This is a genomic window from Colwellia sp. Bg11-12, from assembly GCF_014076955.1.
Taxonomy (GTDB): Bacteria; Pseudomonadota; Gammaproteobacteria; order Enterobacterales; family Alteromonadaceae; genus Colwellia_A.
Map to the genome: position 1 here is coordinate 288358 of NZ_JACGUZ010000059.1, position 115343 is coordinate 403700.

Below are 115343 nucleotides of genomic sequence, written 5' to 3' on the forward strand. Positions count from 1 at the left end.
TTTTTACAAGTTTATGGCTGGCCTCACCTTGTTGGTGAGCAATTAAGCCAAACCCGCAGTTGTCTTTCTGAACGCTGTGATCGTAAAGCATGATGTTATTTTCTCCTCAAGAAATAACCGCTTAAGCACAGAGAATATAAAGAAAGAATAAAGTTATACAAAAATTGCATAAATACTCCGTTTTCACTTAAGTGGAACCTTTCACATTAAACACTTATCGCTAAAAGGTCAATCAAAATAGAGTATTTGCTCGTAGTTTTTTTACATGAATGTAGGTATTTGTTTTAAAAGAGTATTATGTGATTATGTCAGTTTTGTTGACTTTTTGTAGAATTTTAAGCGCTGATCTCAATTGTTTTAAGCGAGTTGAGAATGATTTTTGTTTACTTTGTTGTAATTTAATTACATTTTTGTTTTTGTTAATAATAAATACGAGTAAATTAGGTGATTAATATTATTCATTTTTTATTCATTGGTGTATGTGCAGGACCACAATGACAAGATTAAATTTCAGACATAAAAAAACCAGTATTAATTACTGGCTTTAAAGTTATGTTGCAATTTATTTCAAAAACAATGGCTTATGGTTGGTAACCGCCTTCAACACCTTTTGTCGTAATACTTACCGCATCATGGGCATGTAAAGATTCAAGGTGATTAATACGAAGCCAAAAGTCGTCATATTCAGGTGTGTTATTCATTGCGTGTTGTAAACGGCGAGCGGCGTCTTCACAAAACATTAAATTTTGACCATTCAAACGGGCAAATTCTTGTTCATCTTCTCGTTTTACTGCCGCTTGCACAGGCGTTTTTAAGCAACCTTCAATGATATCAACTAAAGCGGTAATCGGAAATTCATTAGCATTGGCATTTAGCTTAACTTTTAATTCAGCAACTGAACGTTGGCTATGAGGTGTGGCAACAATCCCTTCGGTCGTTCCGAGCCACTCGTGAATAGCATTTAAATCAGCTTGTTGATCGTTAAACTTTTCTTTAAAAGCTTTTTGAATTAATTGTCGAGCAAGAGCGGCAGAACAAGGACATGTAGACGAATATCTAACATCAACAGCAAGCTCAATATCAAGCTTTCCTTTATTTAATCGGCCCGTCAATGTAACAGGGTATGCTTTCCAGCCTTGTTTACCACTTATTAGAGATTTTCTTCTTAGGTGATAATCGAAACGAAACTGTACTTTTGCATTATCACTCAGGTCATTATGACTACTGATGAAGCCGTCAAGTAAAGTAACTAAGCTTTGAAAGTCTAAGGTATTACTAGTAGAAAGTTCGTCAAGTAACAAATACAAACGAGACATATGAATGCCTTTCGCTTGTGGTTCTTTTAAGTTTACAAACGCGTCAACAAAAGCAGAAACCATTCGCTCATTCTCACCTTGCGAAGCAACCATTATGGGCATTTCTATATTACTCATCCCAACCCAATCGAGCGTTCCTTCGGTTTGAGCGGTGGTGTGGTTGGCGATATCAGGCATTAATGTGGACATTTCTACTCCAGTGTTTCTAACACGCTATGTAAAGGGCTTTTTGAAACTTCAGTACATAACAAACTTATTAAGGGCGCGTATTCTAACGTATATTTAGTTGCAGATATAGCAGCAGTTCTTTTTTAAGTACCTTAGGTGCCTAAGTTACTGAAAGACTGTGTATTGATGAGGTTTTCGCTTTGTTAAGGATTTTTAAATCAATGTAAATGAAAGACATTTGTTTAATGACATCGCTGTTCATCTTGTTACAATGAATGAAATTACGCCGCTATAAATATAATTAAAGGTAGGATTTGTGAATAATATCGAACCGTTAGATGTTAATTTATTAGAGGGATATTTAGATAGTTTAGGCCAAGATATCCTTCAACAAATGTTAGATTTATATATCCAGCAATCAAAGACCTATATTGAAGAAATAACTGACTCTATTGAAAAAGAGTCACAAGACTTATGGCAAGCACGATGCCATAAAATGAAGGGTGCTACTGGCAGTGTTGGTTTGTTGGCGGCTCATGCCAAGCTCGTTGCTGTAGAAAAAATTTCAGGGCAATGGCCAGAAAAATCAATACATATTTCTGAGTTAATTAACCTTAATAAACAAGCGATTACCGCTTTTAAAACATGGTTAGCATCAAAGTAAATTATTGTCTTAAACAACTAAAAAGGGGAAGCAATTATTGCTTCCCCTTTTTAGTTGTTTATTACTGAAGCGCTTAATCTACAGAGCCAATAAAGCGATATCCTTCACCGTGAATGGTATTAATTAATTCAGGCGCATCAGGTACTGACTCAAAATGTTTGCGTAGGCGTCTAATCGTTACATCAACTGTGCGATCATTTGAACGAAGGTCACGACCAGTCATTTCTTTAATGAGTTGCTGGCGAGTCACAATCTGGCCTGTATTTTCAATTAACAAGCGTAATGCACGATACTCTCCACGCGGTATCGCTAAAATCTGTCCATCAGGAGCGGTCATTTTTCTTGAATTGCCATCAAGTGACCATTCGTTAAAAGTGATCACTGCTTTTTCAACTTCATTCTTTGTTTGACCAATACGATTAAGAATATTTCGCGCGCGTATCGTTAATTCACGAGGATTAAACGGTTTCGTTAAATAGTCATCAGCACCAATTTCTAAACCCAGTATCTTATCTATATCACTGTCACGACCAGTTAGGAATATTAAACCTAGTTCATTGTTGCTGGTGAGTTCCCTCGCCAATAACAAACCATTTTTACCTGGAAGATTAATATCCATAATGACTAGATTAATCGTGTTTTTTTGTAACTGAGTATCCATGCTCTCACCGTCGGTAGCCTCAGAGACTTGATAGCCTTCGGCTTCAAATAAGTTACGTAGGTTAAAGCGTGTAACATCTTCGTCTTCTACGATAAGTATGTGAGGTTTTTGCATGTTTTTTTTTCCACTCTTTATGTATTTGGCAATAATGTTTACTGTATGTTAGTTATAGCTGAAAATTATATTAACGCTATGTTACTAATGCTGATTTTATTAATTATTTATACAATTAATTGTATGGTATAGAACCACTACCTAAAAAACAATCAAGATTATGAGTTTCTTAATTTTCAACAACAATTTGTATGGCTACCTTTAGTCTTCTTCCATGACTTGTGTTGGGATAATTATTTTGAAATTGACACCACTTTCAACATCGCTAATAAAAGTTATCTTCCCACCTAATGCCTGTGTTACTAAATTATAAACAAGATGTAAGCCTAAGCCACTGCCACCAGAACCTCGTTTTGTTGTGGTGAATGGCTCAAAAATTTTATTCATTATAGAAGGCTCAATACCTCTGCCGTCATCTTGGTAGTCAATTGTTAGCATATCGCTATCAATACTAACCTGTATGGCTATCGAACCATATTCTCGTTGATCAAACCCATGGGTAATAGAATTTTGTATTAAATTAATAATAATCTGATTAATTGGGCCGGGTTTACTTTTAATAACAAGTTCGCTTGGACAGTCGACATTTATAATAAAAGGTAAACTTTTAATTTGTGGGGCTAAAGTCAATAATATGTCGTCAAGCAAATTTTTGATGTTAAACGAACGCGCTTCTTCACTTGACTGGTCGACAGCAACTTTTTTGAAACTAGAAATTAATGTAGCTGCACGTTTTAAATTGCGATAAATAATGGCAGTATTCTCTTCGCCCTCAATGAGAAACTTTTTCAAATGGCTAGATTTTAAGGTTTTATTGTCAAAAGCTTGTTTTATTTCTAATAAACGATCTGACAATAACGTTGAAGCGGTAACACCTAAACCTATTGGGGTATTTACTTCATGCGCTACACCCGCAACCATATCTCCTAATGAAGCCATTTTTTCACTTTCAACAAGTTGCCCTTGAAACTGGTGTAATTTTTCTAATGTAGACAGCAATTCATGGTTTGAATCTTTTAAGGCTTGGGTGCGCTTATTTACTTTATCTTCAAGATCTTTATTTTGTTGATAAGTAAGCTGTTTGTCATCTGACAAATTCGCTAATTGTGTTTCAGCTCTGTTAAGTAAAATGTTTATATTGAGCGCAAGAATATCAAGTTCTTTAAAAGGCATTTGCCCAATACGTAAATTGAATCTTTTATGTTTCGAAATATCTTGTACTTTATTTGCCATATCTGACATGGGAATAGTGATAAAGCGGTTGAGTATGATTGTTAATAAAAGCGTTAAGACAATAAGCATGAAAATAATGACACCATAGCGCAAGAACATATTGTTTGTTATACGTTTAATATAGTCAGTACTGACTTGTATATAAACGTAGCCAACTTTTTTATCTTGCTGAGTAATCGGTACCATAAGCTCTGTAATATAAGCACTTATCTTTACCGAAGATAACTCTATTATTCTATCTGTTTTTTTGAGTATAGGGGAGCTCATACTTTTATTATAGTTCGCAAAAAAAACTATGCCTTCAGGCTCAGGGGATAGTTTATAAATATGAACGTGGCTAATATAAGGGACAGATTTGAGCATCGACAAATAATGATCAATCAATAGCGTTTCATCATTAACGAGATTGGTACTGTTAGCATTTGCGATAAGCTCAGCCCAGTATTTTGTATTAGTGGCCGCGTCTTCTTTTGTATCTTCAATAAATGAATTAGCGATGATAAAAGAAGAAAGAGTAACAAACAATACAATGAAACCGATGATCATAATCATCAGTTTTCTCTTTAATGAGTGAATGTGTTTCATTTTTTCCATACTTTTATAGTAACTCAAATTCTACATTGAGCAATTAAATTGAACAATGATAAAGCGAGAAACCTTTTTGCTTAGCTAAAACTTGTGTTCTACCAATTGCTTCTTCCATTATTGGTTGATAACGTAAAAAACTATTAGCAACAACAATTACTTGTCCTTTCGGCTTTAAATGGGGTTTTATTTTTGAAAGAAATGTTTCAGTTGCTTGATAATTTGTTTTCAGGCCTTGATGAAAGGGAGGATTTGAAATAACGAAATCGTACTTGTCTTTAACATCAGATAGGCTGTTTGATGGAAAAATGTGACCCGTTAAATTATTTAATTTTAAAGTTTCCTGGGCTGAATATAAAGCTAACGCACTGACATCAAGTAAATGTAAATTAATACCTGGGAATAATTTGCCCAAGTAACTTGCGATAACACCAGCACCACAACCAAAATCGAGCAGTTTACCCGTTACCTTCTTAGGTATATTTTCTAATAAAACTTGTGTTCCGATATCAAGACCGTTTTGACTGAATACACCCGGTAATGCGACCACGTCTATAAGGGTATTTTTAATCGTAAATGAGTATGGCTTTAACCAATTTTCTAAAATAAACGTTTCTTGTGTCGCCAGTAAATTAGCCGCAAATAATAAACAATGGCGAGCAGCATCAATTTTTGCACAATCTCCAAGCTGATCGCGAGTTAGTTTTTCTAAAGATTTAATACCACTTTTATTTTCGCCAATAACTAATACTAAGCAATCTTTTGATACGACACTTGCAATCATCGCTAGGGTAAAGGTTAATTCCGCCTTACTTTTAGGGAATTGAATAATAACTAAATCGTGTTCAGTATCACTTTGGTAACTGGCACTAAATACAGCGTTCATTTGAGATAGTTGCAGCTGCTTCGCTTGTAAATGAAATTGATAATTAGTGTTGTAACATGTCATCAACGCGTTGGGATGAAGTGAGTGATATTCTTCAAAAAAATCGTCAACAGGTAAATTGATAAATAAAGGGGCTTTTGCCGGCAGTAAGTCGGTATTACGTAGCAGTAATTGATTGATGTTATCTAACAAAGTGATTCTCAAATGATTTGATTATGGCGTTAATAATAATACAGTTTAAATGATAAATTAATTAACGGTATTTTATACGCTTAACGACAAGATATGTTTATAATGGCGCCATTCTACGTGAATATTATAATCATGTCAGAAACGGCAATAATAAATTTGAAAAACATCATATAATATTCAAGGAGAGGGGTATTTTTACTAAAATTTTTACTTGGTTTAAAGTGAGATTAATACGCAGTGATAAGCGGGCATGGTTGCTAAAACTTCGTTATTTTACTGTACCCAATATGTTTAGAAAAACGCCTGTTGCCGAAGTTTATTTAGCACTTAACGACCCTTATAGCTTTATGCTTATTCAAGTGCTGCCTGAGTTAGAAAAACGCTTTAATATTCAATTTAAACTGTTTTTAGTTTACGAAAGTGTGCCAGGGGTGACAATAGATCCAAAATTAATGCGTACTTGGGCGATTAAAGACGCTAACTTTATTGCTGATCAATATCAACTCAAAAAAATAACGCAACAACCTACCCAAGAATCACTCTTTACTGGTCAGCAAATGTGGCAATTGCGACCTAAAACATTAGATAATGCATGGCAGCTTTTTCAGGAAACATGGTTTAATGAATTTGATTATTATTATCACGCTTCTACGCCAGTAATTAATTATCAAATTAAAAATTTAATGCGTTTGGTTAAAAAAGGTCATTATTTACCTTCTTCGATCTTCATTGCAGGCCAATGGTATGTTGGTATCGATAGACTTGAGCATTTAGAAAAACGTTTGGCTGATTTTGGCTTAGCAAAAGATAACAGTACTGCTGTTTATCAAAAAAACAAACTCGTATTTGCCGAGCAATCAACGAAAGAAATTATTACAGATAACGCTGGCAACCATACGCTAGAGGTTTTTATTTCATTGCGAAGCCCTTATTCTTATATTGGTTTATTACAAGCAGAGAAGTTAAGTCAGCATTATAATATACCGTTAAAAATAAAGCCTTTATTACCGTTGGTTATGCGCGGATTAACGATCACAGAAAACAAAGAGCGTTATGCTGTTTTTGACGCCAGTCGTGAAGCCAAGAAGCTTAATATTCCTTTTACAGGAATCACCGATCCTTTGGGGCAAGGTATTTTTAATGCTTTTCAAATTTTTTCATATGCAGAGCAGCAAAATAAAGATCTCGTTTTCATTAAGTCTGCGTTTAACGCTATATATGTTGACGGCTTAGACTTATCGCATAAATCGGTGATCGAATCTTTGTGTCAACAGCATGCATTAAATTATGATGAAGCATTAGCATATAATAATGAACATGATTGGAAACAATGGTCTGACTTTAACCAAAGTACAATAGACAGTATGGGATTATGGGGCGCACCATGCTTTCGTTTTCAAAATGTGGCTTGTTGGGGGCAAGACCGTTTGGCACAAATAGAGCAAGCGATCATTGCTTCATAAGATATAATATATCAGTATTACATCTATTTACACGCCTGTTGACTCAACATTAGAATAAATGTTCTAATGTTGTTGTCCTGAATTCAATAACGTCGTTGTTTGGTTTTTTACACAAGCAAGACTGAATGATAAAGGGTCAGAAGAGGAGCATTAACCAGGTAGTTATCATAAAGAGATCAAACTCTGACGATTGATAATGAGGGGGATTAATGCCGAGGTAAATGAATTTTTGATGATTTATTTACCGGTTGTTTGGGTTGAATCCTAGCAATTGTCACCAATTTGGTGGAGAGCTTCTGGCCTTTGTAAAGCCAATGCTCACCAATGAAGTGATTATTATTTTGGCTGCTACAAACGCCTAAAAGTTCTCCGAACGAACAGAGTTCGAGAGAAATGAATCAAATAAAACATTCAAAAAATATTAGCTTAAACGCTACCCCAACATTCCATCATTCTATTTTATGGACTGCTTTAATGACGCCATTACTTGATGGCGTTGAAATCGCCCCTACTCGCCTAAAAAAAATAGCCATTAACCCGTCTGATGTTGCCAATAGCATTTTGCTACTTGCATGTAACGTTTGCCAACATACAAGGCTTGAATACCTCCAACCTTTACTTGCTGGCAATAGCCACGGGTTACTTCAACATCAGAAAAACTTACTTGCCAAGCTTTTTCAAGTCGCAAGGGCAACCTCAATTAAAAAAGGTATACCACCAAAGATAATGATCTTAATGCGCTGTAGCGTTAAAAAGTTATTAATCAACAACATAAGCATCAAGCTAAACATTCCCTTTAAAAACTTAATTAAGAGTAATTCAAAATGAATTGGCAAGAAACGTTAACACAGTTAGAAGCAGGTACGGTACGAGCAGCAAATCAAGACGAGCATGGTCACTGGCAGGCTAATATCGCGGTAAAAGAAGCGATATTATCAGCATTTAAAGCGGGAGAAAACATTGCTTTTGAAGGTGTTTATAAAGGCTTTGTTGATAAACATAACTTGCCTGCACGTGAATTTACTACTGATGACAAAGTACGATTAGTGCCCGGTGGTTCATCAGTTCGCCGGGGTGCTCATGTTGCAGCTGGTGTGATTATTATGCCACCAGCTTATATTAATGTGGGGGCTTTTGTTGATACCGGAACTATGATTGACAGCCATGCATTAATTGGTTCGTGTGCTCAAATTGGTAAAAATGTACACGTGTCAGCTGCGGTTCAAATTGGTGGTGTTTTAGAGCCTGTCGGAGCTAGCCCTGTGATCATTGAAGACGGCGCTTTTTTAAGTGCTGGTGTGGTAATTGTTGAAGGTCTAGTTGTGAAAAAAGGGGCAGTTTTAGCGCCAGGTGTCTCACTTTCAGCGTCAGTGCCTGTTTACGATTGTGTCAATCAGGTTATGCTTGAAAAAGGTGCTGACATTCCTGAGCGAGCTGTTGTCGTTCCGGGTACGCGACCAGTTTCTGGCGAATGGGCTAAATCACAGGGGTTGAATATGGCTTGTGCATTAATCGTTAAATACCGTGATGAAAAAAGTAATGCATCGTTAGAACTTGAATCAATTTTACGTTAAGCAATAGCAGATAAAATAGGAATATCATGGCTGAATTAGTGAATAGTGCCCATTGTTTTGATTCTCCCGCAGCGATTGAATTAATTGCTGCGTTAAAAGAACAACAACCTGAAAGTGCCAAACAGGCTGGTTACTTTGTTTATCATCTTGATGCGCTAAAAGCTCATTTGGCAGAACTGCAACGCCAAGATGTGATCAAACTATGGTTTGCGGTAAAAGCGAACCCGTTATCTACCATCATTCAAACCTTAGAAGGTGCTGGTTTTAATTTTGATGTGGCGAGCACTGGCGAATTAAGCCAAGTGTTAAAACAGGGAGTTGCACCTGAACGTATCTTAAATACCGGCCCCGCAAAATCTAAAGCTCAAATAACGTCATTTATTGATCAAGGTGTTAATGTTTTTGTGGCTGAAAGTTTGAATCAATTAATTTGGTTAAATGAAGCTGCCATTGAAAGTAAGGTTAAGCCACAAGTTTTACTGCGCGTGCAGTTGCAATGGCCAGAGGGTGACAAAAATCCTTTAGGGGGGAATAGCCTGACGCCTTTCGGTTTATCGGTAGCGCAATGGCAAAGTATTCGCGTGACTGATTTTCCTGATATTGAAATTTGTGGCCTTCATATTTTTCAATGGGGCAATATGCTCAGCAATGAAAAAATGTTTTCATTGTGGTCACAAATGGTACCGCCATTAAAGCAATTAGCTGAAGATATTGGTATGGCACTGAAAATATTAGATTTAGGGGGAGGTTTAGGCATCGATTATTTGCAGCAAGGCGCTACGCTGTCTTGGCCGCAAATATTGATTGATCTCGCTATAATAAAACAACAAGCAGCTGTTGAAGAGTTATGGTTAGAGTTGGGACGCTTTGCGGTAGCTGAATGTGGTTATTACATAGCACCGGTTGTTGATAGAAAGGTAAATTATGGCCAAGAGCAATTAGTATTGGCGGCAGGCATTAATCATTTATTGCGCCCAGCAATTACCGAACAGCCTTTTCCGGTAGATTTACTCCGAACGTCTTCACATGAAAAGCAGTTGTTCGATATTCATGGTCCGTTATGTACGAGCATGGACAAACTGGGTAAACACGCTTTACCTGCTGACGTCTCTGTTCACGATCCACTTATTTTTGGTTATTGTGGAGCATACGGTTTTACTGAGAGCATGCCGTTCTTTCTTTGTCATCATATCGCGGCGGAATATGTTTTTAGTCAAGGGAAGTTAATTGAAGTAAGAGCTTCACAACCTGCTGATTGGTATTTACGGTAGCGTTAAACCAATGAGTTTAAGACTTAAGATAAAGTGAAAATTATGAACGAAATAAAAAAAGAAGTTATGCATGTCGGTGAAATGGCCAGTGGCGCTGCGCTCACCGTTCCAGTATATCGCATAAAAGGGCATTGTGATGCACCAAGTGTCTATATTCAAGCGAATATGCACGGCGCAGAAGTGCAAGGTAATGCGGTTATTTTTCAATTATTAGAATTATTACAAAACACTCAAATCAACGGCGATATTACGTTAGTGCCATATGCGAATCCTGTTGCGTGTAACCATAAAAATGGTGAATATACCCTTGGCAGATTTGATCCTATCACCGGAGTGAATTGGAATCGGATGTATCACTTTGATGAAAGCATCATCAAACCGTTTGTTCGTGAATGTATAGGCAAAAAAAATCAAGTTATTGAAGCCAATTTTAAAAAGCTAATGATTGAAAGTATTGAAGAAAAACTTAACCATAATATTTATGGGCTAACGACCGGACAACGCATTGCTTATCAATTACAGCGCTTGGCGCATCAAGCAGACTACGTTTTAGACTTACATACCGGCCCTATTTCAAGTAAACATTTATACTGCCCTGAATATGCGCAAGAAAGCGCCCAGTACTTTGATATTCCACATACATTATTAATTCCTAATGACTTTGATGGTGCCTTAGATGAAGCAACATTCTGCCCATGGTGGTCATTACAAGACGCTTTTGCCGAATTAGGTATCGAGTTTTCGATTAGTTCAGCGTCTATTAACAAAGAAAGCTTTACCGTTGAATTAGGCTCGCAAGAACAGATTGATCTTGATGTAGCCTTAGAAGACGCTAAAAGCATTATGAATTATTTACAGCATAAAAACGTCATCAACACCACAGACTACCGACCTAAAAAGATGACACGTTATGGATGTTATTTAAAAAACTACAAAGCATTTTATTCACCAATGGGAGGGATGGTCGATTACTTGGCTGAATTTGGTCAACCATTAGCTGCGGGTGAACCGCTGGCGAGAATTTTGCGCATGGATAATTATGGTGACGGCGATCCATTGCACTATATTTCACTGGATAAAAAAGTCATTCCTATTTTACATTTTGCCTCGGCGAGTGTGAATCAAGGTACAGAATTATATAAAGTGTTTAGTGAGTATTTTGAGTTTTAATACTGTGTGAATTAGCCTTGATTTATAAATAAGGTATTGACAATACTACTGTTGCCAATACCTTTGACTACTTGTTTGTTTGCTATTTTTGGCGAGATTGTTCGATACTCGCGCTAAGCTCTTTGGCTAAAGATTGGACTTCGGGTATAAAATCTTGCATTAACTGTTGTGAAAGTACGATTGAGTCTTGAATAATTAAAGGCATTTTTTTCGTCATACTTCTGCCAATATCTGAACGATAAAATGTTATTAACCCTTGTATTTCTGCTTCGGTAAAATTGCGACTGTAAATGTCTATCATTGGCTCTTTAAAGCTATGCCAATTCATTTTCTCATGAAGAAGGACATTTACTTTATCCATATATTTATCAAAATGAACTTTCTCTTTGTCCGAAATATTCATTTTTTTCGACATACCTTCAAACATTAGCGTAACTTGACTTTGCATACTCTCTATCATTTTTGAAACTTCAGTCAATTCCATTAATTTTTCAATCGATGCCCTCGATGATAAGTCGTTAGCTTTACTAGTTAAACTAAGCATAAGTACCAATAGCAGCATGGTGATTCTTCTCATTATTATTCCTTTAATTTTTAATAGAGTGAGTATTGATCATAATACTTGTTGATTATATTGCAACATTTTCATTACATTTGTAGCGACAAAATGATGAGTCGTTGAGTGACTGAAAATCATCACTAGATTACCATCGACTTCTGATTATGGTTAAAATTGAAAAGTAATAAATTTGATTTAACGCATTTATGAAGTATAGACATCAAATTAGTCATTAAATCGTCACTTAGTAAGCCATAAGCATATTTATTAAAGACAATTTTGTGCTATAAATAATGCTGTTAATAAATTCTAAACGATTAATAAAGGACTAATGGTGAATTTTAAACGGATGTTTTTCTACTCTATTATACTCGTTGTTTTTTTGCCTCTTACTATACAAGCGGCTGAAAAAAAATGGGTTTATACCGTTGTAGAAGGCGATAGCTTATGGAGTATTAGCCAAGAATACCTTGAAGAAACAGCTTTTTATCAAAAACTTCAAAAACTTAATGGAATCACATATCCTAAAAAATTACAGCCCAATACCCTAATAGAAGTACCTATGTCGTGGATAAAAAGTTATCCAACTTATGCGACAATAACGGCTATTTCGGGCAAAAGTACTTTTTTTAAACAAGGTGAAACACAAGTAACTAAACTCGGCTCAATATTGAGCTTTGGTGATATATTAACTGTTGATGCTAATTCTAGTGTCAGCCTCACGCTTGTTGATGGCTCTGTGCTTACTCTTCTTGAAAAAAGTAAATTGTCTTTTGAGTCTTTAATCAGTTATGGCAAAACAGGGATGGCGGATACACAACTAAAACTTCACCAAGGTAAAGTTGAAACACAGGCAAAAAAATCAAAGGGACCAGGATCTCGTTTAGACATATCTACAGCTTCAGCCATAAGCTCAGTGCGAGGCACGGTTTATAGAGTTGCACATTCCCCGCAAGATCATCATTCACTTATTGAGGTATTAGAGGGCAAGGTTGAAGTTAACGCACAAATGCAAAGTGAATATATAGCGAAAGGTTTTGCCAGTAAGGTAGCGAAAGGGCAGGTGCCGAGTAAACCGATAATGCTATTGAATGCACCACGTTTTATCAGCACAAAAAAACGCTTTGAAGGGGAGGAGGTAAATTTTGACTGGGAAAATGTTAAGGATGCACTAGCATACAAAGTGCAAATTTCATCTAATAATACTTTTACAGATATTATTTGGCAGCAACATCAACCTCAAACAGTTGCTACGCTCGCAAAAATCGTTGATGGCGATTACTTTGTTAGAGTTAGTGCGCTTAGTCTTTCGAATATAGAAGGGTTCGCTCGAAGTACTTCGTTTTCTGTTAATAATAAGCCATTACCTCCAGTCATTAGTGAAGTAGATACCTTTTTTGATGCTGGTACTCGTGAACTTACTTGGGCTTATGCGAAAGAATTATCAGGTTCGCTTTTACAAATCGCTTCGGATAGTAATTTTGCCAATGTTATTATTTTAACAAATTTGTCTGAAAGCTCTTTTATTATTCCTAATACACTTCCCTTTGGGAAATACTATTGGCGGGTGGCGGGTGTTGATCATAAAGGTCGAGGACCTTTTTCGAAGGGCAATGATTTTTTATGGCAGGCAATATTATCTCCTGTGCAATGGAATTATCAGCATAAAACTGATCAGTTAGTCGTTGATTGGTCAGCACTTAAGGTCGATGAGTCAGTACAGATACAGGTTGCTGATGAGTCTGATTTTATGACTAATACCCAGGTTTTTGAATCGGTAGTAAAAACGCTTTCCATACCTGTACCCAACGACAGAGATATCTATATACGTTCACGTGTTATCAATAAAAAATTAAATGTTCATGGAGAGTGGAGCGACGTGAAGACTATCAGTAATAATGATGATAACGCGCTTATATCATTCGCTTTTTTAGCGCTTTTTATTCTTTTGTAATGGGTCATCATTAGCATTATGTTTAGGCTACTATTTAAAGACAAAAATTTAATGGCTATGCTGCTTATTAGCTTCCTTTTCATCTTTATTTATACGCCAGAAAATGTGTTAAATACCTTGTTTTATGATGTTATGCTTAAGCAAAAGCAAGTTAAAGAAAATCATGCTGTTATTATTGCTATCGATGATAAAAGTATTCAAACAATAGGCCGCTGGCCTTGGCCACGTAAAGTTCACGCTCAACTAGTTGATAAATTAGCGTCTGCAAAACCTGCCGCTATTGGTTTTGATATCTTATTTGTCGATCCGGACTTAGCCGAGCCAACATCAGATGTCACATTTGCTAAAGCTATCGCCAGCACGGCTAATATTGTTTTGCCTTTATCCCCTAATTTTGAAGAAAATGCTAGCGCTCATGAGCTTTTGCCATCGACGGTTTTTTTAACAAACAAGGTCATATTAGGTCACAATGATTTTGAATTAGACACCGATGGTGTTATGCGTAAAGTCTATTTATATGCCGGTTGGCAGGAGGCTAAATGGCCTAGTTTTGCACTATCTCTTGCTCAAATTATGCAGCCTAATAAATTTATTGCTCCCGATAAAGTTTCAAAAGGAAACTTTTGGACAAGACAAAAACCAATAAATATCGCTTTTAATAGCATAGATATCCCCACTTTATCTTATAGCGATGTGCTCAGTGGTGACGTTGACAACACTATATTTAACCATAAAGTTATATTGATTGGAGTTACCGCATCAGGACTCGGAGAGCGCTTTACTACACCGACATCTATGTCCCACCAGCGACTTTCTGGTGTTGAAATCAATGGACATATTGTTAATGCTTTACTCTCAGATGCAACGATTACTTTAATACCAAACCTTGGTCAGTATGCTTTTGCAGCGATAATAGTTTTACTCGCGATTCTCTGTCTATCTTTATTGAACTCTGCTTTTGTATTAATAAGTCTAGCCGGACTAATTATTGCTACCTTTGTTATAGCAACAGGGAGCTTGCTCATCTATAACCTATGGCTAGATCCGCTGTTGCCCATTGGCTTACTTTTGTTAATTATTTTGTATTTATTATTTTTTAAAGTGAAATTTTATAAAAATAATTTGCTACAACTCAATCAAAAAATATATACGGATAATGCAACACAACTACCTAACGCTGAAAAAGTAAATTTAATTATAAATGAGCTGATTTTATCAGCACAGCTTGAAAAGAAGCCTTTCCCGGTCATTATTATCAATATAGGTAAATTTAACGCAGTAAATGATCTGGTTGGCTTTAGTGAAGGCAATAACTTATTAAAACTAATCACCAAGCGAATACAGTACTTTATTGATGAGCAGCAGGTGATAGCTCGACATACAGGAACAGAGTTTATTGTTACTGGGTTAGGTCGTCATAAAGAAGACGATATTAAGCTTATGTGTAATAAAATTAATGTTAATTTATCTAAAATATTATCTATTCAAAATGAATCGTTTACCTTGCCGATCAGTATTGGTGTTAGTACTTATCCACACGATGGCTTATCCGCAGAAACACTGATTAATTGTGCAACGTCAGCAATGCAAAGAGCTAAAGAAAGATCTGGCAGAGGCGTTTGCTTTTATCATAAACACATTAATCAAGAGGTTTTAGAGCGACATCACTTCGAAAATGACTTAGCACGCGCGTTAGAGAAAAATGAAATTGAAGTTTATTATCAACCACAAGTTAATGCTCAAACAAGTGAGATAGTTGGTGTGGAGGCGCTTGCTCGTTGGCTTCACCCAGTAAAAGGTTATATACCGCCAACTGAATTTATACCTATTGCTGAATCAACAGGGCTGATTAATGAAATAGGAGAGTGGATATTAAGAATGGCCTGTCAGCAAGTTAAAATATTGCAATTAACCTATGGTATACCAATAAAGTTGGGCGTTAATGTCTCTGCGATTCAATTTAATGATGAGTTATTAATAAAAAACATTGAAAAAATCCTTAATGATACTGGCTTTAATGCGCAATATTTAGAATTAGAATTAACGGAGAGCTGTCTTATCGACAACGTGGGGAATACCAAAAATATATTATCTCAATTAAAAAAATTGAATATTAACTTGTCGATTGATGATTTTGGTACCGGTTATTCGTCTTTAAGTTACTTAAAAAGTTTTCCTATTGATCGCATTAAAATCGACCGTTCATTCATTAAGGATATTAACGACAGTGATGATGCAAATAAAATTGTTTTAGCAATTATATCTATGGCTCAGAGTTTAAATATGTCGACTATTTCAGAAGGTATAGAATTAATAGAACAGCAAAAATTTTTGCAAAACCATCATTGTGATGAGCTACAGGGCTTTTTATTTAGTAAGCCTTTATCTTATAAAGATCTTGAATCATTACTTAAAAAAGGTAGGTTTTTATCACTTTAATTGATGTGGTTTTGATATTTATCGTCACATTATTTGTTGTATAACACCGCTAATGCTTATATTTTTTAGCATGACTTACATATATTAAGGCCTCTTAACATTCATTAAGAGGCCTTAATTTTTTATAACATAATTTTGTCTTATTTTAACCGTTACAGCTTCAAGTGTGTATTGAAGTAATTAGTCATCATGGTTTTAATGTGTAACGTTGTACCACTGCCTTCATACAAACCATGACTACGGTTTGGGTAAGACATAAAATCAAACTGACGATTGTGTTTAACTAATTCATTAATAAGGCGTTCAGAGCCTTGGTAATGAACGTTATCGTCGCCGGTGCCATGAATAAGTAATAACTTACCTTTCAGGTTTTTAGCATGGGTAATTGGAGACCCTTGCTTGTAACCTTCTGCATAGTCTTCTAATAAACCAGAATAACGTTCTTGGTAAATAGAGTCGTATAAACGTTGATCCGGTACCGGTGCTAAAGAAACACCAACATGATATTGGTCAGGATAACGGAACATCATATTCAATGTCATCGAACCACCACCCGAATGTCCCCAAATAGCAACGTTATCGGTATCAATGAAGTCCCAACGTGTTGCCATCGCTTTTAACGCATCAGACTGGTCACGTGAAGAAAGTACACCGACAGCGCCATAAATTGATTTGCGCCATTCTTTGCCTTTTGGCGTACGGGTACCGCGGTTATCAATAGAGGCAATAATGTAACCTTGTTCTGTTAACATTTGATCCCACATTGCGGCATTGCCACGCCAACTATCAGTAACCGTTTGTCCCCAAGACTCACCGTAAACATAAAAAATAATAGGATATTTTTTCTTTGGGTCAAAATCAGCAGGGCGAATAATATAACCGTCTAATACGATACCGTCTTGGGCTTTTACTTGGAAAAACTCATGATCTGTCTGTGGTAGCGAGGCTAATTTTTCTATTAATACTTTATTGTCCATCATCATATGTTTAACTTGATGACCTTCAACTTTCACTAAACGTTTTTGCGTTGGTTGAGTAAAGGTTGAGTGAGAATGAATTGCCCATTGCCCGTCTGCTGACATTTGGTAGCTGTTGGTGCCCGAGAACCCTTCAGGGGTTACCCGTTGATTACTTAAGCTTCCGTCAAGTTTACTGCGATATAAATAGCGCTGTGCAACATTGTCAGGTGAAGCAATGTAGTACAACCAGCCATTTTCTTCATCAATGGTTTGAATACTTATTACGTCAAAGTTACCTTCTGTTAGGTTTAATGCTGTTTTTCCGTCTCGAGTTATATTAAAAACATGACGCCAACCACTACGCTCACTCGTCCATAAGAAGCTGTTACCTTGGTTTAACCAACGAGCATCGTCGAAGAAATCAAGAAAGGTTTTTTCTTGTTCTGTCATCACCAATGTTACATCACCGGTATTAGCATTAGCCAAATAAAGAATGTTAGTGTCTTGCTTGCGATTAACATGCTGCACTAATATCTGCTGACTGTTACCTGACCAATTCATACGCGGAATGTACATGTTGCGTGAATTATTAGGTAAGTTTGCCCATGTAGTTTTGGCTGTGGCTAAATGCACCACACCCACTTTAGGCAACGCATTAGTTTCACCAACCTTTGGGTAAGGAAATTTTGTAATGGTAGGGTAAAGTTCATCAGTATTATTGATCATGATGAAGTCTTTACTGCCACTCGTGTCTAACTGCCAGTAAGCAATCTTTTCACCGTCAGGGCTCCAGCGAAAGCCATCTTTAATAGTAAATTCTTCTTCGTAAACCCAGTCAAATAAACCATTGATTTTGCCATTGCCAGCATCAAAGGTTAGCTGAGATATTTTATTGTTTGTTAAATTTTCTACATAAATGTTGTCTGCCACAACGTAAGCAACCTTGCTGGCGTCGGGAGAAAATTTAGCAAACATTAATGAACTCTCTACTGGCTTTTTACCACCAAGTTGCATCAATTTTTTTGCTTTTATATCTAATAACCAATAATCACCGCGACTATTTGAACGCCATACTTTTTTACTGTTTGTATAAATAAGCAGTTTTTGGCGGTCATCTGACCAAGTGTAATTATCTATGGTTAATGGTTTTTCGGTGCCCTTCGGTGTCAGTTGCTGCGCAGAAATTAATACTGTTCGCTCAAGCGTCTCAGGGTTATAAACGACAATATCCCGACCAATACTAACTTCTTTACCTTTTTCGTTTGTTTTTGTTTTTGCGGATTTTTCAACAATGGTGTAGCCACTACCGTCTGCTAACCAGCGAAGGCGAGAAATATAATCTGAGCTAAATTCACGATCTTTGTAGATACGTTCAACGGTTAATGGTGATGATTCTTCAACGTTTACTTTAGTTTTTGTGGTATTTTCTGTTGAAGTGCTTTGACATGCCATTAGTGATACTGCAACAGCAGTAGTTAATACGGTTGTGCTTAGCCAACGAGTTATTTTTATTTTCGGCATAATATTTCCTTAATTTGCGTACAATCACTTTAAATTGTATACAATTAATAGGCAATGCTATTGGTCGATTATTTCGTAACATTTACCGTATTTAAATAATCGCTTAGTGGTTGAAAAAAGTAAATTTGACCTCACCTTTAGCTCATCAAAAAACAAAAGGTTAAACCATGGATAATGCACTAGAAATTTCTGGCTTGAAAAAAGTTTACAAAGGGGGTTTTACTGCACTCAAGGGTATTGATCTTACTGTTAAACAAGGTGACTTTTTTGCTTTACTTGGCCCAAATGGCGCAGGTAAATCGACCACCATTGGTATCATCACCTCTTTAGTTAATAAGTCAGCGGGTTCTGTGAAAGTCTTTGGTCATGATATTGATAAAGAACTTGAAAAAGCGAAAAGCTTTTTGGGTTTAGTCCCGCAAGAGTTTAATTTTAATCAATTCGAAACCTTGTTAACTATTTTAGTTAACCAAGCTGGTTATTATGGTGTAGAAAGATCTTTGGCATTTAAACGCGCTGAAAAATATCTTAAAAAACTCGACTTATGGGAGAAACGTAATGATGCGGGTCGTATGCTTTCAGGGGGGATGAAACGTCGCCTAATGATAGCAAGAGCATTGATGCACGAACCACAAGTACTCATTCTTGATGAACCAACCGCAGGAGTTGATATTGAACTTCGTCGTTCTATGTGGATTTTTTTACGTGAGCTAAATGAGCAGGGCATCACTATTATCTTAACCACTCATTATCTGGAAGAAGCGGAAATGCTTTGTCGAAATATAGCCATTATTGATTCAGGGGTTATTGTTGAAGATACAGATATGAAATCTTTACTTGCAAAACTCGATCAAGAAACAATTGTTTTTGATATTGACAAGATTGCCTTAGCGCCAAAACTTGATGAATTCACTTCGCGTTTAATTGACGACCACACGCTAGAGGTTGATGTGAAAAAGTCGCAACTTATCAATCATGTGTTTAGCCAATTGAGCGAACAAAACATTAATGTGCACAGCATGCGCAATAAAAGTAATCGCTTGGAAGAGTTGTTTGTCAGTCTGGTGGGTAGTGGACAAAAAGTTAATCAGGAGAGTAAATAGTATGTTTTCAAAAAGTAATTTTATTGCTCTAAAAAGTATTTTATATAAAGAAATAAATCGTTTTATGCGTATCTGGGTACAAACACTGGTGCCTCCTGCTATTACCATTAGCTTATACTTTGTTATTTTTGGTGAACTTATCGGTTCCCGCATTGGACAAATGGGCGGGTTTGATTATATGTCGTTCATTGTACCTGGTTTAATTATGATGAGTGTCATTACCAATTCATACTCTAATGTCGCATCGTCATTTTTTAGTGCTAAATGGCAACGTAATGTTGAAGAAATGCTGGTTGCGCCCGTGCCAAATTGGGTGATTGTTGCCGGTTATGTGGGCGGTGGTATGGCGCGCGGCATGTTAGTGGGAACTATCGTTACTTTAGTGTCTTTACTCTTTGTTGATATTCAAATTCATAATATATGGGTGATTATTGCAACCGTGAGTTTAACGTCAGCGACGTTTGCCTTAGGCGGCCTAATTAACGCTATTTTTGCTGGTAGCTTTGATGACATATCCATCATACCGACCTTTATTTTAACGCCATTAACTTACCTTGGCGGTGTGTTTTATTCGATTAGTTTATTACCTGATTTCTGGCAAGGTGTTTCGCAATTAAACCCAATCGTTTATATGGTCAATGCTTTTCGATACGGATTTTTAGGTATTAGTGATGTGAGCTTAACGTTAGCATTTTCAGTGCTTGGGGCCTTTATTCTCACCTTATATGCCATTGCGATGACGCTTATCACCAAAGGAATAGGACTACGTAGCTAATGAACACAAATACAGATAAAAAGGATGTTAACGTGATCGGTGATTCAAGAGTTATTATCACTAATCAGCCTGGGATTCATGAAAATCTTGAAGCGATTGTTGAAAAACACTTAACGCATCGCTCTCAGAAGCCTTATCAAGCACATACCGAACAAGCGTTTGCCGAAATGGATGCTTTAGTTAAAGCGCATCAAGGCGATATTATTTTAGATTCATGTTGTGGTGTTGGCCAAAGTACCCGTATTTTAGCCAAACAAAATCCACAGGCTTTAGTGATTGGTGTCGATAAATCAGCGCACCGCATTAATCGTAATGTTGACGAAATTTTGCATGACGATGGCGCTAAAATCGATAACTATTATTTAGTTAGAGCTGATTTAAATGATTTTTATCGCTTAGTTGATCAAGCAAGTTGGCCAGTAAAAAAACATTATATTTTGTATCCAAACCCTTGGCCTAAATCGAAACATATCCAACGGCGTTGGCATGGTAGTGCGGTATTTCCACAAATTATTAATATTGGTGAACAAATTATTCTACGTAGTAACTGGCGGTTATACTTAGAAGAGTTTCAATTTGCTGCGGATGTAGCTGGCGTTTTAGGTAATATTAGTGAGATAACTAATGATGAACCTTTAACCCCTTTTGAAGCAAAATATAAAGCAAGTGGTCAACGGTGTTGGCAGCTATTACTTCACCGTGAATATTTACCTTTTATATAGTTTTATTGAATATACTGCTTAGGAAAATTAACAATAAGTTAGTTAAATTCGCTAACTTATTTAACGTGCAGTAAATGATTATTTGAGATTTTATTTGTTTTTTATTTAAAATCAATTACTTAATGTATGTGGCTTAGATCTTGATTACTTTTTGATTCATGAGTAATAATACTCAATCAAAAAGGATATTGAAGATGAATAATTTAATTAAAAAAAATGTATTAATGATGGCGCTAAGTACTTTAGCACTTGTAGAATTAGCGCTGGTTTATGCGGCAACCGTTATATAGCACTAAATAACGGTGCACTTCTCTGGTAAATAAGAATAAAGTACAAGACATTTCAGTCATTTTTTATTAAAGTGCCGCTTTATGTTTACTTACCAACATGGTTACAACGGCAAGGTATGACGACGAATAAGCGCACAGCAAAAGCGACTCAAGAGTCTTTACATAGTATTTTTACAATTCCTGAAGCGCCTGATTCAACATTAGGGCTGATCGAAAAAGAAATATCAGAAAATCTTGCTGGTTTTCTAGGTAATCATATTGCTGCAAAAGAGCGGGCTTTAAGTGAAATTGAAAAAGATTTCGCTAGCTCTGCAATACCCGAAGAACCTACTTTTGTTTCTGATCACACTCGTCATATTTTAGATAAAGTTGTTGCGCAATCAGTGCATACATCAAGCCCGAGTTTTATTGGTCATATGACCTCAGCTCTGCCTTATTTTATTTTACCGCTTTCTAAATTAATGGTGGGTTTAAATCAAAATTTAGTCAAAATAGAAACATCAAAAGCATTTACCCCGCTTGAACGTCAAGTCTTAGGTATGATGCATCGTTTGGTTTATGAAGATAATGATCATTTTTATGATCAATGGATGCACAGTGCAAACCATTCTTTAGGCGCGTTTTGTTCTGGTGGCACTGTCGCTAATTTAACGGCTTTTTGGGTCGCTCGTAATAATCTATTGAAAGCTGATGGTGATTTCAAAGGTATTGCACGAGAAGGCTTATTTAACGCATTAAAACATTATAAATACGATGGTTTAGTGATATTAGTGTCTGACCGTGGCCATTATTCATTGAAGAAGTCTGCTGATATCTTAGGGATTGGTCAAGACAGTGTAATATCAATTCCTACTGATGGTAATAACCGCATCGACTGTCAAAAATTACGCGAAAAATGCCTCGAGTTAAAACAAAAAAATATTCGCGTATTAAGTATTGTTGGCGTTGCTGGTACAACAGAAACAGGCAATATAGACCCATTAGATAAAATGGCTGATATTGCGGAAGAGTTTCAAACCCACTTTCATGTTGATGCTGCATGGGGTGGTGCAACTTTATTGTCGAATAAGTACCGTCCGTTGCTAAAAGGTATTGAACGTGCTGATTCGGTAACGATTGATGCTCACAAGCAAATGTATGTGCCAATGGGTGCTGGTTTAGTTGTTTTTAAAAATCCGGCTTCTGTAGCTTCTATCGAGCACCATGCGGAATATATTTTACGTAAGGGTTCAAAAGATTTAGGTTCACATACTCTAGAGGGTTCAAGACCAGGTATGGCAATGCTGGTATATGCAAGCTTGCATATTATTAGCCGACCGGGTTATGAAATGCTGATTAACCAGGGTATAGATAGAGCCAGGTACTTTGCTCAGCTTATCGATCAACAACCTGACTTTGAGTTGATTACTGAACCTGAGTTGTGTTTATTAACCTATCGTTATAACCCTCGAGCTGTTCAGGCTCTATTAGCGAATAGCTCGCATGAACAACAAGATAAGATTAATGATTTACTTGATGATCTCACTAAGTTTATTCAAAAGCGCCAACGTGAAAATGGCAAGTCATTTGTGTCCCGTACGCGTATCGAAGTGCAACGTTATCAAGGCCGAAAAACCGTTGTTTTTCGTGTTGTGTTAGCGAATCCACTCACTTCCAATGAAATTCTTAACGATGTAATAGCAGAGCAGCTTGAATTAGCACAGGAAAGTGAAACTTTTTTACCTGACTTACTGGCGTTAACGTAGTGCTATTTTGTTTTTTATCTTGAAATGTTTTACGTCTACTTTCGTTTTGTAAGTTACTTCTTTCGTTTGTTTAAAAATAGCACACACCTAAATCACTGTTAATTATAGTTATTTTTATTTTTAATGAGTTTTTGTTCTATAAAGTTTCATTTTGATCTATAAATGTTATTTTATTTATGAAAGTTGCTGTGTAATAATTCAATCACGATTACATTTTGTGGTGGTAATAATTATGGAATACGACAAGAGAAACACTCCAGTAGAAGTATCTGAACATAATCACGCTGACCTATCATCGGTTCAACAAGCATTGATTGAAGCGCAAAAAGAAATTCTCGAATTGCAATCACAAATTCAATGGTTAGAGCGTTCATACGAATAATTCATTTTTGACGTTTTACAGTAGAAAATAATAAAAAGCCGAACGTTATGAAAATAACGTTCGGCTTTTTATGTTCAGGACGGCCTTTCTCAGACATCCTGTCTTTCAAGGCATTAGTGCATCCATGCACGTCAACGGTCAGCTTTTTAGTTCCAGACAAAAGCTAAGTACCTGAATCCATGCAGGCAATGTCATGATCACATGGATGTGAATGAGTGACTATGTTCAGGATGGCCTTTCTCAGACATCCTGTCTTTCAAGGCATTAGTGCATCCATGCAGGCAATGTCATGATCACATGGATGTGAATGAATGACGATGCTCAGAATTTATAACCTACAGGTAAACGCGAAGGTTATCGATCAATCTGGCTTTGCCACAATGCGCAGCAGCAAGGATCACTAGTTCTTTATCGTCTTCACTCGCAGGTTGGAGTGTTCTTGCATGACAAATATGAATATAGTCAGTTTTCATACCGGCATTATTGATAAAGTGAGTAGCTTGCTTGGCTAAACCAATAAAATCGTTATTCGATTTTATTTGCTGTGCCAACCATTGAATATTTTGTGCAAGAGCCGGCGCTATTTTACGTTCTTCAGCGGTTAAGTAACCGTTACGCGAACTCATTGCTAAACCACTTGCTTCACGGACTGTGCGCACAGGAATAATTTTTATGGGCATTGAGAGGTCTTCAACCATCGTTTGAATAACTTGCACTTGCTGATAGTCTTTTAAACCAAAACAAGCAACGTCTGGTTGTACTAAATTAAAGAGTTTACAAACCACAGTAGAAACCCCACGGAAGTGTCCTGGACGACTTTCACCGCAGTAACCTACTGAAACATTGGGTACTTCAACGTAAGTTTGCTTATCTAAACCCTGTGGATAAATTAGTTTAGCTGAGGGTATAAAGAGTAAATCAGTATCAGCTGAGACTAATTGCTGCTGATCGTTGTCGAGCGTGCGTGGGTAATTGTCGATATCTTCATTAGCGCCAAATTGCATTGGATTAACAAAAATACTCGCCACAACTTTATCAGCGTGCTGATGAGCTTCTGTGATTAAAGAGATATGTCCCGCGTGTAAATTTCCCATCGTCGGGACAAACGCAATTGTTAGACCTTGTTGACGCCAATCAGATATTTGTTGGCGTAATACGTTAATTTCACTTACTATTTTCATATGCTTATTTATATTGTACGTTGAAAATTATTTAACAAAAATGTGATCGTCACCAGGAAAATTTCCATTGGACACTTCACTAATATATAACTCAATGGCTTTTTTAATATCACCGGTATCGATCAGGAAATTACGTGAAAACTTAGGCATATAGCTGCATGAAATACCTAAAGCATCGTGCATCACTAATATTTGTCCATCAGTATCTTTTCCTGCACCAATACCAATCGTCGGAATTGAAATTGCTTTAGTGATGGCTTTACCTAAATCACAAGGTATACATTCTAAAACAAGTAATTGCGCACCGGCTGCTTCGAGCAACTTAGCATCAGCGATCATTTTATCTGCTTGTGATTTTTCACGGCCCTGTACTTTAAAGCCGCCAAATACATTAACTGATTGAGGTGTTAAGCCTAAATGGGCACAGACCGGAATACCACGTTCAACTAAGCCTTTAATCGTATCAACTAACCATTCACCACCTTCCATTTTCACCATGCTTGCACCCGCTTGCATAAGTTTTGCAGCGTTAGTGAATGCTTGCTCTTTGGTGGCATAGGTCATAAAAGGCATGTCACTGATGATAAGAGTGTCAGTGACGCCACGCTTTACCGACTGTGTATGATAAGCCATATGGTCAATATCGACAGGTAGCGTATCATCTTGTCCTTGCAAAACCATACCGAGTGAGTCGCCAATTAAAATAGCGTGGATACCTGCTTGGTCAAACAGTTTTGCGAAGCTTGCATCATATGCGGTGATCGATGAGATTTTTTTACCTTGTTGTTTCATTTTTAGCAAGGTTGATGTGGTTATCTTAGCCATATTTAGTCCAAAATTTTTAAGGTTTGAGTAAATACTCAGTCCGCGTACTTTCGCATAAATGTTAAATTATCGCAACTTGCTATGAACTTTCAATCCATTGGTATCGATATCTTGGCTAAGTGCTAAAATACTTTTTCCATTGGGTAGCATGAGTTCTGGTGATATTTCCGCTAGAGGCAATAATACAAATTCACGCAGCTCTAACCCATAATGAGGCACGGTTAAGCGTTGATGGTTAATTATGTCATTATCGAATAAGAGTATATCTAAATCGAGGATACGAGCGCCCCAGCGATTATCTTTGCGAACACGGCCCGCCTTATTTTCGATTGCCTGTAATTCGTCCAGTAACTCTAAGGGGCTAAGTTCGGTTTGCAACGCTGCTACGGCATTCATATAATCAGGTTGATCTTGCGGTCCCATTGGGCGACTAAAATAAAGCGAAGAAAGGTCACTAAGTTTAGTATTTTTGATATGGGACAATAATGCTACAGCATGTTTAATTTGTTTTTCAGGGTCAGACAAGTTACTGCCTAACCCGACATACGCTAGCGCCATTAATCGTTGCTACTCGATTTATCTTCGCGAACAACTCTGCGTTTTCTTGGGCTTCTGCGACTGGTTGTACGTGATTGTGCAATACTTTTTATCATCAATTCCTGAGTGTTGTGGTCATTAACTTGAAAGTCAGTCCACCATTTTGATAATTCTTCTAGTGAAGTATCTTCAGGTGTTGATTCAATTTCAGCCCTTAATAATAAGAAGTCGTAGCCCGCTCGAAACTTTTGATGTTCTAATGCTTTATAAGCACGTTTTCCGTCTCTGCGACCAAGCTTATCTTGAAGGATCCATATATCTTTCATTACCGCCTGAAAACGTTTTGGAATAGCGATACTACGTTGCTGTTCTGACATTATTTCGCTTAATCCAGCAAAAAATATATCTTGTGGTGACAACTGTGGCTGTGCGGCACGTAAACGTTTAACATGACTTTGTAGCGGATACCAAAGCATAGCCGCAAATAAGAATGCAGGGGTAACTCGTTGTTCATTATTAATGCGGCTGTCGGTATTTTTTAGAGCTTTAACAATAAAACGTTCGATATGTGGGTGTGTGCCTGCATTTAGCATTTGATCCGTTGCAGGGAAAAAATAACGAAATAAGTCATATTTTCTCAATTGTTCAAAAGTAAGTTGCGCTTTACCTGAAATGAATAGCTTTAGAAATTCTTCAAACATTCTTGCGGCAGGGATATTTGCCATTAAAGGCGCTAATTCTTTAATAGGTGCTTCTGTTTCTGGGCTAATAGTCATATCGAGCTTAGTTGCAAACCGAATGGCACGAAGCATACGAACAGGGTCTTCACGATAACGTGTTTGTGGATCACCGATTAAACGAATTAATTTTGCGTTGATGTCACTAATGCCATCGGCAAAATCATGTACTTTAAAGTCTTTTGCGCTGTAGTAAAGTGCGTTAATAGTAAAATCACGACGTTCGGCATCTTCTTCAATAGAGCCATAAATATTGTCGCGAAGTAACATACCATCTTCACTTTGCTTTGATGTTTTTTGACAGCTTTGTTCTTTTTCTGGTGCATTTTCATGGTGCCCACGAAAAGTAGCCACTTCAATAATTTCACGACCAAAAACAATATGGGCTAAACGAAAACGACGACCGATTAACCGACAGTTACGAAAGAGTTCTTTAATTTGTTCAGGTGTAGCATTAGTTGCTATATCAAAGTCTTTGGGCTCTAAACCAAGTAATAAGTCACGAACACCTCCGCCCACTAAGTAAGCGTCATAGCCGCCACTATTTAAACGGTAAAGTACTTTTAAAGCATTGTTACTCATTTTTTTACGAGAAACATTATGCTGGTCGCGTGTTAACACGGTAGAGCCTGAAGTTGGCTGATTTTTAGTTGAGCTGATAGCCATTTTTTTTGAGGCTTTACCTAATACTCTTTTACACAAGTTGATCACGCTTTTAATAATACTGGCCTTGATTGGATAATTTAATTTGGGAAGACGAAAACATATTAGGGCGCTATGTTTCACGTTTTTATTGGCTGTAATAATATAACACAGGGCAATAAAAGAGAATATAAAACGTTTGAAAATTCAACAAACAACAGTTTTATTTACAATATTTATCTCGTAAAGGTAATTTCCTGCTTTTTTGGGATCGCATCTGTGGACCAATTCTCTATTGCCCACTGTATTATTTGCTCAACAGAATAAGTATGGAGTTCGTTAGGTGCCTTTTGTCCTAAAAAATTAAGGGCTGAAATTAATGAAGGTACAGGGTTTTTATTATTAATTGCTGGGGCTTTATTTTGTTTGCTGAGTTTGAAGCCTGGTTCAGTAACGGCTAAAGGCACATGGCCAAACTGTGGCGCTTGATAACCTAATTGCTGATATAAACTTAACTGTCTTGTCGTTGGTTCAAGTAAGTCACAACCACGAATGACATGACTAATGTTTTGATAAATATCATCAACAACTACAGCAAGTTGATAAGCAAATAAACCGTCTTTTCTGCTTAAAATAAAGTCTTCTTTGGCGAGTGTTTGGTGGCATAAATATTCACCTTGTATTAAATCAAAGTAGTGAAAAATGCCTTGTTGGTTGTGTAGGCGAGTAGCGCTGTTTTTGAGTGATAGGTTTTTATTCTGGCATTGGCCTTGATAAATTCCACCCAGAGCTTTGATTTGTGCGCGCGTACATTGACAATAATAAGTGAGTTTTTGCTCAGCTAATTGTTCTAAAACGTTTCGGTATAAGTCACTTTGCTGACTTTGATATAAAACAGGTTCATCCCAGTGGAGTCCGTAAGCATCGAGGGTTGCTAAAATAGCAGAGCTTGCACCCACCATTTCACGAGGTGGATCTATATCTTCAATACGAACCAACCATAAACCTTGTTGATGTTTCGCATGTAAGTAACTGGCAAGCGCCGCAATTAAGGAGCCAAAATGAAGATAACCTGAAGGAGATGGGGCAAAACGGCCACGATATTGAGTACAAGATTTACTCAAATTCAATGGCCGTGAAATATTAATTTTATCGTGAGTCATATAATGAGCACGTTATCAGTAATATGATTTAATCAGGCAATTAACCGGCTAATTGACGTTCTTTAATCTCAGCAAGTGTTTTACATTCAATACATAAATCAGCTGTTGGACGTGCTTCTAAGCGGCGAATACCAATTTCAATACCACATGAATCACAGAAGCCAAATTCATCTTCTTCAATCAATTGTAATGTTTTTTCAATTTTTTTAATGAGCTTGCGTTCACGGTCACGTGTACGTAGCTCTAAACTGAACTCTTCTTCTTGGGCTGCGCGGTCAACCGGATCAGGGAAGTTTGCTGCTTCGTCTTGCATATGCATAACGGTACGGTCAACTTCTTCGCGAAGTTGTACACGCCAAGCATCAAGAATTTTCTTGAAATGCTCTAATTGAGCAGCGTTCATGTACTCTTCGTTGGCTTTCTCAGCGTATGGCGATACGCCCGCTAATGCTAAAATACCTAGTACTTTTTTGGCTGGCATGCTTATTCTCCTAAATGCTACATCGACCTACATGGCGAAGTTGTTGCTCTTTCATTAAAAGCTACACCCGTGGTTGCAATTGCCAATAATAATAGACCTTAAATACCCAGTCTATATTGCGTTCTTCGCGTTGAAATTCAAGGTTTTGATTTTAATTAACTGAAAAAATAATTTTATTACTTTTAAATCAAGCGGTTGCGGGTTAATTCGGTAAAATAAAAAGTATTTTTTAATTCATAACTTCTAATGATTTTTTTTGAGCAAGCTTTTTTAACAATTTTTGCTAGGGTAAGTCAATGTATTTAGCTGTTTTTTTGACTCAGTGCTGATCTTAGTCATTAATTTTAACAGGTAGTGGTTGTACCAAAGACACGGTTACGTTTGATCTTATTGTACTAAAGTTGGCTTTATAAGCGATAACTTCAACGCCGTACTCGATGGCTTTTGATAAGAGTGCTGCGTATTCAGCATCAATATGTTTTGCAGCCATAACACTATTAATACCACTGTGTAATACCGCAAAAAGTAAAACAGCGCGATGCCCTTGTTGTTTCATTTCTATTAATTCACGTAAATGTTTTTGACCACGAAGTGTCACAGCATCAGGAAAGTAGCCTTGTTTATTTTCGGGTCCATCTCCAAGTAGGGTAACACTTTTAACTTCAATGTAAGTTTCAATGTTATTTTCATCGGTGAGCAAGAAGTCTATTTTACTATTTTCATCACCGTATTTAACTTCTCGCCGTAAATTTGTGTAAACGAGCAGTTCATTAATCGCTTTATTTGTAATGGCTTCTTCAACCAGTTGGTTGGCGCGTAAGGTGTTGACACAAATATAGTGATCCTTTTGTGTTTGGGTTATCTCCCAACTGAATGGGTATTTACGTTTTTTATTATCAGAAGTGCTATACCAGACAATGTCACCTTCAGTAGCACAACCTGTCATTGCTCCCGTGTTTGCTACGTGTAGTGTGGTTTCACTAGCATCTTCTAAGATGATATCGGCAAGAAAACGTTTGTAGCGTTTAATGAGCGTCGCTTTTTTAAGGTTAATTTTCATAAGGTATAAAAGTGTAAGTTATAATTATTCACTTTATCACTAATTTGTGTGAGAAAGTTGTAAAGAAATTACAATGAGCATACTTTGAAAACGCCTAACCATGATGTTATTAATAGGTTAGTTAGCCTTATCGTTAGCAAAATCTAATGCTAGAATATATCATTATTTAAATGAGTGAGATGGTTATGAAATATATTTTTTGGGTTGCTGTGATTGCACTGGTGATATTTTTTATTTTTAGAAACATCAATAATAAAAAAATAGCGGTTGAAAATGTAGCAATAGGTAACGATTTTTTAATAAAAAATAAAGCGATTGAAAATGTTATCGAAACAGCATCTGGTCTGCAATACCAAGTGTTACAACAAGGTGAAGGTACTGTTCACCCAGCCGTTAGTTCGAAAGTAAAAGTACACTACCATGGCTCTTTATTAAATGGTGCTGTCTTTGACAGTTCAGTAGACCGTGGTGAACCCATCAGTTTTGGTTTAAACCAAGTGATAAGTGGTTGGACAGAAGGGCTTCAATTAATGGTGGTTGGTGATAAATTCAAATTTTTTATTCCTTCACATTTAGGTTACGGCAATAGTGCTGCGGGTAAAATTGCACCGGGCTCATTGCTTATTTTTGAAGTAACGTTATTGGATATTCATTAAACTTATAATGTATTGATGTCGTAATGAGTTAGCAATAGTGAAAATATTGTTGCTAACCAATTTTATAAGGCCTTTTAATCTCAGAAAATACTCCAATAGTTAATCAGCTGATAGCGAGTTCTATTCCCCATATATTCCTAATGTTTATTACACCAATGAAAGATAAAAACCCATATTTCATCTAACTCAGTTACACTGATAAATATGAGTCTATTTCACTCAACACAACCAAGGAGTGGCTATATCATCGGAGAATTGAATTGACTGTAGAACATGGTTATAACACGATAATCTTAAAAGAAAATATTATACATATTACATTGATAGGATCTTTTAATGAATATGGAGCTAATGATGTATCGCAAAAAACAAAGGCAATAATTAACTCTCTTAATCAAAAAAGTTTTCTGATACTTGCCAACCTTTCAAATTTGAACGGTGCAACCCCTGAGGCGTTTAACACTTCCAATGAATTCAATTTGTGGTTAAATAGTCAAAATATGGTGGCAAAAGCTATCGTAATCACTTCCCAGGTAATAAAAAATATTGACCAGCAATGGGTACCTTCGAAAGCTTGTCAAAATATTGAGTACTTTGACAATGAATATGATGCATTAATTTGGTTAAAGAAACAGTGATGACATTGTTACAGCGCAAAAACGCTTATTAATCCCCTATGCTTTGACAATTAATACCATAATCGCGACAACAGTAAAGCCAATTACACCTCGTAATAATTATGCCGTTCGCTAATGCAAAATTTTGAGTTGTTATGACCTTTGCTATTAGGTCAATAACTAACAATCTCAAACGCAGTACCAGCATAACAAGCCCTTCCCCATAAAATTACTACCATCATTTAAAAAATTCTCTTAAGCATTCGTTAAGCTTAATCGTAGATACTTGTCTTAAGTTATATCCTCATTGCTTCATCGAAAGGAACATTTCATGGAAAAGCTATTTCAAGTATTGCGTGCTCGTGCTGATTTATTTCCTCATCAACCAGCCCTAATCTCGGATCTGGGGGATCAACAAATTATTACGACTAATCAACAATTAGTGCAAAAAATCGCGGCAGTAGAGGCTGCTTTTAAAGCGCAAAACTTAGCGTGTGTTGGTTTATTTATGGACAACTGCTCAGAGTGGATTATATGTGATTTAGCTGCGGCTAAACTGGGCATTACCTTGGTGCCGATCCCACTATTTTTTACCGCAACACAAATTGGTCATTTAGTGAAGAGTGCACATGTAGATGCAATTATAACCAAGCGAAACTTAATGATGGCTCTTGGCACTAATAAACACTTAAATTTTACGACCGAGAGCGAACTTACGCTTTTACCGCTTGCTGATACCGTGCTATTGCCCCTATCCCAAGAACAACGTTCTAATAGCAAAGTTGATGTCGTTAACAATATGAGCGGTATCACTAAAGTGACTTATACCTCAGGGTCTACTGGCGAACCTAAAGGCGTTTGTTTATCAAGCGCTAATATTGCTGCGGTATGTGAAGGAATTGAAGCGTCAATGGTTGAAATGGGCATAGCAGATCATTTATGTGTTATGCCGTTAGCCACGTTATTAGAAAACATTGCTGGTGTTTATATTGGCTTGTTGCGAGGTGGGGCGATTATAACCGCGCCACTAGCAATGCTAGGTTTTGTTTCTAATGTTGAGTTCGATATTGAAAAGTTGGTAAATAAAATTGCTCAACATCAGGTGGGTAGCGTTATTTTATTACCACAAATATTAAAACATTTAGTGCATGCCTTAAATAAAGAAATTTTAGCTAAATGCGCAAGCTTAACGTTTATCGCACTAGGTGGAGGTAAATCATCACCACATATTTTACAACAAGCGATAGATTCTGGATTACCTGTTTATGAAGGCTATGGCTTATCAGAATGCTGTTCGGTGGTTAGTCTTAATCTACCAAAACAACATAAAGTAGGCAGTGTCGGTAAAGTGCTGCCTCATGCGCGTGTCAGTATTGCCCAAGATGGCGAAATCATTATTGATGGTCAAGCAATGCTGGGTTATTTAGGTGAATTAGACCAAGTAGCCAAACAAATTCATACCGGTGATTTAGGTTATATCGATGCTGATGGTTTCATTTATGTGTCAGGCAGAAAAAAGAACACTATTGTGAGCAGCTTTGGTCGCAATATTTCTCCTGAATGGGTTGAGGCTAGTTTAACGTCGTCTTCTGTCATTTCTCAGGTGGCGGTTTTTGGTGAAGCACGTCCAGCATTATCGGCAATAGTCGTTACCCGCGATAAAAATGACCTTGCAGTGCAACAGGCTATTGATGCAGTTAATAAAAGTCTACCTGATTATGCACAGATTCATCATTGGCTGATCGCTGATGCTCCCTTTAGTGTTCAAAATCATACGCTAACAAGTAACGGACGTTTAAAAAGAAAGAACATTGAGTTGATGTACGAAGACAAACTTGCTGCACTTTATTGCTAACGCTACAGAATTTATTATTAGGATGCCTTTATGAAAAACATTATTTCTTCTACCAATAACATCGAGCTTAATGATATTGAGATTATTAGCCAAATCAAGCAAACATTAAATGATAGTGGTTGGGTACTCTTGCGTGGTTTTAGTGCTAGCTTGCCTAAGTTTAGTGAATTATTAAAACAGTTCTGTCATGAATTAACGTTTGATCCCGCGCGTGAATTTGCAGATAAATCTAGTCAAAAAGTGAATGCTGGTGTAGATCCTGTTGGTTTGCATATAGAAAATGGTAATACACCTTTTCCACCTAATCTTGTTGCTTTTTATAGTGCGAAAAGTGCTAAAAAAGGATCTCAAACAACCTTGTGTGATGGTGCTGAGCTTTTTCAAAATATGCCGGTTGAATTACAGCAAGCATGGCAGCAAACAGTGACTGTTTCACGACGTTTACCGTCTCATCTTTGGCGACAGTATGTCGTTAACCAGCACCCAGACGTTAACAGTGTAAGTAACGTGACTGAAAAGCATTTAGCTGACTTTATAGCGATTAATAAGCATCAAAGAGGCACAATAAATGCTGATGATAGTTTAGATTACGAGCTAGATATAATGCCGTGTTTACCGATGAAAAACGCTTCTTTGCTTGGAAAAAATCAAACAGAGCAATTTGCCTTTGCAAATGCGCTATTGGGCCCTTCCTTTAATTATGAAAAACCTAACTACACTTTTGCTAATGGACAACCTGTAAGTGAGGAATTAATTAAAGAAACTACTGAATTAGCGGAGAAGTATACTCAAGAAATTCATTGGCAAGATGGTGATATAGCCATCATTAATAATAAGCGAGTACTCCATGGTAGAAGAGCTATTATCGGTAACTTAAATGACAGAAATCTTTTTATTGGTATGGGTTACTAACCATTACGTTGTTACAGCAATTATTAAGCAATGTTTTATCTAAAGCTTCAATCAAGGTTAACTCTTGATTGAAAAAATTTTAAAAGAGGTTTTCAGATGGCTAGTCAATTTACACAAAAAATGATGAATAAAAATATTTTACTCACCGGTGCCACAGGAGGTATTGGACAGGCGTTTAGTCACTTATTGTTTAGCTCAGGTGCAAATTTGGTTTTAGTGGGGCGCAATGAAGAAAAATTGGCGCAATTAAAAAACGAATTAATGGCGTTAAACCCACAAGCCAAAAACTCAGTGGTTACCTTTGTGGTCGACATTTTACAGCAAGCACAGCGTGATCATTTAATTGAACAATTAGCATCATTACCTTTTGAAATTAATTTACTGATTAATAATGCTGGCGTGAGCCAATTTAAGTTGTTTGAACAAGCTAGCGAAAGTGAAATAAATAATATTATTACTACAAATACCATCGCACCTATGCAATTAACCCAAGCGTTATTACCTTTACTTAAACAGTGTGACTCTGCGCAAATAATTAATATTGGCTCCACCTATGGCAGTATTGGTTTTCCTGGGTACACGGCTTATTGTGCGAGTAAATTTGCTTTGAGGGGCTTTAGCCAAACGTTGTCGAGAGAGCTTGCTGACACCAATGTTCGAGTTAAGTACCTTTCACCTAGAGCTACTCAAACCACTTTAAATAGTCGTCAAGTTGATGAATTGAATACAGCACTTAATAGCGCTGTTGATTCAGTTGAAACGGTTGCTAAAGAGTTGTTGTACCTGATCATTGAGTCAAACGAGGAGCGTTATATCGGTTGGCCAGAAAAACTGTTTGTTAGAATTAACCAGTTGTTTCCTTCACTTGTCAGTAAATCTATTATAAAACAATTACCTATTATAAAAAAATACGCCAATAGCTGAATAATCACCAATACCAATACCAATTAGGCAAGGATGCCTAAGTGCTTAATATCATGACCACTCATTATTTATTCAACATAAATATTCAAAAAAAAAGCTTGAATCTATTGAGATTCAAGCTTTTTTTTGTGTTGATTAGTGGTTAAGGTTAATGGCTCGCGAGACTTTTATTTACTTGATTGAGTAAACCCAATACTTCTTGTTGTCTAAACTTATCGGCACTTACTCGGTTAGGCCGTTGTGGTGCAGCTTGCGCTAACAACAGGTGTTCTTTTGCTTTTACATATTCGTCTTGCTCAAGATAAAACTCAGCCAAAAAATAGTGAATGTCGATCCCCTTAGGGTTCATTTTTACCGCGGCTTTTAGATGTTCTTCCGATTTGTCTTCATCACCAAAACTCAGTGGCCACCCTGGGACTTTAAGGTAAAGAATACCTAAACTTGTGTGAGCCGAACCTTGTAAAGCGGTTTCATCGATAGACAAGGCTTTTTCAAAAGCACTTTTTGCATCATCAGCCAAAGAAAGTGCGCCCAATCCTCCTTTTGCACCCGCGAAACTAGACTGAACAATACCATGCCAAATCCAAGCTTCGGCATAGTTGGGAAATTCAGCGACCAGTTTTGCTGACTGTTGTTGTAATTCGGTAAAATCGAGCTTTTGTGCTTTTTTAGTTTTAACATAATTAGCATCTACCCATCGTTCTTGTATGGTGATTAACGCATTATCAAAATTAGATTGAGTGACACTGTTTGCGTAAACGTTACCGACAAAGCAATATAAAATGGTACATAAAGTAATGATTTTCATAGTAAGACCTTTTTATTAATCAAAAGTAAAATTAAGTTAATTGCTGACATGTTTGCGCAATTTGTTTATCAAGTGACTGGAACATAACCTGGTACGTAGGATGTTTCGCTATTAAAGCAATAACATCTGACAACGAAACAGCAATAACCTTTGGGTTTGTGGCGTAATAGCTGCCCCAGTGGTCAGTAGATGTTTGAATTTTATTCTCATGAGCATCACAAAGGTGAGTACAATGAACGCCTGATTTAGCCATTATATTTACAACCTTTTCTGTACCTGAAAACACCATATATTTATAATTCATATAAAATAAAGAGACGGCGGTGATCATAAATAACGGCAGAGTGAAGCGTTGATTATTGCTAAAGAGATGTCCTATTTCGACAATATCTTTTCGGTGGATATTGTTTTGAACAAATACAGGTTGTTGCTCAACTGGGCCTAATAGATATTGTTCGATAAATAAATCATCGCGACCACTGCGAATACCTAAAGCGGCTTTATAGGTGCCGTTACACAAAGCCAACAAATGAGGCATGGTTACAGAGACTTTCGCTTGATAGCTTTTAAAGAATCCTTGTTTAATGAATTGCTCAATTTCGTTTCTTTGTTCGCCTCCATGAGCAGCCACTTGAATATCAAAATTAAATTTTTTCTGACCCAGGAATTTTGGATTTACTGAGTGCTCATTTAAGGTGTGCTTATTTGAAAGCGGCTGATGAGATATAAATCTGTCTGAATAATCTTGATATCTTTCAGTTGACGTTATCTCGTGCATTTGACTGTTTGACATTGTATATAACATTATAACTATCTCCTGGAAGTTTATAATGTAAGTCTACTCGTCGATTCTTAAAGAAAGCTTAAGTCCTTTTAGATTTTTGAATCAGTTCTTTACTGTGTTTTTTACCTTCTGGTTATGCTACTTAACCCTTTGAATCAAATTTTCAAAGGGTGCTTAAATATTAGTGAGGTTGCTGGCTATTTTGAAAGATTCACTTAATCAGGTTAATTGAGGTCAGTGTCTTGCCAAAATTTTGTACCTTTAATCGTTGCTTGAAGCGCTAAACCACTTTCAGTAAAAGTGTATACCGTAACATCACCATAATAGATTTCTCCTTCAACGGAGCCTCCTTTGTTACCGGCCTTAGCTGAAGCGTCGGCATTACCACCAAAAGTCCAACCTTTATTAATAAAGTTATTCATTGCATCTACGGTATGAAATACCATAACAATACGATAGTCTTTTACTCCAAGACCTAAGCCTATGCCTCCTTCAGCCATGTTCATGTAGGTGTTTTTATTTGAATTCATATCCTTAACAACGCCATATCCTGTTCCTGCAGCCATGAATATTAAATTAATATTGGCATTAGAAAATACCGCATACCCTGGAGCAGCGTTAATTTGACTGCGCGTGTCGGGCTTTGTAGCAAAAAGTTGCGTGAGAACGGACTCTTTCATCGTTAGAATTTTTTGTTGTTTTTCTGCTTTGCTGCCACTTCCTATCGAAGCACAAGCGACTAACGTTAAGCTTATAAATAAACAAGATAATTTTTTGATCGAGAACATGTCATTCTTCCTTTTATCATTAATTAACTACAGTGTAGAACAGAGTATAAACTTTATCCGTAAAGTTAATTTTTATTAATATATGGTGAGATGTCACAAAATTTTAGTAAATATCTATCTACTTGACATCGGTGATTACAAGTGTAATATCTAATCACCGATTACACTTGTAATATTATAGATATGTCTGAAATTACTAATACAGAATTTGAAGTTTTAGAGGCTTTATGGGTTAAACACCCTGCGACAGCAAATAACATTATTGAACAACTAAATAAAAATAAACCTTGGCACGATAAAACAGTAAAAACACTGATAAATCGCTTGGTAAAAAAAGAAGCGATAGGTTTTGAAAAACAAAACCGCCATTACCTTTATTTTCCCCTACTTGAGCGAACAGCTTATACAGAAATGCAAAGCCAAAGTTTTATTGAGCGGCTATTCAGCGGACGTGTGTCACCGCTAGTTGCTGGTTTTGCGAAGACAAATAATTTAAAAAAAGAAGATGTCGATGAATTGAAACTCTTTATTTCAAAATGGGAGCAAGACAATGATTGAGCACCTTATTACGTTACTCTTGCCATTAACATTGTTGCTAAGCATTTTATTGGCTGGGCATAAATGGCTCATACAATCATTAGGGGCGAGCAATACTTACTTATTATGGCTAATGGTGCCTTTAGGTTTAGTTATATATAGCCTACCACTGCCATGGCAGCAAAACACCCTCTCTAATGTCGCTGAAATTAAACGCTACTGGGTTAAGCCGACAGTGGCGCTTCAGCAGCATCTTTCTGTGGCTTGGATGTTATACATATGGTTAAGTGTTGTTGTTTCAATGATGGCTTATTGGTTGCTCACTTATTCTATATTTAATAAGCACCTTAAGTTAACGAACATTGATAAATCATCGATGCCATTAGCTATACCTCAAAAAGTATCACTCTATCAAAGCTCAAGTACATACAGTCCGATGCTTATTGGATTAGTGAAGCAAAAACTTATTATTCCAGAGAATTTTTCTGAGCTTTACAGTGTAGAGCAACAGAAACTTATTTTGGAACATGAAATTTGTCATTTTGATCGGAATGACATTTATTGGAATCTCATGGCGCTAACTTGCTTAACGTTATTCTGGTTCCATCCTCTTGCTTGGTTAGCCTATTTTAGGTTTCGCCAAGATCAAGAACTCTCCTGTGATCAACTCGTTCTGGCGCGCAAACCAAAAGAGAGCAGGATTAATTATAGTAAAGCACTATTAGTGGCGGCACAGTCGACACCGTCATTAGCATTCGCCCAACTATCCTTTAAAAAGCATGGAGATAAACAAATTATGTTAGAACGAATTAACAATTTAAAAACCAACAAAAAAACCTCTAAATCATTACTCGTTGTCGCAATACTGACAACTATAACACTGCTTTCAGGGCTAAGTTACGCAGGAAATCAACATGACAATGTTGGAGAAAAAGCAACAGAGTCAACTCACCTTAAACCTGTTATGCGTGTGAATCCTAAGTACCCAATAAAAGCGGCACAAGAAGGTATGGAAGGTTCAGTGGTATTAAAGTTTGATGTAACCGCAAACGGAAGTGTGACAAATGTTGAGGTGGTGAATGCAAAGCCCGCTTATGTTTTTGACAAATCAGCAGTAAGTGCCTTAGAAAAATGGAAATACTCAGCCGTTGGTCATAAGGTTGAGGGGCTGTTAGTTCAATTAGACTTTTCTATGGGTAAAGATTCGAAACTTGAAAACTTAATTGAGCGTATTAAGGTCACCCAATAGGTTTATCAAGTAAGTAAGACGGTAAAAGGGGTGCTGAAGCACCCCTTTTACCACTAACACTGGCATATCTTGTTGTTAAATAGCTCAGCGCTATTTTAAGGGGTAAAGCTGGGGCGTTTCATCGGTTGTCCCCGTGAGATAGTTAAGTGTCGTCACATAATTTTTAGATACCCCCCAACGATTAAATGTTGACTTGGCTTTGTCAGATTTTAAGTATGAGATGAAATGTTCATCCCAAACTTTCTTAAATTTAACGCCTGAAATCGAATCGGTGAAAGCTGCATGAATATCGATAAAACCAATGATTTGTGATTTAAATCTCGCTTCTGAGTCATCAATGTCTCTGTATTCAGCTTGTGTCATAATGATAAAGTCAGCTCTACCATGTTTTAGCATTTTAAGCGCTTGAATGGGGGTATTTACGACGCGAACTTGATTATTAAGTATGGGAAGATGTTCTTTGGCATTTTCAGATATGCTCGGTAACATCACTAGTTTTTTATTCTTAAGTGTTGATAAGCCTTGCCAATTTAAGACGTTATCGTCTCGATAGATAGCAAGAATCTTGTCTGCTTCATGGGGAACGAATGAAAATAGAGTTGACATATTACTATGTTTAATCATACCTATCATCATATCAGCTTGCCCATGTTCGACTTCCTTTAAGGCCCGTTGATAGGGATAGACATTAATATTGACTTGATACCCTAGCGGCTCAAAAATAGCTTTAACCATTTCGAATTGATACCCAGTACCATCATGATTTGTAGCACCAGAAATATACTCCCCAACCACATTAAGTTGCTGAGTTTGGGCATAAAGTGATAAACACAATGAATACAAAGCTGCAAACACGGTAATCTTAATTGCGCTCAAGATCATGTCAAAATATTCTCAAAAAAATTATTTTTTTAATATAGCATAATGTAAAAAAACTTAAAGAATATGTAAGTATTTCTCTGCTTAATTATAAAAATATAGTGAGAGGAGTATCGTAATTAATTCTGAGCTAGTGGCTTATTATTATCAACAAGTATCCGCCTAAGTTTATTGCAGATAATTTTTTTAGGTTAAGTTTACATTAAGCCCATAACGACTTTTCAAAAAATATCGGTTTTACTTTAGGATAAGTATAAACTAGAGATGATAATTATCATGCTCAGGAAGTCTTATGACCCAAGTAACCAATATTTACCTATCAAAACAGAGTAATAATGATAACTGGCAAAGTGAAAACCTTGTTCAGTTTGTTGATAACGCGCTTTATATTTGTTTGAAAGATTCAAACAGATCTTCTTCAAGACAAATTCAAAAAGCAGCACGAAGCATTGAGAAGCTTGGCGTGAAGCACGCGCGTTTATCAGGAGAAAACTGGCAAGAAGAGGCTCAATGGAGTTTTGCTTTAGGTTTTACCTGTGTTGGTAAATTAACTAATGTTGAATTTACGGGTAGCAGTGAATGTGTAAATCGCTTGAACGACAAATTAGCTGTTTTTGCTTGGAGCCGCGATTTAATTAATCAAACACCTTCAGAATTATACCCGCTTAGATTAGCTGAGTTAGCGGCTGACTATATTAATGCACAAGCACCCGCTTATGTAACCAGCAACCTTATCTCAGGTGAAGAATTACAGCAGCAAGGCTGGGTGGGCATTTATAATGTTGGTAAAGGTAGTATTAATAAGCCGTGTCTATTAGAAGTTGATTTTAACCCAACGGGTAACCCTGATGCAGCCGTTTCAGCCTGTTTAGTGGGTAAAGGTATTACATTTGACAGTGGCGGTTACAGCTTGAAGTCAAACGCCGGCATGTTTGACATGAAATGTGATATGGGCGGAGCCGCAGTTGTTGCTGGTGCGATGGCCTTAGCGATCAGACAAGGTTTAAATAAGCGCGTTAAATTATTTTTATGCTGTGCTGAAAACATGGTGAGCAATGATGCTTATAAACTCGGTGATATTTTAACTTATAAAAACGGGGTAACGATAGAAGTTGCCAATACCGATGCTGAAGGTCGTATAGTTTTAGCCGATGGTTTATTAGCCGCTAGCGAAACTAAGGCGCCTCTTATTATTGATGCTGCAACACTTACAGGTGCTGCAGTTATGGCAACAGGTGGTGACTACAACGCGTTATTTACTTTAGATAACGAAGCCGCTGAACAAGCTAAAAAAATCGCGGAACAAGTAAATGAGCCAATATGGCAACTTCCTTTAGAACCTTGGCATGAAGAAAAATGTCCATCTGAATTTGCAGATACGGCAAACAGTCGTCCTATACCAGGTGGTGGTGCAGGTGGTGCAAGTAATGCCGCAGGCTTTTTATCTCGTTTTGTCGATAATGACGGCGCGGGCTGGTTGCATTTTGATTTAGCGGCCGCTTATAACGGTAATAGTACGAGTCTTTGGGGCGCCGGTGGCACAGGATTAGGTATTGCGACTATTGCTGAGTTAATTAAGTAGTTTTTCACTCATTTTTAATAGCTAGAAGCACAATAATGCAGATTATTGTGCTTTTTTTTTGTTGCCATATCTCAACAAACAATGCACAAGTAATTCATATAGCAGGTAATAATTAGGACGACTTATTTTACCCTTAGCAGGAAATTATATTCATTACTTTATGGCGAGTGAACAAAATATAACAATATGGCTTGAAACGTTTGTGGTAGAGTAACAGCCAGCTTGTTACGCCATAATATTTCATATAAAACTAAAATGTCTGTTTATCCATTACCTATAGAAAATATCAAAACGGAACTTCTTGATGCGCTAACGCAGTATCAAACCCTCGTGTTATCTGCTCCGCCAGGTGCAGGTAAATCAACACGCTTACCGTTATGGTTATTAGCCCTTGATCAATTTAAAAATAAAAAAATATACTTGTTACAACCACGTCGTTTAGCAGCTAAAACCGTTGCCTGCTTTTTAGCTAAACAACTCGGCGAGCCAGTTGGAAAAACGGTAGGGTATCGGCTAAAAAATGAAAGTAAAGTCTCTAAAACGACTCAGCTTGAAGTGATCACCGAAGGGATCTTTACACAAATCATTCAGCATGATCCTGAGCTTGAAGATTGTGCATTGGTTATTTTTGATGAATTTCATGAACGATCGCTAAATGCAGATTTAGCGTTTGCATTAGCGCGAGATGTTCAGCAAGGGTTACGTAACGACTTAAAAATATTATTAATGTCTGCAACGTTAGCGACCAATGAAATTTTGAAACAATTACCTGATGCTGTTTCAATGGCCAGTGAAGGTCGTAGTTTTCCTATCGACGTCAGTTATTCACCAGTTAAAAATAGTCGTTTATGGCGAGAGCATGCGGTAAATGTTTGCAAAAACGCAATAAATACCCATCAAGGTTCTATCTTAGTTTTTTTACCTGGCATTGCCGATATTCGTTTTCTTGCTGATAACTTAGCCGAACTATTACCGAAACATTTTTTATTATGTCCTTTATATGGTGACTTAACGCTTGTGCAGCAGCAACAGGCAATTGCCGCGACTGAACAAGGGCTACATAAAATTGTTTTAGCGACGAATATTGCAGAAACAAGTTTAACCATTGAAGGGATTGATTTGGTTATAGACTGTGGGTTAGAAAAAATTGCGGTTTACGACAGACAAACATTAACGAATCAGCTTCAGCAACGTAATATTTCCAAGGCCTCTGCCATACAACGTATGGGGCGTGCTGGGCGAATGATGGCGGGTAAATGTATTCGTCTTTACACCAGCGAAGATTTTTATCGCAGAAATGAACAAAGTATTAGCGAAATTCAACAAGCTGATTTACTACCAATGGTCATAGAGGCTGCTCGTTGGGGGGTTAAAAAACTTAACGAACTCCCCATGATGGAACTCCCTGCAAAAGTTGTTGAAACTCAAGCATGGCATGAATTACAAAAGTTGCAGTTACTTGATGAAAAAAGAAATTTAACCCAACTTGGTAAAAGTGTTTCTAGTTTTGCTTGTCATCCTCGCTTTGCTAAAATGATTGTTAGAGCGGCGGAATTAGAAAAAAAATATCAATGTGTGGGCTTCACAAACCTCGCGGCTCTATTAGCGTCATTACTTGAAGACCGAGATATATTTCGTGGAGAGCGCGCATTTACTGATTGTGATTTACGCCATCGTTTGAGCGAGTTAATTTATCAGTCAAAAAGTAAAAGGTATCAGTCATTTTTTCTGCAAACAAAAAAGCACTTACAAAAAGTTAATAAAGTATTCGTTACTGATTTATCGAGTTTACCACTTGAATTAACCGGCGTATTACTGGCCTTAGCTTATCCGGAACGTATTGCTAAAAAGCGTGAGCAATACGGACATTTTCTGGCTGAAAATGGTAAAGGTCTGTTTATAAATGATCAAGATGCGCTTGCGAGTGAACTTTATATTGTTGCTGCTAATTTAGCTGAATATCAACAAAAATTACAAGTAAGGCTTGCCGCCCCTGTTGATATTGAACAGCTTATTGCTTGGGGAATCATTGTTGAGCAACAAATAAAACAGCTTAATTACAACCCAAAAACACAGCGCATTAATGCTAAACAGCAAACGGTACTTGGGGCCATTGTCTTGTCAGAGAAACCCAGTAACGAGAAAATAAACCACCAGGCAATCGCTCATTTATGGCAACAACAAATTGAGAAACACGGTTTGTCATACCTTAATTGGCGTGATGAGGATCAACAGTTACTAAGTCGCTGGCGATGGATTAATCAAACACAACGGCATTTAAATTTTCCAGATGTTAAAGAAAGTGCATTATTACAAAGCTTACCTTTATGGTTGGTCCCTTTTATGGGTGATATAAAGAATAAAACCCAGTTAGATAAAGTAAATTTGTCGTCTGCATTATTATCGTTACTTGATTATAACCAGCAAAAATCATTGGATAAAATCGCTCCAGAATCTTTTGTTGGTCCAACAGGAAGACGCTGTCCTATTCGTTACAGTGCAGAGCAAGCGCCTATTGTTTCGTTACCTATGCAAGAGCTTTATGGCGTGAGTATTACGCCTAATGTCGGTGACAATAAACATAAAAAGGGAATTGATCTGATTATCGAACTACTTTCACCCGCTAAAAGGCCTATTCAAGTGACACAAGACCTTGTCGCTTTTTGGCAAGGGAGCTACAAGCAAGTACAAAAAGAAATGAAAGCAAAATACCCTAAACACTTTTGGCCAGACGACCCAGCCAATGCACAAGCAACTAATCGTGTTAAAAAACATATGTAAAGCGTTCGCTTTATTCATCGATAAAAGTACAGTTTGGAATGGTTAATCATTTGAAAAAAGAGACTCAAAAAAATACAACGCCTAGCACTTCTTGGGTAAATTGGTGTTGGCATACCGCTTTGAAGGTGTTTATTACATTCATTTTTCTATTCAGCTTTTATGCGATTTATCTCGACAGTAAGGTAAAGGATAAATTTGAAGGGCAACGCTGGAATATTCCCGTACAAGTTTATGGGAAAGTAGAAAGTGTTAGAGTGGGTGATAAAGCATCATTGGATCAACTCAAGAAAAATTTGCTTTTGTCAGGGTACGAGAGAAAGCAGCAAGCGATTAACCCTGGTGAATTTGCTTTGTCGACCACCAAACTTATTGTCTATCGTCGACCTTTTGATTTTGGCGATGGCAATACGTTTGCACAGCGATTTACGCTCCATATTTCAGGTAACAAAATACTCTCGATACTTGATGATCAAGATGAAATTACACGTTTTTCATTTGAACCGTTCTTACTGGGACGTTTAGTTCCTGAAAACAAAGAAGATCGTGTAATAGTTCCACTTCAAGCATTGCCAGAAAAACTTATCGATACTTTGTTGTTAGTTGAAGACCGTGATTTCTATTTTCATTCTGGGGTTTCTCCCTTAGGTATTTTTCGTGCCTTAATTGCTAATATTCGCGCGGGAAGAACGGTTCAGGGCGGGAGTACGTTAACTCAACAGCTAGTTAAAAATATGTTTTTAACTCGAGAAAAAACACTGTGGCGTAAAGTCAACGAAGCCGTTATGTCAATTATTCTTGAACTTAGATACAGTAAAGATCAACTACTTGAAGCCTACATAAATGAAGTTTACTTAGGGCAACACTATGCCAATGGTATCTATGGTTTTGGTTTGGCAGCTAAGTTTTATTTTGGTCAATCAGTGCATTCCTTAACGATTGAACAAATGGCAATGCTTGTTGGACAAGTTAAAGGACCTAGTTATTATGATCCGTGGCGGCACCCTAACAAGGCGAAAAAGCGACGTGATCTTGTTTTACTCTTAATGTATCAAAATGAATTGATTTCACAAAAAGATTATCAAGCGGCGGTCGTCTCGCCTTTATCTGTCCGTGAATCTCGTCGTTTAATACACAAAAAGTTTCCTGCGTATTTACAATTGGTAAAAAAAGAACTGGCTGAAAAGCTCTCTACTTTTCAGCAACAAGCTGGGGTGCGAGTTTTTACTGGTTTTTCAATTGCGACACAAATGAACGCAGAGCAAACAATAGCTAAAAAAATGCCTGATTTAGTGAAACTCAATAAAGGACAGTCGTTACAACTTGCCATGGTGGTTACCGATATAAAGTCAGGCGAAGTTAAAGCACTAGTGGGTGATGAAAAATCAGGCTATGCAGGCTTTAATCGTGCATTGGACGCTAAGCGCCCAATAGGTTCATTAATAAAACCAGCAATATATCTGGCAGCACTAGAACGATATCAACAATACAACTTTGCCACATTATTAAAAGACGAGCCTATCGTACTTGTCAGTGATGGTGGTAAAGAGTGGCGACCCAAAAATTATAATGGGAAATTTGAAGGTAAGGTCAGCTTATTTGATGCTCTAGTGAGATCGCTTAACGTGCCAACAGTCAACTTAGGAATGGCATTGGGCTTAGAGAATGTCGCTAATATTTTTCATGTTTTAGGCTATCCTGACGATATCGTTACCCGACCAAGTATATTGTTAGGCTCTTTAAGCTTGTCGCCTTTTGAAATTAATCAGCTTTATTTACCGATCGCTAATCAAGGCTTTAAAAGTAATAGCCATGCGATTGATCGTATCGTTTCAGCGAAAGGTGTAACGTTATGGCAATTTGAATCACAAGAAGAGCAATTGTTCTCCACACAAGGTATGTATTTACTCGACCATGCATTATCACAAGTGACCAAAGAAGGAACAGCGAAGTCGCTTACTTGGCGTTTAAATGGTGCAGAAGTCGCGGGTAAAACAGGTACGACTAATGAGCAAAGAGATAGTTGGTTTGTCGGTTATGATAACGAAAATTTAGTCACCACTTGGTTGGGGCGTGACGATAACAAACCGACCCACTTAACCGGAAGTAGTGGTGCGTTAGTGTTATTTGCAGAGTTTATGAGAAAAAATGGCGTGATCAATAAAGCTCGTTTAATGCCTGAAAATGTTGTGTTGACAGATTTTGAGTCTACTAGTGGTATAGCGGTGAGTGTAGAGTGTGCTGAAATGATTACTTATCCTGCAATAACAACAGGCTTGTTAATTGAGCCTCATTGTTTAGGAAAAAAGGCAGAAAAAAATAAGAACAAACTCTCTTGGTTTGAGCAGCTTTTTACCGATTAGGGCTACAGATTTAGTGTAATAGTGGCTTTTTATTAGCTGATTTCTTGCATGTCTTTTAAACAGTGACTATTGTATACAAAACTAGCTTGCATAAGGATTGCTAGTTAACCGTAATGGATTGATATGTTTTTCAATGAATACGTGAGTATAAAATGAAACATCGTTTAAGTTTTGGCTTCTATAATATATTTGCAAATAATGTTATTGAAGTTACCGCCGATGAAGGCGTTGAAATGACACTGGAGATGGTAGAAGAGTGCCATGAGTTTGTGAATAATAACGTCGAAGGCGATTTTGCTTTGCTTATTAACCGTATAAATAATTATACCTATACTTATGAAGCAAAACTTTCTGTTGCCTCTTATGAAGGATTAAAGGCGCTTGCTTTTGTCTGTTATTCTGAAAAAAGTAGATTAGTGACCAAAAAACTCCAAGCGAGTCGTTCATTTGATCAATGGAAATATCCAGTATTTTCAGGTTTAGAATTGGGCTGGCAACAAGCTTACCATTGGCTAGAAAATGAATTGTCGGTAGTAAAGATAAATTAAACTCATAAAAAAGGGATAGCGATTAGCTATCCCTTTTTTGTTCAGTATCGTCTTGCTGAAATATCCCGTTTTTAAGGTATCTGTACATCTTTACACATTAACAGTAATTTTCGATTACAAGCTGAAACTGTTGCTGAAATTATAACTGTGCAAAACACTTATCAGCAGCAGCTAACGTTAATTCAATCTCTACATCAGTATGAGCCATCGATAAAAATCCCGCCTCATAAGATGAAGGTGCCAAGTAGATGCCGTTTTCTAACATTAAATGGAAAAAACGTCTGAACTTATCTGTATCACAAGCGGTTGCTTGTTCAAAAGTAGTAACAGGCTCTTGTGAGTCAGTAAAGAAAAAACCAAACATTGCACCCGCATAGTTAATGCTTAACGATACGCCATTGCGTTCAGCGGCTGCTTTTAAGCCCATAGCAAGCTTTTCAGTTGATGCACTCAGTTGCTCGTGCTTGTCACCGATACTTAATTCATTTAACGCCGCTAAACCGGCAGCCATAGCGATAGGGTTACCTGATAAGGTACCTGCATGGTAAACAGGGCCAATAGGCGCAATGTAGTCCATGATTTCTTTTTTACCGCCAAAGGCGCCCACAGGCATACCGCCGCCAATCACTTTCCCTAAAGTCGTTAAATCAGGGACAATATTGTAATGTGCTTGAGCCCCGCCTAGTGCTATACGAAAGCCGGTCATTACTTCATCGAAAATCAATACACTTTTATGTTCATCACAAACTTCGCGTAGACCTTCAAGGAAACCTTCTACGGGAAGAACACAGTTCATGTTTCCGGCAACAGGCTCGACAATAATACAGGCGATTTCATCTTTATATTTAGCGAAAATTTGTCGAACTTCATCAATATTATTAAAACTAACCGTTAATGTGTGCTTGGCAATGTCAACAGGAATACCTGGAGAATTTGGCACGCCCATGGTTAGTGCACCTGACCCTGCTTTGACTAATAACGAATCAGAATGCCCATGATAGCAACCTTCAAATTTTAAAATTTTATCACGTCCCGTAAAGCCACGTGCTAACCGAATTGCGCTCATCGTTGCTTCTGTGCCTGAGCTGGTCATACGAATGCGTTCCATTGATGGTACTAATTCACGCACTTTTTCTGCCATGGTAACTTCTAGCTCGGTTGGTGCTCCAAAGCTTAAGCCATTTTTAGCCGTTTCAATCACGGCCGCTAAAATAGCTGGGTGGTTATGACCTAAAATCATCGGTCCCCAAGAGCCAACATAATCAATATAAGCCTTATCATCAGCGTCATAAATATAAGCACCTTCAGCGCGCTTAATAAAACAAGGCGTACCGCCAACACCATTAAAGGCACGGACAGGCGAATTTACGCCACCCGGAATTATTTGTTTTGCGCTGTTAAAAAGTTGTTCTGAATGGTTCATAAAATTGCCTACTTTGTTAGTTATAAAGCGATTGTTAGTAAAACTGTTATCGCTTATATACTTAAAATTTATTTATTTGTTGGTGTACCAGGTCACAGGTTTTTCAAATTGGCTAAGCTTATTTTCTACACCCAGTGTTAAAGCAAATAATGCCATGCGCACAAGTACGCCATTTTGGGCTTGTCTGAAAATAGCTAAATTATCTAAATCATTTAAATCGCTATCAAGTTCGTTGGCTTCCGGACGAGAATCTCTCGGCAATGGATGCATGATGACAGTGTGCTCTTGGCAAAACTGCTGATAAACTTCTTTATTTAAGCTGAAGTGGCCACGGTATAAGTTAGCTTCATCTTTGCTGGCAAAGCGTTCTTGCTGAATGCGCGTTTGATAGATAATGTCACACGATAAATTATGTTCAATTTTATCAGTGATCACCACTTCATGACCCGCATTGGTGAGTGATGAAATTATACTGTCAGGCATCTTAAGCGCGTCAGGTGAAATCATCGTCACTTTCATATTTTTATATAAACTGAGTAATTTAGACAGTGAATGTACGGTTCTTCCGTGTTTGAGATCACCCATCAAGACAATATTTAAACCGTCTAATGTTTTATTGTGTGGCGCCATTTCAGACTGAATGGTAAATAAATCAAGTAACGCTTGAGTTGGATGCTCATTAGCGCCATCACCCCCATTAATAACAGGGACACTGCTGCCTTTTGAAAACTCTTCAACAGAGTGCATTGTTGGGTGTCGCATCGCAATAACATCAGAGTAACCACTAATAACACGTGCGGTATCAAAGAGAGATTCACCTTTACTTAGCGATGAATTTTCTTGACCAACAGTTTCACGAACAGAACCTCCTAAAAGGTTAAATGCTGCACCAAAACTGACACGAGTTCGGGTACTAGGTTCGAAGAATAGATTATTAAGAATTGCACCCTCTAAAACATGACAGCGTTTTTTACGCATGGCATAAGGTGCCATTAGCGATGAAACTTCCAAAATACGAGAGATAGCATCGCGATTAAACTGCGAAACAGAAAGGATGTGACTACCTTCAAACTTCATCATAAAAAGTTACCTAAAATTATAAGACTGCGACTATTTTTGAGGCCACAATATAGCACAATTTGGGAATATTGAGAATACATTATCGTTGATCAAGATCTAAGAGAACGTCATGACCGGTAAAGTTTCTGTATGCGCTATAAAATAGAAATATAATTAAAAGTGAATCATTAGAACGGTTTTAAATAGACTAAATATATTATCGCGAGCAGGATAAGTACGGGAAACTCATTAAAAAAGCGATAAAACTTGCCAGAACGTATGTTTTTATCTGCTTTAAAATCTTTAACTAATTTAAAGCAATAACCATGGTAAGCCAAAAGTAACATAACTAGAGTCACTTTTAGGTGTAACCATTTTGAGGCGATAAACCAAGCGTAACCATAATGATAAATTAATGCTATACCTAATAAAACCGTTAATAATGCAAAAGGGGTAACAAAATATAGCAGGCGTTTTTCCATCCCTTTTAAGTGATTTGCAACAACTTGACTCGTTGTTTCAGCATGATTAACAAAGAGTCGAGGTAAATAAAAAATCCCTGCAAACCAAGCGACCATAAAAAATACATGAAAAGCTTTTAACCATAAAAGAGTGGTCATACTGTTGTTTTTCCTTCTAATAAATAACTTCGGATCTGTTCAAAGGTAATGATGCCTAAGATGTTGTTAGGGTCTTCATCGTAAATGTACACACCACCATCACGTTGCTCAATCAGGGCTAAATAAGCTTCAGCTAATGTTGATTGACTTTGCAAAGGGATTAATCGCAAGGGGACTATTTCGACAGCGCTCGCGGCTGAATTGTGTTCAATTTTTAACCATGTAAATATTGAGTAAGGAGTGATGCTTTCTGTTGCGGGCGATGCTTGAATAATAACATGATTTAATAACTCAACTTTCTCTAGCGCTCTTAAAACTTCTTTGGGACATTCTTGTTGATAGACATTGATGTTTTCCTGTAAAACACCCAAAACACCGATACGTTGTAATGATTTTTCAATAGGCGACTTCCGATATTTTAGCCCTTGTTGTTCAAGTTGCATAACAAAAATAGATCGGTTTTTGAAAAACTGGCCTGAAAATACACAGGCAGTGGTTATAACGATCATTGCAGGCACAACGACCTCTAACTGATTCGATAACTCCACAACGGTTAATAGTGCCGCCAGTGGCGCGTTTAGTGTTGCCGCTAGAAAGCCAGCCATCCCCATTAACGCATAGTCGCCTGCAAGATTTTCTCCGGGTAAGTAACCAGTAACCAGTACTGACACACAAGTACCTGCAATTGCACCTATACCAATAATAGGACCAATAATACCTCCTGGAATACCTAAGCCTAATGCGGTAATTGTCATGAGGATTTTGGCAAATAATAAACCAAGTAATAACTGTATATGAAGATTATTTTCTAACGCAAAGGTTATTGCTCCTAAATCGGTACCCATAGCAAATGGCACAAAAAAACCTAACGTTCCTGTAATAAATGCCGCCAACATAATACGAGGCACTATATGTATTGAGCTTGAATATTTTATGATGAGGACTAAATACCGGTTAAAGCCATACGCTAATAAACCGAGTATTAATCCTAGTAACACAAGTGCAGGATAATGATGGAAGCTAAGGGATATTTTATCAAAATAGGCAAATTCATGTGCCGACCCCAAAATGCTTCGGGTGATCATTGAACCGATAAGAGCCGCGATCATCACCGGAATAAAAATATGTACTTTATATTCACGTAATATTACTTCCATTACAAAAATAACCGCAGCAATGGGAGTATTAAAACAAGCGGCAATTCCCGCGGCAATTCCGCAGGCACAAAGTGTGCGTATCGTGTTGAATGGGAGGTTTAGTTTATTACCAATATAACTGCTACAAGCGGCGCCTAAATGTATAGCGGGCCCCTCTTTACCGACTGAGAATCCAGAGGCTAACGCAACAACACTGCCAAAAAATTGATTAATAGTATTGCGAAATGGAATAATACCGTTAGCCACTTTTAATCGGTGTAATACAAAAGGAATACCGGTACGTAAATATTGGTAGCCCGTTAACCAAGCAAAAAATAAAATAACTAATCCGCCGACTATGGGTAAATCGAAACGACTTAACGCATCTAAACTGGTATAGTTATCTCTTTGGCTTAAATAAAAGCTTTGAATTGTCTCAATGCTAATGGTAAATAGTACAACTAGAAGTGCTGACGCAGCGCCACCTATAGCGGCTAACAAACAAAGTTGCCAGGAAGTTCTCGGTAGGGCTAAACGTTTTCTAAGTAAAGAGAGCGATATCATAATAATGAAAGGGTTCACCTTTATTGTTTTAGCCTAAAAATATTTATTAACTCGTTGGATATCATAATACTTTTCAAATGAATTGGTTAGCAAAAATAAATCTAAATACGGTTGTTGTTCGTTTAGGCGCATTCCGTTCCGCACTTTTACTTCTTCTCATTATTGCTATCTGTCTTTACAGTGGTTATCGTGTTGGGAATTTTTATCATGGCTATCAAGTTAAAACGTTAGCACAACAGCAAACGCGATTGAGTAAATTATATGAAAAAAATGTTGAGCAAAGCAGTCAAATAAATACCCTTGAAGTGGAGTTAGAAGTTGAACGTATGGCTAACCAACACTCTCAAGAGCTTTTAAAAATGATGGAGTCTGAACATTACGAAGTTAAGAAAGAACTCGCTTTTTATGAGAAAGTGATGGCACCAGAAAAAACAGTTGATGGTTTAGTCATTGATAGACTTCTGTTGCACCCAACAGCCAGCCCACATCACTTTCGTTTTCAAATAGTATTAGTACAACAGCAGTTGCGCAAACGATTTGCTAAAGGGTATGTCGACTTCACCTTGTTCGGCAGTTTAAATAATGAGCCTAGTCAATTAAAATTAAGCCAAATATCTGCGTCGACAAAGAAAGATTTATCATTTAGTTTTCAGTACTTTCAAATCGTTGAAGGTGAGTTTACACTGCCTGAAAACTTTCTCCCAGAAAAGTTAGAATTAGCGACTATTTTACCAAAAAATAAATGGCAGAAATATCAGCGATTAGATGAAAGTTTTATCTGGGGCGAACTCTTAAAAAACACGCCGTAATACGACGTGTTTTTAGCCCACTATCTTATTCCCCAGAAAGCTTTTTCATGAGCGCTATCGCATCTGATTTATTAGGAAAAGCATTTTCACTTTCTATTGCCGTTTTCAAATATTTTTTCGCTTCACCTTTACGGTTTAATTGATATAAAGCGACAGCTAAGTGATATTTTATTTCGGCATTATTAAAATCTTTAATAATGACTTGTCTGAATATAGGCAGTGCTAAATCTGCTTGTTCATTTAATGTGTAAGACCATGCAAGTGTATCCATTATCGCTACGTTATCAGGTAATTTATTATGTGCCTTTTCAGCATAAGCTAATGCTTGTGGGAACTGATTCAATTTAATAAAGACCTGTGCCGCATTATTTAATAAAATAGGCATTTCAGAAAATTCTTTAATTAAATTTTGGTACTTTTCAGCGGCACGCTGAAGTTGGTTTGTAGCGACTAGCGTGTCGGCTATAGCTATTTGAGAAGTAATATCTTGTGGATTATCGTTAGTCCAGTCAGTCAGTAAACTAAGTGCTTTTGAAAATTGCTTTTGTTGTTTATAAACACGGTACAAACCATAAACTGCTTGTCGGTTTTTACTTTTTTTCAAGGAAGCCAAAAATAATTTTTCGGCTTTATCAAGTTTTCCTAATTGGCGGTATAAGTCACCTTCTAAATTTTTCAAAAAAACAAGGTTAGTACTTCTCTCAGATATGCTTTGTAAAATATCTAAAGCAAGCTGTTCATTTTTTTGCTCTACGTAAATATCAAACAACTTTAAATATGAGTCAACGTTTTCGCTATTCCATGAAATCGAGCGTTTTAAGCTGAGAGTGGCTCCCTCAAAATCAGAACGGGACAATTGTGCATCAGCAAAAACATTATAAACATTTGATTTGTCATTGCTGTTCTTTACGGCTAATTCAAAAGTGCTAAAAGCCTGTTCATAGGCTTTATCAGCCATATATAAATTAGCGAGTGCTAAATAAACACTTCCAACTTTATTGTTTTTGTTCAAAAATTTATTTGTCAGCGTTATAGCTTCTTTTAGCTGACCAAGCATTACTTGCATCTCAATGATGTTGATTAATGCTGTTGGGTTATTGTTATCAACACTAAACGCTTTTTTGTATGCATCTAGTGCATCATTATTGTTTTTTGTTATGCGGTGTATATTGCCTAGCTCGATTAATAAAAATGCATTTGGCTCTTTTAATTCAGACACTTTTTTATTGATTTTCTCAATAGCTTTTTCAGGCTGTTGCTCAATAACATCTATTCTTGATAAATGAACAAGCGTTCTAAGATTATTTGGGTTTAAAGCTAAAGATTGTTCCAGTGACTTTTTTGCCAGAAGATGCTTGTTTAATCGACCTAAGAGGATACCTTTTCGTAAGTGTAAAACGCTATCGTCATTTTGTAATGTTAGTGCAAGGTCTAATTGTTCAAGTGCTTGTTCAAATTGATTGTTTTTCTGATAAGCCTCTGCCAATAGTACAATTAAGCTTACGTTGGTATCGAGTGATTTTGCCTGTTCAAGGTGAATAATCGCTTGTGAAAATTTCCCGGTTAGCATCTCTAAGTTTGCTAAGTCAAACAAAGCCTTTGGGTCGTCTTTATTACTATTAACAACGTCAATTAGATAATTTTCAGCAAGTTGTAGCTCACCTAGTATTGTATAAGTTTGCCCAAGTAGAGACCAGGTTTCGATATCATCGGGGTCGACTAACTTTGATTTTACCAATAATGTTTTCGCTCGAAATGGGCTATTTAATGATAGCTCGACTTGGGCCGCTAACTTTAATGCTCTTGTATCATTATTAATGATGGCAAGGTATTTTTGCAAAAACTCTTGAGCTTTAAGATTTTCTTGTTGTTGGAAACTTAGTACGCCAGCTAAATAAAGATAGACCGGATTTTGTTTCATTATCTCTTCAGGTAAACCGGTTAATACCACATTAATATGAGCGGTTGTTTCGTCTACTTCCTTTGTATTTCCTAGCGCACTGTTTGCGATTATTTTTAAATAATTAGCTTTAGGTTCATTAGGGATTTCTGTTGTAATAACATCAATGTCGTTCAAGGCAAGTTGAAAGTTGCCTAGCTCAATATATAGACTTGCTCGTGTTAGTAGCGCAGGGAAATCCTTATTGTTTAATTCGATAACCTGAGAAATAATATTCAATGACTCTAATTTATTGCCTACTTGCTGTTCTATATTAGCAAGCATTGTTAAAGCAATACTATTTGTTGGAGATACCGTTAGTACTTGGCTAAGGTAAGCTCTCGCTTGAATTATGTTTCCTTTAAGCAAGTATACTTGTGCGAGGCCTAATTGTGCTTTTATGCTATTAGGGACATGTTCTAATGCTTCTTGAAATAATATTCTTGCTTGCGCTAAATTATTCATCGCGATAAAAGCTCTTCCTTGCAATATCGCAATTTTATTTAGCTGTTTTTTTTGGGTGTCAGCAGCAATAGGGGCATTAATCACTTCTTTATATTTTTGTTGTAACAGATAAGCCTCGAGCATTAAAGGAAGTACCTTACTTTCATCGGCTTTATTATTTTGGGCTTTTTCTAACTGATTTTCAGCGGAAGCGCCATCTCCCATCGCAATATACACTTCGGCGAGTAAAACCATTGAAGGTAAATGTTTAGGATCATTTTTTAAAGCATTCTTTAAATGAATAATTGCAGCGTTCAGTTCAGAGATATAAAAGCTTGCGAGGGCGTCTTCATAAGGTTTATCTGCATTTTGCTCGGTAAAAGCTAGAGAATGTGTACTCAGCAATAAAAGCGTGCCAGTGAGTAAGGCTAAAGTCGTTTTTATTAAAGGTGTCATTTAAATATTTCTCTTATGAAAATCAATTGTTAAGGATACTCGGAGTTATTATGAATATCTAGAAGATCTTCAATTGTTTAATGGATGAAAAGAATAGTTGTCGATAATTTTTACACTTTTAGGTAATATAGTCAGTATCTATCTATCTATTGCTCTATATTGTTGAAGTTATTGGTTTTTTGCATATTGGCTTGAATTTTGAATAAGACTGAATTAGTAGATAATAAATTATACATAATCTTGTGTTTTGATTGCACATGTATTGATGCCGGTATTTAGAAGTAGGTTTAAAAATATGAAATGTTTAAAATGGATTGCAGCTGTTACATTCTCAGTGTTAAGTATTAACGCGTTTGCCACTGACGTGAGCGGTGAAAAAATTATGGATAATTACATCGGAGCAGGTCACCGCAGTGATGTTAATGGTGGCATGTCTCGTTACGATATCGATAAAATGCTTGTTTCTCGTGATGGTACAACGTTAAGTGTTGATATCTTTACGTCATTTTATGACGATATAGGTAATAATGGTATTAAACTTGGTGATTTGTTTATGGCTGCTGATGAAGACCTTAATGGTACAGCAACATCTCCTTGGAACCCAAATGGGAACCAACCAAACAAGGGTGACAGATATACTGATTCTGCTACAGATTCAAACACCGGCACTGACTGGAACTATGTTTACGACCTTAGTGGCGCACGTAAATTTACGTCAGGAACTGGCCAATTAAAGTCAGGCTTTGGCAGTAATCAGGTAGTGAGTTCATCTGATCTTCATGGTACTAGTTCTCGTGATAACCAAGCGGTAATGCTTGCTGATAGAAGCAGCGATATAGTTCATGATTCATCTTCATGGTCAGTTGATAATCGAGCAAGTTATCAACTGACACACACTTACTGGAGTAGAAGATCTAACTCGTATCAAAATTACAATGTTGACTATGGTAAAGTCAGCTTTTCTTTTGATGTGAGCGGCACAGCACTTGCTACCGCTAATCAAATTGCTTTTCGCTGGGCAATGACATGTGCTAACGACATTATTGAAGGTGTTGCTTCATTTGCTCCTCAAGGTGGTGGTTCAACGCCCGTGCCAGAACCAGAAACTATTGTATTAATGTTACTTGCTATGGCTGGTTTTACTTACCGTAGAAAAGTAAAAAATTAATTTTTCATTAATAATCTGATCAATGCGTTATATTGAAAAATATAGCGCATTTTTTTTGTTATATTTGTGAGACATTACTTTTTATTAGGGTTAGTAGACTAAACAAGTGAATACTTGACTAAATTAGTCAAGTTTAAGATAATGGCTCTGAGACAATCCCGTAAACATCTTTGTAAGTAGAGTAATATGTCAACTCCTGAATTACCGATAAAATTTTCCGATGCCGCCGCAACTAAAGTGTTGTCTTTGATAACAGAAGAAGAGAATCCGGAATTAAAATTAAGAGTGTATGTAACAGGTGGTGGCTGCTCTGGATTTTCATATGGCTTTACTTTTGACGAAAAAGTGAACGATGGTGACATGACCATCGTTAAAAAAGGCGTTACTATGGTTATTGACCCGATGAGTCTACAATACTTAGTGGATGGTGAAGTCGATTATATTGAAGGCTTAGAAGGCAGTCGATTCTTAGTAAATAACCCCAATGCATCTTCGACTTGTGGTTGTGGCTCTTCCTTCTCAATCTAATCCCATTTAGTTTTATATTAATTAAAAAACCAGTGATATCCTCTCTGGTTTTTTTGTGCCTATTTCTTTCTTTTATCTAAGAAGTCTTTTAAATCAGGCATGCTATTACATCGAACGCTCCCCCCAAGCAAATTTGATATCTCTGTTATTACGATATTAACCTTACTGTTATTACAATCTACCTGCTTTACTTTCGCTTTAGCATCGGGTTGTTGATTAAACCTTGTTATCGATGGTGCAATAGTATTTTTATGGGTTAAGTATTGATTGAAATTGTCGTTTTGCGCGTTTTCGCTTGCTTGATTATTCAAACGTTGCCGCAGCTTCCTTAGTGAAGTTTGTGAAATACTTTTACTTGAGCTCTCATTCGTTAACACTTCTTTATTATTTATCTGCTTCGGCAATATTTTAGCTGTGGTGGTGGCCTCTCTTTTTAACGGTATTTTCTTAACCGTTTGAGTTTGAGTTTTACTTTTAGCTTTATCTTTTGGTGCTTTTTTTATAAGGGTCGCAGGCACTGTCTCAAAAGCAAAGTTTGACTGCTTAGCAACAGAAGAGAAATAGAGTCTCGCTTGGATAAGTTTACCGGGATTGTTTTTTATGATTATGGGTAAAGGGGCTTGAGAAAACGGTTGCGTGAAAATAACCAGTATCATCAAATGAAAAATGGTAGAGAAAATCAGTCCTTTGCTTAATTTATTCACATATAACCTCCTTGTATATCATAAAATTATTGATGTAATATTGAGTTATAAATTTCGAAGAAGTTCAGTTTTACCTTAATAAACAGTAAATAGTTCAATAAAGATAGTTTGTTGCTTTTTTAAGGTGAAGCTATTTGCATGTCGTCGCAAGATTCTTGATACTGAATGCATTCTACGATCAATAATTACTTATAAAAGGGAATATCATGCGGAAAGTGCCTTTTCAATCAGTCATAAAAACACTTGTGTTAAGCAGTGTTTTTTTAGCTTTATCGAGCTCAGCAGCAACACTGACAAAATCAGAAAATAAAGCATTAACACAATTAAAAAATACCGCTCTCCAGTCTGATTTATCGTATCAAGTCTTGGAATCGTTAACCACAGAAGTGGGCCATCGGTTAATGGGCTCTGAGGGTGATAAGAAGTCGATCATTTGGGCGCAAAGTAAGATGAAAGCGTTAGGCTTTGATAAAGTATGGACAGAAGAAGTTACCGGAACCTTTTGGCAGCGCGGCGAAGTTCAAGCTAAAATAATTTCACCATATCCACACAAAATCGTTGCTATTGCACTGGGTGGAAGTATAGCTACCAGTGATGAAGGACTTACCGCGGAAGTAGCTCACTTTAAGACATTAGCAGATTTAGTCGCGGCACCAGACAATAGTTTGGACGGAAAAATTGCATTTGTTTCTTATCAAATGGAAGAGCATATCGACGGTAATGGCTATGGTCCAGCCGTAGGTACGCGTGTCGGTGGTGCTGTTGTAGCGGCTAAAAAAGGCGCATCGGCATTAATTATGCGCTCTGTTGGAACAGACAATAACCGGATAGCTCACACAGGTATTATGCGTTATGACGACAATGTGAATAAGATCCCCGCTGCAGCTATTTCAAACCCAGATGCAGACTTACTTGTTAACCAATTAAAACGGAACATGCCAGTCAGTTTTTATTTAAAATTAACCAGTCATACCGACCCTAAAGTGACTGCCGTTTCTGCTAATGTGATCGGTGAAATAACCGGCAGTGAATTCCCTGATGAAATCGTTTCAATTGGCGCACATCTTGATAGCTGGGATGTTGGCACGGGCGCCTTAGATGACGGTATGGGGGTTGCTATGATGTTGGCGTCTGCTTATCATATCGCACAATTACCGCAACGGCCGAAACGTACGATTCGTGTCATTCTTTTTGCTGGTGAAGAAGTGGGTTTGTTAGGGGCTAAAAAATATATGGAGCTTCATGAAAATAACATGGCAAACCATATCATTGGCGCAGAGTGGGACTTTGGTGTTGGTAAAATTTATAAAATGACGTCTGGTGTTGGTAAAAATTCGCTAACAGCGATTAACGATCTTGCTACACATCTAGCTCCATTAGGCGTTGAACTATCAAATGATAATAATGCTCAAGCACAATCAGATATGAGCGTGATGAGTGCGGCAGGTATGCCGAGTATGAATTTTGCACCTGATGGTACAAAGTACTTTGATTATCACCACACCGAAAACGATACCTTAGACAAGGTGAACCCTGAAGACTTAAAACAAGCAACAGCGGTTTATACTCTATTTGCTTATTTTTCAGCTCAATCAGGTGTCAATTTTAGAAAGTAATTATAATTACCTAAAGGAATGTTAGCCGCCGCTTATTTTGTTGCTAACATTTCTTGTCAGTGCCCTCCTATAAACTATTTCAAAGCAACTTTCTTCTTGATTTTATGATAATTCTGAACTTAACTCTTTAAAAGATATAAAATTAATTTCAGCAGTAACACTAAGAGAGAATCTGGCATGAATAATAGTACACTTGCTACATCAATAATCGTCTCGTTATGCTTACTACAAGGAATAGCCCAGGCGGAGCAAGGCTCTTAGGCTTTGCCAGCGTGAGTGTGGGCAAGATACTCAATGAAACTGGTGTTGAACATTATGGTATACCCATAACTTTTCTCGCCGATTACGCCATTGTTTCTGCTTATGAATACGGGTAGAGTCTAGATTCAGAAAGCTTATTCGGTTTACAAATTACGGCAGACATGTTTATTGATGTAAAAGCGGTAAATTTTCTGATGACTTTAAAAGATTAAGACTTTGGTCGCTAGGCATTTTAACAATGTACAGTGTATAGTGCACAAATCACGATTAGTGCACAATTTACGATTAGGATAAATATGAATTTTTTTAAATCTCTACCTATATTTCATAAAATTTTAGCAATTTTAGCCATCGCTATTTTGAGTTTTGTTATTAACTTGCTTATTAATATTACTGCTATTTCTAAAAACCAAATATTATTAAAAACAATTCAGAATACCACTATTCATCTTGTTAATTTAACCAGTGAAAATGTGAGTAATTGGCAACGTATCGATGAAATTTATAATCAAAGTGTTTCTTTTGGTGATGAAGAGTTGATTTCTCAAGCAACTCAATTAGTTACAGTGCTTGCAGATAACCTAAAGCGTATTAGCTCACTTGAGTCTTCATTTTCCGATACCTCTAAATTAGTCTCATTAAGTAAAGAATATAATGATATTGCTAGAAAAATATCCATAGGGTTTATCAACGAAGAAATCGATTTTCAATCGCCAGCAACAAAGAACAGCATTGAAAAGAAATCAGATATTTTTAAGCAAGTTACTGAGCTTTTGACTCAAGACAAAGAAAAAGCGGCGCAAAGGTTTAATACACTGGTTGAAGAAACCGTCACCAACTCAAGTGATTCAAGAGACTTAAGTATTTTAGTGGGTATTTTATTACTGATTATAATGTCGCTATTAAGTATCGTGATAGCGCGTTCAATTAGCCATTCAGTATTAAACATTGATGCTTCTTTAAAAGAATTGGCTGAAGGTGATGGTGATTTAACGAATCAAATCGAAGTCATGAGTCAAGATGAACTAGGCAGCGTTGTTAAGAACTTTAATGCCTTTACACAGATTTTAAGAAGTATTGTTTCAGATGTCATTGATGTTGTACCCCCTTTAACAAAAAGTGCAGAACAATTAGCTGAAAAAGTACGTGACGTTGATGCCAACGTACAAAATCAAGCTGAAGTAGCTGAAATAACTAAACAATCTATGATTGAGATGCAGTTCAGTGTTACCGATATTGCTAAGTCTGCTGCAGAAGCGGCAAATGCCGCGGGCTCTGGAGAAGCAGAGGTTAATCGGGGTATGGAAAATGTTCAACGTTCTTTGCATATATCAGGTGAATTAGTTCATGAAATTGGTAATGCAGCGGATGTGGTTGACAGACTTGCGAAAGACTCTCAAAACATGAACAAAATACTAGACGTAATTAATGGCATAGCAGAACAAACAAACTTATTAGCACTAAATGCAGCTATTGAAGCGGCCAGAGCGGGTGAGCAAGGTCGTGGTTTTGCTGTCGTTGCAGATGAAGTAAGAAGTTTAGCTTCTAGAACTGCATTGTCTACGACCGAAATTCGAGAACTATTAGACAAGCTTATTTCAGCGGCTGATCAATCAGTAAGTACGATGGGATTAGCGCGAGAAAAAGCAAATAACAATGAAGAAATTTCTTTAGCTGTAGATAAATCATTAACCAAGATTAAAGAGCAAATTGGCCATATCAGTTCGATGAACAGCCAAATAGCGACGGCAACAGAAGAACAGTCGTGTGTAGCTGAGACAGTTGTAAATAATATTGAGCAAATGTATAACAGTTTTGGTGCTACGCAAGCCGCTATTGAAGAAATTGGCAATGTGGCTCATTTAGTTGATAAGAATGCCGTACAATTGCAGACAGCTACATCGAAGTTTAAAGTATAAATTTATCCTTCCATTAATAAAAATTCGATGATTTTGTTCATGTCTAGATCAAAATCATCGGCTCTAACGCCTTTTATAATGAAGTCTTCATCGCTTGATAAATCAATATCTTCTGCCATCACATAACGCCCATCTAAAGCATTATAGAACGAACGTACTTTAGGATTGGTTGGATCACCGTCATTTCTACTTTCTACAATAGCCAGCTTATTTGAGCTTAATTCAACTAATGACCCAACAGGGTAAACGCCCATGCATTTTATAAATAAGTCGACCAAACGCTGATCTAAGTGTTCTTTTTGCGCTAAGCTCCGTAAAATACTGAACGATTTTAAATGGCTATACCCATCTTTGTAACAACGATTAGCCGTAAGCGCATCGAAGATGTCACAAATAGCAATCATCCGGCCATACGAAGAAATTTTTTCTTTAGGGATATTAAAAGGGTAGCCAGTACCATCAAGTTTTTCATGGTGAAGTGCAGCAACTTCAAGGCTTAATTCAGAAATTCCGGGTGTAGATTCTATTATTTTTATTGAATGATTAACGTGGCTCTTCATGACGGTAAATTCAGCATTCGTTAACTTGCCTGGTTTATTTAAAATGCTGTCAGGGATATTGATCTTACCGACGTCATGTAAAAATGCTCCTACGGAAAGTAACTGAATAATTTTTTTATCTATTTTCAAAAATCGTGCAAAAATCGTCATTAATACTGAAACTGATACAGAATGCTCTAATAAATACTCATCTTTTTTTCTGATATTTATAACACATGCTAACGCATCAGGGTTTTTAAATACCGTATCAATAGTTTGATTGGTAATTTCAATAACGGGTGTTAAATTGAGTTCTCGTCCATGCTGGGCATCTGCAAATACCTGCCGCTGAATTTCTTTTGATTCATTAAATAATTTTTTTGCTTTAGTGATCTCTAAAATAATGGGCGATCTTTTACTGACTGACTCGGCGCTAGTCTTGTTATTACCAATAATGTTATCACCAGCATCAAATGTTAGGGTTTTACTCGTATCTATTAATAAGCTTTCGACCCCCTTACTGCGTAGATTATCAATAACTTTCGTGTTTTTTATGTGCCCTGAGGTCGTTAAGTTATAAGTTCCCTGTTGTTTAGCGATATCAACAACAAAATGTCCTTTCAATAACGCTGAGATTTTAATTTCAACAATCATAATCAAATTAACTCGTTAAATTAATGCTTGCTCTCTATCATTTTTGAGCTGATATAAATGTATATCAGCCTCTTTTAATAGTTCTGCCATTGATCGCTTACCATCACTTGCTGCTACACCACAAGTAATCGTTATTGGTAAAGCTGTGTTTTGATATGGCATGGGGTTATTGATAAAAAACTGGCTTAAACGTTGTGCAGCAAGCTTTGCTTCTTGTTGACTTTGGTTTGCTAATACCACAACAAATTCGTCACCCGCATAACGAAAACAGCGGTCGTTGTCTCTGATTAAACTTTGCAAATTTGTCGCTACATACGACAGTACTTTATCACCACAATCATGGCCATGTTGATCATTGACTTGTTTAAACTTGTCACAATCAATAAATAATAATGAGAAGGGTGCACCATATCTATGCTGGCGTACCAACTCTTCGGAAATACAAACCTCCATTAACCGACGATTAGCTACACCGGTTAAGCGATCATAATGTGCCATATATTCAAGTTGTTCACGAATTAAAACATTCGATAAACATAAGCTAACTTTAGTCCCTAGTTGCTCTAAATGAAAGGTCCCTAACTTATCACTAAAACGGTTTTTATCGCTATCAGAAAATAATAAGCTACCAAACAGTTGTCCTTCTAGTATTAATGGTATCAAGGCAAGAGACTGTGATTGAATGAGCAAGTCACTGGGGATCACTGAAGGTAAGTTGTCTAATTCATTTGTCAGAAAAGGTTTGTTATCATGGTGAAAAGCTTGCAACTGCGCTAAAGATATTTTGGTACTGTGTCGATGTTGCCAATTTGATTGTAATTGCTCATTAAATAAGTAGCTAATAGGTGTTGGTTCAACTAAAAGTAAAGTAATAGAAGTGATATTGAATTTTTGTTTTATCGAGTTCAATAAGCGCTGGAGGAGTTCTTCACATGATTTACTTGCAAGGACTTCCTTTTCTATTTCAAACAGTTTTAGAGCGATGGTTTCATTAGCTTTAGAGTTGGCAATTAATTGCTCAATTTCTAATTCAGACATAATTATTTCTTGTTTTATTAGACTAATTTGATTGTGTTCTTTTCTAAACCATTGTGCAAGAGCTGAGTTATGTCAGCAATGGTATCAATATTGCTTTGTTTTTTATTATTGAAAAGTTACACTTTTTGACACAAAAAATTGTCATCTTTATAACTTAACCTTTTTTATTTTCAGCCGATAATAAGCTAATGCTTATGAAATTTTTGAATTTTTGGATTGTAATTTATGCGAGTTTTATTATTAATTTCAGCTTTGTTATTTTTTGTCAGTAAGACCTGCTACGGGCAGAGGCTAGAAGCAGTTCAAATTTATACTGATAATCAACTTTTAAGTTTAATTAAAGAAAATAAGCACTTAGGTCAGGTTGTGTTGGATGATTGTCAGCTTGTGCAAGATATTGAAGCACGAGCAACGAAGTCTGAATACCCGTCATATCAATTTCTTTGGGGTGATATGCTTGCTTTCGGTGTTTGCGTTAAAAAAGATGTTCCACTTGGACTTCATTTTATGAAAAATGCGGCCGACCAAGCGTTGCCTGAAGCTTTAGAACAACTAGGGCGCTATTACCACACCGGCAAATTTATGCAGGTAGATATTGAAAAGGCGATATTTTTCCTCAAAGAGGCATCAGCCGTTAATAATTTAAGAGCACAAATTCGTTTGGCCGATATTTATGCGCAAGGTTATGGGAGTCCGTTAGATTACCCTGAACTATATGCTCAACTTCATGACTCTGTAACCAGTGATAAAAAAATGCATAAACAAATTGCACAATTATTAACAGGTTTGGCTGATAAAATGCCTGAGCATGTTGTTAACGCCGCAAAAAAAGGTAAATTCTAAATTTTTAGTACCTGATAAAAGTTACTTTTTGATTTCATAAAGATAATGAAGTCATTTTTTTTGCTCAAAAGCTACTCTAATACGACTCAAAAGACATTATATTGCGTTACTCAATTTAAAAATTGAACAACCATTCTCTGGACTTATTACTTTGCCTATAGCGTTTTTAATTCACATTGAAAACCTACCTTTGAATGGTGGCGGGTATAGGTATATAATTGCTTCATTAACACATTAATCGAGTTTATCCCCTGAAAGATCCTCATCAAAAACGCGAAGCGCAAAAATACGACAATCCAGTGGCGAGTCGAGAATTACTATTATCAATAATAGAAAGTTCTGCTGTCCCACTCAATTTTAAAGCGATATGCAAAGCTTTGAATTATCATGATGAAACTCATCATGTTGGCGTAAAACGACGTTTGCGTGCCATGGAAAATGCAGGTCAGCTTGTTTTTAATAAACTTAAGCAATATGTCATTCCAGCCAAAAATAGTTTGATCACGGGTAAAGTTACCGGTCATCGTGATGGTTTTGGCTTTTTTATACCTGACGTTGCTAAAGGTGAGAAACCCGGCAAAGATTTCTATATTTCATCTCATGAGATGCAGCGGGTATTCCATGGTGATATTGTTAGCGCTATTTTAGTCGATCGCACTGATCGTAAAGGCCGACAAGAAATTAAAATAATTGAAGTCATTGAGCCGCGTAAAGCAGGCATTGTTGGTCGCTTCTATATTGAACATGGTATCGCTTATATCGTTCCAGACGATGCCCGTATTAAACAAGATATTCTTATTGAACCTGAGGGTAAACTTGGCGCACGCCACGGGCAAATGGTGGTGGTTAATGTTCTGCATCGTCCGTCAAAACGCAATAATGCCGTGGGTAAAGTGATTGAAGTTTTAGGTGATCATTTAGCGCCAGGTATGGAAATTGATATTGCTTTACGTGAGCATGATTTACCCCACGAATGGTCGACCGCCGTTATTGAAGAAGTTGCAACGATAGCGGATGAAGTGGAAGAGGAAGCCAAAATATCACGAGTTGACTTGCGTGACTTACCGTTAGTCACTATAGATGGCGAAGACGCAAGAGATTTTGATGATGCTGTTTACTGTCAGCCTGAAGAATCGGGTGGCTGGCGTTTATGGGTCGCTATTGCTGATGTAAGTTATTATGTGCGTAACGGTACTGCCCTCGACGATGAAGCCATTTCTCGAGGTAACTCTGTATATTTCCCTAGTCAAGTTATTCCTATGTTACCGGAAAAACTATCTAACGGTTTATGTTCATTAAACCCTGATGTTGACCGTTTATGTATGGTTTGTGAAATGACTATCAGTGCCTCAGGTGAGTTGTCGGGTAGTAAATTCTACTCAGCGGTTATGCGCTCACATGCGCGTTTTACTTATAGTAAGGTAGCGGCAATTTTATCAGGTGAAGACGCGACCGAAAAGGCAGCGTTACGCGAACAATATCAGCCATTAGTACCTGATTTAGAAAATTTATATCAAATGTATTTAGCACTAAAAACCTCGCGAACTAATCGTGGTGCAATTGCCTTTGAAACGTCAGAATCTCTGTTTTTGTTTAATAGCGACCGAAAAATAGAATCTATTGTGCCGCTAATTCGTAACGATGCTCATAAAATCATTGAAGAATGTATGGTTTTAGCGAATGTGGCAACGGCAAAGTTTGTTGAAAAACACCAAATGCCGGGTTTATTCCGTGTTCATGACAAACCGAGTGAAGACAAGTATAAAAACTTTGTCAGTTATTTAACTGAACTAGGCATATCCTTGCCAACACGAGAGCAACCAGAACCTGCTGATTACGCTAATATTTTAAATCATGTTCAAGGTCGTCCAGATCAAGAGCTGATCCAAACTATGTTGCTGCGCTCAATGCGCCAAGCGGTTTATCAAAGTGAAAATTTGGGTCATTTTGGTTTAGCGCTTGAGTCTTATAGTCATTTTACTTCGCCAATTCGTCGTTATCCAGATTTGGTTATTCATCGAGTGATTAAAGCTATTCTGGCAAAACAAGCACAAAGCGCTAACGAAAGTAATGAAGCAAACGCCGGATTTTATCAATATTCGCCCGAAGAAGTTATTGAACTAGGCGAGCATTGTTCAATGACCGAACGTCGTGCTGATGACGCTACCCGCGATGTTGCTGATTGGCTGAAATGCGAATTTATGCAAGATCACGTTGGTGATACCTTTACGGGTGTTATTTCTACCGTCACCAATTTTGGTTTATTTGTGCGTTTAACCGATTTACATATCGAAGGGTTAATTCATATAACTTCATTAGGGCATGACTATTATCACTTTGATGATGTGCGTATGTGTTTGAGTGGCGAACGTTCAGGCACTAAATATCGTATTGGTGATGTCTTAGAAGTGAGTGTTGCGGCGGTAAACTTAGATGAGAAAAAAATAGATCTTGTTTTGTCGGGCGAACAAGCGCCCAAGAATGTTGGTAAACCTGAAGGTAAATCGAAAGCCAAAAGCACTGGGCTAAGAAAAAATGCTGATCAGGGCTTCAATAAGCCTAAAGGAACTGGCGACAAAGGGGCTCCCAAAAAGCCAAAAGACAAGAAAGCAGAAAAATCAAAAGCTAAAAAGCGTACTGCACGAAAAAAACGTCCAGGTAAAAATGCCCGTAAAACAGCTGAATAACAGGTCGATATTGTCAGTGATGATGTAGGTCGACCTGAAAGATATAGAGCTTAATGTAAGCAAGTTAAAGAAGAAATTGAAAAGAGAAAACCATGGCGAAACAAGACGAATTAGTATTTGGCATTCATGCAGTTAATGAATTAATTAAACGTGCTCCAGAACGCTTTATTGAGCTTTTTTTACTGAAAGGGCGTGAAGATGAGCGATTAATGACCATCATCAACTTGTCAAAAAAGTATGGTATTTCAACGCAGTTGGTTAGCCGTAAAGTGCTTGATGAAAAAAGTGAAGGCGAACAACATCAAGGAGTATTAGCGCGAATTACTCAAGGAAGAACGTATACTGAAAACGATATAGAGGGAATTCTTGCACAAGCTAAAGAAAAAAATGAAGCGCCGTTTTTACTTATTTTAGATGGGGTAACAGATCCTCATAACCTTGGCGCATGTTTAAGAAATGCTGACGCTGCAGGTGTTCAAGCTATTATTGTTCCAAAAGATAATGCAGCACGCTTAACAGCAACCGTACGTAAAGTCGCTGTTGGCGCAGCTGAAACCGTGCCTCTGGTACAAGTCACTAATTTAGTGCGAACAATGAAGCAGCTTCAAGATAATGGTGTTTGGATAATTGGTACTGCTGGTGAAACAGAACATTGTTTATATGATGAAAAATTAAGTGGTCCTATGGCCTTGGTCATGGGCGCTGAAGGCAAAGGAATGCGCCGGTTAACACGTGAAACTTGCGATCAGTTGGTCAAGTTACCTATGGCTGGTAGTATTTCAAGCTTAAATGTATCAGTAGCATCAGGCATCTGTTTGTTTGAGATAGTACGTCAACGCCGCTCATAATGTTGTAGGGTGCTTTCTTTAAACTGTATTAATGTACAAAAACATACTACGATTGTACAAAAATATACTATGATGAAAGTGTAATATAATCAGGGTACATTTGCAGTATGATTGCATTAGGTAACGAAGTAGAAAAAAAGACAGTGAGTTGTTTACCCGTAAAACAACTCACTAAAAAAGTGTTATGCAGAGCTAGGTTATTAGTGGCTTATTTGTTTATGATGCTTTCAGCGTCTCTATTAGTTGCTTTGCCTTTTCACCTTTTTGCTAAGAATAACGTTGTAACCCCTCCGATAATTTTAGCAAGTTCAAGTGCATTGTCTGGCCCTGCGGGTAAATTAGGCACACGCCTTAACCAAGGTGCCCAAGCTTATTTTGATAAAATTAATAAAGTAGGTGGTATTGCGGGTCGACCAGTTTATTTGAAAAGCCTTGATGATGGTTACGAACCTTTCAAAACTCTCAAAAACACTCAGCTTTTTTTAAATGATAATAGTATTTTTGCACTTTTCAACTACGTAGGAACACCAACAGCTGCCGTCGTTTTCCCTTTCATTGAAAATAAACCTTTACCCTTTCTCATGCCATTTACAGGCGCTAATTTTTTACGTGAACCCGTTACAGAAAACATATTTAATTTAAGAGCCAGTTATTATCAAGAAGTCGATGCGCAAATTAAGTATCTAGTTAAAGAGCAAAAGATTACTAAAATAGGTCTGTTGATACAGGCTGATGCCTTTGGTGTTACGGTTGAAAAAGGCTATATCAATATTATGAAAAAATATGGTACTGAACCGGTAGTTACTACCCGCTATCGACGAAATACTGAAGATGTTGCACTTGCGTTGAGTGTACTAAAAGATAAAAATGTAGAAGCCATCGCCTTTGTTGGTACGTATGAACCGCTTGCAGAGTTAATCAATATAGCCGCAGCACAAGAATTTACGCCTTTTTTTACTGCCGTTTCTTTTATTTCAAGCCATGATCTCTTCCCTAAGATAATGCAGAAAAGCCGCGTGCTTGTCACTGAAGTTATGCCTGAGCCTCAGAGTTGTACTTTAAATATATGTAACGAATTTATTAATGATATGAAAGAAATAGGTATAGTGCATACCGACCAAGTTCAACTTGAGGGTTATTTAAATGCTTATCTATTCACCGAAGTGGCGAAGCAATGTGCTGAATCTCTAAATCAAACTTGTTTCCTCAATAGTATAAAAAACTTTAGTGTTGATTTTGGTGGAATAACAGCAAGCTTTGCCCCGAACGATCATCAAGGACTCGATAATATTTATCTCAATTTTTTTGAGTTGAAAAAGTAAGTCTTAATTTCACCGTTTAACATCAGTTTGGCTCAACCTCCCCGGCACTATTTCTTTATTACCCCATATTTTTATATTTGTCTTGCTTTCGTTGCTTGTTTTTACTACACTTCGCGACCTTAATTCAGCCCGAACTTTTGTTCCTTGCCTCTTTCTGGTGTTTGGCTGAGCCAGCTAATGAGGCTACAACCGTAAGGAGCTCGTAATGCGTCATTACGAAATCGTATTTATGGTTCACCCTGATCAGAGTGAACAAGTACCTGGCATGATCCAGCGTTATACTGACTTGATCAATGCTGCTGAAGGCAAAGTCCACCGTCTTGAAGACTGGGGCCGTCGCCAATTAGCATACCCAATCAATAAATTGCACAAAGCACACTATGTTTTATTAAACATTGAAGCGCCACAAACAGTTATTGATGAGCTTGAAACAGCTTTCCGTTACAATGATGTTGTTATCCGTAACATGATCATGCGCACTAAAACTGCAGTAACTGAAGCGTCAGCAATGGCAGCTGCTAAAGAAGAACGTCGCGACGATCGCCGCGAAGTTAAGCAAGAAGCTCCAGCTGTTACAGAAGCACCAGTTGCTACTGAAACTACAGAAGAAGCTGCGAGCGAATAAGTAACTCGTGACAAACTCTCTTTATGAGAATTGCCTTGTGTTGGTTGGTGAAGTGGTAAAACCACCGAAAAAATCAACAAGCCCAGCAGGTATTCAGCATTGTCAGTTTTCAATGGACCACAAGTCCATACAAAATGAAGCTGGCATGAATCGACAAGCATTTGTCCGGATACAGGTTGTAGCAACAGGTGAACTGTCACAAAACTTAACTCGTGATTTAATTGCGGGCAGTAAGCTTAAAGTGACTGGTTTTATTAACCGTCATGAATCAAGAAATGGTAACCCTCTTCTTGTCTTACATGCTCAACATATTGAAATGATTAATTAAGGTGCTTTTATTGGTTTGTTAAGTCAGCCAAATAAATACACCATATTAGGAGAAATCCATGTCTCGTTTTTTTAGACGTCGTAAGTTCTGCCGCTTCACAGCGGAAGGTGCTACCTCTATCGATTATAAAGATATTGCTACACTGAAAAACTATATCACTGAAAGTGGTAAAATCGTTCCTAGCCGTATTACTGGTACAGCTGCTAAATATCAACGTCAACTTGGTCGTGCGATCAAGCGTGCTCGTTACTTAGCGTTATTACCATATACTGATTTACATAAGTAACCTAAAAAGGGGTTTTGAAAATGGAAGTAATACTTCTTGATAAAATCGCCAAATTAGGCGGCCTTGGTGACAAGGTATCAGTTAAATCTGGTTATGCACGTAACTTCTTATTACCTCAAGGTAAAGCAGTATTTGCATCTGAAGCTAACGTTGAACATTTTGAAGCACGTCGTGCTGAAATTGAATCTTCACTAGCAGCAACTTTAAAAGCTGCTGAAGCTAAAGCTGCTAAAATCGTTGAATTGGCTGAAATCACTATCGCATCATCTGCGGGTGACGAAGGTAAATTATTCGGTTCTATTGGTACTAAAGATATTGCTGATGCAATTACTGAAGCAGGCGTTGAAGTAGCGAAAGCTCAAGTACGCATGCCTTTAGGCACAATCCGTGAAACGGGTGAATTCGATATCGCTATTCACTTACACAATGATGTTGACACTAGCATCAAAGTTATCGTTATCGCTGAAGCTTAATTTAGTTCGCTAAATTAAACTGATAAAATACCGCTATTTCTTTTTAAGAATAGCGGTATTTTTTTATCTAAAAAAGAATAATCTGAAATGCATCATTATAAAAGCCAATGGTGTGAGCCAAATATTATTGAAAAGTCGGAATTAACCAATCTTCAGCATCAAGTAAGCCTCGTTCTATCAACCCACCAATGCCTTGTAATCCTCCTGTATGTAGCAAAACGATACGATGTCCTTTAGGAAAGTAATGTTGTTCAATTAAGTTCATTAGCGCCAAAATCATTTTACCTGAATATACCGGTTCAAAAGTAAAGCCAGTTTGTTGGTTAAAATTTTGTATTTTTTTGATATCTTCTTCACTAAATTTAGCATACCCGCCACAGTGAAATTGAGACATTATTTTCCAGTTACTATAATTTGATGAATCTACGAGTAATTCATTTACTTGTTCGTTTAAATAACCGTCTTGTTTTAGTACCGAAATACCTAAAAGGTTATGCTGATTATTGTCTGCTTGTATGAGCCCCGCTAATGTGCCACCACTGCCTACCGGTGTCAGTAAAGTATCAAATTGACCTTGTAGGTTTAATTCAGTTATTATTTCACCAACGCCAGTTAACGCTAATTCATTACTCCCACCCTCAGGTACTATGAGGTAGTCAGGGTATGCTTGTTGTAATTCAGCTAAGTAATCTTTATTTTCACGTAATCGATAAGTTTTTCTGTCAACAAAGTGTAGTTCCATCCCCCATTGCTGTGCCATTGATAGGGTGAAGTTACTCGCGTATTCCTTTTCACCGCGAATAATACCAATACACTTTAGCCCTTGTTGTTGGCAGGAGAATGCCAGAGCATGGATATGATTAGAAAAACTACCGCCAAAACTAAGTACACCAGCATAGTGATGTGACTTAGCATAATGTAAATTAAATTTTAACTTTCGCCATTTATTACCAGAAATAACAGGGTGTATAGCGTCGTCGCGTTTTATTGAAACAGCGACCTTGTGCTTTTCAAATAAGGGGTGTGAAATGGTCTGTAATTTTGATTCTATTTTCATAAAAGGTAATGTTATTCTTTACTTAAATGTAACTATTCGATAAAAAACTTGCGCCTTGAATGGAATAGGGGATAATGATTTTAGAGATTTGACTATAAATAATAATATTGATAAATGTCACTTATTACAAAAATAAATAATATTTTCTCAAAAATTGAGTCTACAAACCTGTTGGGTGTAAGCTTACGCCAGCAATCTTTTGCCTTTTTCTCTCGTCCCGAGCAAGGTGAATCTCAGTTTCAGCAAATTAATTCTCCATTAGCAGAACACCCTCAACAGATAAAACTTCAACAAGAAAAGTATCAGTTGCATGGACAATGTCATCTAGTGCTCGCTTCATCACAAACGCAAATCGTGCAAGTTGATAAACCTAATATTCCTGAAAGTGAATTAAATGACGCACTAAAATGGCAAATAAGAGACCTTGTTAATTATTCTCCAGAAGATATGATACTTGATTATTTTGACGGTCCAACGCTTTCTGGCGGAAATGAAAAAATAAATGTAGTTTGTGCTTCTAAAAAAGAACTCTTAACCTTGATTGACCCGCTTAATCATGATGGTTTAACGTTAAAGTCGATTACCACTGAGGAATTTGCTTTTGCCAGTTTACTCGCCGTACAAGACGATGCGTGCTTAATGGTTTGCCAGCAGCCAAATGAAGAAATAATTTTATTGATTGTTAAACAAGGGAAAGTATTTTTCTCGCGTCGTTTACGTGGTTTTGCTCAGATTGCCAACAAAACAGAAGAAGAGTTATCATTGGGTATTGTTGATAATTTAAACCTAGAAATTCAACGCTCAACCGATTATTTTGAACGCCAACTTAAACAAGCACCAATACGTTCTATTGAAGTTATTGTACCTATAGCTAACGAGGCTGTATTAGCACGTAAACTTTCTGAAAATACCAATGTCGTTGTAAATTTACTCACGATGCCTGAGGGGTTTCATCATGCCAGAGAATTTGCTGTAACCTTAGGAGCTACGCAATTGAATCATATGGAGCCAATCAGCTAATGGCAAAAAATTCAATTAATTTACTACAAGCAGACTTACTGCCTAAAAAAGTGTTAGTGACATTACCCCGTGTCGTTATGCTTTGGTCTTTGGTCTTTATCTTCATGTTGTCTTGGGCTTTCTTTAATCATTATCAGGTAAAAAATTTAAGCGCTGAGCACCTAGCACTCACTGAGATAAAAACGAATCAAGACAATTTACTTGTTCAACTTGAAAATCAGTTAACTGCTAATCGGGCTGACGCTAAAGTGATTGAAGAGCTTGCGATGTTGAAGCATTTATTGAAAAATAAAAATGTATTACTGGGTGAGCTAACCGATCCAACCCATACATCAGTTGCAGGCTTTGCATCATCAATGACTGAATTGTCTTTAATGCATCACAAAGATATTAGTTTACAGCATGTTAATATTACTTATAAAGACTTAACTTTCTCTGGATTAGCACGAACACCGGAAGCCGTGCCCGCCTGGTTAGCTAAATTTGAAAGGTCAAAATTTTTATCGGGTAAATCATTTATCAATTTTTCTTTAAATGAAAACGCACAAAAACTTACTGAGTTTGTCGTTAGCTCTAAACCAAATGCCGGGGGCGCTAATGAGTAAGCAATGGCAAGTATATTGTGAAAAATATGTCTCTATTACACCTCGTGAACAATATATGGTGTTACTGACCGGACTCATTGCGATAATTTTCATTATATATAGCTTTTTTATTGATGATAATGGCGCAAAAATGGCGACGTTTGAACAGCAAATTATGCAACTTAGCAGCAGTAATCGTGCGGCTAAAACTTCTATCGATTTAATGGAAGAAGGCCTGTCACAAGATCCTAATTTAGCGCTCAACAGACAAATTTTACAATATAAAGAAAGAGTAAAAAATGTTGATGTAAATCTATTAAAACTAACTTCAGACTTAATAGATCCTGTTCAAATGCGTTACGCGTTAATTAAGTTGCTGCAAACACAAAAAGGTGTTTCTTTGCAATCATTCCAAGTCATTGCGGCTCAGCCTATAACGATTGCTAGTTCAACTAACGTTGTTAAAACTGAAGGTGATAAAGTCACTAAAAATGAGGCTAATCAACAAGATTTGATACTCTATCGCCACGCAATAAAAATTAAATTAAGTGGTAGCTACTTTCAATTACGTGATTATTTAACTCAGCTTGAGGCTTTATCGTGGAAGTTTTTTTGGCAAGAGTTTAATTACCAACTTAAAGAATACCCGGTCAGTGAATTAGAAATAGAAATGTATAGCTTAAGTACTAAACGGGAGTTTATAGGTGTTTAAAAACTTAACTTTTGGTCCGCTGTTTTTCGTCCTATTGCTTATCCCATTTGGGGGGGGTGCTCAAGACATTGACCCAACAAAACCGCTCTCAGATACAGGGTTTTCATCGAATACCCAAGCAGAAGCAGCAAAAAAAGCCGAATTGATATTAGAAAGTATTATTCATGGTTTCGAAGTACATACCGCGGTTATTAATGGCCAAGTGTTAAAAGTCGGTGACTTTATTCACCAATATGAATTAGTAGCGGTGAATAACACCAGCGTAGTCTTACGTTCAGCAGAAAAACGCTTAAAGCTTAGTGTTTTTTCTAGTGTCGTGGTTAAATCAAAATGAAAAGATATGATCAAATGAAAAATACCCAAAGAAAAATTTATTCTTTCACATTAATTTTAGCGTTACTGGGTTGTCAAACAGCACCTAATAAACCGACAGAAATGATTGATGCGCTAGACAAAGCCATTGAAGAATCTAGCAAACCTGCACCGAAGGCGTTAACACAAGTCCCTAATGCTATTCAGCAAGAATTAATGCAGCGTAATATAAGCCAAGCGCGAGAGGGTTTATTAGCAGAAAAACGCTTAGAAATTGCAGCAAGTGATGTTAGCGCCCAAGAATTCTTTGCGGCTTTAGTTGATGAGTCATCTTACAGTGTTGCTGTTCATCCTGATGTAACAGGAACTATTACCCTAAATTTGAAAAACAATACGCTTAACGAAGTACTTGATGTAGTTGAAGAAGTTTACGGCTATGAAATTCGCCGCAGTGGCAAAGTCATACAAGTTTATCCAGCGGGTATTCGTACAGAAACGATCCCCCTCAACTACTTGTTCGTCAAGCGCTCAGGTATGTCGAGCACCAGTATTAATTCTGGTGGTGTGTCAGAAAACGATCAAAACAATAGCAATAATAATTCCAGTAATAATTCAAACAGCAATTCGAATAACTCAGGTAGCTCAAATGGTAATAGTCAAAACACTCAGCAAGGAAGTAGCGGTATCAACATTTATACCGAGACTAAATCTGATTTTTGGGCTGAGCTAAAGGAAACCTTAACAGTACTTGTTGGTACTGAGGAAGGGCGTTCCGTATTTGTTTCTCCACAAGCAGGTTTAGTCACTGTACGCGCTTTACCTGAAGAAATTAAAGTCATTAAAAATTTCATTAATGAAACGCAAACCCATTTACGTCGTCAAGTTATTATTGAAGCTAAAATAATGGAAGTAACGCTTAATGATGATTACCAGCAAGGTATTAAGTGGGACCAAGTTTTAGGAAGTATTGGCAGTACTGATTTAGCTTTTTCAACGACGGGTGCTATTGCGGGTAACTTTATTTCCAATGCTATTGGCGGTACAAGTAGTCTGTCTATTAGTAATAAAGATTTTTCAGGTGTTATTGATTTACTGTCAACACAAGGCAATGTGCAAGTACTGTCAAGTCCAAGAATTACCGCAACTAACAACCAAAAAGCAGTCATTAAGGTTGGTGGCGATGAGTATTATGTTACCGAGGTTTCAAGTACAACGACAACGGGTACTTCTACAACAACGACACCAGAAATTAACTTAACGCCCTTTTTCTCAGGGATAGCTTTAGATGTTACGCCACAAATTGATGGTAATGGTGAGGTTATTCTTCATGTTCATCCTTCCGTTACTTCAACGGATGAACAAACCAAAGTGATTAAACTGGGTAATGAAGAAATCATCCTACCACTTGCAAAAAGTAGCGTACGAGAGTCGGATACTATTATTCGTGCTAAATCAGGTGAAATAGTTGTTATTGGTGGTTTGATAGAAACACGAAAAGTTGAGTTAGAATCAAAAACACCTTTCTTAGGTGATATCCCATTTATGGGTGAGTTATTTAAAAGTAAAAGCGAAACCACTCAGAAAAAAGAACTGGTTATTATGCTCAAACCTATTGTTGTTGGCCAAGATACTTGGAAAAACCAACTACAAGATGCACGTTCACTGTTAAAGCAATGGTTTCCTGAAGAGAATGATTTTTCTCAAAGTGAAAAAGGTAAGTCTAATGATTCAAGCAATGACGAATAATAGTCAGCATTTATGTATCTTTACCATTTTGGCTTAACGGAACTTCCGTTTACGTTAACACCTAATACTGCATTTTATGTAGGGTTAGAGCCGCACAATGAAGCCTTAGCTGTATTACTAACCGCCTTGAAAGCGGGTGAAGGCTTTATTAAAGTGATTGGTGAAGTAGGTACGGGCAAAACCCTACTTTGCCGAAAACTGCTTAATGAAATACCCGAACACTTTGTTACTGCTTATATTCCCAATCCTTACTTGAAGCCTGACGAACTGCGCCGTGCAGTAGCGGTTGAATTAGGCGTAAAACAAGCACAGCGTATGTCTGCTCAATTACTGACTCAACGTATCCAACAGCGATTATTAGAACTGCATTCAGCAGGGCATTCGGTAGTACTCATACTTGACGAAGCACAAGCTTTACCGGAAGAAAGTCTTGAGGCTTTACGGTTATTTACGAATTTAGAAACAGAAACGCGTAAACTTTTACAAGTGGTGTTATTTGCCCAGCCAGAATTAGATGAACGCTTAGCCACAACTAGGTTTAGACAGCTGAAGCAGCGCATTACTTTTTCTTATAAATTACGCGCAATGACAGCGCCTGAAGTACAACGCTACATTCAGCACCGTATGCAAGTAGCAGGCTATAAAGGTGCTACTTTATTTAATAGCGCTTTATCGAAGAGAGTGGCGAAAGTGAGTTTGGGAATCCCACGCTTAGTCAATGTACTCTGTCATAAAATGTTGATGTTAAGTTATGGACAAGGGCAGTATCAAATAACCAATAAGCATTTAACCGCTGCAATAGAAGATACTGAAGCTACAAGGCAAGTAAGTCACCTTAAAGTGTACTTAAGTATTGCGGGTGTGCTTCTTTCTACGGTATTAATTGCTTATGTTTTGAAAAATTATGGAGTGATCGCTTGAGCGTAATTAACCAAATGCTAAAAGATTTAGACCAGCGCCAAGCTGACCAAGAAGGGTCGAGTAATTTTACCGTACCTGTTGATTCTTCTTCTTCGAATAAAAACATTCTTTTTATCAGCTTAATTGTCATTGTTTTATTAAATGCAGGTGGCATTTTTGTTTGGCAAATGTATGTTGAAAACCAATCATTAAAGGTGTCAAAAGCGCTAAGAATTAACGACAGTGAAAAACCAGTATTAAAAAATAGCAAATTAGAAAATAGTGCTAATGCGGTTAAAAGTGAAAGTACAAGTAAGGCTAACAGCAGTAACGTAAATACAGGCTTGCTAAAAAATCAGCAGAATAAAACTGAAATAGCTCAAGTTAGTGCTCAAAGTACTCCACCAATCAATAAGGTTATCCAAGATAAGGTCAGTAACGTTGAGATACCTCTAGCACCAATTAGCACGGAAACACCTTATTCAAATAATCAGGCAGCATCTGTTACATCAACGCCTTTGCCAGTAACAAAGTCAACGTTAAAAATATCACGGAAAGAACTCTCACCCGATGAATTAGCAAAACAAAAATTAATACGCGCTGAACAGGCTCTAGCTAACAAGGATATTGCTAAGGCAGAAAGTTTATTTGAAGATGTGTTGCTAGTTATACCTGAGCATAAAAGCGCCAGAAAGCAATTGGCGGCATTATGGTTTGGACGTAAAGCTTATTCAGATGCATTAAATTTACTTTCACAAGGTATTAATTTATCACCTAATGATAGTGAATTTCGTCTGATGAAAGCTCGAATTTATTTAAAAAATAACAGAATACGACAGGCATTTACCACTTTAAACAATATACCAAATGTTAATGACGTTATTAATGTTGAATACCAGAGCTTGCGAGCAACAATGGCTCAGCAGCTGAATGAATTTTCGTTTTCCGCAGAGGCGTATCAAATTTTAGTTAGCATCGAGCCTTCTTCTAGTCGTTGGTGGTTAGGCTTAGGTGTCGCTTTAGATAGTAATAGCGAATTTGAGCAAGCGAGTCTTGCGTACAAAACAGCATTAAATAAGAACGGGTTATCTGGAAGCGCTGAGAATTTTGCCCGTCAGCGTATTACCGAGTTGGGAGAATAATTATGGCAGCACCTAAATTAAAAATGCGCCTTGGCGATTTATTAGTACATGAACATATTATTACTAATGAGCAGCTAATGCAGGCACTAAATAGCCAAAAATCTACCGGGCGAAAATTAGGGGATACTTTAATTGAGCTTGGTTATATAGGTGAGCGTCAATTACAAGAGTTCTTAGCACAGCAACTTAACGTACCTTTTTTAGATATTAGTCAGCGCCGCATTCCAAGCGAAGTTGCGTTATTGTTGCCTGAAGTTCATGCGCGTCGTTTACGTGCTTTAATCATTGAAGATCAAGGTGGCAGCGTGTTACTCGGTATGAGTGATCCTGCTGATTTAAGTGGCCTTGATCAGTTAGAGCAAATGCTTGCCCCAAAAAAGATAAACCTTGCTGTCGTCATGGAATCTCAGCTTTATCAAGCCTTCGACGCGTTATATCGACGCACGGCAGACATAGAGTCATTTGCGAGTCAGTTAGAAGAAGAATACGAACAAACAACTGATTTCGATTTATCGTCAACCTTTTTAGATGACAGTGGTGATGCAACCGTAGGTAAATTATTACAATCGGTTTTTGAAGATGCCGTGCAAATGCGTGCCTCTGATATCCATATTGAACCTGATGAGAATTTACTCCGTATCCGTCAACGTATCGATGGTGTATTACAAGAAAATATTTTAAAAGAAAATAAAATTGCCTCAGCTATGGTGCTCCGATTAAAGCTCATGGCAGGCCTGGATATTTCAGAAAAGCGCTTACCACAAGATGGCCGTTTTAATCTGCAAATTAAAGGGCATAATATTGATGTTCGTATGTCTACCATGCCAGTGCAACATGGTGAGTCAGTTGTTATGCGTTTACTTGATCAATCTGCCGGACTTTTATCACTTGACCAAACCGGTATGCCTGCCGATTTAGTCGCGCGGGTACGCCATCAAATTACACGGCCACACGGCATGGTATTGGTCACAGGGCCTACAGGTAGCGGTAAAACAACTACGTTGTATGGCGCACTAAGTGAACTAAATCAATCGACTAAAAAAATAATAACCGTAGAAGACCCTGTTGAATATCGTTTACCCCGTATCAATCAGGTACAAGTTGCGCCAAAAATCAATTTGAATTTTTCAACGGTGCTACGTACAGCATTACGACAAGATCCTGATATTATCATGGTGGGCGAAATGCGTGATCATGAAACAGTAGAAATTGGCTTGCGAGGTGCATTAACCGGTCACTTAGTGTTATCAACACTACATACTAATGATGCTATCACCAGTGCGTTAAGGTTAATAGATATGGGTGCAGCAGGCTTTCTTGTGGGTAGTTCACTGCGGGCGGTTATTGCTCAACGTTTAGTACGAAAAATTTGTGAACATTGCGGTGAAGATCACACGCCAGACAGCCAAGAAATGATGTGGCTTACCCATCTCGCTGGTGATGAAGCAACAACCGTGACATATAAAAAAGGGCGTGGCTGTCAATCATGCCAGTACAGCGGGTACAAAGGGCGTATTGGTGTTTTTGAATTATTAGAAATGAATGAGCCTATGATGGCGGCGCTTAAGCGTGATGACCCAGAAGCGTTTACCGAATTAGCGAAAGCAAATCCAACATTTACACCTTTAGCACAAGCTGCATTTAGTTATGCTAAACAAGGGATTATTAGCGTGGAAGAAGTACTTCGTTTAGTTGATACCATTGATGTTCAAAGCTAAGAGTAGAGTTAATTATGGCGACATTTAGTTACGTGGGCCGAAGTGTTAGTGGTTCGCAAGTTAAAGGTACGATAGAAGCAGCAAACGCTAATGCCGTTGCCGAGCAGTTGTCGCGGCAGGGTATTATTCCCGTAGCTATTAATCAATCTACAACGAAAGCCAGTGGCTCAACAGATTTAGCTAATATTGATATTGGTGAATTACTGGGATTTTCTGTTATTTCTCTCGATGAATTGATCGTTTTTTGTCGGCAAATGTATGCACTGGTTCGTTCTGGTGTTCCAATACTTCGTGCGATTAACGGCATGGCGGAATCAAGTACATCAAATAAATTGAAAATTGCGTTAACTGACGTTTCCAGTCAATTAGAAGGAGGGTATGCGCTTTCAACGGCATTAAATAAACACCCCAAAATTTTTTCACCTTTATTTATTTCACTCGTACATGTTGGAGAAAATACGGGTCAGCTTGATGGTTCCTTCTTAAAACTCGCCAGTTATTTTGAACGCGAACAAGACACCCGTAAACGCATAAAAACGGCGATACGTTATCCCAGTTTTGTGCTTGTTGCGATAGTCATTGCGATGGTTATCTTAAATATTTTTGTTATTCCAACGTTCGCTAATATGTTTGCAAAATTAGGTGCTGATTTACCGATCACAACACAAATGTTGATCGCGAGTTCAAACTTCTTTTTAAATTATTGGCCTCATCTCCTTGTGGCTTGTGTACTTGGTTTTTTTGGCCTGAGACATTATTTAAAAACGGTCCAAGGTATGTATTTTTGGGACCGACTAAAAACAAAGCTTCCTATAGTAGGAGGTATTATTGAACGTTCTATTTTGTCACGCTTTTCTCATAGTTTTTCTATTGTATTAAAAGCGGGTGTGCCTTTAACTACAGGGTTAACCTTAGTGTCTGATGCGGTTGATAACACTTACATGCGAGATAAAATTTTAGCGATGCGTGGTGGTATTGAAAGTGGTGACAGTTTATTGCGCTCAGCTAATGCCAGCAAACTATTTACGCCTCTCGTCCTACAAATGGTTGCGGTAGGTGAAGAAACTGGCCGTGTAGATGAGCTATTAGAAGAAGTGGGTGATTACTACGAACGTGAAGTTGATTACGAACTCAGCACGTTAACGGCTCGTATTGAACCTATTATGATCGCTATTGTTGCTGCTATGGTATTAGTACTCGCGTTAGGTATATTTACACCAATGTGGGACATGATGTCGGCTTTTAAAGGCAAATAATCTCGACCGTTAAAGTTACACTGATGACTTTAGGTATAAATCGTCACTTTGAGTACGTTTCAGGGTTTACATAGTAAAAACATAATAGTGTTTTTAGGCACTCAATTAGTAAGAATATGACATTACAACAGGTTAGTGCTAAAAAAGGGAAGTCTGTGGCAGAGAACCTGATCATACTGGCTATGATTGGTTTACTTATGGCGACATTTATTTATTATTTCTTTAAACAAGAAGCGCATTTATCTCGAGTCGGTTTTGACTCGGTTGCCAATACTTTCTCTGCACGGGTTACCGGTATTCACGCGCAATGGTTTATGGATAATAAACCACGTTGGGTCATTATTAAAGAAACGACCACCGTAAATGGTGATAGTGAAAGCAATCGTATTGAAGTTAATGAGGCGGGTTGGATTGACGTCGCTTTAGTCAAGGGTATAAGTAATCAAAATGAGTGCCGTAAAATATGGCAACAGGTGCTAGCAACGCCTATGGTTTATATGAAGCAGCCTATTTCAGCGGTATCAGTAAATATAAAGACAAATACAGCGACACAACAAAAAAATCGCTCGTGTCAGTATAGTTTGCCTAGTGGCGAGTATTTTGAATACCAACCGAGTAACGGCAAGGTAAGCAAAATAAAAGTACGTGAGTAGCGAAAAAAGAACTATTTTTAGGTATAGGTTAGAAAATGTAATTAAAGCTCACTAAGTAAGTGACTTTATTAGTAAATCGTTGTTAGAATCAATTTATAGTGCCGGTGAATGTACTGGTGAAAAAAAAGTAGAGGTTGTTATGAAGAAGCAGTCAGGTTTTACATTAATAGAACTGGTTATCGTTGTTGTTATTTTAGGGTTCTTAGCCGTTACTGCTATACCTAAGTTTCTCGACTTAACTGATCAAGCTAAACAAGCCAATATTGAAGGTATGGCCGGCGGTTTTGCCACAGGTATTTCTTTAGCACGAGCACAGTGGGAAGCTGAAGGACGTACTAATGACGGAACAAATAACACAACGGTTTATGATGGTGTTACGTTATATCTGACAGTCGAAGACTCAGTTAATAGCATCAGACCAGGTTATGCACTAGGCACTACTGCAACAGCATCTATTGCAGCGGTTAATTGTATTTCTGTTTGGAACAACCTTTTTCAGCAACCTCCTAGTATTGCTGAATACTCAGCAACTATTGCAGCATCAGTTAATTACATCGCCGCAACTAATACAACGAATGCTAATAACCCTTACTGTATTTATTATCTAAAAGAAACATTAGATAAAAATGCTACTGGCGGCTACGAAGACCCAGGAACATTAATAACGAAAGGGAATAACTTTACCTACTCGCCAGCAAATAGCACGGTAGCGATAAATATCAATGTAAACCCTAGTTAAACTTAAATAGACATATAAATAAAAAACTTTAAAACTATAGATTATAAAAAGGTAAATTATGAAAAAATTACAAAAACAAGCAGGTTTTACACTTATTGAATTAGTCGTCGTGATTGTTATTTTGGGTATTTTAGCTGCGACTGCTGCACCTAAGTTTATTGATTTAACGGGTGATGCGCGTTCAGCTACAGTCGAGGCTGTAGAAGGTGCATTAAATTCAGCCGCAGATTTAGCTCATGCCAAATCTTTAGTTTCAGGAACTGCTGATGGCAGTATTAGTATTGCAGGTTCAACTATTGTGTTTATTGGAGGGTGGCCAACAGAGGAAACCATTGGTTTGTTACTTGAAATTGACCCTACCACTAGTGATTTTACTGAAGTTTCTGGTGCTGCTGGAACTTTTACTCATAATGATGCAGCATCTTCTATAACTTGTCAGGCAAAATACAATGCAACAGGTGTAAGTAATTCGGTAAGACCAAAAATTACAAGTGAAGTGTCTGATTGTAACTAATCAATAACAGCTCTATTGATATAAGAAACCGAGCAATGCTCGGTTTTTTTATGTCACTTAATATCATTCAGCTTTAAGTTCTTACCCCAAACATCAATAAGAGGGTAAGTATGCTTTGCTTCCCTAAGTACTTCTTCGTATTGTTCTATTTTTCCTAAAATACTTAAACACAGTAGTATATTTGAATAAACACTTGGACGAGGTTTATAGCGAACACGAATTAACCCCCAATCAATATATTGTTGCAGTTTGTCAGTATTCTTTTCTTTAAGTCCTGAGATTAATATGATGCTGTATATATTAGCGTCAAATCGGCTTTGCCAAGCTACAGGGTTAATGATTTGTTCAAATGACTCTATATTTTGGTGACCCTTTTTTTCATATGCGGTAATGATAATACCCGTATGTAAAGTTGTCGCTAAAAAAGGTAGGAAAATAAAAAGTAATAAAACTGCAATAAAGTGAAGTAAAAATGTTTTGTTGATAGCAATAAAGTGTTCTTCACTATTATTTTGTAAATCGGTATACCAAAGTAGCATAATAAAAACTAACCAATGGGCAGTTGAACTATAAAATGGAAACTCTAATTGGCTGTGCAGCAGTAATGGGGTAATCAAACCTAAAATTGCTAGACGCTTGGCGAGTTTATTATTTATTTTTAACCAGCTTTTCATGTAAGCGATAAAGAATAAAATCATCCCTAATAAAGCAATAACGCCACCTTCACTGACCCAATATAAAACTTCGTTGTGCGGGTGAGATAGGTTCAGTTCTGGGTTCCTAAACTTAGGTTTTTTTATTATGTGTTCGTTATAGCGATCTACAAACTTTCGTTCAAAATTACCATAACCAACTCCTGAAACAAAATTTTCCTTAATTAATAGTGTGGTCACATGAAAGTTATAAGGTCTTGTTCCTTCAGACTGGTAACTTTGCACACCTCTTTTAGCTACAAAGCTTTGATCAAAGCTTTGTGTTGAGATAAAAAGAGTTATTACTATTAAAATGGCATTGACGGCCAACTGCTTTTTATTTTTAAAGTATAAATAAGGGCTAATAAAAGTCAGGACTAAAAGAGTCGCTAAATGTCCGGTTCTTGACTGTAAAACCACCACTAAAAAAGTAGCTGAGAATAGGCAGAAGTAACAAAGTGCTTGTTGGTATTTATTGAATGAAAATGTTTTTGATGACACTGACAAATACATCGCTAAAGCAATGCCTGTTGCCATGAAACTTGCCATAACATTAGGTTGTAAAAAACTGCCGTGTGGACGGCTAATCCCAGGTTTATAGCCCCCCCAATCACCGGCCTCTAAAATAAAATATTGCACTAAACCAAAGCAAGCTTGTATTGCAATAGCTATTAATATCCACCATAAAACTTGTTGGGGGTTTTCTCTTAACTCGCCAAATTGATACAAACAAAATAACAGTAGCAAGCCACCAGCTAAGCCGAGTAGGCGAGGAATAGCATGGTCGCTAAATTCACTGCCATAAAACATCGGAACGCATAAACATAAAAAGCCTAATAAACTATAAAGTTGTAAGCTACTGGTCACGACTTTTTTATTAAGGGTTATTTGCCAAAGCCCTAACGAAATAAGTAGAGTGGCAATTAGCCAACCAAAGACATTGAACGATAAATACAAGCCTGTTCCACCGGGGGTTTCCAGTACAACATGCATGGCAAAGCAGAAATATAAGATAAGTAAAAATCGAAAATAAGGGAATAGGGTCAAAGTAGTCTAAATATTCAAAAAAATATTATGTAAAGAGTAGAGTGCTTCACTTGTATTTACAATATCTTATCGTAGAATTGTTTGTAGGTTACAAGATATATTTTTATGAAAAAATACGATATGCTGTATAAATTAAGTAAAATGGAATTTTAAATAAAGTGAAGGTATTAATGGGGTCTTCGGTTACATTTAAACAATCAAATAAAACTACTCAAGGTTTCACGCTGATTGAACTCATCGTCGTTATTGTTATTCTTGGTATTTTAGCTGCGACAGCACTTCCGAAATTTATTAATTTAAAAGCTGATGCACAAACGGCAACATTGCAAGGTGTTAAAGCTGCAATGCAAAGTGCTGCTGCACTTATTCATAGTAAGTCGTTGGTTAAAGGTAATCATAATTTAGCAATGGGAACTGTTAATATTAACGATGGTGGCGGTTTAGCTAATGACGGAGAACTATCCCTTAACTTTGGCTACCCTTTAGCAAACGTCGGTGAGTGGCAACGGCTGCTTAATTTAGGTGAAAATTTTAAATATCGAGGACTCGGTGGAACCACCGGACGAGTGGTTGCCATCTATCGAGATGATACTGCACGGCCAAGTAGAGTAACAGATCCATGTATCGTTTATTATGTAAGAGCCATTGACGCGAATACCCCTCCAGAATATATTATTAATAAGTGTATTTAGTGTTTAATGGCTGAGTAAGGGAATACATTGATGAACAACAAATCGAGCACATATTCACTTAGAAAATATCATCGTGGTTTTACTCTGATTGAGTTAGTCATTGTTATCATCATATTAGGTATTCTTTCGGCAACGGTAGTTCCTAAGTTTTTCACTTCAAATGGTTTTACTGAATATGCATATCGAGCCGATGTTATTGCTAAACTACGCTTAATACAAACCCGTGCTATGCAACAAGTTAATGACTCTTGCCACCAAATGATGATCAGCGCAAATAAACTCGGCAAGGTAACTTGTGACACTCCTCCAGCATATATAGAGCAAAAAGCTACTTTAGTTGTCATCGATAATAACGATAATGTTACATTTAGCCCGACAGGACTTACCTTTTCTTTTGATAGTTTGGGGCGCCCACAAGGTTGTAACCAGCCTTGTGAAATTAGCATCTCTGGTGATCAGGAGCTGAAAGTTTCTATTGAAGCTGAGGGCTATATTCATGAGCTTTGATCAACGTTTACCATTACATTCTTTTTCACCTTTACAAAAGGGTTTTACCTTAATAGAAACCATTATTGGTATTGTTGTATTATCCATCGCCTTTTCTATTTTAACGACATTAATTTATCCATTATCTAATCAAAGTGCAGAGCAAGTTCACCAAATAAGGGCGGCTGAATTAGGCCAGTCGATGATTAATGAAATTTTAGGTAAAGCGTTTGATGAAAATTCTGATATGTCGGGAGGGTACTATCGTTGTGGTGACGACATCAATAACGACGGCGAAATTAAACTTATTGATGGTGAAAATACCTGTTCAACAATCTTACAAAATGAAGAGTCTGATGATCGTGAATTCTATGACGACGTAGATGACTACCAAGGACTCGTTATTATCGAGAATTCACTTGGGGAATCAACAGGAAGTGATATTTACATAGGATATCAAGTTAATGTCACCGTTGTTAATGACGGTGACTACGACGGTAATCCAGACGGAAATTCAATTACAACCAATTTCACGGCTAAACTAATAACGGTAACGGTAACTACACCCCAAGGTTTTGATTTTGTCTTTTCTGCTTATAAGGCTAATTTCTAATGCGTATATTATCGGCTAAGGAAAAGGGGTTTACTTTAGTGGAGTTAGTTACGGTAATCGTAATTTTAGGTGTCTTGGCTGTTAGCACTACAAGTTTCATTCAGTTTGGTACGAAAAGCTATACTGATGCAGTGGATCGTGAAGAGATAACGACAACAGCACGTTTTGTTATTGAACGGTTAAATCGAGAAGTAAGAAATTCTTTACCTAATAGTGTCCGTGTTGTGAATGGTAGTGGAAAAAAATGTTTAGAATTTATACCTATTGCACAGAGTGCAATCTATCTAGATATCCCTGTATTGCCTGAACCAGCGTCAAATACGATAACATTAGTGCCTTTTACGAGTGCACTTGTTGATAATAGTTCAAGCGTTGCGGTGTATGCACTTAATGCCAATGATATATATGATAATAACAATGGTGTTATTCATGGCTTTGATTCACTCTCCCCTTTGCTAAATAGAAATGAACTTAATGACAGTTCGCCAGCAGTGGTATTAACGTTAGCTACCCCTGCTAACCCTATACATTTTAGGGCTGATTCTCCAACGAGCCGTATTTATTTTATAGAGCCAGCGGTTGCATACTGTCTTGAGAATGACGAACTTTATCGATACAAAAACTATGCAAACTCCGCTGTAGATAACACGCCCATACGCAGCAATAATGGCGTTGAAAACAATTGGAGTCTAATGGCCGAAAATCTTGGGAATACAGTACTACCCTTTAATGTTGTTGATGTAACATTAAGACGTAATGCATTAGTCTTAATTCAGTTACATTTCTTTATAAACCTAGAAAATATTATTTTTAGTCATGAAATACAGGTGCCTAATGTTCCATAATAAGCAGGTAATAAGATCAAAGTCATTTTACCAATTACATAGCCCTAATAAACATCAAGGTAGTTCATTAGTCATCGCTATATTTATTATTGTTGTTTTGTCACTTCTGGGAGCGGCTTTAGTTAAAATGATGGCATCGAGCCAGAAAAATGTTGCGTTCGAAGTGTTAGGAACCCGTGCGTATACAGCTGCACAAACTGGAGTTCAGTGGCAATTAGCACAATTATTTCCTGTTGGTTTAGGTACTAGCCCGACAAAAAAATGTAGTGATGTAGGTCATGCCCCCCCTATAATTAATAATACGTCAGGTTTAAAAGGATGCGCTATAATAAGCCCCATCGGGTGTAGTGACTTTCTTCACGATGGTGTTCGTTATTATACAGTTACAAGTATTGGTTCGTGCGATATTGACGGAGAAGTTACTTCGAGAATAATTGAGGTAGAAGCAAGGAGTTTGTAAATCTTTACTTAAATACCCCTTAATCTTATAGACTGTATGTTACTAAATTTAGTGTTAGTTTTTTTTACAGTTATACTTTAAAATAAATACCAGCGCACTCCATTTCGTTGTTTATATTGACTAATTTATTATTGGTACGGTAAGTGCATCTAATATATTATCTGGCGAACCGTACCATTGTTGTTTTTCATTAATTGAGGTTTTATAATGATCAAATATACGTTTAAGTTAATATTAATGTTTTCCCTGCTTTTCTCTAGCGCATCTTTTGCTGGCTACATTACCACTGATCTTACCGATGATACGTACATCACTTATAAAGGTTACGATTGGACTTGGGCAGCACCTGTTAGCGTAACAAATCTTTCTGGTATAGATCCAACCACTGATGTAGACGTAGATAATGTGTTTGAAGACCCTACAGTACACACTGGCTGGATGGCAATTATTGATAATGAAATCAAACAATTATTTGCTGAACTGACCTTGAGTCACTTTCAACGCAATGGCGAAATAATTCAATCAGTAGCATATTGGAATTCACATTTTGTGCATGTTGATATCGCTGATTTTAACATCAAAGTAGGTGTTAAAGGTGCTGACGGCTATATTTATGAAGAGAACGATACTTTCTACGTACGTAATATTGCTGACAGACCTACAGCTCAAGTGCCAGAACCATCTACCCTTATGATTTTTGCTATCGCACTAATTGCTTTATCTCTGAGAAAGCGCGCTATTCAATAACGCTGATGTTAAGTAAATAAAATTCAAAACAGCCTCGCCATTGCGGGGCTTTTTATTGCTTATTAAACAACTTAGCGGTACATTTGTTTGATGATTATAGTTAATGTGGTTAACAGATTGAGTATCTCTAATCATACTCGTTGTTAAATGGCATTTTGCTATTTTTTTCAAAGTAGGTTCTATCAATATATGAAACGTATCGTATTATTCGTACTTATGTCTATTTCGTTTGTGGTGAGCGCCGCAACAACCACGAACTATGACTTTTCTGTACGAGATCCTGGTTCAAATATTTTTGCATATAAAGGAACTTATAGCGGCCGAAATCCACCTCCTGCAAATAATTCATCACCCTCCGTGGCTTTTTCTCCTTCAGACTATGCAAATATTGAGAGTAACAACAATACATATCATAGACTTATAAATTACACTCGAGATTTATATCCCGCTACACGCTATGTTGTAGCGCTAGATGAAGTTGCAGATACGATCACTGAATTAAATTTCTTCTGGAATGGTTATGGCGTAAATAGTAAAAATAATCAAACAGATGGCGTAGTTATTTACATTTGGAACAATAATAACAACAGATACGATTATCTCATGCACACAGTATCAGGTGGGATAGTCGAATTAGACCGAAGTTTAACATCAAATCTTACCGACTATATTGATAGCAATAATCAAGTTACCCTTTATGTTGTTTCTCAAGATGAAGCATCCAATAATCAGACTAATGAGATAGGAACGGACTATTTTCGCCTATCAGTGACTGCTAGTAGTGTAGCAACACTTATTGCCGAATATCGTTTTGATGAATGTCTTTACGAAGGCCGAGCATTTGAAGTTATTGATCAAACGGGTAACTTCTCTGCTGAAAGTTTTTCTAACCTTGATACATCAATTGACGCCCAAATTGAGCGTGCAGCTAACATTTCTGATGCCGCGCATCATATAGAAACTTCAATTCCTATTAGTGGCAACTTTAGTGTCGCTACTTGGTTTAATAAACCGACGGCCCGCTCGGGTAATCGTTATATGGTTTTAGGTGCAATGGCTAACGGTGGCGGTGATTTACTTTACTTAGACAGAGATAATAACTACCAGTGGGGCGTTTATGACGGGTCTCGTTCATCAAGTGGAAACTTTAGGTTTGGCAATTTAAGCAGTGGCTGGCATCATATGGTTTTAGTCTATGGTACTAATACCACGACACTCTTTATCGATGGCGAGGCCAAGGGCAGTATTGGCTTGAGGCCTTCAGGAACGCTGAAATATATTGGTACTTCGTATGATGAGGTCAATAGTCTTTCACCTCAAGGGTTCCGAACTGCACTTGATGAGTTTAAGGTTTATGATCAAGCGCTAACAAATACTGAAATCAACACGATTTATTCGAATGAACTTGCTAGAAATAATGCTGATGGTACCGGGCGAATTGCAGTACATTGCCCAGTACTTATTGCACAATTTTCTATGGACGAAGTCTCTTGGAATAGTAACCCTGGGCAGGTCGTTGACGAAACAGGTAATTTTAGTGCTAGTGCTATTAATGGAACAACAACCGAGGGGTCTTCACCTGCGTTAACAGGTAACCCGGGTACTTGTCGTTATGGTTTATTTGATGGCAGAGATGACTATATTCAAATTAATGATGATAACCGACTAGATTTAGAAACTGAGTTGAGTATTAGTGTTTGGATTAACCCCAAAACAATGCCAAGTTCTGGTTTAAAAACAATTATTTCTAAAGATGAGAACTACGAGTTTCATTTACAGCCTTCAGGCGAAATTTTTTGGTGGTGGCAAACACATTCATTTGCTACTAGTGGCGCAGGCATTACTGCCGGCAATTGGTTCCATATAGCAATAACGTATAAAAGTGGTCAGCAAGTTATTTACGTTAACGGTATTGAAAAAGGAACTCGAACCTTTACAGGGAACTTAACGCTCAACAACGACCCTTTACAGATAGGACAAGACCAAGGTTCTTCTGGTCGATTTTTCGAAGGTTACATTGATGAAGTGCATATATACGATGGTGCGCTGACGGCTACAGAAATAAATGAGCTTTATGCCAAGCGACAGGTCTGTGAAACTATTCATCATTTTGAAATCATTCATGATGGTCAAGGGTTAACGTGTCTTAGCGAACCTTTAACCCTAAAAGCATGTGCCGATGAAGCTTGTACTGCAACAATTGATACGCCAACCGAGGTACAAATATTTGCTGGTGGCGAGCTAAAGCAAACCGTTACGGTTATAGGTGAAACAAGTACTAGCTTCAATCACTTAGTGGAAGAAACCATCACCTTAAGCGCAGATCAAAACTATACTTGTAAAAACGGCCGGTCAACCAGTTGTGATATAAGTTTTGCTAATGCTGGATTCGTACTCGACATAAATTCTGGTGCAGACGCTTTATCTTGTGACAGTGTAAACTTTGCAATTAAAGCTGTGAAACTAAGTGATTCTGGTGAGAGTTGCGCACCAGCCTTTACCGGTAGTCAAAATTTAGAGTTTAGTTTTAATTACTCAAATCCGCTTATTGGTGGAAAACAACCCGTACTTGATGGAACTGCCATGGCAAGTGCAGGAGAAAGCCAAACCCGTGCGATTCTTTTTGACGAAAACGGTGAAGCTTCTCTACCAATTGCATATGATGATGCAGGCACGTTGAGTTTTAGTGTCAGTGAAAAAATATCATCAGGCGTTTCTAGCACAACTGTTAATAAAGATTTTTACCCCTCAAGACTTGTTTTAACCGCTAAAAAAACAGAGGGGGCATTGTTAAACAATACGACTGCTTCGGATGAACCCAAACAAGTTGCTGGCGATGACTTTTATCTGAATTTTATTGGGCAATGTAGTAACAATACTGAAACACCTAATTATCAACCTCAAGAAGCAAATGATTTAGCGTTAGCAGTGAAACATATTGCTCCCTCTTCACTTTCCTCAGCATTGGGTAAATTAACCGTAGGTGATACGAGCATGACGGCTTCAAACTCAGCAAACCCTGATTGGGAAACTATCAACGCTACGGATAAACAACTGGTAACCAATTACGACGAAGTTGGCATAATCAGTGTAAATATAAAAGATAATGACTATTTAGGTAATGTTATCAACGCTACGGGGTTTTTGGATATTGGTCGCTTTACGCCAAGTTACTTTGACATAACAGTGACCAACAATTCATTTGAAAATATCTGTATGTCAGACGATACACCTTTTACTTATGTCGGACAGCCTTTTAAGTATTCAACTGCACCTATAATAACGATTACAGCAAAGAATGCTGCAGGATTTATTACAAAAAACTATACCGATACTTCATTTCAAAAATTAGTACCTGCTGATGTTATCCTCACATTTGCTACCACTGATTCAGCAAAAAATGAGGCCGATAAAAATGGGGCTGATCTTGCGACTAAAATGATTATTGAACCTACAACTTCACCTGGCAGTTTAGGTGAACTTAGCAAAGGTGTTTTGGATTATACCTTCTCAACGTTCGACACATTTACTTTTACTAAGGGTCCTTATTCACAAGTAACTGAGTTTATGGTTAATTACAATATTTTGATTGATCGTATTAGCGACTCTGACGGTGTTGGTATTAATGTCTTAACTCCACCTCTAATGGTTCAGCCAACTGGGGGTTTTCAGCGTTTTGGTCGCCTTGTGCTTAGTAATAGTTTTGGCCCTGAAATATCATCAATAGATCAATATTTTGACGTAGAGTACCTTAATATATCAGGGAAGTTTGAACGTAATAAAGACGATAATTGCACACTAATTACGGCAGATGAAGATAATTGGTCTTTCACTGACCCAACAGGTGAGATAGCCATTAGTGATATTTCAATTAGTGGTACAGGGGGAAGTTTTAAAGCGGGTAACTTCCAAAATATTTCTCTTCTTAGTGAAAATAAGCAAGGGACTATTGATATTAAGTATACCGCACCTAGTTGGTTACAGTTTGATTGGCTAAATGCCGATAATAATTTTGATGATCCATATAATCAAAACCCATCAGCAACAGCTACTTTTGGGGTCTATCGCGGCAACGATCGTATTATATCGTGGCGAGAAATAGGTAATTAGCTAGCAATTCTGTTACTTTTGTCTCTTTTAATAAATAAAACCTAAAAAACATCTATTTAAAGGTGTTTTTTTTACAAACATACAACACATTCCCTAAAGTCTGGGGTATGATTAAGTGTTATTACTTTTAATTAAATACTGAACATTCTTACTTGTTATTTTTAATACTAATTTATTGATTAAATTAATATGTGGTAGAATTTTAGTCGTTTTGGCAATTTAGTGCCTTAGCACCATTTGTAGGATATTTTGACCTTATGTTTAAAAAATTACGCGGCATGTTTTCTAATGATTTATCAATAGATTTAGGAACGGCGAACACTCTTATTTATGTAAAAGACCAAGGTATTGTTTTAAATGAACCTTCGGTAGTTGCTATTCGTCAAGACCGCTCTGGTGGTTCAAAAAGTGTAGCTGCAGTCGGTTCTGCTGCAAAACAAATGCTCGGAAGAACGCCGGGCAATATTGAAGCTATTCGCCCAATGAAAGATGGTGTTATTGCTAACTTTTTTGTTACTGAAAAAATGCTTCAGTATTTTATTAAGCAAGTGCACAGTAATAACTTTTTACGCCCAAGCCCTCGTGTACTCGTTTGTGTGCCTTGTGGTTCAACTCAAGTTGAGCGTCGTGCCATTCGTGAATCAGCCCTCGGTGCTGGCGCACGTGAAGTTTATTTAATTGACGAACCTATGGCTGCCGCTATTGGTGCAGGTATGCCTGTTTCAGAAGCTACTGGCTCTATGGTGGTCGATATTGGCGGCGGTACGACAGAAGTCGGTATTATTTCATTGAATGGTGTGGTGTATTCTTCATCGGTTCGCATCGGTGGTGACAAATTTGACGATGCCATTATCAATTATGTACGTCGTAACTTTGGCAGCTTAATTGGTGAAGCAACGGCAGAGCGTATCAAGCATGAAATAGGCTCAGCTTATCCAGGTGAAGAAGTCTTAGAAATTGAAGTACGTGGTCGTAACTTAGCCGAAGGTGTTCCGCGTAGTTTTACCTTAAATAGCAATGAAATATTGGAAGCATTACAAGAGCCATTAACCGGCATTGTTAGTGCTATTATGGTTGCTTTAGAGCAAGCGCCACCAGAATTGGCGTCTGACATTTCAGAACGCGGTATGGTACTTACTGGCGGCGGTGCATTATTAAAAGATTTAGATCGCTTATTAATGGAAGAAACAGGTATCCCTGTTGTAGTTGCTGATGACCCACTAACTTGTGTGGCTCTTGGTGGTGGTAAAGCGCTTGAAATGATAGACATGCATGGTGGCGACCTATTTTCTTATGAGTAAATGCTCATACGAATAAGTCATACTAATTATTCATTGCCATGTTGATTAACGACATTATGAAGAGAGTCATTGATTCGCGTCAACTCGGTTCATTCTGCTTGTTTTTAGTCTACATGGCCGCCGATAAATTAGCATTTATACAAGTTTAACTTATGAATCCAATATTTAAACATGGCCCTTCTCCTCAGCACCGACTTTTGTTGGTGCTGTTTTGTTCTGTATCTTTAATTTTTTTCGACCATAAAATGAATAGTTTCGAAAATATTCGTGGCTATTTGCAGTCTATGGTAAGTCCTTTACAGTATTTAGCGACCACGCCTAAACAGATGATGACTTGGGCAGCAGAAAATATTATTACGCGACGACAACTGATCAGCGAAAATCAACAATATAAGATTTCAGAATTACGTTTTCACCAGCAATTACTGGCACTGGAAATTATAAAAAAAGAAAATGAGCGTTTACGCTTATTGCTTGCTTCACCGCTAAGAGGCGAAGTCAAGAAAATGGTTGCTGAAATATTGTCAGTAGATTCTGACCCTTACAGTCATCAAGTGGTTATTAACCGCGGCAGTGACGACGGCCTTTTTGAAGGGCAACCAGTCATTGATGATGAAGGTATTGTTGGACAAGTTTTGCATGTAGGCATAAACAGCAGTAGAGTTATTTTAATTACTGATGTTACGCATGCTGTACCGGTAAGGGTAAGTCGTAATGGTGTACGTTTAGTCGCATCGGGTACTGGGCAAATAGACAGGCTAACGCATAATTTTGTACAACATAGTACGGATGTTCGCAGTGGCGATTTACTCGTAACGTCGGGTCTTGGCGATAAATATCCTGAAGGATATCCTGTTGCTCGGGTTACCACCGTTATACAAAATGACGCTAATGCGTTTGCCCTTGTTCAAAGTGAACCAGTGGCTAAAATAGACAGGTTGCGTTACTTATTGTTACTTTGGCCTGAAAAAGCCCCTGGAATTTTTGCGCCTTCACAAAAAACAGCGACACCAGATAAACTAGAGAATAAAAAAAATAACAATGACACAGGAGTAAACAATGCCGATTCGTAATATTTTGATTGTTATGTTTACTACAGTGATTGCTTTAATTGCCAGTATTATGCCATTACCACTAAGTATTGATGCCTTTCGCCCGGACTGGGTATTGGTGGTGCTTGTTTATTGGTGTTTGGCGTTACCCGCGCGAGTTAATGTGATTACCGCTGGTTTTGTCGGTTTGTTGCTTGATGTTTTACTCGGTTCTATTCTGGGTGTGCACATGATGGCAATGGCTATGGCCGTTTATATTATTGCGGGTAACTTCCAAAAAATTCGAAACTTCTCTGTTTGGCAACAATCTCTTATTGTGGGTGTTTTATCCGCTTTATACCATTTAATTGTTTTTTGGATGCAACGGTTTTTAACCGATGCGGTGTTTCTCCCAAGCTATTTATATCCGGTGATCACCACGATAGTACTTTGGCCATGGGCGTTTTTATTATTAAGAAAAGTACGTCGTCACTTTCGTATAACTTAGTGCCTATTCTCCTCCCGTTAATTGAGTAATTTTGTATGAAGCCTATGTTAGTTTTAGCCTCGCAGTCACCCCGAAGAAAAGAATTACTCAGTCAACTGGGCTATCAATTTAAAACTGTTTCAGCTGATATTGATGAAAGTATTATCGGCAATGAATTACCTCGAGACTATGTTTTACGTTTAGCGATTGAAAAAGCTAAAGTGGTGGCGAAGGATCAGGCGGCAGACTGTGTGGTGCTTGGTTCTGACACTAGCGTTATTTTTAAAGAACATATTTTGGGTAAACCTGACAACATTGAAGCGTGCTGCCAGCAATTACTTATGCTGTCAAACAACACTCACCAAGTACTTACGGCAATTGCAGCCGTAAAGAATAATCAAATCTCTTCTGCCATCATTTCTACTGATGTTACGTTTAAAGCGCTGACCGTTGAAGAAATTCAACGTTATTGGCATACCGGTGAACCGCAAGATAAAGCTGGCGCTTATGGTATCCAAGGTATTGGCGGACAATTTGTGACACAAATTAAAGGTAGTTATTCTGCCGTGGTCGGTTTACCTTTGTATGAAACAGCAAAACTATTAGCTGAGCTTGGTTTACCTACACCTATTCAAGACCCAGCAACGCATCTAAGCGACGGAGAAACTCTATGAGTGGTGAATTACTGATTAATGTAACCCCAAGTGAAACACGTGTTGCGTTAATAGAAAACGGTGTATTACAAGAAGTACATGTAGAGCGTGAATCTCGTCGTGGATTAGTGGGTAATATTTATTTAGGTAAAGTTATTCGAGTACTTCCGGGTATGCAAGCGGCCTTTATTGATATTAATTTAGACAAAGCAGCTTTTTTACATGCTTCAGATATCAATACCAAATTGATTATCAATAATGATGATTTACCCGCAGATCATGTGCCAGACATAAGAGCGTTAGTACATGAGGGCCAGCAAATTGTCGTTCAGGTTATTAAAGACCCGCTCGGCACAAAAGGTGCGCGCTTAACCACAGACATTACCGTGGCAGCTCGATACTTAGTGTTAATGCCCAATGCAAACCATGCAGGTATTTCGCAACGAATTGAACACGCGAAAGAACGTAATCGTCTTAAAGATATTATTACGCCATATTGCAGTGAAGAGCACGGTTTTATTGTGCGAACTGCTGCTGAAGGTGCTGACGAAAAAGAATTAAAACATGATGCTGAGTTTTTACGTCGTGTTTGGATAAAAGTACAAGACCGTAAAAAAAGAAAGCAATTTAAAACCCCTATATATCAAGACTTGTCATTGGCATTTCGTGTGCTACGTGACTTTGTTGGCATCGATTTCGAACGAATTCGTATTGATTCAAAACTTACCTATGAACAGTTACGAGAGTTTACAGAAGAGTTTGTGCCTAATTTAACGCCAGTTTTAGAATGTTATCCAGGTGAACGACCTATCTTCGATTTGTTTGATGTTGAAAATGAAATACAAAGAGCATTACATCGAAGAATTGACTTAAAGTCAGGTGGCTACTTAATTATCGACCAAACTGAAGCCATGACCACTATTGATATAAATACAGGTGGGTTTGTTGGTCATCGTAATCTTGAAGAAACCATTTTCAATACTAATTTAGAGGCAACACAAGTTATTGCCCGACAGCTCAGACTGAGAAATCTAGGTGGCATTATTATTGTCGACTTTATCGATATGAACAGTGTAGAGCATCAAAAACGTGTTTTACACAGCTTAGATGTCGCGATGGCGAAAGACAAGGTTAAATATAGCATCAGTAAATTTTCTAAACTGGGCTTAGTTGAAATGACACGTAAACGTACCCGTGAAAGTTTAGAGCATGTGCTTTGTGGTGAATGTTCAGTGTGCTCAGGCCGCGGACATTTGAAAACGGTAGAAACTGTTTGTTTTGAAATTTTACGTGAGATCGTCCGAGTAAACCGAGCATATGATTCAGACAAGTTTATTGTTTATGCTTCTTCTGCGGTAAGTGAGTCATTAATTAATGATGAATATCATCACCTTGCTGAGTTAGAAGTGTTTATAGGTAAGCAAATTAAAGTTCAGACAGAATCCATGTATAATCAAGAGCAATTTGATGTGATTATGATGTAATTTAAAACGACTGATAGTAGCCTTTTTGTATGATCTTGATACTAACATGCAGGTGATAGTTCCAGGGTTTAGTTACACAGTAAATAAATTAACCAATTAAGTAAAAATTAATCTAATAGAGTATGTAGTAAATTCATTTTATGAGTATTTCAGCTGTTTCGAATCGTTGGTTAAATAGACTGTATAAGGTATTGGCAATATTGTTAGTACTTTTTGCTGTATTGATCAGTGCGTTTCGTTTATCCCTACCGTATGCACATAATTTCCATCAAGATTTTCAATACTACCTTAATGAAACTTATGATACGCACATAACCATTGGCTCATTGGCCATGGAGTGGGGCGTTAATGGGCCTACACTCGTTGTTGAACAAGTCAATGTGCTTGATACTGAAACGGCTGATGTATTTGTTGCAAGCATGGAGTTAACGATTGATTTTTGGGGAAGCTTACGACATCAAAAGTTAATCACGCAAGATATAACATTAGTTGGGGCGCAAATCTTTTTTGATAAAATATTATTAGAAGAAAAAGATAACACCACAGAAGATAGCTCGCTTATCGAGACGATTACCGATGCTTTATTTCAGCAGATTAACCGTTTTACCCTGACAAATAGCAAAATCACCTTAAAAGATCAGGCGATAACCCGAACATTTCTGATCGACCAACTTGTTTGGGTAAATAGTGGCAACCGTCATCGTGCTACGGGCAGTATGCTAATTGATGGGTTAACGTCAAACAATATTAAATTTAACCTTGACGCTTCAGGGCAAAATCTTCGAGATTTAAGTGGTCAGTTGTACTTTCAAGCAAACAAACTAAATGTTACTCCTTGGCTCGATAAAATATTTGCAATCGAAAATGAAAAAACGTATTCATCCGTTAATTTTAGTGCTTGGTATACTTTAAACAAAGGTAAGGCCAATAAATTACAAATAGCGTTAGGTGACAATGAAGTGAGTTGGCTTTTCAACGATGAGCTACACTCTATTCGGATAAACGAAGGCAATATACTTGTTGAGAATTTTGATGATACCAACAACATAACGACCACCACAACACCTCTACAATTTTATACGAATGACAAGGCCTGGCAGCCTTTGACCATGAGTACCCAAAGAACAACTAATGGTTTGATGACTTACATTTCTTCGTTAGAGCTCTTTGGTTTAGCTGATCTTTATCCACTTTTTTCTGGGCATCCCGAAAGCCAAGTATTATTAAACGATTTGTCGCCAGTAGGCCAAATCAGTGACGTTTATTTACTGAAAAGTGATAATAATGATGAGATTAAAGCTCTGGCACGATTTTCAGATGTTACTTCTTCATTTAGCCAAGGGATTCCGGGTATAGAAAATGTCAGTGGAGAACTTAGCTTTGCTCAACAAAATTTGCACATTAAGCTGTTAGCAGAAAATGGCCAGCTCGATTTTGATAAACACTTTATCTATCCTATTCCCTATCAATCAATTGCTGCTCAAGTTAATGTGGATTTCGCCGCTGTTAATTTATCGGTGAAAGTTCAGCAAGTTGAAGTGATATCAAAGCAGTTGCACGCCACCGCAGATATAGCAATTAAAGCACAAGACAATGAAGCGATTACTATGGCATTACTCGCGAATGTGCACCGTGGTGATGCTAAGCTTGCTCACTATTATTACCCACATTTATTGATGGGAAACAATCTTGTCGACTATCTAAATGCCGCCATTATTGAAGGAGAGTTTGAACAAGCTCAGGTACTTTTTAATGGCCCCTTAAATAAATTTCCTTTTAATGATAATAGTGGCATTTTTGTTGTTGATGCCGAATTGAAAAAGAGTAAATTTCAGTTTGACCCAAACTGGCCTGTGATTAATGACTTTGCTGCTAACTTAAATTTCACCAACAACAGTATGCTAATAACAGGTCGAGGTGGTGAACTCACGGGTATTGATGTTGCGGGTGTTAAGGTTGCTATTGATGATTTAGAAGGTCAGCAAATATTGACGGTTGCAGCGAAGTTTAAAGATACCCAACCCAGTGCAGTAAGTGACTTAATGAATAATAGTCCGCTGGTTACAACGGTGGGAGAAACCCTAAACCAGTTACAAGTTTCACAAAAAATTTCGGGTAGCTTTGCACTAAATCTACCTTTGAATGACCTCGACAGTGTTGTGGCTAGTGGTAAAGTTGAATTTAAAAATAATCAATTAGCCCTACAAGCGCCTGCCATGAACTTTACCGAAGTTAATGGCGAGTTAACTTACAAAAATGATGTTATAAACACCGAAGGCTTAACGTTAAATTGGCGTAAAATGCCTTTAGGTTTATCGGTAGAAGCGAATAACAATCACAGTGAATACTATCAAACATTGATTAACTTACAGGCTAAATGGCCTGAATCTTCTTGGAAAAAAGAGCTACCTGAAATACTGAAAAAGTATGGAAGCGGCCAGTTAGATTGGCAAGGTAATTTAATCCTTAGAATGTATCGCCAAGGTGGTTTTACTTATGAGTTACTGCTTGATTCAACTTTTGATAAATTAACTTTTTCATTGCCGTCCCCCTATAAAAAAATAGCCGGAGAAGCACTTAATGTTGCAGTAAATGTATCTGGTCAGAAAAATTTATCAGTCATTAATGCTCGAATAGGTAAAGAGCTGAATTTTTATGGAGAATTAAATCATAGTAAGGTGCAATTTAGTAAGGCACATTTAGTACTCGGTAATGAAAATATGCTTTTGCCTACCGAAGGTTTCCATATAACCACTAATTTATCTACAGCATCGGTTACTGAATGGCAGCCGTTAATTTTAGATATTCTTGATGGAATAGCGCAAGTGCCGGCGAATACACAAGAGAATAGTGTTGTGCTGTTAAGTGCACCTAAACGTATCCGTGGTCAGGTTGCGAAACTTGATGTGTTAGGGCAAGAATTGACCGATGTGTCTTTTAATTTACTTGATAGTGAACAATGGTGGTTACTTGATTTACAAGCCAGAGAAGCGAGGATTAAAGCTAAATTTTATCCTGACTGGCATCAACAAGGCATAGATATTGATGCTGACTTTATTCATTTAGCCGTTGAAGATGAACTTGCAACGCAAACCGCTATTCAAAAATCATTAGAAGAGAATCTCAGCAATGATATTATTTTTGCTAACATCCCACCTATTCGTGCAAAATGTACCAGTTGTACCTATGGACGTTTTGATTTCGGTGAAGTTGATTTTTCGATTGAACGCTCCGCTGTTGATACCTTAGCCATAAAGAAATTTACGGCTAAGCGGGGCAAAACACAATTAAACCTTGATGCAAGCTGGCAACACAGTAAAAATATTTCGCAAACAACCATTACAGGCCAGTTACAAGCTAAAAATTTCGATCGTGAAATGGAGAAATTAGGTTACCCTTCGACCATCAAAGATAGTGAATTAGACTTAGATTATGCGGTTAATTGGACGGGTAGCCCTTTCGATTTCAAATTAGAAAACTTTAATGGTATTAGCAACGTTGAACTATCTGATGGGTATTTAGCAGAAGTGCCTGATTCAGCTAGAGCCTTCTCATTACTGAGCTTGCAGTCACTAGTACGTAAATTGAAGTTCGACTTTCGAGATATTTTTAGTGATGGTATGTTTTATGATTCCATTAAAGGTAATTTTGAAGTTAAAAATGGTGTGATTTATACTGACAATACCTTTATGAAAGGTGCAGCAGGCGACTTGTCTATTAAAGGTAATACCGACTTAAATGATCAGGTATTAGATTATAAAATGTCTTATAAACCTAATTTAACGTCAAGCTTGCCAGCTATTGCTTGGATAGCGACATTAAACCCGCTGACCTTTATTGGCGCACTGGCCCTCGATGGTGTCATTACTTCTCAAGTTGTTTCTGAATATAAAATTGAAGTTACAGGGCCGATAGAGTTACCTGTAATCAAAGTTGTTGATAAGAAAACTCAAAATATTAAAGTCGGTCGCTCAACTCCTCCAGAAATTATCGAGACCATCCCTCAAAAAAATAATAATCCCTCTGTTGATTTTGGGAATAAAGATAAGGGAATTAAAGATCACAAGGAAATCAACTTAGATGGTTAGATTGACGGCAATACAACTATGCTCAGTACCTAATGTTGAAGAAAACCTTGTGATTATTGATGCTGAACTAGCACGCTTAGCACCGCATTCAGCCAATGATGAACATATTGTTGTGTTACCCGAATGTTGCTTGTTTTTTGGAGGAAAAGACGCCGAGCAGTTAAGTGTGTCGAAACTCTTATTAAAAGACAAACTTGCGCAACTAGCTAAAAAATATAAAGTATTCTTAGTCGCTGGTAGTATTCCTCTGGTCACATTACCCAAAATTGAAGACAAGTTTACGAACAGTAGTTGTATTTTTTCACCACAAGGTGAAGAATTAATACAGTACGATAAAATACATTTATTCGATGTGAATGTTGAAGATAGCGAAAAAAGTTATCGAGAATCTCGCTATACTCAAGCAGGTAATAAAATTTGTTGCTTGAAAAGTAAAACGGTCAATATTGGCTTAACAATATGCTATGACTTAAGATTTCCTGAGCTTTATCGTCAGCTTCAGCAATTGGGTGCTGATATTATTACAGTTCCCAGTGCGTTTACTGCGGTTACGGGTAAAGCGCATTGGCAAATATTATTGCAAGCACGTGCTATTGAAAATCAAGTGTATATCGTCGCTGCAGGTCAACAGGGTATTCACTGTAATGGTCGAGAAACATGGGGCCACAGTATGATTATCAGTCCTTGGGGGGAAATACTCACCTGTTTAGAGCAAGGTATTGGTAGCATTAGTATTGAATTTTCTCGAGAAGCACTAGAAAAAGTAAGAAAAGCAATGCCTGTTATCGAACATAATCAATTTGAAAGCACATTAAAAACTCCAAAACTAAATAAATTAATACGATAAGTGAAAAATATGAATAGTGTTGAGCGTGAACTTTTAGCAGATAGCCAAATTGACCGAGATCTTTTAGATCAAACGTTAAACAATATATATCAACGTAAAATTGATTTAGCTGATTTATATTTTCAGTCAAGTAGCCATGAATCATGGATGTTAGAAGATGGCATAGTCAAAGAAGGCTCTTATAATATTGAACGTGGCGTTGGGGTACGGGCAATATCAGGTGAAAAAACAGGTTTTGCATATTCTGATGATATATCTCCAATAGCTTTACAAAAAGCAGCCGACGCTGCTAAAGGTATTGCTAATGCAGAACAGAATGGTCGAGTACTTGCTTTTAAAAGCCAAGCGGTTAAATCCGTTTATCAAGATATTGATCCTTTAGGCAGTTTAGCGCAAGAACAAAAAATCACCTTGATGCATGAAGTTGAAGCCCATGCACGTTCGATTGATAAACGTGTTCAGCAAGTTATTGTTAGCTTGTCGGGCGTTTATGAAAAAATACTTGTTGCGGCTAGCGATGGAACTTTTGCGACAGATATACGCCCACTTGTTCGCTTAAATTGTTCGGTACTCGTTGAAGATAATGGTAAACGTGAACGGGGCAGTGCAGGTGGTGGTGCTCGTACAGATTATAGCTATTTCTTTGAGCTTGAAAATGGTAAAGCGCGTTATTTAGCTTATGCAGAAGAAGCGGTTCGTCAAGCCTTAGTTAATGTTGTGGCAATAGAATCACCAGCCGGTATGTTACCTGTGGTACTTGGCTCAGGTTGGCCAGGTGTTTTATTGCATGAAGCGGTTGGGCACGGTTTAGAAGGTGACTTTAATCGTAAAGGCTCATCGGCATTTTCAGGAAAAATTGGTCAGAAAGTGACCTCTGATTTATGTACTATTGTTGATGACGGTACTATTGCTAATCGTCGTGGTTCAATTTCAATTGATGATGAAGGTACACCCGGGCAATACAATGTGTTGATCGAAAAAGGTGTTCTCAAAGGCTATATGCAAGATAAGCACAATGCTAAGCTGATGGGGGTAGCACCTACCGGCAATGGTCGCCGTGAATCTTATGCACATTTACCTATGCCTAGAATGACTAATACTTATATGCTTGCGGGTGAACACGACCCGAAAGATATCATTAAGTCAGTAAAAAGAGGCATTTACGCGCCACATTTTGCGGGTGGTCAAGTTGATATTACCTCTGGAAAATTTGTTTTTACCAGCTCTGAAGCTTACCTTATTGAAAACGGTGAAATTACTTCGCCAATTAAAGGTGCTACTTTAATTGGTAGTGGTCCTGAAGCGATGAAAAATGTCAGCATGGTCGGTAACGACCTGAAACTTGATGCTGGCGTTGGTGTTTGTGGAAAAGATGGACAAAGTATTCCGGTAGGTGTTGGCCAACCTACTTTGAAAATCAATGAAATGACAATTGGCGGCACTCAGTAGTTCATTCCTGAATAAATTACTTTTAAGAAAGTCATCCGCTATTTAGAAATAAATTGCTGATGACTTTTTTTTTGCGCTAGTTATCAAGAGGAATATTTTTGCAAAACATTATAAAAGTAATAACAATCGCTATTTTTATTAACAGGGATTGAAAAATAGTTCTAGTTGTTATAATGTAACAACATATGCGTAGTAATTACTTTTTATTTACACAGTTTTTTTCACAGAGTAGGCAATCAATAATAAGTTTATTGATCATGTCTGCATTTCTGTGCGCCACGCTTAGTCATAGTTCGCATGGTGAATTGATACCTGATAATGTTGAATTACAGCAGTGTAAACTGTGTCAGCATAACATTGACACGCCAAAGAATAATATCACTTTAAAACTGGTTAACGTCAGTAATTATCAACAATCCACGCAAACGTTAATTATAGTTAATCGTTACACGCCATTTTATTTGATACCACAGTTACGTGCCCCCCCTGTTCAATAGATAATAATTAATACAGTTCAAAAATAAAAATTTTAGAAAATTAGCTTAATCGCTAATATTCTTTAGATCTATCTATTGGAAAAAAAATGAAATCAATTTATATCAATAAAATTGCACCTTTGTGTGCTCTCTCTTTATTAGTGGCTGGCGCTAGCCATGCACAACAGTTTTCAGGCGTTGTGCTTGATGCTAATGGAAAAGCTGTTGCTAAGGCAAAAGTTTCTTTGGTAAATACAAAGTATAAGACCGTGACTGATGAAAAAGGACAATTTACCTTTAGTGATATTACTCGTGGAAAAGTAGAGTTGCACGTTAGCGCAAAAAACTTTAGTCATATTAATGAACATTTCACTATTAGTGAACAAGACCTTAATAATGTGAAAATTTCAATGCGATCGACCGTCATGGAAGTGATTGATGTTTTCGCGACACCATTACATTCATCAAGTATTGAGTCAGCATTGCCTGTCAATGTTATTTCAGGTGACGACTTGCGTTTAAAGCAAGCATCTACTTTAGGTGAAACACTGAAAAATGAAGTCGGAGTTCATTCAAGTTATTTTGGCCCAGTTGCAAGTAGTCCGATAATACGCGGTATGGACGGACCAAGAGTGTTGATCACGCAAAATGGTTTAGACGTAGGAGATGCTTCGCGTGTTGGACCTGACCACGCGGTTGCAGCCGAAGCTGGTACAGCACAGCAGGTAGAAGTTTTACGTGGGCCTTCAACACTCTTTTATGGCAGTGGCGCAATTGGTGGTGTGGTGAATGTTGTTGATAATAGAATACCAAAAACCATTGATAACCAAGTTGACTATTTACTTAAACACAATGATGTTGCTGATGAAAATGAAGCGACGTTAAATATTAATACCGGTTACAAAAGTTTAGCCTTACACCTTGATGCTTTTTGGCGTGAATCAAATGATTACAAGATCCCAGGCTATGCGACTGCAGCAGAAGACCATGATGAGCATGAAGAAGATCATGATGAGCACGAAGAAGATCATGATGAACATGAAGACGAAGAAACTAAAGGTATTCTAGAGAACAGTGCCTCAAAGTCGTCGGGCTTTACCGTTGGCTCAAGTTATTTGTTTGACGCAGGATATATTGGCTTTTCGTATGGACGAATGGAAAGAACTTACGGTATTCCTGGGCATTCAGAACAAGGTGAAGAAGAACATGGAGAAACAGGAGCTGAAATCAGTGAAGAAGGCGCTGTTTTTGGTGATTTAGTACAAGACCGATATCAACTACTGAGTGAAATTAGTTTTGAAGACAGTTTTATTAATCGCGTGATGACTAAAGCTGCTTACACAGATTACCAACATCAAGAAATTGAAGGAGGTGAAGTAGGTACTCAATTTAATAATGAGATGTTAGAAACACGCTTTGATCTTTATCATCAAGCTGTTGATGGTTGGAAAGGCGCATGGACATTGCATTATAAAGAAAATGATTTTAATGCGATTGGAGAAGAAGCATTCACGCCTCCTTCAAATACAGAATCAATTGCCATTGCTTGGCTTGAAGAGAAACACATAGATGATGTTTTATGGCAATTAGGTATACGCGTTGAACATGTAACCTTGAGTGCAAATAGTGAAGTTGAATCACACGATGAACATAGCGATGAACTAGGCAGCCATAAAGAAGAAGAGTCGCATTTTAATAAACAGAGCTTTACGCCTATAAGCGCGTCTTTAGGCGCTGTATGGGAATATTCAAGGGGTTATAATATTGGGGTTTCCGCGGCGTTTTCTCAGCGAGCACCCTCAGCGAGTGAATTGTTTTCAAACGGTGCTCACATAGGCACAAGTACTTATGAAGTCGGGGCATTATTTACTGTGCATGAGGAAAGTCATGAAGGACACCATGAGCTACATGTAGACTTGTCTGATCAAAATGTCGCATTAGAAACTGCCTATAATCTTGATATCACGTGGAGAAAATTTGAAGGGGACTTTGGTTTCGTGGCCAGTGCTTTCTATAATCATATTGACGATTACTATTATCAAGCGAATACTGGTTTATTTGCAGAAGACGGACATGATAGTCACGATGAAGCTGTTGAGGATGACCACGCAGACGAAAGTGAAGGTTTACCTGTTTATGTATTTCAACAAAATAATGTTGTGATGTATGGCGTAGAAGCTGAGTTGTTTTATCAGTTAACGCCTACGCTTAAAGCAACGGTATTTACGGATTATATCCGTGCAAAGCTTACAGATAATGACAACAATAACTTACCAAGGATCCCTCCGATGCGTGTCGGTGGTCAATTTAACTATGTTACTGACAAATATTCTGCTGAGTTAAGTGCTACTCATTATTTCGAACAATCAGATACTGCTGAATTAGAAAGTAAAACAAACGGTTACACTATGTTTGATGCTAACGTCAATTTTTTCATTGATGGACTGGGTGACGATTTGGTGGCTTTTGTTAAAGTAAATAATATTACTAATGAAGAAGCGCGAGTGCATACTTCATTTTTGAAAAATGTTTCACCATTGCCAGCACGTGGTTTGACGGTAGGTGTTCGAGGAAGTTTCTAAAGCGGAAAATAATGACTTTGTAGATGAGGTTAATGCTTCATCTACAAAGTATGTTTAACTATTTACTTTAATCTAAGGCCTGACTTTTCTATGGTTATTTTGTCATTCTTTAACAAATTTCCCACTGTCGCTTTAAAGGTTTTTTTACTAACACCAAGTATACGCTGAATAAGTTCTGGAGAACTTTTATCATGTAATGGGCTAAAACCGTCATTCTCTGCAATGTGTGCCAATAATTTATCGGCAAAATCGTTTACTTTCCCTTCTCCTGAACGAGAGAGTGACAAATCAATACGGCCGTCTTCACGTATGTTTTTAATATAACCGTCAACTATCTTACCAACACGTAGTGGTTGAAAAATCTCATTGTCGTAAAGCAAACCCCAATGTTTATCGTTGATTATTGCTTTAAAACCAAGGTCAGTTTTTCCACCAATCATCAATTTAACTTTATCCCACTTTTGATAATCAGCAGGCCAAATATCAATATATTTGTCGAGTTTACTTGAAGCGGCAATGCGGTCTGTTGTGGTATCAAGAAAAATGCGTACTAAATAATATTTCCCTTCTTCCATAGCGGTATGCTGTTGGTTAAAAGGAACAAGTAAATCTTTAGGTAAACCCCAATCAAGAAAAGCACCCATTTTATTTAACTGCTTTACTTTTAATGAAACAAACTCATCAACTTGACCCAATGGTTTATCGGTTGTGGCAACTATGCGCTCAGCAGAATCGAGATAAATGAAGACAGTAATCTTATCTTCTACTTTACAATTTTCAGGAACAAAACGGTTTGGTAACAATACTTCACCGAGTTCCCCACCACCTAAATAAGCACCTTTATCGGTGACTGCAACTACAGAAAGGGTATTATATTTACCAATATCGGCCATTTGAATTTACCAAGAAAATTAATATGAAATCTTAAACGCTATAATAACGCATATCAAAAATGAAAGATGTTATTTTCTTGGTTTGGTTTGAATATATTCAGCGTGGCGTAGCTGAAGTAAATCGCCGATTTTACGGATAACATGCTCTTCAATACTTGCCAGTTCACCATCAGCATAAGCCATTTTCCATAAATGCTCGACCATTGTTATGCGTTGCTCAATAGAAAAGTGTTGATTTATTTTTGAGGTGTATCGATAAAAATCAGTTGCTTGTTCACTTTGCATTAATGCTTCGTCAATAACTTGCTTAACTTCTTCTTCATTTAAATTAAACTGTTCGACCAATAATAGCGCCAGCTTAGCTTGCTCATGTTGATCAAAGTGTCCGTCAGCACGCATAACCTCACATAAAAGTACGGCACAGGCTAGCTCTATAGTAACCTCGTTAGCATTATCTTTTGTGGCGTTATCTGTTAAATCATCAGCTAGATTTTGAAAAAAAGAACTAATTTTAGTAAGCATCTACATTCCTTAAGTTAAGACCATCACTTTATTGTTACGCCCAGCAATAAAGAAAACAAGCAGATAATGATTATATTTGATAACAAATTGTGTCTAATTGCTATTTCATCTTGGGAATATTATGATACAAATAGTTATGACAGCGCTGTCTTTTGTGGGCGTTAAAAATAGTGTTAATTAAAGGTCTAAAAATGTTAAGTGAACAAGGCTTAAAAACTCAACAAATAAAAGTAATGAAAAAAAGGTTACTGTCTATTGATGCTTTACGTGGCTTTGATATGTTTTGGATTTTGGGTGCAGAAAGCTTATTTGCAGCACTGTTTATAGTAACCGGTTGGCCTATTTTAGCGATATTTTCCGAGCAAATGGAACACAGTCTTTGGCACGGGTTTCGTACTTATGATTTAATATTTCCACTCTTCATTTTTTTATCGGGTGTTAGCTTAGGTATTGCAGCAAAACCCTTATCAAGTTATGAGCCAGAGCAATCTAAATTAATTTTACATCATGGTATTAAGCGTTTAGTGCTGTTAATCAGTTTTGGTATTTTATACAACCATGGCTGGGGCAACGGTATCCCTGCATCATTTGATGGTATTCGCTATGTTAGCGTTTTGGGGCGTATCGGTATTGCTTGGTTTGTGGCTGCTATGTTGGTTTGGTATGCGAGTGAAAAAACACAATGGTTAGTCGCGGGCGTTCTTTTAGTAGGGTATTGGCTACTCTTAAATTTTGTTACTTTGGGCGGTTATGGTGGCGGAGATTTTTCAGCTAACGGTGCATTGAACGCTTGGTTTGATCAAAATTTATTACCCGGTATAACTTATCAAGAAATGGCTATTGACCCCGAAGGTATTCTCTCGAACGTTACCTCTATTGTAAATGCACTAGCCGGTGTCTTCATTGGTCGTTATATGATAAAAAATATATCGTCTCCTAAAACACTATTAATTGGCTTGTCTATTATAGGTTTATTTGTTTTAGCGTTAGGCTACTTATGGGGAATATTTTTTCCTATTAACAAAACATTATGGACAAGTTCATTTACGTTAGTGACTATTGGCTACAGTATACTTTTACTCACCTTCTTTTATTGGCTTATTGATGTATTAAATTTTACCTTATGGGCTAAATTTTTTGCGGTTATTGGCACAAACTCAATCATTGCTTATTTAGGTTCAAGCTTCATTGATTGGCAATATACGTCACAAAGTATTTTTGGTGGCATTATCAATATTTTGCCTGTTGGTTGGCAACAATTTATGATTTTTAGTGGAATGGTGTTTCTTCAGTGGTTAGTCCTTTATTGGCTATATCGAAGAAATATTTTTATAAAAGTATAAATATTGGTTAAAAGTACTAATAGTTCAAAAGGCTGATTTTTAAGTGCAGCCTTGTTTTTTTCTCTATGAATAAAAACAAGGTAGGTAAGTTATTGTTATTAAATGTTATTTTAATTATTATGACTGTTTTTACTTTTAATACATTATTTCGGCTCGTATCTTGTAACAAGGATTTACAACTTAATTGCTTGTATAGACCATTAATTAGTTACTCTATACGTAATTAAAAGAATTATTGTATTTGATCACATTTATGAGGACATAACCGTGACACGTAAAAAACAAATTATCATCCCTATTGCCATTCTAATCGTTGGCATCTTATTGTTTTTTGGCTTTTCAAGCATGAAGAAGCCACCAGAAGAAAAAGCTGAAGTTGACAATAGGCCCATCGTAGCCGTTGAAAAAATTCATATTGCGCCAATGGACCTAACCGTTAATTCATATGGTGTTGTTCAACCTAAATATGAAACTGAATTGGTGGCACAAGTTAGCGGTGAAGTCGTTGAATTGGCGGATGTTTTTGTACGAGGAGGTTTTGTTGCTAAAAATCAATTGCTTGCACGTATTGACCCAAATGATTATCAAGCTGCACTCATTGATGCTGAAGCGACCATGGCTTCGGCACGTGCTTCTCTTGAAACAGAGCGTGCCCAAGGTCAAGTGGCGGAACGTGAATGGAAGCGCATTACAGACACGTCTCCTACTGAACTTAGTTTGCGTAAACCACAATTAGCACAAGAACTCGCTCATGTTAAATCAGCGCAGGCATCAGTACTTCTTGCAAAGCGTAATTTAGAGCGTACCGAAATTAGAGCGCCTTATGATGCAATGATTGAAAGCCGTACGATTGGTTTAGGATCTTTTGTTGGTACGGGTAGTAAAGTAGGTAAATTATTAGGGACAGGTGTTGCTGAAGTTCGCTTACCCGTTGCAGATAATCAGCTACAGTTTTTAGTCTCGCAAGGTGAAGACGCACAGGTTAACTTGATTGGCACTTATGCAGGTAAAGATATAATTTGGCAAGCAAGAATCGCACGTAGTGAAGGTGTAGTTGATAACAAAAGCCGTATGAGCTATTTAGTTGCTGAAGTTCAAGACCCCTATGGCTTAAAAACTAAAAAAGAAACACTCAAGCATACCCCCATTCGCTTTGGCTCTTATGTTACAGCAGAAATCTTTGGTGTTAGCCTTAAAGGTGTAACATTACTTCCCCGATACCTTGTTACCAATGGTCGCGTTGCTATTTTGGCGGCTGACTCAACATTGCACTATGTCAATATTACTATTGCTCGCGAGGACGGTTCGAATATGATCGTAACTGATGGTTTGAATGAAGGTGATCAAATTATTGTTTCAGCATTAGACTATCCCGTTGACGGTATGAAATTGGTCTTACAAGGTAGTAAAAGTGACGTAACTACTGAAGAAGCTCCTGAAACACAAATCGCAAGCACTAAGGACTAGATGATGGATGATACCAATAAAGGCTTAATTGCTTGGTTCGCCCGTAATAGTGTGGCGGCAAACTTATTGATGATATTTATTTTAGTGGGTGGTTTTTTTACCATTAGCACTATTAATAAACAAATGTTCCCACAAATTAATATCAATTGGATCTCTTATACTGCGCCTTACCCGGGGGCTGCGCCTCAAGAAGTTGAAGAAGGTATAACGATTAAAGTTGAAGAAGCTTTGGAAACAGTTCAGGGTTTAAAGCGCGTAATTACCTATTCAAACCGTAATTTTTCAAACGGTTGGTTTGAAGTTGACCTTGATTATGATCCGCAAATTGTTTTGGAAGAAGTTAAATCTGCTATCGATTCTATTTCTAGTTTCCCTGATGGCATGGAGCGTATTAAAGTTGAGCGTGAAAAGTTTCGCCAAGAAGTGATGTACATCAGTCTATATGGCGACTTAACCAATGGTGAGCTGAAAGAGTTAGGACGAAAAGTTCATAACGAAATTCAACAACTGCCTTTTGTTAACATTTCAGAATTATACAGTGGACTAGACTACGAAATATCCATTGAGGTGAGCAAAGATAAGTTACGTGAATATGATTTAAGTTTTAGCGATATTGCTCAAGCGGTGCGTGGTTACTCACGTAATATGTCTGCAGGACAAATTCGTGCAGAAAATGGCTATATTAACTTACGTGTTGAGAACCAAGCTTATCGGGGACATGAGTTTGAGCAAATACCTGTTGTTACCTTAGCGGATGGTACTAAAGTTTTATTAGGCCAAATTGCTACAGTTATCGATGGTTTTAAAGAAGGCTTACAGTATTCAAAATTTAATGGTGAAAACTCAGTCACTATTTTTATTGGCGCGGCCAATAATCAAAGTATTACTGATGTTGCAGAAGTCATTAAAAAGTATGTTGATGACAAAGCGAAGGTACTTCCTGAAGGCGTTAAGTTAGAAACTTGGGTTGATATGACCTACTATCTTGAAGGTCGCTTAACGATGATGATAGACAACATGAAAAGTGGGGCAATATTAGTTTTTATAATGTTAGCGCTATTTTTACGTGTTCGTTTAGCTTTCTGGGTGATGATGGGTTTACCTGTTTGTTTTCTTGGTACTTTGTTCCTGATGCCATTAGAATTTATCAATGTCACTATTAATGTTATTAGCTTGTTTGCCTTTATCTTAGTGTTAGGTATTGTTGTTGATGATGCTATTGTTATGGGGGAGAGTGCCCATGAAGAAATAGAACAGAATGGTCATAGTACTGAAAATGTTATTCGCGGCATTCAACGTGTTGCAATGCCAGCGACCTTTGGTGTATTAACAACGATTGCTGTATTCCTGCCTTTTCTTTTTGGTGAAGGCCCCTCCGCTGCGTTTTTTAAAGCCATTGGCTCAGTCGTGATCCTTTGTTTAATCTTTTCTTTAATTGAGTCAAAGCTTATTTTACCCGCGCATTTGGTAAAAATGAAAATTAAGGCTTTTAATCCTAAAAATCCAGTCGATATATTACGTCGGTGGATTGATACCAAACTAAAAAACTTTATTGATAATATTTATCGACCCGCGTTAATTACTTTTATTAGCTATCGTTACGCGGTATTAATGTTTTTTATTAGTTTAATGCTAATTTGTGTGGGATTGTTTAATGGAGGTTTTGTTCGCTCCGTTGGTCAAGCTAAGATCCCACATGATTTTCCTCGCGTTAATGTTGAAATGAACGTAGATGCCTCTGAGAAAGCGACCTTGCAAACCTTGTTAAATATTCAAGGTGTTATTAATACCATAGATAAAGAGATTGAAGCTGAATACGGTCAGTCAATGATCTCTGATATGCAAGTTGATTTACGCAGCCGAACCAGTGGTCAATTGATGGTTAAATTAGTGATACCTGAATTACGACCGATGAATACTTTTGAACTGGCTGATTTATGGCGCGCCGCTATTCCTAATTATCCCGGTGTAAAGTCGTTTACTATTGGTGATAATTTATTTGGCTCCGGTCGAGATGATGGAGATATTGCCTTTAGATTAGAAAGTAAAGATGACGCACAATTACTCGCCGCATCGAGAGAGTTAAAAACTAAACTTAACTCTTTAAAAGGTATTGGCGATGTTAATGATAGTCGTCAAACCAGTGCCAAAGAAGTTCAATTTGAATTGAAGCCATTAGCCTATAGTTTAGGCTTAACTTTAGCTGATATTGCTTCACAAGTGAGCTACAGTTTTTATGGTCTAGAAGCACAGCGTATTTTACGTGACAGCGAAGAGGTGAAGGTGATGATCCGTTACCCACTTGACCAACGAAGCTCTGTTGGCCATGTCGATGATGTGATGATAAAAACAGCTAATGGTGCTGAATTACCTTTGTCAGAACTGGCAAATATTACCCTACAAGAGGGGGTTACACGTATTCGTCGTGAAAATGGTAATCGGACCATTAACGTTTGGGCAAGTGTCGATGCTGAGCAAGTTGAGCCATTTAAAGTTGCTAATGATATTAAAGACAACTTTATTCCAGAACTGTTAAGAAAATTTCCAAAAGTTCAAAGCGAATTGTCGGGCAGTATTCAAGAAGAAATGGATGGTCTAAATAGTCAGATACGTGATGGTGCTATCTCGTTTCTGATTGTATTCTCACTATTGGCAATACCGTTGAAATCTTATTCGCAAGCGGCGATGATTATGGTGGTGATTCCTTTTGGAGTTATTGGCTCTGTGTTTGGTC

At 37.4% G+C, this 115343-nt stretch carries 100 protein-coding genes and 1 riboswitch (2 of these 101 only partly in view); of the genes, 70 read left to right on the top strand and 30 right to left on the bottom strand.

Going from position 1 to position 115343, the window contains the following annotated elements; all coding sequences use genetic code 11:
• Together gltB and folE2 are read right to left on the bottom strand one after the other, a co-directional pair.
• Positions 1 to 94 carry the start of a glutamate synthase large subunit gene (gltB, locus tag H4J39_RS07200; protein ID WP_182227083.1) on the bottom strand. Its footprint begins 4367 nt before the window's first position, so the window shows 94 of its 4461 coding nt (coding positions 1–94); its start codon is at positions 92 to 94; the stop codon falls past the left edge of the window.
• A 487-nt stretch (positions 95 to 581) separates the two neighbouring features.
• Complete coding sequence (gene folE2 / locus H4J39_RS07205) at positions 582 to 1505, bottom strand: GTP cyclohydrolase FolE2 (protein WP_182226869.1); 924 nt, start codon at positions 1503 to 1505, stop codon at positions 582 to 584.
• A gap of 295 nt (positions 1506 to 1800) precedes the next feature.
• Between folE2 and H4J39_RS07210 the strand changes: the two genes are divergently transcribed.
• Positions 1801 to 2148 (top strand): Hpt domain-containing protein, encoded by a 348-nt coding sequence (locus H4J39_RS07210; protein WP_182226871.1) that lies wholly within the window; start codon positions 1801 to 1803, stop codon positions 2146 to 2148.
• Positions 2149 to 2221: 73 nt separating this feature from the next.
• Here H4J39_RS07210 and arcA read toward each other — a convergent pair whose 3' ends face one another.
• The 3 genes from arcA to H4J39_RS07225 form a co-directional block, all read right to left on the bottom strand.
• Positions 2222 to 2923 (bottom strand): two-component system response regulator ArcA, encoded by a 702-nt coding sequence (gene arcA, locus H4J39_RS07215; protein ID WP_182226873.1) that lies wholly within the window; start codon positions 2921 to 2923, stop codon positions 2222 to 2224.
• Positions 2924 to 3124: 201 nt separating this feature from the next.
• Positions 3125 to 4741, bottom strand: coding sequence for a sensor histidine kinase (locus tag H4J39_RS07220; RefSeq protein WP_259368778.1), 1617 nt, complete (start codon positions 4739 to 4741; stop codon positions 3125 to 3127).
• A gap of 43 nt (positions 4742 to 4784) precedes the next feature.
• Complete coding sequence (locus H4J39_RS07225) at positions 4785 to 5819, bottom strand: methyltransferase (protein ID WP_259368779.1); 1035 nt, start codon at positions 5817 to 5819, stop codon at positions 4785 to 4787.
• Positions 5820 to 6040: 221 nt separating this feature from the next.
• Between H4J39_RS07225 and H4J39_RS19265 the strand changes: the two genes are divergently transcribed.
• The 5 genes from H4J39_RS19265 (at position 6041) to H4J39_RS07250 (ending at position 11297) form a co-directional block, all read left to right on the top strand.
• Entirely contained in the window at positions 6041 to 7282 is a 1242-nt protein-coding gene (locus tag H4J39_RS19265) for a DsbA family protein (protein WP_182226877.1), read from the top strand.
• A gap of 132 nt (positions 7283 to 7414) precedes the next feature.
• A riboswitch (Lysine riboswitch) is annotated at positions 7415 to 7586 on the top strand.
• 89 nt (positions 7587 to 7675) lie between these two features.
• On the top strand, positions 7676 to 8110 hold the full coding sequence (locus H4J39_RS07235) for a hypothetical protein (protein WP_182226879.1): 435 nt from the start codon (positions 7676 to 7678) through the stop codon (positions 8108 to 8110).
• On the top strand, positions 8107 to 8856 hold the full coding sequence (locus H4J39_RS07240; RefSeq protein ID WP_182226881.1) for a 2,3,4,5-tetrahydropyridine-2,6-dicarboxylate N-succinyltransferase: 750 nt from the start codon (positions 8107 to 8109) through the stop codon (positions 8854 to 8856). Before H4J39_RS07235 ends, H4J39_RS07240 begins: the two co-directional genes overlap by 4 nt.
• A gap of 26 nt (positions 8857 to 8882) precedes the next feature.
• The gene (locus H4J39_RS07245; protein WP_182226883.1) at positions 8883 to 10127 is read left to right on the top strand and encodes a PLP-dependent decarboxylase; all 1245 of its coding nucleotides are present in this window, start codon (positions 8883 to 8885) and stop codon (positions 10125 to 10127) included.
• 42 nt (positions 10128 to 10169) lie between these two features.
• The gene (locus H4J39_RS07250; RefSeq protein WP_182226885.1) at positions 10170 to 11297 is read left to right on the top strand and encodes a succinylglutamate desuccinylase/aspartoacylase family protein; all 1128 of its coding nucleotides are present in this window, start codon (positions 10170 to 10172) and stop codon (positions 11295 to 11297) included.
• Positions 11298 to 11379: 82 nt separating this feature from the next.
• Here H4J39_RS07250 and H4J39_RS07255 read toward each other — a convergent pair whose 3' ends face one another.
• A complete protein-coding gene (locus H4J39_RS07255; protein WP_182226887.1) occupies positions 11380 to 11874 on the bottom strand; it encodes a DUF2059 domain-containing protein in 495 nt (164 codons plus the stop codon).
• A gap of 316 nt (positions 11875 to 12190) precedes the next feature.
• Here H4J39_RS07255 and H4J39_RS07260 point away from each other — a divergent pair, with 316 nt between their 5' ends.
• Together H4J39_RS07260 and H4J39_RS07265 are read left to right on the top strand one after the other, a co-directional pair.
• Positions 12191 to 13810: a FecR domain-containing protein gene (locus H4J39_RS07260; protein ID WP_182226889.1), complete on the top strand. Its 1620-nt coding sequence runs from the start codon at positions 12191 to 12193 to the stop codon at positions 13808 to 13810.
• A 51-nt stretch (positions 13811 to 13861) separates the two neighbouring features.
• Positions 13862 to 16249 carry an EAL domain-containing protein gene (locus tag H4J39_RS07265; RefSeq protein WP_182226891.1) on the top strand — a complete coding sequence of 796 codons (2388 nt, stop codon included), beginning with the start codon at positions 13862 to 13864 and terminating at the stop codon, positions 16247 to 16249.
• A gap of 152 nt (positions 16250 to 16401) precedes the next feature.
• Here the strand turns inward: H4J39_RS07265 and H4J39_RS07270 are convergent, their stop codons facing one another.
• On the bottom strand, positions 16402 to 18729 hold the full coding sequence (locus H4J39_RS07270) for a S9 family peptidase (RefSeq protein WP_182226893.1): 2328 nt from the start codon (positions 18727 to 18729) through the stop codon (positions 16402 to 16404).
• A gap of 167 nt (positions 18730 to 18896) precedes the next feature.
• On the opposite strand from H4J39_RS07270, the gene H4J39_RS07275 reads away from it, so the two are divergent.
• The 5 genes from H4J39_RS07275 to H4J39_RS07295 all read left to right on the top strand — a co-directional run bounded on the left by H4J39_RS07275 (position 18897) and on the right by H4J39_RS07295 (position 23746).
• Positions 18897 to 19832 carry an ABC transporter ATP-binding protein gene (locus H4J39_RS07275; RefSeq protein ID WP_182226895.1) on the top strand — a complete coding sequence of 312 codons (936 nt, stop codon included), beginning with the start codon at positions 18897 to 18899 and terminating at the stop codon, positions 19830 to 19832.
• 1 nt (position 19833) lies between these two features.
• Complete coding sequence (locus H4J39_RS07280; protein ID WP_182226897.1) at positions 19834 to 20607, top strand: ABC transporter permease; 774 nt, start codon at positions 19834 to 19836, stop codon at positions 20605 to 20607.
• Positions 20607 to 21329, top strand: coding sequence for a tRNA (guanosine(46)-N(7))-methyltransferase TrmB (locus H4J39_RS07285; protein WP_182226899.1), 723 nt, complete (start codon positions 20607 to 20609; stop codon positions 21327 to 21329). Before H4J39_RS07280 ends, H4J39_RS07285 begins: the two co-directional genes overlap by 1 nt.
• Positions 21330 to 21735: 406 nt before the next feature.
• Positions 21736 to 23364 (top strand): pyridoxal-dependent aspartate 1-decarboxylase PanP, encoded by a 1629-nt coding sequence (gene panP / locus H4J39_RS07290; RefSeq protein ID WP_182226901.1) that lies wholly within the window; start codon positions 21736 to 21738, stop codon positions 23362 to 23364.
• Between the two features lie 232 nt (positions 23365 to 23596).
• On the top strand, positions 23597 to 23746 hold the full coding sequence (locus H4J39_RS07295) for a hypothetical protein (RefSeq protein ID WP_182226903.1): 150 nt from the start codon (positions 23597 to 23599) through the stop codon (positions 23744 to 23746).
• A 335-nt stretch (positions 23747 to 24081) separates the two neighbouring features.
• Here the strand turns inward: H4J39_RS07295 and panC are convergent, their stop codons facing one another.
• From panC to sfsA, 7 genes are all read right to left on the bottom strand, one after another.
• A complete protein-coding gene (gene panC, locus H4J39_RS07300) occupies positions 24082 to 24927 on the bottom strand; it encodes a pantoate--beta-alanine ligase (RefSeq protein WP_182226905.1) in 846 nt (281 codons plus the stop codon).
• A gap of 27 nt (positions 24928 to 24954) precedes the next feature.
• Positions 24955 to 25752 (bottom strand): 3-methyl-2-oxobutanoate hydroxymethyltransferase, encoded by a 798-nt coding sequence (gene panB, locus H4J39_RS07305; RefSeq protein ID WP_182226907.1) that lies wholly within the window; start codon positions 25750 to 25752, stop codon positions 24955 to 24957.
• A gap of 66 nt (positions 25753 to 25818) precedes the next feature.
• Positions 25819 to 26310 (bottom strand): 2-amino-4-hydroxy-6-hydroxymethyldihydropteridine diphosphokinase, encoded by a 492-nt coding sequence (folK, locus tag H4J39_RS07310; RefSeq protein ID WP_182226909.1) that lies wholly within the window; start codon positions 26308 to 26310, stop codon positions 25819 to 25821.
• A complete protein-coding gene (pcnB, locus tag H4J39_RS07315; RefSeq protein WP_182226910.1) occupies positions 26310 to 27692 on the bottom strand; it encodes a polynucleotide adenylyltransferase PcnB in 1383 nt (460 codons plus the stop codon). Before pcnB ends, folK begins: the two co-directional genes overlap by 1 nt.
• Positions 27693 to 27904: 212 nt before the next feature.
• On the bottom strand, positions 27905 to 28831 hold the full coding sequence (gluQRS, locus tag H4J39_RS07320) for a tRNA glutamyl-Q(34) synthetase GluQRS (RefSeq protein ID WP_182226912.1): 927 nt from the start codon (positions 28829 to 28831) through the stop codon (positions 27905 to 27907).
• 40 nt (positions 28832 to 28871) lie between these two features.
• A complete protein-coding gene (gene dksA, locus H4J39_RS07325; protein WP_182175389.1) occupies positions 28872 to 29312 on the bottom strand; it encodes an RNA polymerase-binding protein DksA in 441 nt (146 codons plus the stop codon).
• 331 nt (positions 29313 to 29643) lie between these two features.
• A complete protein-coding gene (sfsA, locus tag H4J39_RS07330) occupies positions 29644 to 30372 on the bottom strand; it encodes a DNA/RNA nuclease SfsA (RefSeq protein WP_182226914.1) in 729 nt (242 codons plus the stop codon).
• 185 nt (positions 30373 to 30557) lie between these two features.
• Between sfsA and H4J39_RS07335 the strand changes: the two genes are divergently transcribed.
• The 5 genes from H4J39_RS07335 to H4J39_RS07355 all read left to right on the top strand — a co-directional run bounded on the left by H4J39_RS07335 (position 30558) and on the right by H4J39_RS07355 (position 35336).
• Positions 30558 to 31028, top strand: coding sequence for an FKBP-type peptidyl-prolyl cis-trans isomerase (locus H4J39_RS07335; RefSeq protein WP_182226916.1), 471 nt, complete (start codon positions 30558 to 30560; stop codon positions 31026 to 31028).
• A 260-nt stretch (positions 31029 to 31288) separates the two neighbouring features.
• Complete coding sequence (locus H4J39_RS07340; RefSeq protein ID WP_182226918.1) at positions 31289 to 31666, top strand: hypothetical protein; 378 nt, start codon at positions 31289 to 31291, stop codon at positions 31664 to 31666.
• 310 nt (positions 31667 to 31976) lie between these two features.
• Entirely contained in the window at positions 31977 to 33500 is a 1524-nt protein-coding gene (locus H4J39_RS07345; protein WP_182226920.1) for an AMP-binding protein, read from the top strand.
• A gap of 30 nt (positions 33501 to 33530) precedes the next feature.
• Positions 33531 to 34412 (top strand): TauD/TfdA family dioxygenase, encoded by an 882-nt coding sequence (locus H4J39_RS07350; protein WP_182226922.1) that lies wholly within the window; start codon positions 33531 to 33533, stop codon positions 34410 to 34412.
• A gap of 96 nt (positions 34413 to 34508) precedes the next feature.
• Complete coding sequence (locus H4J39_RS07355; RefSeq protein WP_220460149.1) at positions 34509 to 35336, top strand: SDR family oxidoreductase; 828 nt, start codon at positions 34509 to 34511, stop codon at positions 35334 to 35336.
• 148 nt (positions 35337 to 35484) lie between these two features.
• Here the strand turns inward: H4J39_RS07355 and H4J39_RS07360 are convergent, their stop codons facing one another.
• The 3 genes from H4J39_RS07360 to H4J39_RS07370 all read right to left on the bottom strand — a co-directional run bounded on the left by H4J39_RS07360 (position 35485) and on the right by H4J39_RS07370 (position 37716).
• On the bottom strand, positions 35485 to 36144 hold the full coding sequence (locus tag H4J39_RS07360) for a tetratricopeptide repeat protein (protein WP_182226924.1): 660 nt from the start codon (positions 36142 to 36144) through the stop codon (positions 35485 to 35487).
• Positions 36145 to 36175: 31 nt separating this feature from the next.
• Positions 36176 to 36949: a thermostable hemolysin gene (locus tag H4J39_RS07365; protein ID WP_182226926.1), complete on the bottom strand. Its 774-nt coding sequence runs from the start codon at positions 36947 to 36949 to the stop codon at positions 36176 to 36178.
• 203 nt (positions 36950 to 37152) lie between these two features.
• The gene (locus H4J39_RS07370) at positions 37153 to 37716 is read right to left on the bottom strand and encodes a YSC84-related protein (protein WP_182182171.1); all 564 of its coding nucleotides are present in this window, start codon (positions 37714 to 37716) and stop codon (positions 37153 to 37155) included.
• A 183-nt stretch (positions 37717 to 37899) separates the two neighbouring features.
• Between H4J39_RS07370 and H4J39_RS07375 the strand changes: the two genes are divergently transcribed.
• Both H4J39_RS07375 and H4J39_RS07380 read left to right on the top strand, forming a co-directional pair.
• Complete coding sequence (locus H4J39_RS07375; RefSeq protein ID WP_182226928.1) at positions 37900 to 38274, top strand: BlaI/MecI/CopY family transcriptional regulator; 375 nt, start codon at positions 37900 to 37902, stop codon at positions 38272 to 38274.
• The gene (locus H4J39_RS07380; protein ID WP_182223725.1) at positions 38267 to 39502 is read left to right on the top strand and encodes a TonB family protein; all 1236 of its coding nucleotides are present in this window, start codon (positions 38267 to 38269) and stop codon (positions 39500 to 39502) included. Before H4J39_RS07375 ends, H4J39_RS07380 begins: the two co-directional genes overlap by 8 nt.
• A 90-nt stretch (positions 39503 to 39592) precedes the next feature.
• On the opposite strand, the gene H4J39_RS07385 is transcribed toward H4J39_RS07380, so the two are convergent.
• Complete coding sequence (locus H4J39_RS07385) at positions 39593 to 40378, bottom strand: ABC transporter substrate-binding protein (protein WP_182226930.1); 786 nt, start codon at positions 40376 to 40378, stop codon at positions 39593 to 39595.
• Positions 40379 to 40673: 295 nt separating this feature from the next.
• On the opposite strand from H4J39_RS07385, the gene pepB reads away from it, so the two are divergent.
• The 4 genes from pepB to H4J39_RS07405 all read left to right on the top strand — a co-directional run bounded on the left by pepB (position 40674) and on the right by H4J39_RS07405 (position 47652).
• On the top strand, positions 40674 to 41963 hold the full coding sequence (gene pepB, locus H4J39_RS07390) for an aminopeptidase PepB (RefSeq protein ID WP_182226932.1): 1290 nt from the start codon (positions 40674 to 40676) through the stop codon (positions 41961 to 41963).
• A 255-nt stretch (positions 41964 to 42218) separates the two neighbouring features.
• Complete coding sequence (gene hrpB, locus H4J39_RS07395; protein ID WP_182226933.1) at positions 42219 to 44744, top strand: ATP-dependent helicase HrpB; 2526 nt, start codon at positions 42219 to 42221, stop codon at positions 44742 to 44744.
• Positions 44745 to 44794: 50 nt separating this feature from the next.
• Positions 44795 to 47104 (top strand): penicillin-binding protein 1B, encoded by a 2310-nt coding sequence (gene mrcB / locus H4J39_RS07400; protein ID WP_182223721.1) that lies wholly within the window; start codon positions 44795 to 44797, stop codon positions 47102 to 47104.
• A gap of 152 nt (positions 47105 to 47256) precedes the next feature.
• Positions 47257 to 47652 carry a hypothetical protein gene (locus H4J39_RS07405; RefSeq protein ID WP_182226935.1) on the top strand — a complete coding sequence of 132 codons (396 nt, stop codon included), beginning with the start codon at positions 47257 to 47259 and terminating at the stop codon, positions 47650 to 47652.
• Between the two features lie 139 nt (positions 47653 to 47791).
• Here the strand turns inward: H4J39_RS07405 and hemL are convergent, their stop codons facing one another.
• The 4 genes from hemL to H4J39_RS07425 form a co-directional block, all read right to left on the bottom strand.
• Positions 47792 to 49075, bottom strand: coding sequence for a glutamate-1-semialdehyde 2,1-aminomutase (hemL, locus tag H4J39_RS07410; protein WP_182226937.1), 1284 nt, complete (start codon positions 49073 to 49075; stop codon positions 47792 to 47794).
• Positions 49076 to 49147: 72 nt separating this feature from the next.
• Complete coding sequence (locus tag H4J39_RS07415) at positions 49148 to 50152, bottom strand: aspartate carbamoyltransferase (RefSeq protein WP_182227087.1); 1005 nt, start codon at positions 50150 to 50152, stop codon at positions 49148 to 49150.
• A gap of 170 nt (positions 50153 to 50322) precedes the next feature.
• Positions 50323 to 50754: a CopD family protein gene (locus H4J39_RS07420; RefSeq protein WP_182226939.1), complete on the bottom strand. Its 432-nt coding sequence runs from the start codon at positions 50752 to 50754 to the stop codon at positions 50323 to 50325.
• The gene (locus tag H4J39_RS07425) at positions 50751 to 52472 is read right to left on the bottom strand and encodes a chloride channel protein (protein WP_310649724.1); all 1722 of its coding nucleotides are present in this window, start codon (positions 52470 to 52472) and stop codon (positions 50751 to 50753) included. Before H4J39_RS07425 ends, H4J39_RS07420 begins: the two co-directional genes overlap by 4 nt.
• A gap of 59 nt (positions 52473 to 52531) precedes the next feature.
• Here H4J39_RS07425 and H4J39_RS07430 point away from each other — a divergent pair, with 59 nt between their 5' ends.
• Entirely contained in the window at positions 52532 to 53263 is a 732-nt protein-coding gene (locus H4J39_RS07430; RefSeq protein ID WP_182226941.1) for a DUF6776 family protein, read from the top strand.
• A gap of 25 nt (positions 53264 to 53288) precedes the next feature.
• Here H4J39_RS07430 and prsT read toward each other — a convergent pair whose 3' ends face one another.
• A complete protein-coding gene (gene prsT, locus H4J39_RS07435; protein WP_182226943.1) occupies positions 53289 to 56102 on the bottom strand; it encodes an XrtA/PEP-CTERM system TPR-repeat protein PrsT in 2814 nt (937 codons plus the stop codon).
• Positions 56103 to 56397: 295 nt separating this feature from the next.
• On the opposite strand from prsT, the gene H4J39_RS07440 reads away from it, so the two are divergent.
• Together H4J39_RS07440 and erpA are read left to right on the top strand one after the other, a co-directional pair.
• Complete coding sequence (locus H4J39_RS07440) at positions 56398 to 57270, top strand: PEP-CTERM sorting domain-containing protein (protein WP_182226945.1); 873 nt, start codon at positions 56398 to 56400, stop codon at positions 57268 to 57270.
• 186 nt (positions 57271 to 57456) lie between these two features.
• On the top strand, positions 57457 to 57798 hold the full coding sequence (erpA, locus tag H4J39_RS07445) for an iron-sulfur cluster insertion protein ErpA (RefSeq protein ID WP_182182158.1): 342 nt from the start codon (positions 57457 to 57459) through the stop codon (positions 57796 to 57798).
• Between the two features lie 59 nt (positions 57799 to 57857).
• On the opposite strand, the gene H4J39_RS07450 is transcribed toward erpA, so the two are convergent.
• The gene (locus tag H4J39_RS07450) at positions 57858 to 58502 is read right to left on the bottom strand and encodes a hypothetical protein (RefSeq protein WP_182226947.1); all 645 of its coding nucleotides are present in this window, start codon (positions 58500 to 58502) and stop codon (positions 57858 to 57860) included.
• Between the two features lie 206 nt (positions 58503 to 58708).
• Between H4J39_RS07450 and H4J39_RS07455 the strand changes: the two genes are divergently transcribed.
• From H4J39_RS07455 to H4J39_RS07460, 3 genes are all read left to right on the top strand, one after another.
• The gene (locus H4J39_RS07455) at positions 58709 to 60118 is read left to right on the top strand and encodes a M20/M25/M40 family metallo-hydrolase (protein WP_220462148.1); all 1410 of its coding nucleotides are present in this window, start codon (positions 58709 to 58711) and stop codon (positions 60116 to 60118) included.
• A gap of 218 nt (positions 60119 to 60336) precedes the next feature.
• Positions 60337 to 60495 (top strand): hypothetical protein, encoded by a 159-nt coding sequence (locus H4J39_RS18955; protein WP_220462149.1) that lies wholly within the window; start codon positions 60337 to 60339, stop codon positions 60493 to 60495.
• A gap of 180 nt (positions 60496 to 60675) precedes the next feature.
• Positions 60676 to 62298 (top strand): methyl-accepting chemotaxis protein, encoded by a 1623-nt coding sequence (locus H4J39_RS07460; protein ID WP_182226949.1) that lies wholly within the window; start codon positions 60676 to 60678, stop codon positions 62296 to 62298.
• Between the two features lie 2 nt (positions 62299 to 62300).
• On the opposite strand, the gene H4J39_RS07465 is transcribed toward H4J39_RS07460, so the two are convergent.
• Positions 62301 to 63491, bottom strand: coding sequence for an HD-GYP domain-containing protein (locus H4J39_RS07465; protein WP_182226951.1), 1191 nt, complete (start codon positions 63489 to 63491; stop codon positions 62301 to 62303).
• A 15-nt stretch (positions 63492 to 63506) separates the two neighbouring features.
• Positions 63507 to 64556, bottom strand: coding sequence for a DUF484 family protein (locus tag H4J39_RS19270; RefSeq protein ID WP_310649729.1), 1050 nt, complete (start codon positions 64554 to 64556; stop codon positions 63507 to 63509).
• A 198-nt stretch (positions 64557 to 64754) separates the two neighbouring features.
• Between H4J39_RS19270 and H4J39_RS07475 the strand changes: the two genes are divergently transcribed.
• The 8 genes from H4J39_RS07475 (at position 64755) to rplI (ending at position 71941) form a co-directional block, all read left to right on the top strand.
• Positions 64755 to 65372: a tetratricopeptide repeat protein gene (locus H4J39_RS07475; RefSeq protein ID WP_182226955.1), complete on the top strand. Its 618-nt coding sequence runs from the start codon at positions 64755 to 64757 to the stop codon at positions 65370 to 65372.
• A 251-nt stretch (positions 65373 to 65623) separates the two neighbouring features.
• Positions 65624 to 68059 carry a ribonuclease R gene (rnr, locus tag H4J39_RS07480; RefSeq protein WP_220462157.1) on the top strand — a complete coding sequence of 812 codons (2436 nt, stop codon included), beginning with the start codon at positions 65624 to 65626 and terminating at the stop codon, positions 68057 to 68059.
• A 92-nt stretch (positions 68060 to 68151) separates the two neighbouring features.
• Entirely contained in the window at positions 68152 to 68907 is a 756-nt protein-coding gene (gene rlmB / locus H4J39_RS07485; protein ID WP_182226957.1) for a 23S rRNA (guanosine(2251)-2'-O)-methyltransferase RlmB, read from the top strand.
• A gap of 107 nt (positions 68908 to 69014) precedes the next feature.
• Entirely contained in the window at positions 69015 to 70229 is a 1215-nt protein-coding gene (locus H4J39_RS07490; RefSeq protein ID WP_182226959.1) for an ABC transporter substrate-binding protein, read from the top strand.
• Positions 70230 to 70434: 205 nt separating this feature from the next.
• Positions 70435 to 70854 carry a 30S ribosomal protein S6 gene (gene rpsF, locus H4J39_RS07495; protein WP_182182150.1) on the top strand — a complete coding sequence of 140 codons (420 nt, stop codon included), beginning with the start codon at positions 70435 to 70437 and terminating at the stop codon, positions 70852 to 70854.
• Between the two features lie 7 nt (positions 70855 to 70861).
• Entirely contained in the window at positions 70862 to 71182 is a 321-nt protein-coding gene (gene priB, locus H4J39_RS07500; RefSeq protein WP_070375546.1) for a primosomal replication protein N, read from the top strand.
• A gap of 58 nt (positions 71183 to 71240) precedes the next feature.
• Entirely contained in the window at positions 71241 to 71468 is a 228-nt protein-coding gene (rpsR, locus tag H4J39_RS07505; protein ID WP_070375547.1) for a 30S ribosomal protein S18, read from the top strand.
• A 20-nt stretch (positions 71469 to 71488) separates the two neighbouring features.
• On the top strand, positions 71489 to 71941 hold the full coding sequence (gene rplI, locus H4J39_RS07510) for a 50S ribosomal protein L9 (protein WP_182182149.1): 453 nt from the start codon (positions 71489 to 71491) through the stop codon (positions 71939 to 71941).
• A 124-nt stretch (positions 71942 to 72065) separates the two neighbouring features.
• Here rplI and H4J39_RS07515 read toward each other — a convergent pair whose 3' ends face one another.
• Positions 72066 to 72998, bottom strand: a complete 933-nt coding sequence (locus H4J39_RS07515) for a 1-aminocyclopropane-1-carboxylate deaminase/D-cysteine desulfhydrase (protein ID WP_182226961.1) — start codon at positions 72996 to 72998, stop codon at positions 72066 to 72068.
• A 114-nt stretch (positions 72999 to 73112) separates the two neighbouring features.
• Between H4J39_RS07515 and H4J39_RS07520 the strand changes: the two genes are divergently transcribed.
• From H4J39_RS07520 to H4J39_RS19280, 12 genes are all read left to right on the top strand, one after another.
• On the top strand, positions 73113 to 74018 hold the full coding sequence (locus tag H4J39_RS07520; RefSeq protein ID WP_182226963.1) for an MSHA biogenesis protein MshI: 906 nt from the start codon (positions 73113 to 73115) through the stop codon (positions 74016 to 74018).
• Positions 74018 to 74623, top strand: coding sequence for a PilN domain-containing protein (locus H4J39_RS07525; protein ID WP_182226965.1), 606 nt, complete (start codon positions 74018 to 74020; stop codon positions 74621 to 74623). The genes H4J39_RS07520 and H4J39_RS07525 overlap by 1 nt, the downstream gene beginning before the upstream one ends.
• On the top strand, positions 74616 to 75314 hold the full coding sequence (locus tag H4J39_RS07530; protein ID WP_182226967.1) for a hypothetical protein: 699 nt from the start codon (positions 74616 to 74618) through the stop codon (positions 75312 to 75314). Before H4J39_RS07525 ends, H4J39_RS07530 begins: the two co-directional genes overlap by 8 nt.
• Entirely contained in the window at positions 75307 to 75648 is a 342-nt protein-coding gene (locus H4J39_RS07535) for a hypothetical protein (RefSeq protein WP_182226969.1), read from the top strand. The genes H4J39_RS07530 and H4J39_RS07535 overlap by 8 nt, the downstream gene beginning before the upstream one ends.
• Before the next feature lie 14 nt (positions 75649 to 75662).
• Positions 75663 to 77372: a pilus (MSHA type) biogenesis protein MshL gene (mshL, locus tag H4J39_RS07540; protein ID WP_182226971.1), complete on the top strand. Its 1710-nt coding sequence runs from the start codon at positions 75663 to 75665 to the stop codon at positions 77370 to 77372.
• 12 nt (positions 77373 to 77384) lie between these two features.
• Entirely contained in the window at positions 77385 to 78293 is a 909-nt protein-coding gene (locus H4J39_RS07545; RefSeq protein ID WP_182226973.1) for an ExeA family protein, read from the top strand.
• Positions 78290 to 79414 (top strand): lipopolysaccharide assembly protein LapB, encoded by a 1125-nt coding sequence (locus H4J39_RS07550; RefSeq protein ID WP_182226975.1) that lies wholly within the window; start codon positions 78290 to 78292, stop codon positions 79412 to 79414. The genes H4J39_RS07545 and H4J39_RS07550 overlap by 4 nt, the downstream gene beginning before the upstream one ends.
• Positions 79415 to 79416: 2 nt before the next feature.
• Positions 79417 to 81132, top strand: a complete 1716-nt coding sequence (locus H4J39_RS07555; protein WP_182226977.1) for a GspE/PulE family protein — start codon at positions 79417 to 79419, stop codon at positions 81130 to 81132.
• Between the two features lie 14 nt (positions 81133 to 81146).
• The gene (locus tag H4J39_RS07560) at positions 81147 to 82388 is read left to right on the top strand and encodes a type II secretion system F family protein (RefSeq protein WP_182226979.1); all 1242 of its coding nucleotides are present in this window, start codon (positions 81147 to 81149) and stop codon (positions 82386 to 82388) included.
• 116 nt (positions 82389 to 82504) lie between these two features.
• Positions 82505 to 83041: a hypothetical protein gene (locus H4J39_RS07565; protein WP_182226981.1), complete on the top strand. Its 537-nt coding sequence runs from the start codon at positions 82505 to 82507 to the stop codon at positions 83039 to 83041.
• Positions 83042 to 83120: 79 nt separating this feature from the next.
• Positions 83121 to 83780: a type II secretion system protein gene (locus tag H4J39_RS19275; RefSeq protein WP_310649726.1), complete on the top strand. Its 660-nt coding sequence runs from the start codon at positions 83121 to 83123 to the stop codon at positions 83778 to 83780.
• Between the two features lie 58 nt (positions 83781 to 83838).
• On the top strand, positions 83839 to 84294 hold the full coding sequence (locus H4J39_RS19280) for a prepilin-type N-terminal cleavage/methylation domain-containing protein (protein ID WP_182226983.1): 456 nt from the start codon (positions 83839 to 83841) through the stop codon (positions 84292 to 84294).
• A 53-nt stretch (positions 84295 to 84347) separates the two neighbouring features.
• On the opposite strand, the gene H4J39_RS07580 is transcribed toward H4J39_RS19280, so the two are convergent.
• A complete protein-coding gene (locus H4J39_RS07580) occupies positions 84348 to 85979 on the bottom strand; it encodes a PglL family O-oligosaccharyltransferase (RefSeq protein WP_182226985.1) in 1632 nt (543 codons plus the stop codon).
• A 212-nt stretch (positions 85980 to 86191) separates the two neighbouring features.
• On the opposite strand from H4J39_RS07580, the gene H4J39_RS19285 reads away from it, so the two are divergent.
• From H4J39_RS19285 to H4J39_RS07665, 17 genes are all read left to right on the top strand, one after another.
• Complete coding sequence (locus H4J39_RS19285) at positions 86192 to 86725, top strand: type II secretion system protein (protein WP_404842685.1); 534 nt, start codon at positions 86192 to 86194, stop codon at positions 86723 to 86725.
• A gap of 30 nt (positions 86726 to 86755) precedes the next feature.
• The gene (locus H4J39_RS19290) at positions 86756 to 87232 is read left to right on the top strand and encodes a prepilin-type N-terminal cleavage/methylation domain-containing protein (protein WP_182226987.1); all 477 of its coding nucleotides are present in this window, start codon (positions 86756 to 86758) and stop codon (positions 87230 to 87232) included.
• Entirely contained in the window at positions 87222 to 87824 is a 603-nt protein-coding gene (locus tag H4J39_RS07595; protein WP_182226989.1) for a prepilin-type N-terminal cleavage/methylation domain-containing protein, read from the top strand. The genes H4J39_RS19290 and H4J39_RS07595 overlap by 11 nt, the downstream gene beginning before the upstream one ends.
• Positions 87824 to 88669 (top strand): PilW family protein, encoded by an 846-nt coding sequence (locus H4J39_RS07600; RefSeq protein WP_182226991.1) that lies wholly within the window; start codon positions 87824 to 87826, stop codon positions 88667 to 88669. The genes H4J39_RS07595 and H4J39_RS07600 overlap by 1 nt, the downstream gene beginning before the upstream one ends.
• A complete protein-coding gene (locus H4J39_RS07605; RefSeq protein ID WP_182226993.1) occupies positions 88659 to 89129 on the top strand; it encodes a pilus assembly PilX N-terminal domain-containing protein in 471 nt (156 codons plus the stop codon). Before H4J39_RS07600 ends, H4J39_RS07605 begins: the two co-directional genes overlap by 11 nt.
• Before the next feature lie 207 nt (positions 89130 to 89336).
• Positions 89337 to 89876: a PEP-CTERM sorting domain-containing protein gene (locus H4J39_RS07610; RefSeq protein WP_182226995.1), complete on the top strand. Its 540-nt coding sequence runs from the start codon at positions 89337 to 89339 to the stop codon at positions 89874 to 89876.
• Between the two features lie 189 nt (positions 89877 to 90065).
• Positions 90066 to 93986: a LamG domain-containing protein gene (locus tag H4J39_RS07615; protein ID WP_182226997.1), complete on the top strand. Its 3921-nt coding sequence runs from the start codon at positions 90066 to 90068 to the stop codon at positions 93984 to 93986.
• A 257-nt stretch (positions 93987 to 94243) separates the two neighbouring features.
• Complete coding sequence (locus tag H4J39_RS07620; RefSeq protein ID WP_182180805.1) at positions 94244 to 95287, top strand: rod shape-determining protein; 1044 nt, start codon at positions 94244 to 94246, stop codon at positions 95285 to 95287.
• Positions 95288 to 95439: 152 nt separating this feature from the next.
• The gene (gene mreC, locus H4J39_RS07625) at positions 95440 to 96360 is read left to right on the top strand and encodes a rod shape-determining protein MreC (protein ID WP_182226999.1); all 921 of its coding nucleotides are present in this window, start codon (positions 95440 to 95442) and stop codon (positions 96358 to 96360) included.
• Positions 96347 to 96826, top strand: a complete 480-nt coding sequence (gene mreD, locus H4J39_RS07630; protein ID WP_182227001.1) for a rod shape-determining protein MreD — start codon at positions 96347 to 96349, stop codon at positions 96824 to 96826. The genes mreC and mreD overlap by 14 nt, the downstream gene beginning before the upstream one ends.
• A gap of 44 nt (positions 96827 to 96870) precedes the next feature.
• Positions 96871 to 97479, top strand: coding sequence for a nucleoside triphosphate pyrophosphatase (locus tag H4J39_RS07635; RefSeq protein ID WP_182227099.1), 609 nt, complete (start codon positions 96871 to 96873; stop codon positions 97477 to 97479).
• On the top strand, positions 97476 to 98942 hold the full coding sequence (rng, locus tag H4J39_RS07640) for a ribonuclease G (RefSeq protein ID WP_182227003.1): 1467 nt from the start codon (positions 97476 to 97478) through the stop codon (positions 98940 to 98942). Before H4J39_RS07635 ends, rng begins: the two co-directional genes overlap by 4 nt.
• 140 nt (positions 98943 to 99082) lie before the next feature.
• A complete protein-coding gene (locus tag H4J39_RS07645) occupies positions 99083 to 103030 on the top strand; it encodes a YhdP family protein (RefSeq protein ID WP_182227005.1) in 3948 nt (1315 codons plus the stop codon).
• Positions 103023 to 103877 carry a carbon-nitrogen hydrolase family protein gene (locus H4J39_RS07650; protein WP_182227007.1) on the top strand — a complete coding sequence of 285 codons (855 nt, stop codon included), beginning with the start codon at positions 103023 to 103025 and terminating at the stop codon, positions 103875 to 103877. Before H4J39_RS07645 ends, H4J39_RS07650 begins: the two co-directional genes overlap by 8 nt.
• A 9-nt stretch (positions 103878 to 103886) precedes the next feature.
• Positions 103887 to 105326 (top strand): metalloprotease TldD, encoded by a 1440-nt coding sequence (gene tldD, locus H4J39_RS07655; RefSeq protein WP_182227009.1) that lies wholly within the window; start codon positions 103887 to 103889, stop codon positions 105324 to 105326.
• Positions 105327 to 105583: 257 nt separating this feature from the next.
• Positions 105584 to 105823 (top strand): hypothetical protein, encoded by a 240-nt coding sequence (locus tag H4J39_RS07660; RefSeq protein ID WP_182175477.1) that lies wholly within the window; start codon positions 105584 to 105586, stop codon positions 105821 to 105823.
• Positions 105824 to 105909: 86 nt separating this feature from the next.
• Positions 105910 to 108384 carry a TonB-dependent receptor gene (locus tag H4J39_RS07665; RefSeq protein WP_182227011.1) on the top strand — a complete coding sequence of 825 codons (2475 nt, stop codon included), beginning with the start codon at positions 105910 to 105912 and terminating at the stop codon, positions 108382 to 108384.
• Positions 108385 to 108446: 62 nt separating this feature from the next.
• Here H4J39_RS07665 and H4J39_RS07670 read toward each other — a convergent pair whose 3' ends face one another.
• On the bottom strand, positions 108447 to 109277 hold the full coding sequence (locus tag H4J39_RS07670) for a S1 RNA-binding domain-containing protein (protein ID WP_182227013.1): 831 nt from the start codon (positions 109275 to 109277) through the stop codon (positions 108447 to 108449).
• Positions 109278 to 109346: 69 nt separating this feature from the next.
• Positions 109347 to 109799, bottom strand: a complete 453-nt coding sequence (locus tag H4J39_RS07675; protein WP_182227015.1) for a TerB family tellurite resistance protein — start codon at positions 109797 to 109799, stop codon at positions 109347 to 109349.
• Positions 109800 to 109990: 191 nt separating this feature from the next.
• On the opposite strand from H4J39_RS07675, the gene nagX reads away from it, so the two are divergent.
• From nagX to H4J39_RS07690, 3 genes are all read left to right on the top strand, one after another.
• A complete protein-coding gene (nagX, locus tag H4J39_RS07680) occupies positions 109991 to 111142 on the top strand; it encodes a transmembrane glucosamine N-acetyltransferase NagX (protein WP_182227017.1) in 1152 nt (383 codons plus the stop codon).
• A 267-nt stretch (positions 111143 to 111409) separates the two neighbouring features.
• Positions 111410 to 112609 carry an efflux RND transporter periplasmic adaptor subunit gene (locus tag H4J39_RS07685; RefSeq protein WP_182227019.1) on the top strand — a complete coding sequence of 400 codons (1200 nt, stop codon included), beginning with the start codon at positions 111410 to 111412 and terminating at the stop codon, positions 112607 to 112609.
• 3 nt (positions 112610 to 112612) lie between these two features.
• Positions 112613 to 115343 carry the 5' portion of an efflux RND transporter permease subunit gene (locus tag H4J39_RS07690; RefSeq protein ID WP_182227021.1) on the top strand. 410 nt of this gene lie beyond the right edge of the window, so the window shows 2731 of its 3141 coding nt (coding positions 1–2731); its start codon is at positions 112613 to 112615; its stop codon lies off the right edge, out of view.

Coding starts and splice junctions, on each gene's coding strand:
- folE2 (WP_182226869.1), bottom strand. CDS start 1,505: ATGTCCACATTAATGCCTGATATCGCCAACCACACCACCGCTCAAACC.
- arcA (WP_182226873.1), bottom strand. CDS start 2,923: ATGCAAAAACCTCACATACTTATCGTAGAAGACGAAGATGTTACACGC.
- H4J39_RS07220 (WP_259368778.1), bottom strand. CDS start 4,741: ATGAAACACATTCACTCATTAAAGAGAAAACTGATGATTATGATCATC.
- H4J39_RS07235 (WP_182226879.1), top strand. CDS start 7,676: ATGAATCAAATAAAACATTCAAAAAATATTAGCTTAAACGCTACCCCA.
- H4J39_RS07240 (WP_182226881.1), top strand. CDS start 8,107: ATGAATTGGCAAGAAACGTTAACACAGTTAGAAGCAGGTACGGTACGA.
- H4J39_RS07245 (WP_182226883.1), top strand. CDS start 8,883: ATGGCTGAATTAGTGAATAGTGCCCATTGTTTTGATTCTCCCGCAGCG.
- H4J39_RS07250 (WP_182226885.1), top strand. CDS start 10,170: ATGAACGAAATAAAAAAAGAAGTTATGCATGTCGGTGAAATGGCCAGT.
- H4J39_RS07255 (WP_182226887.1), bottom strand. CDS start 11,874: ATGAGAAGAATCACCATGCTGCTATTGGTACTTATGCTTAGTTTAACT.
- H4J39_RS07265 (WP_182226891.1), top strand. CDS start 13,862: ATGGCTATGCTGCTTATTAGCTTCCTTTTCATCTTTATTTATACGCCA.
- H4J39_RS07270 (WP_182226893.1), bottom strand. CDS start 18,729: ATGCCGAAAATAAAAATAACTCGTTGGCTAAGCACAACCGTATTAACT.
- H4J39_RS07275 (WP_182226895.1), top strand. CDS start 18,897: ATGGATAATGCACTAGAAATTTCTGGCTTGAAAAAAGTTTACAAAGGG.
- H4J39_RS07280 (WP_182226897.1), top strand. CDS start 19,834: ATGTTTTCAAAAAGTAATTTTATTGCTCTAAAAAGTATTTTATATAAA.
- H4J39_RS07285 (WP_182226899.1), top strand. CDS start 20,607: ATGAACACAAATACAGATAAAAAGGATGTTAACGTGATCGGTGATTCA.
- panP (WP_182226901.1), top strand. CDS start 21,736: ATGACGACGAATAAGCGCACAGCAAAAGCGACTCAAGAGTCTTTACAT.
- H4J39_RS07295 (WP_182226903.1), top strand. CDS start 23,597: ATGGAATACGACAAGAGAAACACTCCAGTAGAAGTATCTGAACATAAT.
- panC (WP_182226905.1), bottom strand. CDS start 24,927: ATGAAAATAGTAAGTGAAATTAACGTATTACGCCAACAAATATCTGAT.
- panB (WP_182226907.1), bottom strand. CDS start 25,752: ATGGCTAAGATAACCACATCAACCTTGCTAAAAATGAAACAACAAGGT.
- folK (WP_182226909.1), bottom strand. CDS start 26,310: ATGGCGCTAGCGTATGTCGGGTTAGGCAGTAACTTGTCTGACCCTGAA.
- pcnB (WP_182226910.1), bottom strand. CDS start 27,692: ATGGCTATCAGCTCAACTAAAAATCAGCCAACTTCAGGCTCTACCGTG.
- gluQRS (WP_182226912.1), bottom strand. CDS start 28,831: ATGACTCACGATAAAATTAATATTTCACGGCCATTGAATTTGAGTAAA.
- dksA (WP_182175389.1), bottom strand. CDS start 29,312: ATGCCAGCCAAAAAAGTACTAGGTATTTTAGCATTAGCGGGCGTATCG.
- sfsA (WP_182226914.1), bottom strand. CDS start 30,372: ATGAAAATTAACCTTAAAAAAGCGACGCTCATTAAACGCTACAAACGT.
- H4J39_RS07335 (WP_182226916.1), top strand. CDS start 30,558: ATGAAATATATTTTTTGGGTTGCTGTGATTGCACTGGTGATATTTTTT.
- H4J39_RS07345 (WP_182226920.1), top strand. CDS start 31,977: ATGGAAAAGCTATTTCAAGTATTGCGTGCTCGTGCTGATTTATTTCCT.
- H4J39_RS07350 (WP_182226922.1), top strand. CDS start 33,531: ATGAAAAACATTATTTCTTCTACCAATAACATCGAGCTTAATGATATT.
- H4J39_RS07355 (WP_220460149.1), top strand. CDS start 34,509: ATGGCTAGTCAATTTACACAAAAAATGATGAATAAAAATATTTTACTC.
- H4J39_RS07360 (WP_182226924.1), bottom strand. CDS start 36,144: ATGAAAATCATTACTTTATGTACCATTTTATATTGCTTTGTCGGTAAC.
- H4J39_RS07365 (WP_182226926.1), bottom strand. CDS start 36,949: ATGTTATATACAATGTCAAACAGTCAAATGCACGAGATAACGTCAACT.
- H4J39_RS07370 (WP_182182171.1), bottom strand. CDS start 37,716: ATGTTCTCGATCAAAAAATTATCTTGTTTATTTATAAGCTTAACGTTA.
- H4J39_RS07375 (WP_182226928.1), top strand. CDS start 37,900: ATGTCTGAAATTACTAATACAGAATTTGAAGTTTTAGAGGCTTTATGG.
- H4J39_RS07380 (WP_182223725.1), top strand. CDS start 38,267: ATGATTGAGCACCTTATTACGTTACTCTTGCCATTAACATTGTTGCTA.
- pepB (WP_182226932.1), top strand. CDS start 40,674: ATGACCCAAGTAACCAATATTTACCTATCAAAACAGAGTAATAATGAT.
- hrpB (WP_182226933.1), top strand. CDS start 42,219: ATGTCTGTTTATCCATTACCTATAGAAAATATCAAAACGGAACTTCTT.
- H4J39_RS07405 (WP_182226935.1), top strand. CDS start 47,257: ATGAAACATCGTTTAAGTTTTGGCTTCTATAATATATTTGCAAATAAT.
- hemL (WP_182226937.1), bottom strand. CDS start 49,075: ATGAACCATTCAGAACAACTTTTTAACAGCGCAAAACAAATAATTCCG.
- H4J39_RS07415 (WP_182227087.1), bottom strand. CDS start 50,152: ATGAAGTTTGAAGGTAGTCACATCCTTTCTGTTTCGCAGTTTAATCGC.
- H4J39_RS07420 (WP_182226939.1), bottom strand. CDS start 50,754: ATGACCACTCTTTTATGGTTAAAAGCTTTTCATGTATTTTTTATGGTC.
- H4J39_RS07430 (WP_182226941.1), top strand. CDS start 52,532: ATGAATTGGTTAGCAAAAATAAATCTAAATACGGTTGTTGTTCGTTTA.
- prsT (WP_182226943.1), bottom strand. CDS start 56,102: ATGACACCTTTAATAAAAACGACTTTAGCCTTACTCACTGGCACGCTT.
- H4J39_RS07440 (WP_182226945.1), top strand. CDS start 56,398: ATGAAATGTTTAAAATGGATTGCAGCTGTTACATTCTCAGTGTTAAGT.
- erpA (WP_182182158.1), top strand. CDS start 57,457: ATGTCAACTCCTGAATTACCGATAAAATTTTCCGATGCCGCCGCAACT.
- H4J39_RS07455 (WP_220462148.1), top strand. CDS start 58,709: ATGCGGAAAGTGCCTTTTCAATCAGTCATAAAAACACTTGTGTTAAGC.
- H4J39_RS18955 (WP_220462149.1), top strand. CDS start 60,337: ATGCTTACTACAAGGAATAGCCCAGGCGGAGCAAGGCTCTTAGGCTTT.
- H4J39_RS07460 (WP_182226949.1), top strand. CDS start 60,676: ATGAATTTTTTTAAATCTCTACCTATATTTCATAAAATTTTAGCAATT.
- H4J39_RS07465 (WP_182226951.1), bottom strand. CDS start 63,491: ATGATTGTTGAAATTAAAATCTCAGCGTTATTGAAAGGACATTTTGTT.
- H4J39_RS07475 (WP_182226955.1), top strand. CDS start 64,755: ATGCGAGTTTTATTATTAATTTCAGCTTTGTTATTTTTTGTCAGTAAG.
- rlmB (WP_182226957.1), top strand. CDS start 68,152: ATGGCGAAACAAGACGAATTAGTATTTGGCATTCATGCAGTTAATGAA.
- H4J39_RS07490 (WP_182226959.1), top strand. CDS start 69,015: ATGATTGCATTAGGTAACGAAGTAGAAAAAAAGACAGTGAGTTGTTTA.
- rpsF (WP_182182150.1), top strand. CDS start 70,435: ATGCGTCATTACGAAATCGTATTTATGGTTCACCCTGATCAGAGTGAA.
- rpsR (WP_070375547.1), top strand. CDS start 71,241: ATGTCTCGTTTTTTTAGACGTCGTAAGTTCTGCCGCTTCACAGCGGAA.
- rplI (WP_182182149.1), top strand. CDS start 71,489: ATGGAAGTAATACTTCTTGATAAAATCGCCAAATTAGGCGGCCTTGGT.
- H4J39_RS07515 (WP_182226961.1), bottom strand. CDS start 72,998: ATGAAAATAGAATCAAAATTACAGACCATTTCACACCCCTTATTTGAA.
- H4J39_RS07520 (WP_182226963.1), top strand. CDS start 73,113: ATGTCACTTATTACAAAAATAAATAATATTTTCTCAAAAATTGAGTCT.
- H4J39_RS07525 (WP_182226965.1), top strand. CDS start 74,018: ATGGCAAAAAATTCAATTAATTTACTACAAGCAGACTTACTGCCTAAA.
- H4J39_RS07530 (WP_182226967.1), top strand. CDS start 74,616: ATGAGTAAGCAATGGCAAGTATATTGTGAAAAATATGTCTCTATTACA.
- mshL (WP_182226971.1), top strand. CDS start 75,663: ATGAAAAATACCCAAAGAAAAATTTATTCTTTCACATTAATTTTAGCG.
- H4J39_RS07545 (WP_182226973.1), top strand. CDS start 77,385: ATGTATCTTTACCATTTTGGCTTAACGGAACTTCCGTTTACGTTAACA.
- H4J39_RS07555 (WP_182226977.1), top strand. CDS start 79,417: ATGGCAGCACCTAAATTAAAAATGCGCCTTGGCGATTTATTAGTACAT.
- H4J39_RS07560 (WP_182226979.1), top strand. CDS start 81,147: ATGGCGACATTTAGTTACGTGGGCCGAAGTGTTAGTGGTTCGCAAGTT.
- H4J39_RS07565 (WP_182226981.1), top strand. CDS start 82,505: ATGACATTACAACAGGTTAGTGCTAAAAAAGGGAAGTCTGTGGCAGAG.
- H4J39_RS19280 (WP_182226983.1), top strand. CDS start 83,839: ATGAAAAAATTACAAAAACAAGCAGGTTTTACACTTATTGAATTAGTC.
- H4J39_RS07580 (WP_182226985.1), bottom strand. CDS start 85,979: ATGCATGTTGTACTGGAAACCCCCGGTGGAACAGGCTTGTATTTATCG.
- H4J39_RS19290 (WP_182226987.1), top strand. CDS start 86,756: ATGAACAACAAATCGAGCACATATTCACTTAGAAAATATCATCGTGGT.
- H4J39_RS07595 (WP_182226989.1), top strand. CDS start 87,222: ATGAGCTTTGATCAACGTTTACCATTACATTCTTTTTCACCTTTACAA.
- H4J39_RS07600 (WP_182226991.1), top strand. CDS start 87,824: ATGCGTATATTATCGGCTAAGGAAAAGGGGTTTACTTTAGTGGAGTTA.
- H4J39_RS07605 (WP_182226993.1), top strand. CDS start 88,659: ATGTTCCATAATAAGCAGGTAATAAGATCAAAGTCATTTTACCAATTA.
- H4J39_RS07610 (WP_182226995.1), top strand. CDS start 89,337: ATGATCAAATATACGTTTAAGTTAATATTAATGTTTTCCCTGCTTTTC.
- H4J39_RS07615 (WP_182226997.1), top strand. CDS start 90,066: ATGAAACGTATCGTATTATTCGTACTTATGTCTATTTCGTTTGTGGTG.
- H4J39_RS07620 (WP_182180805.1), top strand. CDS start 94,244: ATGTTTAAAAAATTACGCGGCATGTTTTCTAATGATTTATCAATAGAT.
- mreC (WP_182226999.1), top strand. CDS start 95,440: ATGAATCCAATATTTAAACATGGCCCTTCTCCTCAGCACCGACTTTTG.
- mreD (WP_182227001.1), top strand. CDS start 96,347: ATGCCGATTCGTAATATTTTGATTGTTATGTTTACTACAGTGATTGCT.
- H4J39_RS07635 (WP_182227099.1), top strand. CDS start 96,871: ATGTTAGTTTTAGCCTCGCAGTCACCCCGAAGAAAAGAATTACTCAGT.
- rng (WP_182227003.1), top strand. CDS start 97,476: ATGAGTGGTGAATTACTGATTAATGTAACCCCAAGTGAAACACGTGTT.
- H4J39_RS07645 (WP_182227005.1), top strand. CDS start 99,083: ATGAGTATTTCAGCTGTTTCGAATCGTTGGTTAAATAGACTGTATAAG.
- H4J39_RS07650 (WP_182227007.1), top strand. CDS start 103,023: ATGGTTAGATTGACGGCAATACAACTATGCTCAGTACCTAATGTTGAA.
- tldD (WP_182227009.1), top strand. CDS start 103,887: ATGAATAGTGTTGAGCGTGAACTTTTAGCAGATAGCCAAATTGACCGA.
- H4J39_RS07660 (WP_182175477.1), top strand. CDS start 105,584: ATGTCTGCATTTCTGTGCGCCACGCTTAGTCATAGTTCGCATGGTGAA.
- H4J39_RS07665 (WP_182227011.1), top strand. CDS start 105,910: ATGAAATCAATTTATATCAATAAAATTGCACCTTTGTGTGCTCTCTCT.
- H4J39_RS07670 (WP_182227013.1), bottom strand. CDS start 109,277: ATGGCCGATATTGGTAAATATAATACCCTTTCTGTAGTTGCAGTCACC.
- H4J39_RS07675 (WP_182227015.1), bottom strand. CDS start 109,799: ATGCTTACTAAAATTAGTTCTTTTTTTCAAAATCTAGCTGATGATTTA.
- nagX (WP_182227017.1), top strand. CDS start 109,991: ATGTTAAGTGAACAAGGCTTAAAAACTCAACAAATAAAAGTAATGAAA.